Raw genomic sequence first — 115,343 nt, 5'->3', positions numbered from 1 at the left:
ATAGCTGATAAAATGCTTCGGGGGAACGAGTTATTAAGTAGGGTACAACTACCAAGCGTCCACCATATAACAAAGCTCCCCACATTTCCCACACCGAAAAGTCAAAAGCGTAGGAATGAAATAGACTCCAGACATCTTGACTATTAAAATTATACCAAGCATCTGTAGCGGTAAATAATCGCACGACATTGGAGTGATTGACTAACACCCCTTTCGGTTTACCTGTGGAACCGGAAGTGTAGATAACATAAGCTAAGTTATCTGGAGTGACCGTGTTTTCTGGATTTGACTGGCTGTTTTCAGCGATTTTTTCCCAGTCGGTATCTAAGCAAATAATCGAAGCTTGATGTTGAGGTAGAGTTTCTCCTAGCTTTTGTTGCGTTAACAGCACTGATAATTGAGCATCTTCTAACATGAAGCTTAACCGTTCAATCGGATATTCAGGGTCAAGAGGAACATAAGCACCACCCGCTTTTAATATCCCCAATAAACCCACAATCATCTCTAAAGAACGCTCAAGACAAATCCCCACTAATTGATCAGGTTTTACTCCCAAAGATTGCAAATAATGCGCTAACTGATTAGCTCGATTATTTAATTCATTGTAGGTTAATTGTTGATCTGAATATACAACTGCTACCGATTCGGGTGTGCGTTTTACCTGCTCTTCAAATAACTGGTGAAGACACTTAGTAACTGGGTAATCAACCTGCGGATTATGACCGTCTATTAATAATTGATTTTTCTCAAATTCTGTCAGCAGAGGTAATTGAGAAACTCGCGCCTCTGGATTGGCGACCATTCCCTCCAGTAAGGTTTGAAAATGCCCCAATAGGCGAGTAATTGTCCCATCATCAAATCGGTTAGTATCATAGCTAATTCGCACCTGTAATTGATCCCCAGGGAGCGCAATTAATGTTAGAGGATAATTAGTTTGTTGAGAAACCTGAATATTTTCTAGATAAAAACTATCATTACCTAAGACCGCAGTAGCGTCAACTGGATAATTTTCAAAAACAACTATACTGTCAAATAAAGATGCACTTCTAGGGATTTCACTCCAAGTTTGAATCTCTGCTAATGAACTATATGAGTATTGATTAGACTCAACTAACTGAGCTTGTAAATCTTTCAATAAAGTCAGTGCTGAGGTGTCCGGTTTAACTTGGATTCGCATGGGCAAGGTATTAATAAATAATCCCACCATTGCTTCAATACCAGCAATAGATGTCTCACGACCAGATACAGTCGCACCAAATACTATGTCTGTTTCTTGGCTATAGCGAGATAGCAATAATCCCCAAGTTGCTTGCACTAAATTATTCAGTGTCAAGCGATTTTTCCTAACAAAAGACTGGCAGGCGGCTGTGGTTGAAGCGGGGAACTGAATTTGCTGTTTTTTATAGACGTTGCTATTTTTAGAATTTGATGATCTTTCTATTACCAAAGGAGTAGGAGCAGTAAAACCTTGCAGTTTTTGTTGCCAAAATTCCTCGGCTGGTTTTTGTTCCTGTTGCTGTAGCCAAGCAATATATTGGCGATAGCTGACAACAGGTTGATCAGTGCTAATCTGATTTTGAGAAATTTCTTGATAAATCTTTAAAAAATCTTTAATCACTAAAGATAAAGACCAACCATCAAGTAATAAATGATGACTACTCCAAACAAATTGATAGGTATTTTTATCCAACTTGATCAGATTTAGGCGCATTAATGGAGCTTCAGACAATTCTAGGGATTTTTGCTGATCACTCTCCAAAAAAACTGCTAATTCCTGTTCTTGCTGTTGTGCGGTTAAATGTTGCCAATCATAAGTAGCGACTCTCACAGTTACTTGTCGATACACTACTTGTACAGGTTGGCTCAATGCTTCCCAAATAAAAGCTGTACGGAAAACGACATACTTTTCTACTAATCTTTGCCAAGCTTGCTCAAATATTGTTGTATCGACATTGCCCTTTAAATTACAACTGAATTGGACGAAATATACATCTGCATCTGGCTCATACAAGCTATGAAACAACATCCCCTGTTGCATCGGCGATAGGGGATAAATATCGGCTACATTTTGTCTATTTGTGCTATTCATCTGGGAGTTCATCGTTACAGTTGAGCTAATATTTGTTCTAGTTCTATTTGGTCGATTTCTAATAAGGGGAAATCTTGGGCGGTGTAATCTCCAGTATCCGCTTCAGGCGGCGGAGGATTCACTATTTCTGGTTCTGTTTGTGACTCGGTGACTCTTGTTGCTACTGTGGCTAATTCGGCGATACTTTGATGGGTAAATAATTGTTTGGGGGTTAACTCTAATCCTGCTTTTCTCGCTCTAGTAATGATTTGAATAGTCAGGATGGAATCGCCCCCCAGTTCAAAGAAGTTATCATAGATACCTACTGGCTCTACTCGCAAAACTTGTGACCAGATTTTAGCTAATATTTCTTCTTCTAGGTTACGAGGAGCAACAAAATTCAATTCTATCTCTCCACACAAGTTGGTTTCAGGTAAAGCGCGACGGTCAATTTTACCATTAGGTGTTAGGGGTAATGATTCCATGATTACGAAAGCACTGGGAATCATATAATCTGGTAGCTTTTCTTTTAAGAATTGTCGTAATTCATTGGGGGTTGGTGTTGTCTCTTTTTGAGGGACAATGTAGGCAACTAAACGTTTATTTCCTGATGTATCTTCCTGGTCAATAATAACCGATGATTGTACTTGAGAATGTTGTTTTAATACTGTTTCAATTTCCCCTAATTCAATACGGAATCCTCGTATTTTTACTTGATTATCAATCCGTCCTAAATACTCAATATTACCGTCAGGTAAATAACGCGCTAAGTCTCCTGTTTTATAGAGACGAGAATCTGGGTAATTACTAAAAGGATTAGGAATAAATTTTTCTTGTGTTAATTCTGGACGGTTAAGATAACCTCTTGCTAATCCTGCTCCACCTATATGTAATTCTCCTGGAATACCTACAGGTAATGATTGAAGATTGGAGTCTAAAATGTAGATTTGTGTATTAGAAATTGGACGACCAATGGGGATCCGTTGTCCATACATTTCTCTCTGACAATTCCAAAAAGTTACATCAATACAACATTCTGTCGGTCCATAGAGATTGCACAAATTTACATTTAGTTGGCTCAATAATTTCTCTTGCAAAGCCACTGGCAAGATTTCACCACCACAGAAGACTCGTTTGAGTAACTGACAATTTTCGATTCCTCCCTGTTCTAAAAGCATTTGCAGTAAGGATGGCACAAGTTGAACAGTAGTTACTTGCTGTTGGGCAATTGTTTTTAAGAGGTAATCGCTGTCGGTATGACCCCCTGGTTGAGCTATTAACAACTGTCCACCTACTAATAAAGGAGCGTAAAATTCCCAAACTGACGCATCAAAACTAAAGGGAGTTTTTTGCAGAACTCTATCCGTTTTAGTTAGGGGGAATGTTTCTTGCATCCAGAACATATGATTGGACAGGTTACTGTGGGAAAGCATTACCCCCTTCGGTTGACCAGTAGAACCTGATGTATAAATAACATAAGCTAAATTAGTTGCTTGTACATCAGTAATTGGATTATCCTGACTGAACTGAGAAATTAACTCCCAGTCAGCATCTAAACAAATAAGTTGTGCTTGATGTTCAGGTAATTTATTAATCAATTTCTGTTGAGTTAGTAACACTTTAACAGCAGCATCTTCTAACATAAAAATAATCCGTTCAATCGGATAATCAGGGTCAAGAGGGACATAAGCCCCACTCGCTTTAAGAATGCCTAATAATCCCACAATCATCTCTAAAGAACGTTCTACACAAATCCCTACTAAAGTATCAGGTTTTACCCCCAAAGATTGCAAATAATGTGCTAACTGATTAGCTCGACAATTTAACTCATTATAGGTTAATTGTTGACCTTCAAATACTACTGCAACAGCATGAGGTGTCCGTTCAACTTGTTTCTCCAACAACTGATGAATACACTTATCTAATGGGTACTCAGCCTGAGTATTGTTCCACTCAAAAAGTAACTGCTGTTGCTCAACTTCTGTGAGCATTGGTAATTGGGAAATACGCTGCTGTGGGTTAAGCACAATAGAGTTGAGCAGTCTTTCAAAATGCTTGGCCATGCGCTCAATAGTAACAGCTTCAAATAAATCAGTGTTGTATTGCCAACATAGCTTAATCACTCCTTTCGCTTCTCTCACCATTAAACTCAAATCCAAGTGTCCGCCCTGTTGTCCGAACAAGTGTGGCTCCATTGGCAACACTGATTTTTGCAGATGCAAGGAATTATTTTTTGGTTCACACCAAGTTTGTGCTTGCCAAGCAAAACTAACTTGAGAGAAAGGCGAACGGCTGGGATCGCGTTGTGGCTGGAGTTTTTCTGCTAACAGAGAAAATGGGTAATCTTGATGCTTTTGTGCTTGTCTAACTATTTTGCTGACTTGAGCCAGAAGTTCTGTAAATGTGGCATTCTCCTGGACAGAAACTCTTAAAACGGTCAGGTTAGAAAAGTAGCCGACAATCTCTTTAAACTCTTTACCCGGCCGTCCTCTCATCGGGCTGCATAAGAGGATATCTGTTTGATTGGTGTAGCGGTAAAGTTGGACGTAAAATGCTGTAAGCAGAATCTGATAAAGACTGGTGTTCGATGCTGAAGCTAGATGCTTGAGTTTTTCAATTAACTGTTCATCTAGCTTGACAATGTATGAGGCTCCCTCATAAGTCTTGACTGGGGGGCGGGGTTTGTCTGGGAGCAAATTCAAAATTGGCAATTCGCCAGCTAATTGTTTTTGCCAATATTGCCACTGTTTTTCTCCCCTATTACCCGATAGCATTGCTGCTTGCCATTGGACAAAATTTGCATAAGTTTTATTTTCATTCCAAGAATCTGGGGCTGTTTCTGTCTGCTGTTGACTAACTTGCTCCACTTCCTCGGGATATAAAGCTTGAAATTCACTCAGCAGTAAATTATAAGACCACATATCACCAGCAATGTGGTGCATTGTCAGCAAGAGAATGTGTTCTGCTGCTGAACGAGTAAATAAATTCACCCGCAAAACTGAATCTTTTTCTAAGTTAAAAGGGCGGTCAGCAATAGCATAGATTTTTTCTACTAATTGGTCTTCGCTCCAGTCGCTGGCATCTATTACCTCAACCTTAAAATTCTCTTGCTGGTTAACCTGCTGTACCGGTTTGCCTTCATAACTGGTATAGGTGGTTCTCAGAATTGGGTGCTTTTCAATAATTTTTTGCCAGACACGATTGACAACAGCAATCTCTAAATAAGCATGAATTTTTGCAGTAATAAATATATTATAAGCAACGCTCTCCGGAGCAATTTTCCAGATTAACCACATTGCTTCTTGACCCGGTGAAAGTGGGTAAATTGTTTTCATATTTCTACTCATGACTCGCCCGCATTTGTGATGATAAAAAAAGATTTCTAGGGGAGGGCGTATGCTTTATGCCTCTACAGAAACCGAATTTGCCCCACTGTAGGGGCGCAAGGAAGCCGAGTACAAAATGTAACATATATCGAACATTTTTCACCATCATGTCGCAAGGTCTGTTATCGCTTTGAGGGAACGGGGAACAGGGAACAGGGAAGAAAATCGGCGCACCTCATTGCTTTGAAAACTGTACCATGAAATCCTATCATAGAAAAGAAAATTTGTCATGGTCAACGAAATTCGGTAATATGTGGTAGTCTGAGAAGCGCTCACTAGCTTTAGCTATCCAAACAACGGTTACTTGTAGTAAGATAACGAGGGTTAAAAAAGCAGTAGCAGGGGGCTGAGAAAGCCATCTCTTTACACTGACAGATAAAGCGACGGGAGTATGTTAGCACAACTCAAACACAATAACCTTAAAATTGTCGGGGAGCTTTATATTTTCGCCAATTGCCTTCTACTCCGCCAATCCAGCCAAAATCTAAAATCATTCCAGCAAAATGTCCACAACTCAAATATAAATGCTATATGTCCGCCAAAGTCCCTCAAGATCGATCGACGACTAATATTATCTCCGATGTCAGCAAATTTTGGCACAGTGTCAAGCTGATCGCTGCTCCCTATTGGTATCCTACCGAGTCGGGAGGAAGGACTTTTGCCGATGTGATTCAAGCTTGGGCAATGCTCATCCTACTAATCGGGGTAATACTAGGAGTTGTGGGATTAAATGCCTTCAATAGCTTTGTTAGTAATTACTTAGTTGATGTCATTCTTGAAAAAAGTGATTTTGATAAATTTGTCAAAACTTTGGTAGTTTTTGCGGTTGGACTGCTCTTTGTCACCCTTTTAGTTGGCTTGCTTAAATTTCTCAGAAAAAGAATCGCCTTGGATTGGTATGCTTGGCTCAACGACTGGATTCTCAACAAATATTTGCATAATCGCGCCTATTACAGAATTAATTTTAAATCCGATATCGACAACCCAGATCAGCGTTTATCCCAGGAAATTGAGCCGATTACCAGTAAAGCTCTCTCCTTTTTTGCAGTTGCCCTGGAAAATGTCCTAGATATGATCACTTTTTTAGTGATTCTCTGGTCAATTTCTTCCTCTGTAGCCATTATCTTAGTCGTTTGGACAATTCTCGGTAACGTCATTGCTATCTATTTTAACCAAGCTCTAAATAAAATTACTCAAGAAGAATTAGAACTTAAGGCTAACTACAATTATGCTCTAACCCACATTCGTAATCATGCGGAGTCAATCGCTTTCTTTGAGGGAGAAAATCAGGAATTAAATATTATTCAGCGGCGATTTAATAAACTCTTAGACAGCGCTAAACGTAAAATTGATTGGGAGAGAGGCACAGAAATTTTTAGTCGGGGCTATCAGGCGGCAATTCAAGTATTTACTTTTGTCATTTTGGGTCCTTTGTATATCAATAGTGAGGGCATTAGTTTCGGACAGGTCGGGCAAGCCTGTTTAGCGGCTAATTTGTTTGCTACGGCGCTGGCGGAATTAATTAGTGAATTTGGCACTTCGGCACAATTTAGCAGTTATGTTGAACGTCTATCGCAATTTTCCCAAGCCTTAGAAGAAGTCATTAAACAACCGGAAAATTTAAGCACGATTAAAACCATCGAAGAAAACCAATTTTCCTTTGAAGATGTCACCTTGCAAACCCCCGATTATGAACAGGTAATTGTCGAAAACCTCTCCCTTTCTGTTCAGCCAGGACAAGGTTTATTAATTGTCGGTCCGAGTGGTCGGGGTAAAAGTTCCTTGCTACGCGCTATCGCCGGTTTATGGAATGCAGGCACAGGCCGATTAGTGCGTCCCCCCCTAGAAGAAGTATTGTTTCTGCCCCAACGTCCCTATATAATTTTAGGAACCTTGCGAGAACAGTTACTCTATCCCAATCGTAATCAAGAAACCAATGAGATAAGATTGAGGGAAGTTTTGCAAGAAGTCAATCTCCAAAATTTACTAAATCGAGTCAATAGCTTTGATACAGAAGAGCCTTGGGAAAACATTTTGTCCCTGGGAGAACAACAACGTTTGGCTTTTGCTAGGGTATTGATTACCCGTCCCAGTTTTACTATCCTCGATGAAGCCACAAGTGCTTTGGACTTAAACAATGAGGAAAATTTATATCGGCAATTGCAGAAAACTCACACAACTTTTATTAGTGTCGGACATCGGGAAAGTCTCTTTAACTATCATCAATGGGTTTTAGAACTCTCTAGTAATTCCCATTGGCAACTGCTTACAGTGGAGGAATATCGCCGACAAAAAGTGAAAGAAATTATTAATATTTCTGTCGATAGTTCTCAAGATAGGCGCGAAGATTTACCGAATCAGGAAACCGAGGTCAATCCTAAAATCAATTCTGTCGGGGAACCCCCCCCCGAATCGCCAACGACAACAATCTTAACAGAAGTCGAAGAGGGACTTTCCCATGCACAAATGAAGGAATTAAGCGACTATTCCCTCAGTAGCATCAGAAGCAAAGCCAGTCAGGGAAAATCAATTACGGGGAAAGATGGACTGACCTATCGCTATGACAAAGACCCTAAAATCTTAAAATGGCTAAGAGTTTAGCCGATGAGAGACCGGTCAAAAAACAACGTTAAACCATTACACCAACTTAGCTACCCAAAAAATGAATCAAACCCTGGTCAATCAACAACAGTTGTTCCAAGAAATCGTCCAAGATATCGAGCAAAATAAAATTGCAATCGCGGCGAAAAAACTGCGTCAACAGGAAGCAGATAGCTGTGAAATTCCGGCTCAGTGGCTCTGGAAAACAGCAGAGGCTTTAGAAACCAACGACTGGAGCATTTTATCAGAAGATTTCATTAATCTGAATTTTATCGGTAAAAATGGTTATTTTCTGATGATTGCTCCCTATCGCATCAATCGTCAGGGAGAACGACAACTCACGTTGAGTGCAATTTACGGAAAAATTCACCAAAATAGTCAACCTTCTATCGAACAACTAGAAAGCTTGACTCGTGAAAAATTTGGCAGTCTAAGACAACCGATTCCTAGAAATTTATCCTTTACTGAAATTGCCAGTTGTGGCACGGTTAAAGGTGAAAAGGGGGAGGCTTTTATCGTTCCCCATAGGTGGACTTTTCCCAATAGTGTTCAGGGGCCAGCTTTAAATAATGCCAGTGAGCAAAAAAGACGCTTTTCCGGTTCTAGCTATGAATGTATCCGAAAAATTTTTGAGCCAGAAACGGCCGATTTGCTATTAGGACCCCTGGAGGATCAAATTAATGGTGAACGCTATCGTCATCTCGATACCCAATTCCATGAAGCGGGTCATGCTAGTGGGTTAGGATTTGACTTAAAACTCAAAAATAAACTGTTTCAAAACTATACCTATGCCGGAGTCGAGGAGTGGCGCTCAGATAGTTTAGGCTTTGAATTTGCCGATTGTGCTTTACCTGCCGAAGAAGCGGGAAAATTAGTCGCTGTTAATTTCTGCATTCGCTTTGGTTTGGATGCTCACCGTTTAGGGGGTTTAGAAAAAGATGTGGATGTCCACGCTAGTTTGATCAGTTTGGAATATCTCTTGCAAAATGATGCCATTTATCTCACAAAAAATGGTCAATTGTCTCTGCGTAATGTCAGTTATCCAGGCTTACTAAAAGCGGTGGAAATGCACCGAACAAAAGCCTTATCTCTAACGCGAAGGGAGTTGAATCTAAATAGTCCAATAGGTCTTTTTGCTCTGTATAAAGTAGAGATTCATCCCGCAACCCAATTAATTTTTCAGGGACTAATTGTAGAGCGCTGCCGCGGAATTTGGTCAGATTTACAATAAGTACCTAGGGTTTGCTGATAACCGGCCCGGTGAGGGATGTCAGTCAGCCATCTGCATCCCACCAAAGCCTATTGATGGCGATAGGGATTGGGGTCAACTCCTCTGAGTTTCTGGCCACAGCAAGTGCCGGCTCTGGAATATTAGTCGTTGACTCCTAAGTAGCTGTTTGCAATTAAATAGAAGATAGGTTTTGCACTCGATCCCCCCTGCCCCCCTTAATAAGGGGGGTGCCGACAGGCGGGGGGATCTTAGAGTTTTTTACGCCCATCTACTTACACATTTATTTATATATATCGCTAGATAACTAAAATGTGTTAAGCTAGGCGGTAGCATTCTGGGAAATCACGACAGATAGATCAGTCTCTTATTCGTCAGAATCCCTGAACCCCTGATTACCTCTTTCTCCCCCGGTCGATGACAAAACCAATGGCTGAACAACGCTCTGTACTAAAATTTAATGGCATCGATGATCATATTGATCTATCCCACGGATTTCTTGACATCGATCAGAGTATTACCATTACATTTTGGGCAAAAGGGGAAAATAATTTAGCTACAGAAACGACTCTTTTAGAAGCTGTTAATCGGGAAAATAACCGGGTTCTACATATTACCCTGCCTTGGGGCGATCCCGTGAAACCTGCGATTTTTTGGGATGCGGGAAATGAAGAAGGTTTCGATCGAATTGAAAAAAAAGTCAAGCTTAAGGATTATAGCGATTGGACTCATTGGGCCTTTGTCAAAAATGCGACCACAGGCCGAATGTTGATCTATCGCAATGGTATCATTTGGCATCGTGGCAACGGTCATAACCGTGCCTTAACGGGGATTGAAAAAATCATCTTGGGAGCCTCTGTTAATCTCTCTCATTATTGGCAAGGTTGTCTTGCAGAACTTTCTGTTTGGAATCAAGCGCGTAGCCAAGAAGAAATCCAAAAAGCGATGTATCAATCTCCCTTAGTTGATGACCTTGGCTTAGTTACTTATTTATCACTCAATGGCAGTGCCGAGGATCAAACAAGTTATAGCAATCATGGTATTCTTTATGGGACAACCTGGCAACTAGATAGTCTTCCCTCCAAACCGACCTCGATCCCTAAATCAAAAACTCAGACTAGCAGTAAAGCTAGAAGGAGTGCGAAAAGGATAACAATGGTCAACGAAATTTTTAACTCCCTTGAAGAAGAAGAAGTGATTGAACAGGATGCTCCATCCGAAAATCAAGAACCTTCCCGGGAAGATAATTCAGAATCAATTATAATTGCCGCAGAAGCTGCTCTTGCCAGTAATGAAATTGAGGAGATTACTAAAACGGCAATTTCTCAACCGGATATACTGACTTATTCAAACCAGAAAAAACGGTTAATTATTTGTTGTGATGGTTCTTGGGAAAACTCTGGCAGTGCTTACCCCACCAACGTGGTTAAATTCGCCGAATCTATTAAGTATATTGCCGAGGATCAAACCCCTCAAATCGTCTTTTTGTCAGGTTCTGGCAGCGCCGAAGATAACGAATTTATTAAAAGTTTAGGGAATGAAACTTTTGGCTGGGGCCTTGATCGGATGATTCAAGATGCCTATCGTTTTCTTGTCCTTAACTACAATCCCACAACCGAGGATGAAATTTATTTGTTAGGTTTTAGTCGAGGAGCATATATCGTTCGTTGTTTGGCTAGTTTTATCGATAAATGTGGAATCCTAAAACGATCTAAGATTAAAGAAATTCCCCTAGCTTATCAACTCTATCGAGACCACAACGTTAGTTTCGATAGTGCCAAAGCTCAACAATTTCGTGCCGCTAATGCTAAAAAAATTGAGACAGAAAAGGAAGATTTTCAAGATCGTATTCCAATCAAGATGTTAGGTTGTTGGGATACAGTTGGTCATTTTGGTATTCCTGATTTAACTCCTTGGTTTCCCCTAGCTAAGTTTTATCATAAAAAATATGAATTTAGTAACACAAAATTAAGTCCGATTATCCAAAATGCTTTTCATGCTGTTGCCATTGATGAAAAACGGAAAAACTTCCCTTCCACTCCGATCAAAGCCAACCCCGAAAATCCTGAACAAGTTGTCAAAGAAGTTTTATTTGTCGGTGAACATACCTGTCTAGGTGGTGGCAAAAAAGAATATCAAGGACTTTCCGACTACCCCTTACAATGGATGATTAATCAAGCCAAAAAATTGGGATTAGAGTTTGACTCAACCACCTCTGAATTTGAGGAATTCCCAATTAAACTAGACCCCACCATCAAGTTCGATAATACCCTTAAGGGATTGTCGGCCTTGGGAGGTGAGCAATGGCGATATTTCAATACAAAAGTTGTCACTGTTCATCACAGTGTGGTAAAACGATTAAAGGCTTTTTCCGATTATCGTCCCAAAAGTCTTGAACCTTTTCTTCAAGCTTTACTTGACGGCGATCAACAGATAGATTAACCTTGCTTTAGAATTAAACTAATCCTTCGCTAGAAATTTGAGGTGATTTTTATGGAACTCGATAACATTATCAAAAAAGTGGCAGGTGCTTATTTAGCTTCGGCTGTTATTGCTGTCATCGTGCTAATTCTAACCCTCGGACAACCCTTTGTAGTTTTTATGGGTATTGGAGCGATGGGGTTGGTTACTGTCCTAGGAGATGCGATCGCTCAGTACGGAATTGAAGCGGTTCTGAATGCTTTTTACACTGAGCGAAGTAAAAAAGAATCCCTGGAAACACTTTTGGCTGAAATTGATGCTTTACCTCTGACTGATGACCTGAAATTAAAAACCAAAAAACACTTGACTGACCATCAAGAACAGACAGTAAAGCAGCAAGAAACGGTAACTGAGCCAACTCCTGAAAGTCCTCAAAGAGTTGTTATTGAAAATGAACCAGTTATTGAAAATGAACCAGTTATTGAAAATGAACCAGTTATTGAAAATGAACCAGTTATTGAAAATGAACCGGTTGTTGTTGAAGTTGAAAATGTTTAATTAGGTATTGCTCCCTCTTGCAATAGCTGGGGGCAGCGGATGATTATTGCTAAGTATTGAGGAATTTTTTGGTCTAAGATAGCTATGCTAAATAGGAACTCTCCACATCTGATGACCTATAAAAAAATTGCCATTTATGAGCAAAGCTATCAACTTCCTGTTTTTAAAAATAGATACTTAAAGAATTTTCAGAAAATCATCAAGGAACGTCGGAAATTAATTCAAGAAGGAGTTCGCTACCATTACTATTTTGGTAAGATTATTAAACGAAAAGAAAAAATTACTCAACAAGAAATCTTGATTGAGACTCAGTTATTAATTAAAGACTATAATTTATTAATTAACGGGCTAGAAATCTATCAAGACGGATATTATCGTTTTTTACTCCAACTCAGTGACAATCTCAAAATTTTATTTTCCCAAAAATATCAAGAATTAAAAATCTTAGACTACGAGAGAATAAAGTTAGAGATTAAAAATAATAATAATCAAAATATTCTCAATCAACTCAAGCTAGAAAAACAGGAAAATTTTCGGGCAATTTTGCTACTGGGAAAAACATCTTTTTTGATGTTGAGAAAAACTAAATTACTAGGGGAAGGAGTTCAGAAATTAGCCGAGGATACTCAAAAGCAGAAAAAAATTGTGCAAGCAATTATTCAAGAACTCAAAATTTATGAGGAATTAAATCATTATCAACTCAAATCTCAACGAGTTCGCCAAGAAATTGCTGATCTTGCCCAAAATGCGATTAATTTTGAAAACTACCTACAGGACTATTTTGCTCCTTTTCAATTATTAATAGAAGAAGTCATTAAGGTGGACGAAGAATTTTATGCAACGGTTGGAGAAATTAAGTATTTGGTAGACAATATTTTTCAACCTCAGCCTGATCTCTTAGAAACGTCAGATTCCAGCATAAGTTCTGAGTTTTTGCTAAATTTTCTAGCGACTGGTTACGAGAAAGAAGCAAGGTTAAAAGAGGCTTTTTCCTCTGATCAATTTAATGATTACTTATTCAATGAAAGTGAATGGTCAGCACAATTCATTTCCCTAGAAAAAACCATCAATAAATTATCTGATCATTTAGCAGAACAAGAGGCTTGTCAAAAAGACGCTATCCCAAAAACTCCCCTAGCAATAGTTGTCTCTCAATTCACTCAAAACAATCTTGACAAATCTTCTAGTTCTAAAAATCCCCCGACTTCCCCAAATATCTTAACTCAAGAATCGGCCGATCTTGATTATAATCAATTACAAGATTTGCTAATAAAGCAACAGTGGCAAGCGGCTGATCGCCAAACAACCAAACTACTATTAAAAATTTTGGGTAGAACCTACTGGAATGAGGTTTATCCTCAAGATATTGCTCAATTACCTTGTTCGGAACTGAAAAAAATTGATCAACTTTGGCTGCATTATAGTAATGGTCATTTCGGGTTTAGTATTCAGCAGGCCATTTTCTCTAGTCTCGGTGGTTTAGTGGATTATGAAACCCAAAAGAAACTTGGCGATCGCCTAGGTTGGCGGAAGGAAGGTAAATGGCTCAATTATGAGCAACTAAACTTTCAATTAGAGCCGAATTCTCCCCTCGGTCATTTACCGGTTCATTGGTTGATTTTTGAGGAAAATCTTGGTGATCCATCTGCCGAGGTTTCTGATCATCAAAACTCCGTGGCTTTCTGGAGAGTTGGCAATTGGTTATTATGGCAACTTCACCTCGTTTTCAGCAAAATTCAAGCCTGTGGAATTATTCCTCTGTCTGACTTTTAAAGCCATTATCCCATTAAAAACTGATTTGGTATCCCTACCAATTTCTTGACCGATAGTTAACTCTTAATCAGAAAAATATCGCAAAAAAATCTCCCCTTTTTACTGGAAATAAAAAGGGGAGAAAATATTAGATAGCTTTAGGATTCAGTCATCCATTCCGTATGGAAAAACTCACCTCTGGGTTTATCGGTACGTTCATAGGTATGAGCGCCAAAATAATCCCGTTGTGCTTGGGTGAGATTTTGCGGTAAATTGGCCCGACGATAACTATCAAAATAGTCCAAAGAAGAACTAAAAGCCGGGACAGGAATTCCCAACTTATTAGCTAAGACTAACACCTCACGCCAAGCTTCTTGGCGATCGAGGATACTTTGCTTAAATTCCGGCGCTAACAACAAATTCGGCAGGCCCGGATTTTCCGCAAAAGCTTTGCGAATTTTATCCAAGAAACCGGCCCGAATAATACAGCCGCCCTTCCAGATGCGGGCCGATTCCGGCAGACTGATATTATAGTTAAACTCCTGAGAAGCTTTAGCGATTAAAGCCATACCTTGGGCATAGGAACACATTTTCGAGCAGTAAAGAGCATCACGCACCTTATCCACAAATAGTGCCGCATCCCCCGGATAGGTTTCCCCAGGTCCGGGTAACTCTTTTGAGGCTGCCACCCGTTCATCCTTATAAGCGGACATCACGCGAGCATTAACCGCAGCATAAATGGTCGGAATTGGCACCCCCAACTCCAAGGAACTTAACACGGTCCAGCGTCCTGTTCCCTTTTGTCCCGCCGAATCCAAGATTAAATCTACTAGATGATGACCGGTTTCTGGGTCAACACACTTAAAGATATCGGCGGTAATTTCAATTAAATAAGAATTAAGCTCATCGGTGCGGTTCCACTCGGCGAAAGTTTCCTGTAACTGCTGATTGCTTAGTCCTAGACCATTTTTCAGCACATCGTAGGCTTCGGCAATTAACTGCATATCGCCGTACTCGATGCCATTGTGAACCATTTTCACATAATGGCCCGCACCCCCGGACCCCACATAGGTGACACAGGGACCATCATCGACTTGGGCGGCAATTTTGGTTAAAATCGGCTCTAATTCCCGATAGGCGAACTCTGTACCCCCCGGCATCAGGGAAGGACCGTGCAGAGCGCCTTCTTCGCCACCACTGACTCCCATCCCAACAAAACCCAGTTTAGTGGTTGATTCTAGGTCGCGGGTGCGTCTTTCCGTGTCCTCGTAGAGGGAGTTACCGCCATCGATAATCATATCTCCTTCTTCGAGAAGGGGTTTTAATTGTTCAATCACGGCATCCACCGGCGGGCCAGCTTTGACCATGACCAGAATTTTGCGGGGACGCTCTAAAATTTGGACGAATTCTTCTAAACTATAGGCCGCCTTGACATCTTTGCCGACGGCGCGAGTTTCCATAAATTCTTTAGTTTTGCTGGCGGTGCGATTGTAAACAGCGATAGGAAAACCCCGACTCTCCACATTGAGAGCGAGATTTTCTCCCATGACAGCTAGTCCGATAACACCGAAGGTACGTTTAGTCATAGAAATTCAGTCTCGGCTGATGCGTTCTTCTTCCCCTTTTAGCGCCTACTTTCCCTAGGATAGCTAAACTTTCCCTATTTCTTAAGCCTTGACTAATCAGTGATCAGTAATCAGTAATCAGTGATCAGATTTGGGTTTTCAGTGACCGGCATTGAGTGAGGAGTGTGACAGCGTTTCTCCTCAAGATGAAGTGTAACCTAATTTGGTATCACCCCCTGACGACTGGCTACTGTTGCCCGTTCCCTAAAACCAGAGACTTCCTACCTCACCATTAAGATAACTGCTATAAATGGCATTAACAGTGCTGTGTTTTCACTGATGACTGAAAAACCCCCAAGCGCAGAAAAGTTAATGCTAATGTTAAATTAAATTAAGAAAATCCCCATTATTCCTCGGCTTATATGCAGTTAACTTGGCTTGATAGTAATTCTTGGTTAATCGAAATCGGGGGAAAACGCCTGCTTCTCGATCCTTGGTTGGTAGGTTCCCTGACTTTTGGTAATTTAACTTGGCTATTTGAGGGCAAAAAAACCGCTAATCATGCCATTCCCCAAAATATCGATCTGATTCTTCTCTCCCAAGGTTTGGAAGATCACGCTCATCCTCCCACTTTACAGGTACTCGATCGCCAAATTCCCGTGGTGGCTTCTCCTAATGCCGAAAAAGTCGTTCGAGTGCTTAATTATACCCATCTCATCCCTTTAACCCACGGCTCTAGTTATATCTTTGACAATGCGATCGAAATTACTGCTGTCCCCGGTTCTCCAATCGGGCCGACTCTGGTGGAAAATGGTTATGTTATCAAGGAATTAGCGACAAATCAGAGTATCTACTACGAACCCCACGGTTATCATTCTCCTAGCCTCGATTCTCTCGGTAAAATCTCCGTGATTATTACCCCTTTGATTGACTTAAAAATACCTTTCCTCGGACCGGTAATCAAAGGACAAGAAAGCGCCTTGGCAGTCTGTCAACGCTTGCAGCCTCAATATATTATTTCTACGGCTGCCGGTGGTGATATCGAGTTTAAAGGATTATTAATGGCGGTGTTAAGTGCTGGGGGTAGTCCCGAATCTTTTCAAGAATTATTAACATCCCATGACTTGCCGACAAAGGTAATTGATCCTCGTCCTTGGCAACCTTTTACAGTGGAATTGGGCGAGTGCGTTCCTGGTTTGAGCTAATCTAAGTTAAGGGAAGAATAGAAAAAAGTCAAAACTTTCTTCCCGATTTTTATCTAAAAAAGTAGAATTTTTGTTATATCTTTGCTGGCTACAGATGACATTAATTGTTTTAAAAAACTGGCTCTCTTGTATATTGGATGTAGAATGGGTAAAACCCCACACCCCACACTCTGCCCCCAGGAAAAACTTTTTGCCGCAAACCCTAATTAAAAGTGGCTCTTCTTTACTAAATTGTCTATGAATCAGTTGCCCTTATTTTCTCAGTCAAAATCAGTGCGAGACTTTTATCAACCTGATGCCGAAATAATTCTTTATCAAGGAGATAGCAATAATTTTATCAAGACTATACCAGATAATTCTGTGAGCTTGATTATTACTTCTCCTCCCTACAATTTAGGAAAAGACTACGAAAAAAAAATCTCTTTGGATACTTATCTGGAAACCCAAACCAAAATTCTGGTAGAATTCCCTAGAATCTTGCAAGATAATGGCAGTATTTGCTGGCAGGTGGGAAATTTCGTTCAAGAGGGAGAAGTTTATCCTTTAGATATTTTTTATTATCAGCTATTTAAACAAATGGGTTTCTTTTTAAGAAATAGAATTGTCTGGCATTTTGGCCATGGACTACATACCTCTAAAAGATTTTCTGGCAGGTATGAAACTATTTTGTGGTTGACAAAAACCGATAAATATATCTTTAATCTTGATCCAGTGAGAATCCCCGCTAAATACCCTGGTAAGCGCCATTTTAAAGGTAAAAATATCGGTAAACCCTCTGGTAATCCTTTAGGAAAAAATCCCAGCGATGTTTGGGAGTTTTTAGCACAAGAATGGGATGAGTTACTATGGGATATTCCTAACGTTAAATCTAATCATCCAGAGAAAACTATCCATCCTTGTCAATATCCAATCGAATTAGTAGAAAGATGTGTTTTAGCCTTGACAAATGAGGGGGATTGGGTTTTTGATCCCTTTGCCGGGGTTGGAACTTCTCTGATTGCTAGTATTATGCACAATCGTCGAGTGATGGGGAGTGAAAAAGAAGCAGAATATGTGAAAATTGCCAGGGAAAGAATCGCTGCTTATTTGCAAGGAAATCTCAAAATTCGTCCTTTGGGAAAACCTATTCATCAGCCTACTGGCCAAGAAAAAGTCGCTCAAATTCCCGAAGAATGGCACAATAATATATAGGAAGTAAAACTGAATCCCCCCAAGAAAGTACAGGTTTTTGCTCTCATATACTTGGGTTTTAATGCTTAGTGCCGTCTAACCCATCCTACAATGATTGATAAGTTTTTTTGTCACTATTTTTAGAGAAAACTTTCCAGAATTGTTGCAGTTTCTTGTCCCGTTTTTTCCCAACTAAAAAGTTCGGCGCGTTGGCGACTCAAGGATTTTAATTTAAGACGTAATTGTTCATCAGTAGCGATTTGCTGCATTGCCTCTCTCATCTCATCAATACTATAGGGATTAATTAAAATTGCCGCATCTCCTGTGACTTCCGGGAGAGAGGAAAGATTAGAAGTAATCACAGGAGTTCCACAGGCGATCGCTTCTAGTACAGGTAATCCGAAACCTTCCCAAAGGGAAGGATAAACTAAAGCAGTTGCTTGGTTTAAAAGTTGCGGCAATTCTTCATAGGAAACATAGTTTAAAAATTGCACCCGTTGAGAGATTGATAATGCTTCTACCTGTTGCTGTAGAGCAGGGGTAAAACGGGGGTCAAATTGACCGACAATTAATAATTGATATTCGGGATCGATTTGGGAAAAAGCAGTAATTAAACGAGCGAGATTTTTATGAGGATCATAACGACCAAGATAGAGAAAATAGGGACGAGTCGCCAGATTTAGAGGACGAAAATTATGAGAATCATATCCAGAAAGAATCACGGTTATTTTGTCAAGAGGTATGTTAAAAAACTTATTAATATCCGAGGCAGTTGCTTGGGAAACAGCGATAATATGTGTGGCTTTTTTCAGGACTTGAGGTAAATAGTATTTATTATAAAAAGTTAAAGGAGAAAATTTCGGGAACCGCAGGGGAATTAAATCATGAACTGTGACAATATAGCGGCAATTTCCATAAATAGGTGCTTCGGGAATGGGGGTAAATAGCAGGGAAGACTTTAATTGTTGATAGGTTTGATAGAGTTGGGTTTCTGTCCAAATTAAGCGCTTAATATTGCCTTTGGTTCCCTGCTCTTGGGTGAGGTTTGCCGACACAGGATAGGTGTTAAAATCTGGGTAACTATTAGAAGTGATTAGGGTAGGATTTAAGTTAGCTAATTGAGGAATGAGATTTTTAGTATAGGTAGTCAATCCAGTATATTTAGTACCGAGAAAAGCGAGATTGATTAATAATTGATGATTTCTATTCATAGATATTAGCTAGTTAAGCAGGTAGGTGTTAAAAGTTGTCAGACACCACCCTTATCAAGGGAAGATTAAGGGGTGATCAGCACCCCCCTTATCAAGGGGGGATTAAGGGGTGATCAGCACCCCCCTTATCAAGGGGGGATTAAGGGGGGATCCATCTTCAATTTAATTATAACTACTTACTTATTATAAAAGAGAAAGATAAGCTTTTATAGTAGCTTGTGCGGTTTTTTGCCAAGAGAATTTTGCCGCTTGTTTTTTTCCTTTAGTGATTAATTCTTGACGGAGAGAGGTATCACTAATAACTTGATAGATTGCTGCGGCAATTTCTAGGGGATTATCGGGATTAATTAATATTGCCGAGTCTCCGGTGACTTCGGGTAAGGATGCAGTATTAGCAGTTACCACGGGACAACCTAAAGTCATCGCTTCTAAAACTGGTAATCCAAAACCTTCATAAAAGGAAGGATAGATAAAAACATCAGCTTTTTGATAATAATCCGCAACTAAGTCATCAGCAAGATAATCAAGATGTTGAATACTATCTCGAAAGGGAGACTGAGATATTTTATCGAAAATTGGTTGATACTTCCATCCTTTTTTGCCAATCAGAATCAGATTATGGTCTAATTTATACCTGTCCTTAAGATAGTTAAAAGCATCGATAAGATTAATAATATTTTTTCGTGGTTCTAGGGTACTAACAAAGAGTAAATAGGGTTTAGTGATAGTTAGAGATGAGGGAGGATTGGGGAGGGAAGAATAACGACTTGCGAGGGGAGTAACAAAAATTTTCTCTGGGTTCACATCTAAATATTCAATAATATCTCGTTTGGTACTTGCGGAGTTAGCAATAACTAAATCTGTCCATTGTAGAGATTGTTTAATCCGTTGGGTGTAGGTTTTGACAATCCCCGTGACAAACTCAGGATATTTAATAAAAGTAACATCATGAATAGTCATAACTTTGCGACTCTGACGACAAGGATACACCACATGATCCAATCCGTGGAGAATATCGGGAGAATCAAGAAAGTTTTCTAGATAGGGAATTAGAGGATTAGGAAATCTGGTTAAGATATTGCTAAGACTGACGGGAATTGGTAAACATTTAACCTCTGGATAGGATTGCAGTTTTTCGGGGATAGAAAGATTACCCCGCAGCCAGTTTTTTACCGATGGTTGAAAACAGAGGGACAGGGAAAAGTTTTCTTGGTTTTGTAATTTAGCTAATTCGGCAATCAGGTGATAAGCATATAATCCAATTCCACTAGGATTTTGTCTTATCGGTGTACCATCAACTAAAATTTTAAGCATTTGTGGTTAGATGAGATTGACGGGATAGATATTTTTAAAATTACAGATTCAATTGTCAATTTTGCTCGCTTAGGACAAGATTAAAATCGGCAATAAACTCCACCCTAATAGTTAATCTTACCCTATAGCGCCCCTAAATAGCAGCCTTTTTGGGCTAGGTTACGGTCAATACTTAATTTATCGGGCAATTTTTTCGATTATTGTCCCACCCTACGACTAGGATTGTCAACGGGTACTTATCAGCTATGAATCTCCTTGACGAAAAACACTGTAATTAGTTATAATCATGGAAGAATGGCTTCCTCGTACTTGTGGTGATCGGAGATTTCTCAAAAGTTATCTCAGGGATGGCTTAGTCCCCTACAGAACAAGCAAGATCGGGTAATGCCGAAAAATCTTGATTAACTAATGTTTTCACTATGTTTAATCGCTTAGTATCTTTTAAATTCTTAGAAGGCCATGAAGGTGAGGTTAAATGTCTAACTTTTTCCCAAGATGGTAAACTTTTGGCTAGTGCCGGAGATGATGGGAATATTCTAATCTGGGAATGGAGAAAAAATCAGAAGTTTTCTTTAACTAAAAAAATTGATGAAGTTTTTGAAGATGATATCAATAAAATATTTGGAGATCTAGAGGAGGGGATTAGCAATATATTTGGAAATAAGGGTGGAATCGCTATACCTAAAATTAATGATATGTTCTCAAAACCACCTCAAGTAAAGGTTTTGGAGATTGATGATATATTTCCAAGACATAGACATAAAAGAATCAACTCTGTTGCTTTTAGTCCCTGTCAAGGATTTTTGGTCAGTGGAGGAGATGATCAAACCCTAAGAATTTGGTCACTGGAAACTAAAAAATTAATCTCTACCTTAACAGGACACCAAGACAAAGTTACAGCAGTAGCTGTTCATCCCGATGGGGAAATTATTGCTAGTGGTAGTGAAGATAAAACGGTGAAAATATGGTCAGTAAAAACTGGAGAAATTCTAGCCACTTTACAAGGTCATAGCGATAAAGTCCTAACAGTTAAATTTAGTCAAAATGGTCAACTTTTAGCCAGTGGTGGCGGCGAAAATGACAAAACGGTAATTATTTGGAATCTGGGAGAAAAGAGCAGTATTACCTTAAAAGGTCATTCCGATTGGTTTGGAGGTATTTTATCGGTAGATTTCGGCAGTAATAACAAATTTTTAGCCAGTGGCAGCAAAGACAAAACTATTAAAATCTGGGATATTAAAAGAGGTACAGAGGTAAAAACTCTCAGCGAACATAGTGATCATATCAATTCAGTTAGTGTTAGTCCTAATAATCAACTATTAGCCAGTGGTGGTGATGATAAAAGCTTAAAATTATGGGATTTAAAAGCAGGAAAAGCGATTATTTCTATTCCCCATCCCCAGAAAATCTATTCCGTTTGTTTTAGTCCCGATGGTAATTATATCGCCACGGCCTGCCAAGATAAAATCGTGAGAGTTTATGGCACTTCCGAACTACAATCTTTAGCAAGTTGAGCAATCTTTGAGCGCACCGGATGCTTATCGGTGTCTAATTATCCACTAGAGATCGCTGCCGGTCTGTTCCTCTCGGAAGTAAAGCTGATATAATTGACAGCTAGGCTGGGCCAGATCGCCTTTTAACTGAATTAAACCCATACTTTCCAGTTTATAGGCAGTAATCGGTTCTAATCGCACTCCCTTATCGGAAGAATTAACCACTTCCCCCATCGCTGTCAATAATTCCGGCTGTTTTTGCAGATTATCCCAGTGATGACGCAGGTGTGCCGCGTAAATTCCCCCTTGGGTAGCAGCATTAGGGAGAATATTTTTCTCCCCGCGCACCTGCGCTTCCAGGGCCAAACGGCTAAGATAGGGATGACCAGCAACTAGAGCGATTAAATCCCCGATAAAACGCTGATTATCTTCATTTTTAGGCAATCCGTAGCTACTAGCCAAGTTTTCCAGTTGTTCGAGGCTAAAACCGGGTAATTTAATCGCACGGCCGACATTAAAGGGAGATTGATTAGCGTCCAATTGAATATAGATTTCCGTGGAATTAGCAATCGCTAACCGCAAATTCTGCCAGATTTCTAAATTATTAGCTTCTTCGTGCCAACAGCGCAAAAGCGGCAGAAAATCCCTAGCGATGTCGGGATACTCGAAAATTCTGTCTAAATTATCTAGGGCCAAAAAGAGCGGCCCGTTAATCTGTTCCAAAAGATAGGACTGAAAATAGGTTTGACAACTGATTAAACTGCCAAATAGTTCCTCATCCCAATATTCATCTAATTGAGGCTTTAAACCCAATTCTCGGCTAACATTGGCCGAAAACCAGCGACAAAATCGGTCTAAACTGGCAAACATCGCCTTTTCTGCCACTTGACAATTAATATAAACTGTGCTATGTCCCCAACTATCTGCCTGAGCGAGCAGATGTTTAAGGAGAGAAGTTTTACCAGTCTTTTCAGGGGATTTAATGCGAATGAGTGACCCCGGACGATTAATTTCTTGATAACAGTCGCTTTCGACGGGAGGGCGGCTAATATAAGTATCTATAACTGATTTTTCTGCTAGTATCGGGACGGATTGATTTCTCCATTCAGGATATTTGATATCTTTGAACCATTCTCGGAGGATTTGGAACTTACCCGGCCCTTTACTACCTAATTCGAGTTCGGGACAGCCATTATCTTTATCTGCCGAGAAATAGCTATAGATTTTAGTCATTTGTTTTTTATAGGTTTCATGGCTGGCAGCCTCAGCCATTTCCCAAATTTCCTCATCCGGTTTGCGCCAATTTTCATAGGCAAAACGAACCAAAAAAATTTCCTTTAATTTGCCTTGAACACCGTATTCTCTGGCTAGATGTTTGAGAAACTCGTCCCATCCCTGTGGTTTCATCCCGTTCTACTTTATTCTACTCAAATTCCCTTTTTTTCCATGTTAACCCCTTTTTCCCTCTTGGCAATGGGACTGACATCCGAGAAGGAAGGCCTTATGGTAAAAGTAGGTCAATTACCTGATGGTGTCTAAGGGAGTAAAACCATGAAAATCTCGTTAACCTTGTTTGTTGTGGCCTCCTTGCTGTTAGGTTCAATTCCTCACACTTTAGCGGTTAATAGTCAAGATAACCATTTTGACCCTTCCTCTTGGCCGCTAATTTTACAAAACCGTGACTGTAAGGGTGATAAGGACGATAATTGCAATTAGTCCTGATTATCTCGGTTAAGGTTGTTAGTCTATATCCCGCACCGATGAAAAAATCGTGGTCGGGATTTTTTTGATCTTAATCATCAAAATTAGGGTTAAACCAAGTAAATTAGAGGAAATTGTCAAAGATTGACTTTTATCTTGCTCTTAATAGCTAGGGATTGTCCAGATGTTAAAATTCGTCTAGGGGTGGCTTCTGAATGCCAACAGCCATTTTTATCAATATAGAAGGGCATAAGCGAATATTTGTGAAGATTTTTGGTATAATCAAAAGCTTGCACAATTTATCGAGCCGAATTGATAGATAGCTCCTGTTTTCTGGAACGACCGCTGAATAATAATCCTAACCCTTGTCTTGTGGAAGTTTTCACCTGGAGTTATCTAGAGACTAGATCAGCGGCTCTCTTGTTCTTTGTGTGATCATTTTAACTTACTATAGAAGCGATCAATCTTTGTGTCCTCTGTGCCTCTGTGGTTCCTTCCACTCCCTCGCCAGCAGGACTGTATCTTAGAATACATTTTACCCACCAAACCCAAGAGATCCGATCAGCTTTCGACTATCACATATAGTTCAAAATGATGTAAACTTTGACTACAGCAACAGCTTGCTCAAAATAACCCCACTCTAGCTTTTTTAGGTAGTAGTAGTCCACCGACTTGACTAATTGACTTAAGGTGGGAATATTTCGGTTTACGCAGTATAAATAGAACAAATGTATTTAGTAAAATGATGGTTACTGTAACCCAAGCAACATCCCAATCTAATTCGTTGATTGATTACGTTAAGCAAGTTTTTATCATCGCCTATAAAGAGCCAACAGAGGCACTAGAATCCTGCTTTCGGGAGGAGGGATTTAATTGCGAAGTTCTCAGACAAAAACACCTAGAAGAATATAAGGGTTATTCCAATAGCTACCTTACTCTTCTTAATCATTGTCAAGCATGGCAACGTATTATTCAGGAAAATAAACCGACTTTAATTATCGAAGCTGATTTTGTTCCCGTGGTGGGCATCAGTCAACTTCCTTTACCATTTAATCCTAATAAAAAAAATGTGGGTATTGCTTGGCTATATACTTGCGCTCCTCAAGTTTATTATGTATCACCCGAAGGTTTTGCCACTGGATTTTCTACCTCTGCTGTTGCCTATATCGTTACCCCAGAAGCAGCAAAAATTATCATAACATTAGAAGAAAAAATTAGGCAAAATCCAGGTCCGAAATCCTATTCTTCTTGGGATTCAACTATTGATGCTCTATTAAGAGAGCAAAAGCTTAAAAATTATCTGCCCTTTCGCTGTTACGGAGAACATGGTGGTTTGCCCAATCTGGAACATTACCGCAATAATTTAAGCAAAGCTCATAGAGCAGATGTACTTTATGGTTCCTTAGCTTTTTTACCAATTTATACTCAAGGAAAAAAGAGTCCTTGGCTGGCTTTTTGGTGGGAACGTTTACAAGCAAGAATTAAAGGCATTGGGAGATTACTTGCGGGTAAATATCTGCGTCTGGCTACAGTTCGCTACAATAACCACTCATTCCGTTTTCTCGGTTTCGCTATTTTCAGACATTTCACATGGCGCTTATGAAAAATTATGCCAAATCATTCCTGCTTGTCAAAATCAAGAAGTCGCCTGTAATTCCTCTAAACGTGCTAAAACTTCGGCACTGTGAATGGCAGGATTTACCCCTAAATAAATCTCTTTTAAAATCCCCTGCGGATCGATAAGATAGGTATGACGTAGGGAAACATAACCCATCCAAGAACCATAAGCTTTACTAACATCTCCGGTAGTATCTGCCAGCAAGGGAAATTTTAAACCCTCCGAGTCGCAAAATTCCGCATGAGAATCGACATCATCGGCACTTACCCCTAAAACTTGCGTATTTTTAGCCATATATTTCGGCAAATCCTGCTGAAAACGCCGCGCTTCTAGGGTACAGCCGGGGGTAAAATCCTTGGGATAAAAATACAAAACTACCCACTTACCCCGATAATCCGATAGGGAAATATTCCCTTCTCCCGTGTTAGTCGGTAGGGTAAAATCGGGTGCCGGTTGATTTAAAGGGGGTTGGGGGCCACCTAAAGCGTTAGCATCGGGAATAAGGGCAAAAAATGCCAGAATTACTGCAATTAAAAAACTCAACAGTTGACGACGAGACATAATCAGTTATCAGTTATCAGTTATCAGTTATCAGTTATAGTCATTTCAACTAAGATTGAGAATATCAATGCCAGAGTTCATAAGGGTTTAACTGGTCTATAGCGGTTATCGCATCTGTGTGGCACACTTAAACCTTTGCTGATTAAGCTGTTCAGGATCGGGAATGTACCTCTTGTGAATCAGAAACGCTATAGATTGTATCAGACTTATCTGAAATGATCATAGCAGTCATTTTAGTAAAAAATCCTAGGGTTAGGGGAAAATCGGCGGCTCTCTTATTATTTGTGTGATAAGTTTAACCTAATACGAGAGCGATCGATCTCTGTGTCCTTTGTGTCTCTGTGGTTCGTTCCATTCACTTGTTCCTGTCACACCAGAACAATCAACTGTCACCCTAGCTTAATATTCTTTACATAACTTGACAAGGAAAGGGCGAGGTAAAGGGGGAAAATAGATCGAGCTTGTCTTCATCTGCCTAACGATCATGTCTATTGTCACCCTTAACCCCCTTCAATCCCATCAAGATTTAGTCATCGATCCAGCCAAAATCACGGGATTACGCGGAAAAATCACTATCCCTGGCGATAAATCCATATCCCATCGTTCCCTGATGTTAGGAGCGATCGCCGAAGGAGAAACCGTTATTCATGGGTTATTATTGGGCGAAGATCCCCGCAGTACCGCTAGTTGTTTTCGTGCCATGGGTGTGGAAATTTCCCAACTCAACAGCGAGAAAGTGATCGTCAAAGGTAGGGGTTTAGGCAATCTTGAGGAACCCTTAGAAATCCTTGACGCGGGCAATTCCGGCACGACGATCCGCTTAATGTTAGGATTATTGGCTGGTCATCAGGACCGTTTTTTTGTCGTTACCGGTGATGCTTCCCTGCGATCGCGTCCCATGTCCCGGGTGGTGAAACCCCTCAAAGAAATGGGGGCGCAAATTTGGGGCAGAAAAGCCAATTCTTTGGCTCCTTTAGCCGTTTCTGGGGAATGTCTGCAACCGATCCACTACTATTCTCCCGTCGCTTCTGCACAGGTGAAATCCTGTCTTCTCCTCGCTGGACTGTTAACGGAGGGGAAAACCACGATCACGGAACCCGCTTTATCTCGCGATCACAGTGAACGGATGCTGCGCGCTTTTGGGGCAAATATTGAGGTGGATGGGGAGACTAATAGCGTCACGGTGACGGGTTATCCCACTTTAACTGGACAAACGGTGATTGTACCGGGGGATATCAGTTCGGCGGCCTTTTGGTTGGTAGCGGGGGCAATAGTGCCTAATTCCGAGTTATTAATCGAAAATGTGGGAATAAACCCGACTAGAACCGGAGTTTTACAGGTTTTACAGGCAATGGGAGCAGATATCACCCTCGAAAATCAACGGGTGGTGACGGGGGAACCAGTGGCGGATCTGCGGGTGAAATCTAGTCAACTACAGGCAACCACGATCGCTGGTGAGATTATACCCCGTCTGATCGATGAAATTCCGATTTTGGCAGTAGCGGCGGTTTTTGCCCAAGGAACAACAATTATCAAGGATGCCGAGGAATTACGGGTGAAGGAAAGCGATCGCCTGACGGTGATGGCCACCCAACTCGATCGCCTAGGGGCAAAAGTAACGGAATTACCCGATGGTTTAGAGATTACCGGCGGTACAGGCCTATTCGGCACGGAAGTGGACAGTTTTACCGATCATCGCATTGCCATGAGTCTAGCGATCGCTGCCCTCAATTCCCGTCAACCCACCACTATCCATCGCGCTGAAGCGGCCGGCATTTCCTACCCCGATTTTATAAGCACCTTAAAGCAAATTTGTCAAGAGTAGAAATATTAAGTTTTTCTGCGAACGGGCGAGGAGTAACTGGTAAAATTGCGGGATAAATCACAGAGTAGTAGGCCGCCTGTGTGATAATCAAGTTCATCGATCGAAATAGCGGAAAATAGAAGCGTCCCTCATTCAAATTTCCCTGAAAAATATCTCCCTATCTACCCCACTCCCGTCTTCTATTCCCCACCGATAATGGAAATCATCGCCCAATTAGAGAAAGTTTCCTATATTTATCCCGAATCCTCCAATCTAGTGCTTAAAAATATCTCTTTGGCAATTCATCGAGGAGAATTTTTAGGTATTATCGGGCCCACAGGTGCAGGAAAAACTACTCTCTGTTTAACTCTTAACGGTATTGTCCCCCAATTTTACGGAGGGCGTTTTTTTGGTTATGCAACAGTAGCCGGTTTAGATACTTTAACCCATCCCGTTAGCACCCTGGCCCGCTATGTGGGGGCAGTATTTGAAGATCCCGAAACGCAACTTTTAGCCACTTCTATAGAAAATGAAATCGCTTTTACCTTAGAAAATTTACGGCTACCGCGAGAGGAAATTAAAGCGCGTATTCCCAAAGTTTTAGCGGCAGTCCGGTTAGAGGGAATGGAAAAAAAATCCCCCGGGGAATTATCAGGAGGACAAAAACAACGATTAGCGATCGCCGCTGCCCTCGCAGTTCAGCCCGCTTTGTTAATTCTCGATGAACCCACCTCCCAACTGGATCCGGTGGGATCCCAGGAAGTTTTCGCCACCATTAAGGAGTTAAATCGCCATCTCGGTGTCACCATTGTGATGGTCTCCCACGCGGCCGAGGAAATGGCCGAATATGCCGATCGCCTGGTACTATTAAGGGAGGGTGCGATCGAAGCCATGGGAACCCCAGTAGAGATCTACTCCCAAGTACAACTTTTACAGGAAAATGCCCTGCGTCCCCCGCAAGTGGCCACTACTTTTGCCTTGATCGAGCAGAAAATCGGGGCGGTCGAGTCCATTCCTGTCACCCTCGACCGCGGTTTTGCCCGTTTAAACGAGCTTAAATCCTTTTATCATCAAATAACACCAAACCCTCCCTTATCGTCGGTTTCTGACCCCTTAAACCCCCTACTGAGCGTTAAAAATCTCTGCCATACCTACCCCGATGGTACTACCGCTTTGCGGGATGTGTCCCTCGATATTGCCGAAGGGGAATATCTGCTGATTATCGGTCAAAATGGCGCAGGAAAAAGCACTTTAGTCAAGCATTTTCTCAATCTTCTCTCGGCGACCACCGGTCAAGTTATGATTGACGGACGTTCTATCACTAGCTTTTCTGTTAGTGATTTAGCCCGTTCCATCGGTTATGTAGCCCAAAATCCCGATAATCAGATTTTTAACACCACTGTCGAGAAAGAAGTATCATTTGCCCTGACTAATCTCGGTTATTCTCCAGAAATCGTCACCCAACGCACGGAAGCAAGTCTAGAAGCCATGGGATTGCTAGAATATCGATCCTATCATCCTCTCTCCTTACCGAAAGGCGATCGAGCGCGGGTAGTGATTGCGGCAATTTTAGCCATGGAACCGCGTATAGTTGTTTTCGATGAACCCACCACCGGCCAAGATTACCAAGGGGCTAAGGCAATTTTAGAGGTGAGTCGTCAATTACACCAGATGGGCAAAACGGTGATTGTGATCACCCATCACCTCTATTTAATGCCAGAATACGCCGAAAGAGTAATTATTATGGGTCAAGGAACTATCCTTTTAGATGCCCCAATCCGGCAAGCTTATCATCAAACCGATCTCTTGGCCAAAACCTATCTAACTCCACCCCAAGCAGTTTTATTAGCACAAAAATTAGGACAACTTTCTGGTTATCCTAATTCCCTTTTAACTCCCCAGGAAATTGCCGATTGTTTTCAGAGGATTTAGCCGTGAGGCTATTTAACTGTTTCTAAGATCAACTTCGATCGCTTAACATTATCAGGTACAGGAATCGGATAATCGCCATTAAAACAGGCAGTACAGAAGGTTTTCGGATCTTCTTTCGTTGCTGTTAACATTCCATCGTGACTGAGATAAGCTAAACTATCCACCCCGATTTGTGCCTGAATTTGCGCCACCGATTTAGTTGCCGCAATTAACTGCTCTTGGTTGTCCGTATCAATACCATAAAAACAAGGATGAGTCACCGGAGGAGAAGATATTCTCATGTGAACTTCTCTTGCTCCAGCATCGCGTAAAGCTTTAACTAATTTCCGGCTAGTGGTTCCCCGCACGATCGAATCATCAACAATAATAACTCTTTTTCCCTGTAAAACATCCTTTAAAGGATTCAATTTCATCTTAATTCCCGACTCTCTCATGTGTTGGGTTGGTTGAATAAAAGTTCGTCCCACATAACGATTTTTAATCAATCCTTCCGCGTAGGGAATATCAGAAATGCGCGAAAATCCGATCGCAGCTGGAATACCCGAATCGGGAACTCCCATCACCATATCTGCTTCTATCGGCGACTCTTTGGCTAATTGTTCCCCCAAACGTACCCGATAAGTATATAAAGATTCCTCGTGAACAATGCTATCGGGACGAGCAAAATAAATCATCTCGAAAACGCATAATTTTTTCTCCGGTTTAATGGCCCAATCCACCGAAGATAAGCCATCTTCACTAATCCAAACTAATTCCCCCGGCTGCACATCCCGCAGATAATCGGCCCCAATAATATCTAATCCGCAGGTTTCCGAAGCTAAAACATAACGAGGGGGATTGCCTTCTTCTTGCAAAACCCCAATTACTAAGGGTCTGACACCATTGGGATCCCGCGCCCCGATAATTCCCGTCGGTGTGCCGATAACAAGGCTGTAAGCCCCGCTACAATAACTAAAGGCATCGATCGCCGCTTGTATCCAATCCTTGCCACTATCCACTTCCTGACCGATAGCGACGGCGATCATTTCCGAGTCGGTGGTGGTGACGAGATCACAACCGCGCTGTTCTAATACATTTCTTAACTCAAAAGTATTGACTAAATTGCCGTTATGTGCTAAGGAAAGTTTACCTAAACGGCTTTCGATCACGGCAGGTTGGGCATTGGCGCGACGGCTAGAACCGGTGGTAGAGTAACGAGTATGACCGACGGCGTGAGTACCCGGCAAGGTTTTAAGGACAGTTTCGTTAAAAACTTGGGAAACTAAGCCCATTTCCTTGTAACAATGCACCGTTTCCCCGTCGTAGGTGGCAATACCTGCCGATTCCTGTCCTCGGTGTTGCAGGGCATAGAGTCCGAAATAGGTCAGTTTTGCTACTTCTTCCTCGGGGGCATAGAGTCCAAAAACTCCACAGGCTTCTTCAGGCTTATCGACACTGGCAAAAGATACAGATGAGTCGGGATGGCTAGACATGGGAGGGTTGGGGCTGCAGAATACTTTGGTAACAAAATCTTAACCGATCTTAATCTTCTTTTAACGATTTATTTATCAGCTATCAGCCTTTATTTACCGATATAATCGGCCATCTTATCTAGCTGACGGCCTCAAGATTACAGCCTTCTTTCGATCGCTTTTGACCAAACTTGCTGTATAGTTTCTAGACTAACATCGATCGCCGGTTGTTTATTCTGGTCAAGAATTAAAAGAATATCGCTTTTTTCGCTAACTTTGCCGGTTATTTGCCAATAGTCTCCCAATTGTGTCTTTAGATATTCTTCCCAATCTTGCCGATTTTCGGAGGAAACGGAGACGATAATGCAACTAGCTAATTCCCCGAATAACACCGCGTCAAAACGTCCCTGATGCTGCCAAGAAAGGTCAATTTCCGCCCCTAACTGCCCACTAATACAGCATTCTGCCAGAGCAGTGGCTAAACCTCCCTCCGCGCAATCGTGGGCAGATTTCAGCCAACCGGCGCGAATTCCCCAACGACAGGCCGCTTGTACCTTTCTTTCTAACTCAAAATCAATTACCGGCGGTTTTCCCGTCACCAAACCGTGAATAACGGCTAAATATTCGGAAGCGCCGATAGTTGGCAAGGAGAAACCCAAAAGATAGATTAAATCCCCCGCTTTTTGCCAACCTTGCCCGCAAATTTGCCCGATATCCGGCACTAATCCCACCATCCCAATCACGGGAGTCGGATAAATAGACTGGGGGCTGCCAGCTGCATCAACGGTTTCGTTGTACAAAGAGACATTACCCCCAGTCACCGGTGTATTCATTTCCCGACAAGCTTCGGCAATACCCTGACAAGCAGTGGCTAATTGCCAATAACCGATTGAATTCTCCGGACTTCCGAAATTGAGATTATCCGTGACAGCAATGGGGTCGGCCCCAACACAGCTAAGGTTTCTGGCCGCTTCCGCCACGGCCAACTTAGCTCCGTTATAGGGATCAAGATAAACGTATCGCGGATTACAATCTGTAGTCGCCGCTACACCTCGCCGAGAATTTGCGGGATTAGCACCCAGAGGACGCACGCGAATCACGGCCGCGTCGGCCCCCCCGGGGAGAATAACGGTGTTATTCTGGACTTGATGGTCATATTGACGATAAACCCAGCGTTTTGAGGCAATCGAGGGACTATCCAGCAGTTTTAATAAAATCTCGTTATAGGATTCGGGAATAGGAATCGTGCTATCTTGCCATAATTGAGCTTTTTGGGCGTATTCTGGCGGTTCTGTTAGTAATTCCCGATGATAAATCGGAGTATTATCCGCTAGGGCCGCGGCAGGAATTTCGGCGGCAATTTCCCCTTTAAATAATATACGGACGATCGGTTCTGCAATTACCTGGCCAGCGACCACAGCCTGAAGTCCCCAACGATGGAAAATCTCGATTAATTCGCCTTCTCGTCCCGATGCTGCCACAAATAACATTCTTTCTTGGGATTCCGACAGCAGATATTCGTAGGGGACCATCCCAGTTTCCCGGACGGGTATTTTATCGAGGTCTAATTCAATTCCCACCCCTCCCTTGGCCGCCATCTCGGAGGTAGAACAGGTGATCCCAGCAGCCCCCATATCCTGGGCTGCCACCACCGCGCCGGTCTTAAATGCCTCTAAACAAGCTTCTATCAGGGATTTTTCCAGAAAAGGGTCGCCCACTTGCACCGCGGGCCGGTCATCCATAGATTTATCGGTTAATTCGGCGCTGGCAAAACTCGCCCCTCCCATACCGTCGCGGCCGGTGGTAGAACCAACGTATAAAACTGGGTTTCCCAGACCTTTTGCCCCGGATTTAACGATTTCCTCGGTTTCCATTAGCCCTAAAGCCATGGCATTAACGAGGGGATTGCCATTGTAGGCATTATCAAAGTATATCTCGCCGCCCACCGTGGGAACGCCGACACTATTGCCATAATGACTTATTCCTTCCACAACTCCGGCAAAAATGCGACGATTGCGGGCATCTTGCAAGTTACCAAAACGGAGGGAGTTGAGGATAGCAATAGGACGGGCCCCCATGGTAAAAATATCCCGCAGGATGCCTCCGACTCCGGTAGCGGCACCTTGGAACGGTTCCACCGCAGAAGGATGATTATGGGACTCGATTTTAAAGGCTAATCGCAATCCATCGCCTAAATCCACTACTCCGGCATTTTCCCCCGGTCCGACGAGAATTTTTTCGCCGGTGGTGGGGAATTGTTTGAGCAGCGGCCGGGAGTTTTTATAACAGCAGTGTTCCGACCACATCACGCCAAACATTCCTAATTCGGCTTTGTTGGGGTGTCTTCCCAGTCTTTTGACTATTTCTTCGTATTCTTCGGGTTTGATGCCTTCTGAGGCAATTTCTGCGGCAGTGAAGGGGGTAGTCATGGGAAAATGCGATCGAGGGACAAGATTTATTGTATAACGTCTGATGAGATCGAGTTATACTGCTTAGTGAAAGACAAAAAAGTTAAAAAGGTTTGCGCTAGTAAAGTTAAGCTAAAGACATAGTTTTATGATCAGTGGGAACGAAACTATGGCAGTAGAAACAGCTTTATCAATGAAAGCCTTATATGATCAGGATTTTGTTCTCTGGGCTTCAAAAACCGCCGAACTTTTAAAGCTAAAAAAGTTTGATGAGGTGGACTGGGAAAATCTGATCGAGGAAGTGGAGTGCATGGGGAAAAGTGACAGACGGGCTGTAGAAAGTTTATTAACCCAGCTTATCGAACACCTGTTTAAGTTAGCTTATCACAAATCGGAACGGGAGCGAGAACGCAACGTCTGTCACTGGGTAGGAGAAATCGCCAGTTTCCGAACTCAACTAGGAGAGTGGCTAGAAACCACTACTCTCAGTAACCATGCGCGGGATTATTTTCAAAAAGCCTACTCGAATGCTCGAAAAACCCTAATACAAGCGAAAACCGTCACTGGCGATGCGATTCCTGTCGAGCCTCCTTTCTCCCTCGAACAGGTATTAGATGGGGAGTGGTTCCCGATTGATATCGATCATTACTTCGACGTATAAGAACAAAAAAGTTAAAGATGAATATTAAAATTATTGTTTGGCAAGAGGATGATTTATGGTGTGCCACCGTTCCAGCTTTCCCCAGTTGTCATACTTGGGGAAAAAGTATATAAGAAAATCTATCCAACTGCTAAACTAGAGGCATCTTTTTCGCTGACACTGGGGGAAAGTTCCCCGTCAATGGTCACTACGCGATCGATCAAGCCTTGAAACTGTCCAATAATTGGTTTTAGGTATTGTTCTAGATTAATGGCTACTTTGGCCATTTTGATCGCTTCTTGTTCCAGATTATCTAACTCCAGCTGCAGCTGATACACTTGTTTATAACCGTTCAACTTACCGATCATTTTCGAGAAAACCTGTTTTTGTGTATCCTGATACTGTGTAGAGATGAGGAGTAATTATTTATGGAAGCTGGCGGTTCACAACGAGGGATTTCCCCAACTCTGCGGCAAAGTGGTATCGGTTTAATGTTACTGGCATCGGGGGGAATACTAATCTGGTTTGTCACCTGGTTAAGTAATTTTAGCTTCGGGGGACGCAGTTATCGAGCCAGCTTCCTTTTTCCTAATGTGGGTGGCATGATGGTGGGAACCCGCGTCGGTTATCGGGGAGTGAGAATCGGGCAAGTGACGGCAATTACCCCAGAACCGGAGGGAGTCGCCGTAGAAGTGGAGATTTCGCCAGCAGATCGCCTAATTCCCAGTAATTCCCTCATCGAAGCCATTCAATCCGGTTTAGTGGGTGAAACCACGATCGATATTACTCCCCTGCAAGCTTTACCCGTCGGTGGTGTCAAAGAACCCCCTTTGAGTCCTAACTGCAATGGGGAAGTGATTATCTGTAACGGTTCCCGTTTACAAGGTCAATCGGCGCTCAATGTCAATACCTTGATCAGATCTTTACTGAGAATTTCTAATCTAGTTAGCGATCCCGATATGGTGGCCGGATTTCGTTCCTTTACCCAACGCGCTGCCAATGCCTTGGGGGGACTCGATCGCTTTAGTGGTGAGGCAACCACCGCTTTAAGCGAGGTACGTCGCAGCGGTACTCTAGGTAAAGTTAATTCGGGTATGAGATCCCTAGAATCTTTACCGCAAGTATCCGGTTCCCTCGATCGCCTTTCTAGTGATCTTTCCGGTGTCGGGGGATTGAGTCAGGAAGCGACTACTTTACTGAGAAGTTTACAGGGAAGTGGCGGCCTGAGAAATTTAGACGCTACCCTAGTAGAGGCCCGAAAAACGCTGCTTTTGGTGGGAGAAACTACCGAAGAACTGCGGGTTTTTTTGGCAGCTAATCAAAATCGTTTAATTGCCACTCTCGATAGTATCAAAACTACCAGCGATCGCCTACAAACTACTCTCGCTGCTTTGGATCCGATTCTGACACAAGTGCAGAAAAGCCAAATTATCGACAATTTAAACACTATTTCGGCAAATGCTGTTAAATTAAGCGAAAATTTGGGTAACTTTACTGCTTATCTCTCCGATCCTGCCACTGTTGTCACCCTACAGCAACTCCTCGACTCCTCTCGTGCCGCTTTTGCCAATCTTCAGAAAATCACCTCGGATGTGGATGAAATTACTGGTAATCCGCAACTGCGACAGGAAATTATCCGCTTAATTCAGGGTTTAAGTCGTTTGGTTTCTTCTAGCGAACAACTACAGCAGGAATTCGCCCAAGGTCAAGCAATGACAAGAATGGCCGCCCAAATTGCGACAATAGCCCCAAATCCCCCCGCTAATACCCCAGAAAAAGACCCTAAGAAACCTGAATCTGAGTAGCAGAATTTGGGGTTAGGGGTTGGGAAAAAAAGTCCGAGCATTTGTACTAAAATTTTTAAGACCCAGTTTCAATACACAACAGTTTGTCTAATTTTTTGTCATAGCTAAATGAGGAATTTCTTCACCATGTTGACGATAACTTTCTTTAACGCCTTCCCAAGCTACAATTAATTCATTGAGTGCTGTTTGAGGGCGATCAGCAAAAGCGGAAACGCTAGGCATTTCTACTAAGTATGCTATCCAATCTCTCTCCTCATCTTGAAAGATATTAATGCTAAAACCGTTAAAATCGTCGGTTGTTGGGTTCATTTTCTTCCTCCTGTATTTTTAAAAATTGTTTAACTTGATAAGCTTTCGCTTCACCGTTTTTTGTCGGTTGAATAGATAGACGGACTCTCTTGGATGAATACCAAATGTGTTGACTTCCTGTTTGATGGTCAAAAGTCCAACCACAAAGATTAAGCAAACTCTCAAATTCGCTAAAACGTAATCCTTGAGGCGAGTTTTTGGCTTTTTCTAGCAGTTTTTCTTTTTTTCCCATCGATCGATCACAACGAACTCAATCTATTTTAGCTTAAAGTTAAAAGAAGAAGATCGCATTTATACATCAGAGATAGAATGCAATTCGCCGCTACAATACCCGAAAATCAATTAGTTTTGCTAATCTTTGAGTCATAATTAAAAACTCCATTTTCACAAGAACGGCCACAGCATAGCACAGAAAACCTCAAACTAGATGAAAAAATGATTAATTTTTTGCTCAAGATGGCCTTAAATGAGCTTTGGGATAGAGAGACTTGTGGCAAGATATAATTAAGGTATATTTGGGGGAAGAAATTGGATTATGGAAGAACTTTTAGAATTAAAAGCTTTGCTCTTAAAAGGTGATATTAAAGGTTCACTGGCGATTGTAGAAGAACTTGAAGATATGAGCAAAAATGGGATTATTAGCACCATTCGTAGTTATGCTGTTATCTTATTACTGCATTTGATTAAACAACAGGCAGAAAACCGAACCACTCGTTCTTGGGATGTCTCCATTCGCAATAGTGTTAGAGAAATTCAACGCCAAAATAAACGCCGAAAAGCGGCAGGATATTATTTAAGTGATGAAGAATTAACAGACACTTTAAACGATGCTTATCTTAATGCTTTGGATGCCGCTTCTTTAGAAGTCGAAGCAGCTTGTTATCAATCGGAGCAAATAGAAGCTTTAATTGACAAAAATAAACTGATTAGTGCTGCTTTTCTTCTCATAAAAACCGTCTCTCCTTAGAAAGATTATGACAGACTCAATCTCTCAAGAACAAGCCCAAGAAATGTTACGTTGGTTAAACAAAAATCGTGACACCGTGCTTGATTTGTATAAAAATCAATACATTGCCTATAATGAAAAAGGGGTCATTGCTCACGGTGAAAATTTACAGAATGTTCTGGAAGAAGCTAACACAACCAATCAAGAATTTGTCATTTATCTTGTTCCTCGTTGTCGTTATTCTATTCAAATTCTACCCGTTCAAGTTTAAAGTAGTTTAAGATGATTTTGACAACGGCAAAATTCTATGAAAATAACCCTTTATCAACCGACATTATCTTTATCATTGCTACTGTTGCTATCTGGTGGTTGTGCAGTCAATCAGGAAAAAGGCAAAATCATCACTCCGCAAGCACCTCCCCTAGCAGAAATGGTTCCTTGGCAGACCGTCGAACGGGTTACTATTTTAAAAGCCGATCAGGATCCCATCTATGCTTTGGCTATTAGTCCCGATAACTCCAGGCTGCTGAGTGGTAGTTTTGACGGCACGGTTAGGGAATGGGACCTAAAAACCCAAAAACCTCTCAGGACTTGGCAACTAGGAGATACTGTTAACGCTATCCAATTTAGTCCCGATGGTAAGACTTTCGTAACTGCCGATGCGGGGGGAAAAGTGCAACGCTGGAATACGCGCACGGGAAAATTAGAAATGACCTATCCTGGCCATGCTTTTCTCGTTACCGATGCCGCTATTTCTCCCGATGGCAAAATTTTGGCCACGGGTAGCTGGGATCGTACAGTTAAACTCTGGGATTTTCAGACGGGTACACTGTTAAAAACCCTGCGCGGCCATAATCATCCGATTCAGTCGATCGCATTTAGTCCCGATGGTAAAGGAATTGTGAGCGCCGATTACGATGGTTTCGTTAAACTGTGGAAAGTGAGTACCGGTCGCTTTATTCGTGCCTATGCGGGTAATTTATTCCCCGTTTATCGGGTGCTTTTTTCCAAGGATGGTAATACCGCTGGTACTGCTAGTCAAGACGGTTCGATCCGCGGTTGGCAAGTGAAAAGCGGCATCGGCACCACTACTATTCTCGCCCATAACGACGCTGTTACTGATATGGCCCTGCTCGATGGGGGCAAAGTTTTGGCCAGCACCTCCGGGGATGGAACCGTCAAATTTTGGGATGTTAATACCCGTTGGCGCTTGAATACCCTGAAGGGAAACGTCATCTTAAGAATGGTTGCCAGTCAAGATGGTCGTTGGTTAGTCACTGGAGATCGAGACGGTGCGATCGCAATCTGGCGGGGAATCTAATTGACTATAATTAAGACTAGAGTGTTTTCTAGGGTGAAATATAGCTATGGCAGCAGTGATTTTAAACTTAGATACAGTCAATCTCACCGATGAGCAGTTTTACCGTCTCTGTCAAGTTAACCCAGATTGGCAATTGGAAAGAAACGTTCAAGGAGAATTAATTGTGATGCCACCTGTTGGGGGAATTAGCGGCAACCGAGAGGCCGATTTTATTAGTTTGCTTTGGTTGTGGAATCATCAAACCCAATTGGGTAAAGTCTTTAGTTCGGCGACGATTTTTCGTTTGCCGAAAGGCGGATATCGCGCTCCTGATGCCGCTTGGGTGAGTTTAACTCGTTGGCAAGCTCTAAGTCGAGAAGAACAGGAGAAATTTCCGCCTATTTGTCCTGATTTCGTCATTGAACTGCGCTCCCGTAGCGATTCCCTCCCAGAAATTCAAGCGAAAATGCAGGAATATCTCCACAGTGGTTTGCGATTAGGTTGGCTAGTTAATCCTCAACAACAACAGGTGGAAATTTATCGTCCTCAGCAACCCGTAGAAATTATGGAACTACCCGCTAATTTCAGCGGAGAGGATGTCTTACCAGGCTTTAGTCTATTTATCTCTATTTTTGAGTAAAATATAGTCAAGACTGATGTATGATTCTACTTGTAAATTTATCGCCCTGGAATATTCGAGAGATTTAGCCACTTGGTTATTAGGTAAACCTTTGGATTTAACCGAAATTAAACCCTCAGAGTTATCATTAGAGCCGATAAGAGCCGATAGTTTAATCTTTTTGGAGTCAGAAGAACTAATCTTACATATTGAGTTCCAAACCGACCCTAAAGAGGATATTCCCTATAGAATGCTCGATTATGCCACAAGACTCTATCGACGCTATCAAGGCAAACCTATCTATCAGGTAGTGATTTATCTAAGGAAAAGTACCTTACCCCTAGTCAGACAGAATGACTATCAACAGGGAAAAACTTATCATCAATTTGAGGTGATTAGACTATGGGAACAACCCTATCAACCCTTATTGCAAGCACCGGGACTATTGCCCTTTGCTATACTAGCTCAAGCTGAGGAGCAAGAGAATTTACTGCGGCAAATCGCCCAAAAAATCGAACAAATCAGCGACAGTCGAGAACAAAGCAATCTGGCTGCCTCCACCGCAATTCTCGCCGGATTAGTATTAAACAAAGACATCATTCAACAATTGTTGAGGAAGGACATTATGAAAGAATCTGTCATCTATCAGGAAATCAAAGGGGAAGGAAGACAAGAAGAAGCCATCAATTTGCTTCTACGTCAATTAAATCGGCGTATAGGTGGCATTTCTGCCGAATTATCTGCCAATATCCAAAGTCTTTCTCTAGAAAATTTAGAAAACTTAGGAGAAGCTTTATTAGATTTTCAGTCAGTAGAGGACTTAGAACAATGGCTAGAAAATGAGCGTTTTTAACTAATTTACTGCGGTTATTTTTATTCTATTAATTCCCTCTATTATCATTATGTCAGATCATCAAGCTAGTTATGCCGTCAATGCAATGTTAGGTCGATTGTATTTGAAAAATAAGGCGTTTCAGTCCCTAAGTTTTGAAGAACAACAGTCGATAGTTTTGGACATAATTAAAGAATCATTCCGTTGCGATGTCAATATCGGTGAAATTCTCAGCAATGAGTGTTTTTATGATTTTGATGATGTGGAAGAACAGAGAACGATAGCAACGATATTTAAAATTTGTTCCTACTGTGGTCAAGCATCAGCTAACGTACAAGACGATGGAGATAATTTTAGAAAAGCAGCAATTTGTTCCGATTGTCTTGCTAAATACTTCCCCGGTGGATATTAGAGATAATTTAATCTCAACCTAGGGATAATCAATATTCAACAATTGTTGAGGAAGGATATTATGAAAGAATCTGTCATCTATCAAGAAATCAAAGAGGAAGGAAGACAAGACGGAGCCGTCAACTTGCTTCTACGTCTATTAAATCGGCGTATAGGTGAAATTTCTGCCGAATTATCCGCCAATATCCAAAGTCTTTCTCTAGAAAATTTAGAAAACTTAGGAGAGGCTTTATTAGATTTTCAGTCAGTAGAGGATTTAGAACAATAGCTAGAAAATGAGCGTTTTTAACTTTACTGTCCAAATAAAACCGAACTATTACCAGAGCCTTGGAACAAGATCCAAGTCATCAGCAGATTAGATACAAAAATCGCTAAGAGCATAGTGACTACGGCTGCGGTCGTAGCTTGGCCAACTCCTTTAGCACCGCCATCGGTCGTTAAACCCCAATTACAGCCGATAATCGCAATTAAAGCCCCAAAAACCAACCCTTTAACCGGTCCACTCAGCACGTCTCCCACGCGCAGGAAACCGCGAACCGAGTCGAGAAAAACTGAATTAGCAATCCCGTATAAACTTTGGCCGACCAGCAAACCGCTACCTAAACCGATCAGCAGCGCCATAATACTCAAAGCGGGAACCATCAGACAACAGGCAATTAAACGAGGCAGCACCAGATATTCCACGGGATCGGTTTTGAGCATATAGAGTGCGTCGATCTGCTCTGTCACCTTCATGGTGCCGATTTCCGCCGCAAAAGCCGATCCTACCCGACCGGCTACCACGATCGCCATCATAATCGGACAGAGTTCCCGACCGAGAGCAAGGGCCAAAATTCCCCCCACCATACTGCCAGCACCCAAAGCTTGGAACTCCCGGGCCACTTGGATGGTAAAGATCATCCCGATCACCGCAGCCGTGATCATGGCGATAATCAGCGAAGCAGGCCCAGCTGCCACCATTTGTTCTTGGGTGACGCGCCAATCGGGTTTGCGCGTGAATAGGAAGTAAAAAACCCTGCCGGTTAAGAGTATCGCTAACCAACAGCGCCGAAACCAAGAGCTTAATTCCTTGCTAAAAATCGCCAATAAATCCTTCATGGCCACCAAAATCGATCGGACTAGAGAAAAGTCTATCCTGTTTTGTCTTCTAACTCCCATTTCCTACCACGCTATGGATAGCGCAGAATTTTTATACTGAACTAAAATAGCGATCGCTGATTAGCTGGTAGTGAATAATTAGAACTCTTGCAAATTGATTATATGTTATAGTAATAGGTTGGCCAATTCAAGTCTGAATTGGATCACTATCTGAAAAAAGAGCGGAAGTTAGGGAACTGGTTCCTCGCTATCCACTTTCGGGGTTGGGTTTTGGGGAGATTGCTGAAGTTCTTGCCAGCGAGTTTCTGCCAGTTGTTTTTGTGTTTGCACTTCTTGGTCATTGGAACGATAACGAAGTGATTCTTGATAAGCTTGAATCGCTCGCTCGTATTGACCGAGTTTAAACCAACTATTGCCTAAACTTTTCCAGGTTTCGGGGTTATCTTTTTGTCTTTGAATCGCCTGTTGATAGGCGGTTATGGCTTGGGAATAGTCGCCTAAACGATAGCAAGCGTTACCGATACCGATAAAAACTTCGGCTTTTTGGGAAGAAATACGGCGAGCTTTTTCGTAGGATGCGATCGCTTCTTGAAATCTTTCCAGTTGATGAAGTAATGCGCCTTGATTTAACCAAGCTTGATAATAATTAGAATTGGCTTTAGTTGCTTGAGTAAATGCCTCCAAAGCTTCTGAATTGCGGCCTAATTTTTGCAGAATAATCCCTTGACTATAGTGAGCTTGGGAAAATTGGGGATTAAATTGTCCGGCTTTGCTATAACTTTCTAAAGCATTATTAATTTTATTTAATTGATACAAACTATTACCTTTTTGATACCAAATTAAGGCATTATCTGACTCGATCGCTAAAGCCTGATCGTAGGCTTTAACTGCCCCTTCATAATCCTCAAGATTTTGTAATGACCAGCCTTTTTTATACCAGATTTTGGCATCATTTTGCTGAAAAGTTAACAATTTTTCAAGAGCTTTTTGGGCGGCGGAATATTGTTGCAGTTCTAGATAAATATCGGCTTTACCTTGCCAAGCTTGACTAGCGGCAGGATTAAGAGATAAGACCCGCTCAAAACTTTCTAAAGCCTCCTGATTTTTATCTAATTTATCTAAAGCTTCCCCGCGACCGAGCCAAGCTTGCCAAGCGGAATCTGGGTTAATTTGAATAGCTTTTTCGTAGGTATTTAAAGCTTCCGAGTATCTTTTTAAAGCCAATAAAGCATCGGCTTTTCCTTGCAATGCCTCAAGATAATCGGGATTAATTTTTAAGGCTTGACCATAGGAATTAAGGGCATCAGTATAACGTTTGAGTTGATAAAAAGTCTGACCTTGTTGATAGTAACCAAGAGAATTACGAGAATTTTGCCAATAGTCAAACCCCAGATAAGCACCAGCTATTAAACCAATTGTCCCCGATACAAACAAGATTTTTGTTAGCAAAGATTTCCCTTGACGAGCAACTTGACTTTGAGATTTCACTGCCTGGGTAATTTTCGGATCGAGATGATGAATTTTTCCTAATTTTCTCAGAGCGATTAATGCTTCACTGGCGCTGGTATAACGCTGACGAAAATCATAGCAGATCATGCGATCGATAACATCACTAAACTCGGCGCTAGTCATGGCCAAATGTTGCCAGAGAATTTCCCCCGTGCGAGCATCCAAGGGAATATCTTCGGGAGCTTTACCGGTTAAAGCTTGTAATCCAATCATACCAGTGGCATAGATATCGCTACTAAAACGGGGATAACCTTGGGCCTGTTCACTGGGGAAATAACCGGGAGTACCGATAGCGACTGTAGAAACGGTTTTACCTTCTTTAACTACTTGAGTGCTAATTTGTTTGACAGCACCAAAATCAATTAAAACCAATTGATCATCTTGGCTGCGACGAATAAGATTGAAGGGATTAACATCGCGATGGATCACCTGTTTCTGATGGACAAATTCGAGAATTGAGAGAATTTCTATTAATAAAGCCACTACTTTCTCTTCATTTTGCCTATAGACACCGGCAGTAATTTCTGTGGCTAAATCTTCCCCTTCAATGTATTCTTGCACGAGGAAAAATTGCCCATTTTCCTCAAAATAAGCAAATAAACGGGGAATATGGCGATGATTGCCCAATTCTTGCAGGATTTTCGCCTCGGTTTCAAAGAGTCGTCTAGCGATGGCTACAGTTTCGGCATTCCGGCACTGGGGTTGAAATTGTTTGATCACACAGCGATTTTGATTGGGTAACTGGCGATCGCAGGCCAAAAAAGTCTGTCCGAATCCCCCTTTTCCCAATTGACGGATAATTTGGTAGCGATGACTAAGGATTTTTCCGGCAGCGAGTTCCATAGACGATGGCAATCCGAGGTTTTTTACCATTCTAGGCTTTTCGGCTCTCTTTTGCGGTCGATGGACAAAACGCAGAAATTCCCCTATTCTACTTTTTTCCCTCTCTATAGGGAAAAAATTCCCTGTTGAGGGGACTGACATGACAGACAGAAAAAAATAATCTAGAAACAGAGAAAGTTCACTGTTGTTTTTTCAGAGGATAACCGCTATGTCTATCAATCCTGTTACCAGAGCCAGTACAGCCTTACTGATTACCCTGCTCATGGGTTCCATGTCCGGCACTTTTCCCGTCCTCGCTCAAAGTAATATTAATCGGCAAAGTCTCATCGCTCAACAAATCTCGATTCCGGCGGGAACAGTTATCCCTTTGAATTACGAGAAAGCCGATAAAATTTTAGTTTCTAAAAGTGATGTTATTCCTCTGACTTTAACCGTAGCCAGAGATATTCGTAACCGGAATGGGAGTGTGGTGATTGCAGCGGGAAGTGAAGTCAAGGGTACTTTACAAGCGATGGGCCAAGGTGTGCGGTTTATTGCCGAGGAAATTCGCCTCGATGGGGGTAATCGCACTATTCCCCTCAATGCCACTTCGCGATTAATTACTACCACTGAAACCGTGCGTAAAGGGGCAAAAACTCAAGATATCTTAGCGGGAACCGTCGCCGGTGCGGGGGCAGCCACAGCGATCGCTGCCCTTACGGGCGATCGCAAGATCGAAGTTCTCGATGTCTTAGCGGGGGCAGCCGTGGGAACCCTTGCAGGATGGGGTTTACCGACGGCGGGAATTGTCGGTGGTAGTTCCGCGCAGTTATACTCTGTTAACCCCGATCGAGATTTAAATATTACCCTGCAATCGCCCCTAGTGATCAGAGATTAGTAAACGGCAAACCATCACCAAATCCGCCAGCAGACGGATTTGGTGTCAATCGTCGGTTATTTCTGGATTTAAACGGAGCGATCGATTTGTTAGATTTTTAATAGTCGGTCTGTCAACCGATAGACAGAAACAGTTAAAACATCAGAATTCAGAGATCAAAGTATGAAACTTCCTACAGGGTTACGGCGAACTATTACCCACGCTTTGGCAACTTTTCTGGGAGTTATGCTCGGTTTTAGCAGTTTAGCGGCGGTAAATGCTCAAAATCTGCCCACTGCTGCCGCCGATCTGGCCAGAATCCCCCCAGAGATGACGGCGGAAAGTTTTGTCGCTAAGGCAGTGGCCCGCACGGGTGCGGCAGTGGTGCGAATTGACACCGAAGCGATCATTACTCGTCCCAATAGCCCCTTTTTTGATGATCCTTTTTTTCAGGAGTTTTTTGGGGAACAGTTTCGTGTTCCCACCCAGCAGCGAGTAGCGGGCCAGGGATCGGGTTTTATTATCGATGGCAGTGGTTTAATCTTAACTAATGCCCATGTGGTCGATAATGCCGATAAGGTAACGGTAACTTTAAAAGATGGTCGTAGCTTCAAGGGAGAAGTACGCGGTACTGATGAGATCACTGATTTAGCCGTGGTGAAAATTAATCCCCAAGGGGAAAAATTACCTGTGGCCGTCCTGGGCAATTCCGCATCCATACAAGTGGGGGACTGGGCGATCGCAGTAGGCAATCCCGTCGGTCTAGATAATACGGTAACTTTAGGAATTATTAGCACGATCGGGCGCTCGGCGGCTAAGGCGGGTATTCCCGATAAACGCATTGATTTTATCCAAACCGATGCCGCTATTAACCCCGGCAATTCCGGCGGTCCTTTACTCAACGCCCAAGGGGAAGTCATCGGCATCAATACGGCGATTCGTGCTGATGCCATGGGGATCGGTTTTGCCATTCCCATCGACCGGGCCAAGCAGTTACAAGCGACCCTAGAATCAGGTCAAAAGGTGGCCCATCCCTATATCGGTGTGCAGATGGTTAATCTAACTCCCGATTTAGCCCGGGCTAATAATCAAAACCCCAATTCTCCCATGATTGTGCCGGAAGTGTCGGGAATTTTGGTGGTGAAAGTCCTACCCAATACCCCCGCCGAAAAAGCCGGGATCCGTCGCGCGGATGTGATTGTTAAAGCTAATAATCAACCGGTTAGCGATGGCGCTGAGTTACAGGAAATGGTGGAAAAAACTGGAATTGGTCAATCTTTACCCCTAAGAATCAGAAGGGGGGAAAGGGCGATCGATCTCACCGTAATCACCGCCCAAATGTCAAATCAGTAATCGGCAGTCCGGAGTCAGTTATCAGATGTGAGTTTTCAGTTCACTGATCACGGTTCTTCGTTACTTGGTATAGTTCGATCGGGTGGCATAAATCGACTAAATCCTTATCTGGCAAGAGACTTAATTGATTAGCTCGCTCTAGATCGAAAACAATTGACAAATATCGCAGCAATGTCTTTCTCTATAAGGGTTTCATCTCCTATCATCCCGTCCCTTGCATAAGACAAACCGAAGAGCCCAAAAAAGACCAGGTAAGGATGAGAAAGTCTTAGAAAAGAAGATACAAGAAATTTTTAAAAGTTATCGTTTAACTGGATATATTGAATACTAAATTGATAAAAAGATTAGTTATAAAAAAGTCTATAAAGGTCGTGGAAGAGGAGTCTATTTATAAGTACCTAAGCAAAATGGGCTCTCTGTATTCTAAGATACATTCTTCCTAGCGAGGGGGTGGAACGAACCACAAAGACACAAAGGACACAAAGACTGATCAATCCTATGTAAGTTAAACTTATCACACAGAACCTAGAAGAGCCGCAAAATTAATTACACATATCTAACCACCTCTTGCCTTTTGCCTATCTTCACTAGCAAATTAATTTTGCACGACTACTTACTACTGACTACTTGGCTTCGGGATGAAACCGAGTCAGTCCGAACCGCTCAATCCTTTATTGGGTAAGCTTTTTAACCTGTTTGACCCACTCTTGCTCGAAAAAATGAGCGAACGATGAGTAACCAGGGACTTTCACTTGGGGCATCTCAATTTTGTAGAAATATCTATATTACATTTTGGGCGCACGCAGTTCAATAAACTCACTGACCACGATGCGCCCCTACCATTGGTGCAATAAGCCCTCTTTTAATAACTGCTGCTGCTCACCTATATGTGAGAGAAAGTTACCAATATGAGATGCAGCCCTTTCACCTTGAGGATTTATTCGGTAACGAGAAAATGCTATGATTCGGGTTGAATTTACCAAGTTTATTAAATTATGCGTTCTCCCCAATTAATTGTTCTATTGCTCGGTTTATCCCTTCTCCCCGGTATCTCCCCCCCTTTTGTCCATGCTAATCCCTCGATAGTGCCGGTGAAACAATCGGGTAATCGCGATTGGGGACAAAAAATCAGTGAAGCGGAAATTAAAGCAATGATTCAAGACATTGAAACCGCCATTAAAGATAAAAATATCCCCCTAATCCTCAAACACTATGCCCCGTTTATTTCCTCGCAATTGACCATTAAAACCGATGCTAGTACCGAAATTTTTGAGTTAGATGGCATCACGGAACATAAAATATTTTTAGAGGAATCCTACAAAAATATTAAAAGTATAGAGGTTCTTTCTGAGAATTGGGACGTGGATATTCTTGCTAATAACGAGATGGCGATTATCACTCGCGAGCGGGTAGTCAATATTACCAATACTGAGGGTGATAACTATATAGTGGCATCGGAAGCGGTGGCTAAAGTCGCTCCCATCGACGGCAAATTGAGGATATTTTCCATTCAAGAAACCGCCGAAGTGGGACGCAGACCAAAAAAATAATTAACTTCTCCGGTTGGGACTGGACCAACCCGACTCCCGCCGTCTTCTTCCCTCGATAAAACCGTCATCGTAGTCTCTGGAATTGCGCGGATTATCATAGCGGGCAAAGTTAAACCCGTCCTCTAGTCCGCGCTGAAATTCTTGCTCTGGTGGCACAAATCGATAACGTTGTCTATTATCCTGTACCGCCCGGTTGATTAACAAGGCCCCCGCTCCAATACCAACGGCCTCACCAAAGGTTAAAGACTTAGCATAATTGATGTTAATTGTCAAGAGAGTTGTTGTTAAAATTAAGGCTTTTCCCCAATGTTGACTCATAAAATCCTCCTTCAAAAAATCAGGTTGACAACAAAACCAGTACAGATAGAGAGTTTCTCACAAAATCGACCACCGACTCCCTAAAATGAAAACTTTGTACCTCATCATTACGATAAATAAGATCAAGAAGTTTTAGAAGAATGGGAGTGAAAGCGAATACCTAGGAAGACATCGTAGAGGAAACTCCAGAAATTCTTACCTTGCAGTAAACCCAAAGACTGTTCACAGTCTTTTGCGTCTAAAAGCGGTTTAGTGGCATAGTATGCCGGTTGGTATTTGTACCAGGGAATCGACGGCCAAAGATGATGCACGAGATGATAATTCTGCCCTAAAATCAGCAGATTTAACAGGGGACTGGGGTAAACTCGGGCATTTTTCCAACGATTACGCTCTTGGAAAGGACGATGGGGGAGATAATCGAAAAATAAACCGAGGGCAATTCCCACCACTAAAGCGGGAACAAACCAAAAATTCATCACATAGCTGATAAAACCGTATTGACAGGCGACGATGACTATGGTAGCCACAAAAAGACGACTGAGGAACCATTCCAGCAGTTCGTATTTTCGCCAGAGTTGCCGCTTAAAAAAGAAAATCTCGTGATAAAAAAATCTGGCCGCAATCATCCACAAAGGGCCACCAGTGGAGACAAAATGATCTGGATCATTTTCGGGATCGTTAACGTGAGCGTGGTGCTGTAAATGGACTCTAGTGAAGACCGGAAAGGCAAAACCGAGCATTAAAGCACTGCCATGACCTAAAATAGCATTAAATACCCGATTGCTATGGGCAGAATTATGAGAAGCATCGTGGATAACTGTCCCCGATAAATGTAAAGCGAGGACATTAGCACTAAAACAAATCCAGTCCGGCCAGGACCATAGCCAATAGCCACAGGTAGATAGGGTTATTAGGCTCAAGGCACTGAAAAACATGGTAACGTTTGGGTTGAAGCCCCCCGGTGCTTTTAAATACTCTTTGGGGACTGTCAGCAACATCTCGGCCGACTGCATTATGGGTGTTGCTCCTTATTGTGTTCGCTTTACTGGCGTAAATTATCATACTACGCCTTTTTCATAAAGTTTTGTAACATTATCTTAATTAATCTAAAGCTATGAAGAAAGTAAGGATTTGTTATATGGTCTTCCCCCCTCAGTCCCCGAAGGAAAAGCGAGGCTACAAGAGAAAATCACGGGCGCTTAACGCCAGTTTCGCACTTAAACGATTAAAAAATTCGGCTAGAGACTCGGCTTGAGAGGGAGCGATCGCTTGTTTCCCCCCTATCACCGATTCTACTCTATCCCGATCGCCGAAAATATCGACAAGACACTCCCTATCGATATCGAATTCATCAAGTAAAGATTCTAACGTAGCGGTAGGATTTGTTCGGGCGATCGGATAATATTTCCGCTCGTATTCTTCCACTAATAACACCAGTAAATCGAATAATATTCCTTCGTCATTGCTTAACTCCCGTGACATCATCTCTTCAATTATGCTTAAAAATCGCTCGTATTCTTGCGAGTTATTAATCGGTTTCGGTTGATACTGCAAGCGACCTTGAACCTCTACTAAATTTTTCCAGTTAGCCTTACTAGCGAAGTTATACCAATCGCTCAGAGCGTCTTCCGCGTCCGAGTGACGTTCCCAAAACTCTCGTAATTTAACTTTACTGATCACGCGCATCGATCGCTAGTTTTATTGCTCTCTTTAACTTAGATAAGTAGCTGGTTATAATTAAATTAAAAATGGATTTTAGGTTCGATCCCCCCTGCCCCCCTTGATAAGGGGGGTGCCGATAGGCGGGGGGATCCCCCTTAATAAGGGGGGCATCTGATAATTTTTAACGCCTACCTACTTAAACATTGATCGCTCTAATAATCATAGTATATGTCAATTTGACCGATCGCCCCCCGCACCCCAGAAAAGCGCACCACTTCGCGCATCTCTGGGAGATCGCCCTCAATCCCCAATCGAGTAATCAATAGCTAGATAAAGCATAATAAATATAAATAGAAACAACCTTGACAAAATCGGGGGGGGGGGTAAAATTCGGGGGAATTTAGCTACACAATGTCTTCTATGCCACTCAAAAGTTCCCTTTGCTATTCCGTCGCCCTCGCCACGGTAGCCACCGCCACCCTTGCACCGGTTGCCAGCGCCGCAACTTTTAACTTTTCCTACACCTCCAGCTTAGGAACCATCACTGCGACGGTGGACGGAACCCTGCAACCAGATAACAACACGGTATTCGTCAGTTCTATCAGTAATACCACCTTTAACGGCTCTGCCGCCCCCGCTCTTCCGTTCGTAGGTTCTTATCTCAATGCCATTCTTGCCGGTGTAATAACGGGTCAGGCGGTGCTATCCTTAGACGGATCGGGACTGGATTTTGTCGCTTGTGACACGACGTTGTGTGATAATAATGGATTCGGCTTTTTGCCCCCTAACGGCATTATAGGTAACACGACCGACCTGTTCGCTTCCGCCGGTGGCTACGGTAGTCTTGGGAGTGGCGAACCCTTCGTTCTCGCCAATTATTCCCTGACCCCGGCTGGTACTCCCACCGTTCCCGAACCGGCGACGGTTCTCGGTTTACTCTCCGTTGCTGGGGTCGGTCTTTTGTGCAAAGGCCGGAAACTGGAAGGGTAATTTTGACCGACTAAAAATTAAATTGATTGGGAACGGGTTGTGCGATTGTGGCGGCCCGTTTTAGTCTTTGATCAGGATCGGAAGATCGATCGCACAATTAACCAAAGGGAATAAATCAGATGGTAGATAAAATCACTGCCAACGACATATTGGAACGTTTACGAACCCTGAAACCCGAACTAGCGGAACGATACGCGATCAATCGAATCGGCATTTTCGGCTCGGTAGCCAGAGAGGAAACCCGACCGACGAGCGATATAGATATAGTGGTATATATGCCCCCCGATCTGCTTAAAAGAGTCAGACTGAAAGCCGAACTAGAGAACCTATTCGGACGGGAAGTGGACGTGATCCGCTATCGGGATTCTCTGAATCCTTACCTCAAGGCACGGATCGATCGAGAGGCCATTTATGTGTGATCGATCGCTTCTATTCGAGTTATTACTAGAGCTTGAAGAGGCGATCCGCCGGATCGAGCGGCGATTTACCCGGATTCAAAAAGCCGATGATTTCATCGCCGATGATGATGGACTCGATCGATTGGATGGCATTAGTATGATGTTGATTGCGATTAGTGAAAATATTAGAAGACTCGATCGGCTAATGGCAGAGAGTTTAGCGAATCGCTATCCGGAAATTCCTTGGTCGGAGATTAAGGGAATCAGAAATATTCTCGCCCACGATTATTTTGACATCGATCCAGAGGAAATTTATCGGATTTGTAGGGAGGATCTGGCGATTTTGAAGCGGGTACTCGGGAAAATACGTCACGACCTCTTGTAATTATCGAAATTTCCCAATCAAACTGCTCCGCTCGGTCTTCACCCCGACATTTTTGATAAGGTTAAAAATCGCTTGCAGGGTTTAAGGTGATGGAAGGAAAAGAAACAGGACTAAATGAACGGGAACTAGAGGAAATTCTGGAAATGGCACGGGATGCGGCGGAAAAAGCCCGATCAATGGGCGAGGTAATTACAGAAAATTCAAAAAAATGGCGAGAAAGAGCGAAACAATCGCCGCAAGTGAGATCGGGTGGCTGAAGTAACCGAACCGATATTTATGGGGAATAGTCGGGGGTTCGATCGATACGATAAACTAAACGATATCCACTCCAGAAAGCGGCGATGGTTCAAGCGACCGAATATCTCTATATCGTTCGAGACGACGAGATCTTACACGGGGAACCAATTATCAAAGGAACGCGTACACCCGTCCGCGCCATCGTCGAAACTTGGCGTCTGGGGGTCGCTCCCGAAGAAATACCCCTAGGAATGCCCCATCTGACGTTAAGTCAGATTTTCAGTGCGTTGACCTATTACAGCGACCATCTAGAGGAAATTAACGCTTATATCGAGCATAACCGCGTTCCCGACGACTTAATCGATCCGCTGCTAAAAAATTCGTGAATAATCTCTTCGGCATAAAGGAACCCTTGTCACATCGAAACATTTCCTTAAGATATAAGACCGAAGGTCCAGTCTGGATACAAAATTGATATACCTAGAATCGCTACTCTGGCTCACCCTCTAGGCCATTCCCTTCCAGACTGCTAGGCTATTAGACAAGATGAATAACAATCAAACTCCACGGAAACAAGGACTATACGATCCCCGATTTGAACATGATGCTTGTGGTGTCGGTTTTATCGTTCATAAAACGGGGAAAAAGTCCCACGATATTGTTGAACAGGCCTTAACAATTTTACTAAACCTCGATCACCGTGGCGCGTGCGGTGCGGAAAAAAATACCGGAGATGGAGCGGGTATTTTGTGCCAAATCCCTGACCTATTTTTCCGGAAAGTGACCAGCAATCTAGGTTTTACCTTGCCAGCAGCGGGACAATACGGGGTAGGAATGCTCTACACGGCCCCTGATGCCGAAATTCGCGGGAAAAGTCGCCAGGAATTCGAGAAAATCGCCGCCGAAGAGGGGTTAAGAGTTCTCGGTTGGCGTGATGTTCCCACGGATAACTCCAGTTTAGGCAATTCGGCCAAATCTACCGAACCCTTTATCGAACAGGTTTTCATCGAACGCGATGCCAATTTAAGCGATGATCTGGCCTTTGAACGCAAATTATACGTTATTCGCAAACGTTCCCACCTCAGTCGTCAATCCTTTAATCGTTACTGGTATCCTTGCAGTATTTCGAGTCGTACCATTGTCTATAAAGGGCAATTAATGCCGGTACAGGTGGGTGACTATTTCCCCGATTTACACGACCCCGACTTTCAAAGTGCTTTAGGATTAGTCCATTCTCGTTTTAGTACCAATACCTTCCCCAGTTGGGAACGCGCCCACCCTTACCGTTATATTGCCCACAATGGCGAAATTAATACCCTGCGAGGTAATATTAACTGGATGCACGCCCGTCAGTCGATGTTTGCCTCACCCTTATTCGGGGAAGACATCAAAAAAATCCAGCCGGTCATTAATATCGAAGGTAGTGACTCCTTAATTTTTGATAATGCCCTAGAATTAATGGTTTTATCGGGGCGTTCTCTTCCTCACGCTGTCATGATGATGATTCCTGAACCCTGGGCAGCCCACGAATCGATGAGTGATGAGAAAAAAGCTTTCTATGAATACCATTCCTGTTTGATGGAACCCTGGGATGGTCCGGCCTCGATCGCTTTTACCGATGGTACGATGATGGGAGCAGTGTTAGACCGCAATGGTTTACGTCCTTCCCGTTACTACGTCACCAAGGATGACCTAGTAATTATGGCATCGGAAGCGGGAGTTTTACCCATTGAACCGGAACGCGTCGCTTTTAAAGGTCGTCTGCAACCCGGCCGGATGTTCCTTGTGGATATGAAAGAAGGTCGTATCGTGGCCGATGAGGAGATAAAAGAAGGTATTGCCAAAGCCAAACCCTATCGTCAGTGGTTAAACGAAAATTTAGTCAATTTAGACGATTTACCGGCCGTTGAAACTGCTCCACCGGAAACTGCTGTTTCCCTAATTCAACAGCAAACCGCTTTCGGTTACACTTTTGAAGAATTACGTCTTTTATTAGCCCCCATGGGCCGGGATGGAGTGGAAGCAGTGGGTTCCATGGGTTCCGATACACCCCTAGCCGTCTTGTCCGATCGCCCAAAACTGCTTTATGATTACTTTCAGCAGTTATTCGCCCAAGTCACTAACCCCCCGATTGACTCGATTCGCGAAGAAATTATCACCTCTCCCATCACCACTATCGGTGCGGAAAGAAATCTTTTGGATCCGCAGCCGGAAAGCTGTCACCTGATTAAACTTAACTCTCCCATCCTCACTAACGCCCAATTAGCGCGTTTACAGGGCAATAGCGAATTTAAAACCGTGACTATTCCCATTCTCTTCGATCCCACTTCGGGAGTCGAGGGAATGCGTGGCACAATTGAGGCAATTTGTCAAGAGGTGGACGAGGCAATTTTAGCGGGCGCGAGCATTATTATTTTAAGCGATCGAGGTATCGATAAAAATCACGCCCCGATTCCCTCACTGCTGGCGGTTGCCGGTTTACACCACCACCTCATCCGGCAGGGAACCCGCACCAGAGTCGGCCTTGTCCTGGAATCCGGCGAACCCCGGGAAGTGCATCACTACGCCCTTTTACTCGGTTATGGTTGCGGTGCGATTAATCCCTATCTAGCCTTTGCCACCCTCGGCAGTATGATCGAGGAAGGTTTATTGGTAGGAGTTGACCACCAGAGTGCCTGTAAAAACTACATAAAAGCCGCCACCAAGGGCGTAATTAAAGTGGCCTCTAAAATTGGCATTTCTACCCTGCAAAGCTACCGTGGGGCGCAAATATTCGAGGCTATCGGCTTAAATCGATCGGTAGTCGATCGCTATTTTACTTGGACAGCTTCCCGCATTGAAGGGGCCGATTTAGAAATTATTGCCCGGGAATCCCTACTCAGACATGGCCACGCTTTCCCCGACCGGGATGTTAATGTGCATACCCTCGATATTGGCGGTGAATATCAATGGCGTAAAGACGGGGAAGCCCATCTTTTTAGCCCAGAAACCATTCACACCCTGCAACAAGCGGTAAAATTGGGCAAATACGACCTCTTTAAGAAATATTCCCAACTGGTCAACCAACAAAATCAAAAATTCTTCACCCTGCGGGGACTATTAACCTTTAAAAACCGGGAAAGTATCCCCATCGAAGAGGTGGAACCGATTGAAGCGATTATGAAACGCTTTAAAACCGGGGCCATGAGTTACGGGTCCATTTCCAAAGAGGCCCACGAATCCCTCGCTATTGCCATGAATCGTATCGGTGGCAAGTCGAACACCGGGGAAGGGGGCGAAGATTCCGAGCGCTACACTTGGACAAATGAACGGGGAGACTCGAAAAATAGTGCCATTAAACAGGTGGCTTCCGGCCGTTTTGGTGTCACCAGTCTTTACCTCTCCCAAGCGCGAGAATTGCAGATAAAGATGGCCCAGGGGGCAAAACCGGGCGAAGGCGGTCAATTACCAGGTAAAAAAGTCTATCCTTGGATTGCCAAAGTCCGTCACTCCACCCCCGGAGTCGGTTTAATCTCTCCCCCACCCCACCACGATATCTACTCCATTGAAGACCTAGCGGAGTTGATTCATGACCTAAAAAATGCCAATCGTGCGGCCAGAGTGAGCGTAAAACTGGTTTCTGAGGTGGGAGTTGGCACAATCGCCGCCGGAGTCGCTAAAGCTCACGCTGACGTGGTTTTAATCTCTGGTTTCGATGGTGGGACCGGAGCCTCACCCCAAACCTCGATTAAACACGCGGGTTTACCCTGGGAGTTGGGACTAGCAGAAACCCATCAAACATTGGTGTTAAATAATCTTCGCAGTCGCATTGCGGTGGAAACCGATGGCCAGATGAAAACCGGCCGCGATGTGGTGGTAGCGACCCTATTGGGGGCCGAAGAATTCGGTTTTTCGACCGCGCCACTGGTGACGTTAGGCTGTATTATGATGCGGGTTTGTCATCTTAATACCTGTCCGGCGGGGGTAGCGACCCAGGATCCGTTATTACGGAAGAATTTCATCGGAGATCCCGAATATACGGTGAATTTCATGAAATTTATCGCCCAGGAAGTGCGGGAAATTATGGCCGAATTGGGATTCCGCACCTTAAATGAAATGGTGGGGCGAACTGATGTATTAGAGCCGAAACAGGCTGTAGAACATTGGAAAGCGAAAGGAATTGACCTAACTCCGATTCTCTATCAACCGGAGGTAGATGCAGAGGTAGGACGCTATTGTCAGATTCCCCAGGACCACGGTTTAGATAAGTCCTTGGATATAACCGTTTTAGTGGATTTATGCAAAGATGCCATTGAAAAAGGCGAAAAAGTCAAGGCGACACTACCGATTAAAAATATTAACCGCGTGGTGGGGACGATTTTAGGCAACGAAATCACTAAACGTCACTGGGAGGGTTTACCCGAAGATACCGTACATCTCCATTTTCAGGGCAGCGCGGGGCAGAGTTTCGGTGCTTTTGTTCCCAAAGGGGTGACACTGGAGTTAGAAGGGGATGCTAATGATTATGTGGGTAAGGGTTTAAGCGGTGGCAAAATCATCGTTTATCCGCCCAAAGGTTCCACTTTTGTGGCCGAGGAGAATATTATCATCGGTAATGTGGCTTTATACGGTGCAACCAGTGGTGAGGTGTATATTTCTGGGGTTGCTGGGGAACGTTTTGGGGTGCGTAACTCTGGGGTGACTACGGTGGTTGAGTCCGTTGGCGACCACGCTTGCGAGTATATGACTGGGGGTAAAGTCGTTGTTTTAGGGCCTACCGGTCGCAATTTCGCCGCCGGAATGAGTGGTGGTGTCGCCTACGTCCTCGATGAGTCGGGGGATTTCGCCACTCGTTGCAATACCCAAATGGTAGCTTTAGAGGCGCTAGAAGGGGAAGAAATCAACGATTTACGCGAGTTAATTCAACGCCATGCTGATTACACCCAAAGTCAAAAAGCAGCCCTGGTTTTAGCAAATTGGTCGGAAATGTTGCCCAAGTTTGTTAAGGTAATGCCCAAGGATTATAAGCGGATGTTGCAGTGTATTAAAGAGGCGTTAGATTCTGGTTTAACTGGCGATTCTGCCCTCGATGCGGCTTTTGAAGCCAACGCCCGCGATGTGGCAAGGATTGGCGGTAGTTAGAGGTTAAGGGGGCTGAATAAGCCCCCTTTTTTTCAATAGACAAGTTAAAATAGAGGGTAGATGTTGTTTATAGACCTAACTCCTGTCATTCCAATGGACACACAAAACAATTTTCTCACCTTTGAAATTTTTGCATTTGACACTTCTAATCAATCTCATATCAAAACTCCTGATAATTTAGTCCATCTTCTCGCCTCGAATAATTCATTTTGGAAGGGAACACAACAAATAGATTGTAACAGTCGCCAAATCAAGGATAATTTTATAGAAATTACAGTAAATCCAATTAAATTTGATCAAGACAGCAAAGATAAATGTATTACAGGTTTTTCAATTGTTGTAAAGGGAGAATATGGTTGTTTAGAACCTCAACGTATTCCAATTTTAAAATTTTTCAAAGAACAAAAATTAGAAACACTGGATATAGTAAAAGACGAAATTTCTGAACAGATTGCTAATCAAATTTATCCTTATATTAATCGTGTGGAACGCCGTTTAAGAGACTACATAACGAAATTCATGACAACCAAGATAGGAGTGGATTGGTGGACAAAGGTATCCACCCAAGATTTTAGAAAGAAAGTTGATCAGAGAAAAAATAATGAAAAAGAATTTGCAAGCCATATTGACAATCAACTCTATCTGATAGATTTTGATGATTTAGGTTCGATTATATACAAGCTTTCATCTGGTTGTATAACCAAAGAGGATTTAATTAAAGAAATTGATAGGCTTGAAGAAACTCCCGAAGCAATTCGTAAATTAAGAGAAGAAATTAAAAGCAACGGTGATAAGTTTTTTAAGGAATCATTTAAAGACAGAAATTTTCAATCTAATTGGGAGAAACTGTATAAAACCAGAAACAAAGTAGCTCATAATAATCTTTTTACCCAAAAGGAGTTGGACGAAGCCCAAAAAATATACCAAGACTTAATTCAAACAATCAAGAACGCGGAGCAGAAACTTGAAGGACTGATATTAACTACTGAAGAAGTAGGATTAATACAAGAAGAAGCAAATTCTATAGAAGATAGACAATATCCCATCGAAAAATTGATGGATATAGTAGGAAAGTTACCATCCAAAAAATTGATGGCTCCATTAAGAAAGTCACCATCCAAAAAGATGGATCTAGTAGGAAAGTTACCATCATGCCATTCTCTTATCACTCCTTCTGGCTTAAACTTAAGACGAATGAAAACCGAAAAATTGATGGATGCATTAAGAAAGTTACCATCCGAAAAATTGATGGATCTATTAAGAAAGTCACCATCTGACGGGTTCTTCGGTTTGTGCTATGCAATGGACGGAGTTATAAGGGATGAAACCCTTATAGAGAAGGACATTGATGCGATTTTGTCAATTGTTTTCGATCTAGAACGAACTAATCAATAGAACTCTTGCAAGATAAGGATTTAGTCGATTTATGCCACCCTTTAGGAAGTTGATGGGTGCTGCTACTGAGTCGGGATTCCTTGAGTGTGTAACAGAGCAGAGTATGGCTATCGATTAGACATTTCAAAGCAGATACTCCGCGAAGTCTTGTAAGTGTTCTTTATCATCGGCTTAATTTTGCCAGTGGGAAATTATTATCGGTAATTAACAATTCTTCCCCTAGTTTGAGATTGTATATCAGTTCGGGCAGTTTGGCTTGAGCTTCTTGGAGAGAGACAATCATAATTTTACGGCAAGCGGTAAGATGAAAGGACTTTCTAGGCCGATAATACTAAATCCGTTGAGTAACGCACAGAAAACGGGTTTCTCCGAGAAACCCGTTTTCTACTCATGCAAAAATAACCAGATTTGTTATAATTTCTCGATTCTAACTGATCGACGCAGAGAAGGGATAGGCGAACAGAAAACCCTCTCCATTAAGGACTCGTGTTAAACTGATTAATCATGCTGGTGTCTAGAATTGACCTATGCCGAACTTAACCTTAAGCAACGAACAAGTTATCGACTTATTCAAACAACTCCCCGAAGCACAGCAACAGGAAGTTTATAAAATTCTCATCCTCAGTCAGTGGAGACAGTTGGAACCAGTATTTAATGAAGGAGCAGAAAGAGCTAGAATCGTAGCCAAAGAACGCGGTTATGATTGGGATACTATGACGGAAGACGAAAGAGAAGAATTTATCGATGAAATCGTTCACGAAAAATAGTGACCTATGTAGTTGTTTTTGATACAAATATATTAATCTCTGCTTGGCTGTCTAAAAGCAGCCCTACATTTTCCTGTTTATCGTTAGCGAAGACGGGATCGGTATCTTCAGTAACTTGCCAAGAGATTTTAGACGAATTATCCGAAAAACTCCAGCAGAAATTTCAAATATCTGAACGGGGACTTAGAGAATATATCGCGGAAATTCGTCAATTTTCTAGCCTTGTTCCGATAACAAGACAACTGAGAGCGGTTCCCAACGATCCCGATGACGATATGATCATAGAATGTGCAATCGCTGGCAAGGCTACCCATATTATCACGGGAGACAAACATCTTCTTTCACTGGTTGAATATCAAAATATTCAGATCGTGAAAGCAAAAGACTTTTTGGACTTTTTAGATCGAAATAATAACCATGAATTATGAACTTTACTCAATGGGATTTTATTAAAAGATATTCGCGAAGCAAGATTATCCGCAGGAGACGTGGGAAATTGGTAGAAAAACATCAAATCGAGGGATTAGAAACGGGTTATAGTGTCGAGTTTTCCGATAGGTTGAGAAAAACGATCGCCCTACCAAAGACGTTGAATACCGTACCGATCTAAAATAGTATCTACACTAATAATCGGAATATTTTCAACAATGGCTTGAGCTACCAGAAGGCGATCAAAGGGGTCTTTATGATAAAAAGGAAGGGTGATCAGCGCATCCGTATGTTCTGGTGTGATGGCAAGGATATTAAATTGATATTGATTAAGGCATACGTCGATAAAATCTTTGTAAGATTGATGTAAAATGAGTTTACCGATACTGATTTTGATGGCGATTTCCCAATAGGATGCTGGGCTGATTAATATTTCGTTATTTTGGTTAATAATTAGTTGATGGGCGGCGCTACTTAGTGGGGATTCGTTGAGTGTGTACCAAAGCAGAGTATGGGTATCGATTAGACATTTCAATGCAGATACTCCGCAAAGTCTTGTAAGTGTTCTTCATCATCGGCCACGATGGTAATCATTCCTTTACATAGGCCAGGCCCCGGACGTTGGGGAGATGTGGGGGTTTGCCCGATTAATTTGGCTAGTGGGAGATTATTATCGGTAATCAACAATTCTTCTCCCGGTTTGAGATTGTATATCAGTTCGGGCAGTTTGGCTTGAGCTTCTTGGAGAGAGACAATCATAATTTTACGGCAAGCGCGAAGATGAAAGGACTTTCTAGGCCGATAATTTCTCGATTCTAACCGATCGAAGCCCGGAAGGTGTAGGCGAACCGAAAACCTTCTCCATTGAGGACCGGTGTTAAACTGATTAATCATGCTGGTGTCTAGAATTGACCTATGCCGAACTTAACCTTAAGCAACGAACAAGTTATCGACTTATTCAAACAACTCCCCAAAGCACAGCAAGAATGAGCCTTAATACTATGAGCAAAATTTCGATCAAAGTCAGTCCCGAAGCGGCAGAAGTCTATCAATCCGCATCCCCGGAGGAACAAGAACGCGTCCGGGTTCTTGTCGATTTGCTAATTAGAAAGCCAGTTAACAGCGATATCGATTTCTTGAGAAAACTAATGGACGAAATTAGTGATGAGGCGGAAGCTAGAGGATTAACCCCCGAAATTTTAGAATCTTTACTAAATGAGCCTTGAATATTCTTTTATTCTCGATACCAACGTTTTAGTAAGCGCGCTTCTGTCGAAAAACGGCAAAGCTCGTCAGGCATTAGACAAAGCCCAAAATATCGGCAAGCTTTTAATGTCCGAATCTACTTTGTTAGAATTGATCACTGTTTTCAATCGTGCCAAATTCGATAGATATGCCTCCTCAGCAAAAAGGCGGCTATTTATAACGGCGATAGAAAGAACCGAGGAAATTGTCGTGATTCGAGAGAAAATCAAGGTTTGCAGAGATGAGAAAAATAATCAGTATTTAGAACTAGCGATCGATGGTCAAGCTACCTGTATTGTAAGCGGCGATTCTGATCTATTAGTTTTAAATCCATTTCGAGAAATCCCAATTTTAACGATTCAAGAATTTCTAGATCATGACTTTTCCCGTTAGCGATCAGTCCCCCCACCCACGAGCCGGCTAGAGACTCGTGTTAAACTGATTAATCATGCTGGTGTCTAGAAGCGACCTATGCCGAACTTAACCTTAAGCAACGAACAAGTGATCGAATTAGTCAAACAACTCCCCGAAGACCAGAAACAGGAAGTTTATAAAATTCTCATCCTCAGTCAGTCGGACCGATGGGAATCCTTGTCTAACTACGCCATTGACAAAGCTCGAATCGTAGCCAAAGAACGCGGCTATGATTGGGATACCATGACGGAAGAAGAAAAAGAAGAATTTATCGATGAAATCGTTCACGAACCATCATAATATCCACCGAATTTACAGAGTGTATTTTACCATGAATATTACCTTAAATCCCGAATTAGAACAATTAATTAACTCTCAATTAGCGACAGGAAACTATAACAGCGTTGAAGATTTATTAAAAGACGCTTTGTTAAATTTAGCGGACAAACAAAACCGTCAGACTTTAAGCCAAAAAGTTAAAGAACTCTTTGATAAAACTCAATCCTTACCCAGCGTTCAGGATATTACCGAAGAAGATATCGCCGCAGAAATTGAAGCCTATCGGAGAGGCGAATGAAAGTCGTGATCGATACGAATATTCTAGTTTCGGCAATTTTAAAAGGAAGGTTGCCGAGAACGGTTATACAATTCGTGATCGAGTCTAATAAAATCGAATGGATTGTTTCCGAAGCTATTTTAACTGAATATAAAGATGTTGTCAGCCGTCCTAAGTTTAAGCTGTCGGAAGGAGTGATAAGAGAATGGTATAGGATTTTCGATACAGTTCCTAGATTAATTGATGTTCACAGCACCGTTGATTTCCCTAGAGATCGATCGGATGCTAAATTTCTAGCTTGTGTGATGACAAGTGATGCTGACTTTTTGATCACAGGTGATAAAGACTTTGAAGAAGTAGATAATTTAGGATCGACAACTATAATTTCTGCCTCAGAATTTAAAGCACTCGTGATCGATCCCGTTGCGGATGAAGAATCTTGAAATCCTGTTGATCCCGCGATACTCGATCGAAGGAGTCTTTATGATAAAAAGGAAGGGTAATCAGCTCCTCCGTAGGTTCTGGTGTGATGGCAAGGATATTAAATTGATATTGATTAAGACATAATTAGCTGGTTATAATTAAATTAAAAATGGACTATGCGGAACTTAACCTTAAGCAATGAACAAGCACTCGAATTAGTCAAACACCCCCCCGAAGCATAGCAAGAATGAGCCTTAATAATATGAGCAAAATTTTGATCGAAGTCAGTCCCAAAACAGCGGCAGCCGATCAATCCGCATCCTCTGAAGAAAAAGAGCGTGTTCGGATTTTTATTGATCTGTTGATGAGAAAGCCGAGTAAAGACGATAGGGACTTTCTTGGTAAGCTGATGGACGAAATTAGCAATCGATCCGAAGCTAGAGGATTAACACCCGAAATCCTAGAATCTCTATTAAATGAGCCTTGAATATTATTTCGTTTATATATTGACTAATGCGACAACTTTTTCTAAGCTTATAGCACTAATTATTGAAATATTTCTTCCTCTTTTTTGTGGTTTTCTTTCTCGATCTCTTTGGGCAATTAAGGCTCTAGCATAGAGTCTCAAAAGGGCTAAATTTACCCCCGATTCATCGATAAAAATTAGTTTTGATGCCTCAATTTCCCGCACTTGTGACCAGTATTCTACTCTTTTTTGCTCTACCCTGTCACTTTCTTTTTCCGCCGCGTGTAGTGTTTTTTTTGAAACTGTAATTGAGTTTTTGCGTCAGCCGCCCCAGGGTGGCTCTACTGACTTTCACCTGTGTCTTTTCATACAGTAATTCTGATAATTCTTCGAGAGTTGCATCATTGTTAGCTTCGATGATTTCTATTAAAATTATCAGTTGTTCACTATTTAACTTGGTTGGCGGACTTCCCCCTTGCGGACGAGGACGGATATCTCCTGTTTCTTTATATTGCTTCAATAACTTCTGAATAAAGCTTTTAGCCACGTCAAATCTCTGGGCTAGTCCTCGAATGGAAATTTTTTCTTTCTTCCAGACATCGATAATTTTTTGGCGAAAATCTACGGAATAGGGTCTCATCGGAAACTGGCTACTTCTATTATTTGTCTATTTGCTTTCTATTGTACCTCATGGCTCCAAGAATTGCTATAAACGGGATTTAGGATCAGAGCGATCGCTAGATTAAGGGTTAAGTAATGTTAAGATCATAATTCTTCATGAAGAAAGCGCATGATCGCCGAGTGACTGTAGCTAAAAATACCAAATTTTGCCCCAGTCACAATAAAGTAGGGATCAAGCGCATTCGATCGAAGCAAGAATTTTCTCCCCAGTATCTATGAATCAATCAGAAAGTTGCGGTAAGGTCTATCTCGTCGGTGCGGGTCCCGGGGATCCCGGTTTGTTGACCTTAAAAGCGAAAGTTCTCTTAGAAAACGCCGATGTTGTCCTCTATGATGCCCTAGTCAGCCCCTCGATTCTAGCCATGATTAACCCCAAGGCCGAACAAATCCATGGGGGTAAGCGTCGCGGTCGTCATTCTCTGGTACAGGAGGAAATCACCGATTTACTGATCCAAAAGGCCCAGACTAATGCCGTGGTTGTTCGTCTCAAGGGAGGTGATCCCTTTGTTTTTGGTCGCGGGGGTGAAGAAATGCTCGATCTGATCACCGCCGGAATTAGCGTCGAGATCGTGCCGGGGATCACTTCAGGAATTGCCGTGCCTGCCTACGCCGGTATTCCCCTCACCCATCGCGATTATAGTTCCTCCGTTACCTTCGTCACCGGCCACGAGATGGCGGGTAAATATCGTCCTCAAGTTAACTGGTCAGCGATCGCCCATGGTGCAGAAACAATTGTTGTTTACATGGGTGTGCATAATTTACCCTATATTATCGGCGAGTTAACCAAGGCTGGCAGAAGTCCAGAAACACCGATCGCCCTGATTCGCTGGGGAACAACACCGCAACAACAGCAGTTAATCGGTACTTTCAGCACGATTATGGACCAGATCGAAGCCACCGGCTTTGAAGCCCCGGCGATCGCTGTTATCGGGGCAGTGGTGAACCTTCACGATCTCTTGCAAGCGGGACAACCTTTGCTCTCCAGGACAATCCCCCCCACCCCCATTTCTCCCTGATTCGGTTGCCATGCGTCAATATCAAAAATCCCTGACGATTACCACCAGTCCCAAGAATTTCCATCGTCTCACTGCCCCCATAGAAGCGATCGTAGCCGAATCGGGCATAACGACGGGATTATGCAGTATATTTGTCTGTCACACCTCCGCTTCCTTGCTGATCCAAGAAAATGCCGATCCCGATGTTCTCACCGATTTGGCCAATTTCTTCGCCAAGTTAGTCCCGGAAGATAGCAGTCTCTACTATCACTCTACCGAAGGGCCAGACGATATGCCCGCTCACATTCGCTCGGTCCTAACCCGAACATCGGAACAAATCCCGATCGCTAGGGGTAAATTAGTTTTAGGGATATGGCAAGGTATCTATCTCTGGGAACACCGTCAGAGTCGTCACCAAAGACAAGTGGTGGTTCATATCACCGGGGTCTGAAGCGTTGCGTATAGTTTTGTAATAGAAACTTTACTCGTACCCCTCATCGGAGTAAGATTTTTTCCGTGTACGATCAAATTGTTCGCTTTTTGAACAAAGAACTTCATATTTCGTAACAAAAGGAAACAATTTATGCGAAAATTGTTCGCTCTGGCCCTGGTGCTATCCCTCTGGTTCACCTTTGCCGCTCCAGCGTCGGCTGATTTGTCCAATCTGACCCCTTGTAGCGAAAATCCCGCTTTCCTACAAAAAGCGAAGAGTTTCCGCAACACCACTCCCGACCCCGAATCGGGAGCCAAACGCGCTCAAATCTACTCCCAAGCTCTCTGTGGACCGGAAGGCTATCCACACCTAATTGTTGATGGTCGTTGGGACCACATGGGCGATTTCTTTATCCCTAGCATCCTATTCCTGTACATTACCGGTTGGATCGGTTGGGTTGGTCGGGCCTATTTAATCGCCGTGCGCGACGACAAAGATGCCGAAATGAAGGAAATCATCATCGATGTTCCCCTCGCTCTCAGCAAAATGTTAACGGGTTTTCTCTGGCCCTTGGCGGCTTTACAAGAAGCCACTTCCGGTAAATTAACCGTTAAGGATTCGGAAATTACCGTTTCCCCTCGTTAATTTTTGTGTCAAACCCTTGACTTTTTATTCCCTAGGAGAACTCAGATGGAAGGACTTACTAAATTTCTCTCGTCCGCACCCGTGTTAATTATGGCGCTGCTGACTTTCACTGCCGGGATTTTAATCGAATTCAATCGCTTTTATCCCGATCTCTTATTCCACCCGCTAGGTTAAAGCCAATCTCAGGTGATTAAAAGGGATACAGAGTCCACTGTATCCCTTTTTAATGGCAATGATCACAGGGATTGGGGAATATTAAGAAAAGAAAGGCACTGGAGACGACAGGGCCTAAAAATAGATAAGATACAGGTGTCTGCAACCACAGAGGTGGGACAAACCATGCTGTTAGATAGAGATTTGATGCTAGAAAAGCGGCTGCGGTATCAAGAATTACAAGAAAAATTAAAAGAGATTTGGCAGGGAGAAAACGTTCTCGAATCGGATGAATGCGATTATGATATCCTAGTTATCCCTTCTTTTAGTATCGATCAGAGAGTCGGTCAAAAAGTGGCGGGGTTTTTACATTACGAAGAAAGATTATTATTTTCTCTGATTCGATTGCGACACCCGAAAACTCGTTTAATCTATGTAACAGCGCAGCCACTTTCGCGGATGGTGATTGATTATTACCTGCAATTGTTGCCTGGGATTCCTTTTTCCCATGCTAATAATCGTCTGTTATTACTGACAACTCACGATAACTCTTTTCAACCTTTAACCCAAAAAATTCTGGACAGACCGCGCTTAGTAGCAAGAATCCGGCAAGCGTTGCGTCGAGATCGGGCCTATATGGTTTGTTTTAATTCTACTAATTTAGAGCGAGAATTGTCTTTACAATTAGATATTCCTTTATTTGCCTGTAGTCCAGATTTATTGTATTGGGGTTCTAAAAGTGGCAGTCGCGAGATTTTTGGTCAAGGCAATATTCCCCATCCTGACGGTAGTTTACAGGTAAATACGGTCAAAGATTTGTTATACGAAGCTGCTAGTTTGTGGTCCCGTCAACCGCAACTAAAACGCATGGTAGTGAAGTTAAATGAGGGGTTATCGGGAGAAGGAAATGCAGTTTTAGATTTACGTCCTTTAGGGGAAATTGTTGATAGTAACAGCCTAGATTTAAGCGAGAAAATGAATCTCTTGGCTAAACTATTAGACAAGATGAGTTTTCAAGCAAGGGATGAAAATTGGGACAGTTTTTCTGGCAGAATTGCTGAATTAGGGGCAATTGTCGAAGCTTTTATTGAAGGAGAAGAAAAGCGATCGCCGAGTGTGCAAGGTTATATTACACCCACGGGAGAAGTGAAGATTCTTTCCACTCACGATCAAATTTTAGGGGGTCCCGATGGTCAAATTTATCTAGGTTGTCATTTTCCTGCCGATGAAAATTATCGCCTACAATTACAGGAATTAGGTCTAAAAATAGGGGAAATTCTGGCAGCCAAGGGAGCAATTGAACGCTATGGAGTTGATTTCGTCGCTGTTAAAAATCCAGAAACTTTAGTCTGGGATCTACAGGCGATCGAAATTAATCTGCGAAAAGGAGGAACTACCCATCCTTTTATGACTTTGAAGCTTTTAACTAATGGTGAATACGATCAAAAAACCGGATTATTTTTCAGTCAACCTCACCAAGAAAAGTATTATATTGCCTCCGATAATCTCCACAAACCCCAATACAAAGGTTTACTTCCCGATGATTTAATGGATATTATTGCTAAACATCACTTACATTTTGATAGTAGCAGTAAAACGGGAACGGTTTTTCATCTCATGGGTGCGCTGTCAGAATTTGGTAAATTAGGGTTAACTTGTATCGGCAATTCTAGTGAGGAAGCGGCGGCAATTTATCAGCGTGTGGAACAGGTTTTAGATTGGGAAACAGAGCCTAGTTCCATAAATTTAGGTTATTATTCTGGATTACCGATCACTTGGATATAACTAGACTGATTTACTGGGTATAATTTTTTGTCTGAGAGATTTAATCATCCAAGCAGGCAGTTTCTGGCAGCCAATGACCGATAGTTTTACCTTGGTTAAAAGTTGTCTTGACTGCGATGCACTTAACTGGTTTAAATAGCTTCTAAATATTTGCTATCGAGCAGAAATGAGCCTCGATCGAATTTTACACCCCAATAACCCCCCGGCCGGCGATCGATAACCGTGCCGATATCGTCGATATTGAGCAGCTCTGGCGGCCGTAACATAGGCATGGGATCGGCGGTTTTCAGGTAAGGGGGAATGGCAATCAGACGGACTTTTCCCCCGATGCTAATTTCACTCATGGTACTGACTAGATGCGATCGTGATAATTTTCCAAGTTAGCATATTTCAAATCATTCTCAAGATAGATTCCCTAAAGAATAGGTATTCTGTAGGCTGTTGCCATCCGCCTTTGGCGTTGGGTTGGGCTGTTGCCTGACCTAGCGGCGAGCGGAGCGATCGCTATCGGTACAATCAAAAAGACCCAAAATCTTAATCGCTAGTTAGGGAGAGGAATGTAAAGATTTATTAAATATAGAGAAATTGCGGCATGAGATATGATTGATATGGTTGCCTATTAGTCTAAGTCAAATGAACATTGAACAAGTTATCATTAAAAACCTAAGAAAACTTCCCTTAGAAAAACAACAAGAAGTGTTATCCTTCACCGAATCTCTCACCTCAAGAATTTCCCTCCCTTCCCCAGATTATAGTCTCACTCCCCAGGAAAAAGCTCAAAAATGGCAGAAAGTAATCGCTAAACTTCCTAAAACAAGTGCGAATTTACCTGATGAAGCTTTACACCGTGACACTATGTATGAAGACTAATGACTCAATATTTACTGGATACTAACATTTTGCTTCGGGCGGCTGATACGTCTTCAGCAACTTATTCTCTTGCTAATAATGTAATTACTCAAATCGTCGAAACAGCTAATGAATGTGTTATTATTCCTCAAGTTTTAATTGAATTTTGGGTAGTTGCAACCCGACCCCTTGATGTTAATGGTTTAGGTTGGACTCCAGCACAAGCTACAAATTATGTCAATGATTTATTAGATAACTTTACATTAATTGCAGAAACGCCGGATATTTTTCCCCTTTGGTTTCAATTAGTCACCATCTACAACATTAAAGGAAAACGCACTCATGATATTAGGCTTCTTGCTGTCATGAAAGCTTCTAACATTACCCATTTATTAACCTTTAATCCTGATGACTTTATCCCTATTCCCAATATTACCATCGTTCATACTCAAGATTTCATTAATTCCCAATAATTAAGCAGCAAATCCGACATACCGCGCCACAATCCCTCACGGAAGGCAATAGGTCGCTTGAGAAGGGGTAAAACAGGGGAAAACACCTGAGACTCCTTCCCCTGTGAATCCCTAAGCTAGGGAGAAGAATGTAAAGATTTATTAAATTGTATTTTTTGATACAGTTGTGGGGGGGGATGTGTATGATCCCGTTGTCTCCCTTTGGAGTTGGGTTGGGGTGTTGCTTTGACCTAGCTGGGAGGGGATAACCGCACTATTGAGAAGAAAAAAAATGAAAAACAGCATCTCAGCCGTGATTCTTGGAGCGGCTGTAACCACTGCACTAATCGGACTATCTACAAGTCCTGCTCAGGCCGCTCAACTTAGCTTCAAGTTCGACTTTTTAACTTCGGACGGTGATTTATTTAAACTGAATCTGACTACGGAGGACACGCTTACAACAAAAAACGCCCCTTCTTACACTGATCCAACCAGTGGTTTAACTTCTCCAGCTTATACCTTTACAGGCTACAAAATCCTTGGCGTGACGGGAACAGAGACTGACCCAGGCGGCATCACTAACCCTATTACTGCAATACTTCCCGAATATACCAATATTGCCGCGGCGGGAGACCAGATTCCTCACTCGAAGACGGATAACCTTTACAATCCCAATGGTGGCTTTGCTCCAGGAGTGCTTCCAGCCGGGAATACAGCCGGTAAATTTTCGTTTGGAGGTTTAGCTTTCCATGTAGGGGGTACTGAAAATAAAGATTATCAAGTATTCACCCGGTCGGATTTTGATAACCCCTTTAAGCGGCCGGGGCCAGGCTATGACTATGGCGGTTGCCCCGGTAGCTGCAAAGGGGCTATACAAATTGTTCCTGAACCCTCCTCAACCGCTGGAGTTTTAGCTATTGGCTCCTTTGGTGCATTAGGTGCAGCTTCAACCCTGAAACGCAAACTAAAATCATCCAAACCATCAGAAAAAGAAACCACAAAAGTAGGCTAAATTGCTTACAAAATACGATAAATGCCCCTTCATTCAGTCGTTTGAGGGGGTTTATTGTATAATAGGGACATGATTAAATCAAGAGGATTTTGGTTATGCAACAGGTGACGATTGAGCTACCCACCACCATAATTAATGCTCTAGCCGCCTACAATCAAGAGCATAAGGTATCTTCTTCTGATACAGTACAAACGGCTATAGAATCATTTTTAATAGCGAAAGGCTATTTATCCAAACCGAAAAAATCTTTTCACTTATCTCCCGCACCCAAAGGAAGTGGCTATACTGACACATCCATCAATCATGACGCTGTTTTAGCCGAAATTACTCTGTCCCATAAATTACCTTAAGCTCAAATCTTGAAAGCGATTATTGCCGACACAACCCCCCTTTACGGAGCGATAGATACCAGTGATCAATATCATAGCAGAGCGCAAGCAGAGCTAAGACGCATAGAATCGGAAGATTTAACAGTTATTATCTCTTTCCCCGTATATATAGAAACTTACAGCTTGCTTCTATATAGATTAGGATTTGAACAAGCCAATCATTTCACACAAAATTGCTTAGAATCTGCTAATCTGATCAATCCGACAGAAGATCAGTATTTCGCAGCCATAGCAAAAGCTAAACAATTTCCTGATCAAACTATTACTATTGTTGATGCTTTGACTGCTATCATCTCAATCGAATTAGATCTACCTGTTTGGAGCTATGATTATCATTTTGATATAATGCGGGTGAAAGTATGGAGATAACCCTAAAGTGCCAACTAAAACCCTCCAAACCCTCAGAAAAGGAAACCACAAAAGTCTCCTAAAAAAACATTAATAAAAAACTCGTAATCGCCCCTTCATTCAGTCAGTTGAGGTGGTTTATTTTTTACCTTTATTAACTTGATTAATAACAAATCAAACTTTAAAAACTCGCTCCATTCTCCCCATTTTCCCGCTTTCCTATACCTTTTAAACAGGATTTATTAGGGTCAACAAGAGTCTTAGGGAGACAAATTAATCAATACTTTTGCCCCTTGACCCTTGCCCCTTGACTCTTGCCTTTTTCAATCGGTTCCTGAAAAGGTTTTGATTTTAGGGAAATACAGTTAAAGGAATCCATTCGTAGGTGTTGACAATGCCTTGAAAATAATCATTAATAGTTTCTCTGGAATAGGGAACAACACCATCTTCACCAAACCAACGTTCATAAATTGTCACCGCTTGTTGTTGGTCGCTAACGATCCCTTCCATGAATTTTAATAAGGTGTAATTCACTGTATCGCGCCATTTAGAATCATTTTCGGGTAAAGTACAGGCATAGGATTCGTAGGCGTAGGGATAGGAGGGAACTATGGCTAAATTATTAGGATTTTTAGCACTTTTCCTTAAACCTTCTAGGGTAATGCCATCACTGGCAAAACCATCAATTTCTCCCGCTTCTAGTTTTTGTAAACCCTCGCCACGATTTTTAACTTTGACCAAAATAGCGGCGGGTTGTTGGGTTTTAATTACCGATTCATTAGTAGTATTGGCAATCACTCCAATGCGTCTGCCTGCCAAGCTACCGATGTCATCAAGATTACTACCTTTGCGGGTGAGCAATTGAGTACCACCGGCAAAGTAACTAACGGAAAAATCCACTTCATTTTCTCTTTTCCAAGTAAAAGTAGTGGAGCCACATTCGATATCGATAACCCCTGTTTTCAACTTTTCAAAACGATTTTGGGGATTAATCTCAACAATTTTTAACTTAATTGGCTTTCCTAACTTCCGTTCGGTTTCCTTGCGAATTAACTCTAACATATCAAGGCTGTAACCCACCCACTTGCCCTGGGAGTTGACAAAACCAAAGGGAATAGCATCTTTGCGAGCGCCGGCAGTAATTACCCCAGTTTTTTGAATGCGATCGAAGATTGCTCCCGCAAGGCTAGAATGGTTACTGGTGACGGTTAAAGCTACTGTCATCGTCATGACGGCAAGTGTACGCTTCATTTTTTTCCCTAATCTGAAAGTGGCTCAAGTCTGGGACTGTTTCAGGAGACTGAGAGTTTCCCAGAGGAAGATTTTTTAGCGGCGATTGCTGGGGACAAAAAAAGAGGAGAGATGTTACTCTCTCCCCCTTTTAGTTTTTTCGACAACATTTTAAATTGTTTTTTCAGTTGTCGCTGTCGGGCCGAACCGCCCTTGCCTTTGTCGTTACGTCCCTGACGGCGGGGGGACTCCCATCGCTTCAGTCGCATAGTTTTTAACTCCAATTTGGTCAGTTATCTTTATTGTAACAGGGTTAACGTCAGTTTGGGTTAAGGAATGCTGAACTCTAGTTAACCAACCTTGTCCACCTAATTAGTATTTTCCCATGCTTAGTCAGCAACTTTGGCACAGCCATCAAGATCTAGTACAAGCTTGTCTAGAACACCCTTTTGTGCGAGGTATCGCCACAGGAGAGCTTAAACGGGACTGTTTCGCTTTTTATGTCGGTCAAGATGCTTTTTTTCTGGAATCTTTCGCCCGTGCTTACAGTATCGCCGCCGCTAAAGCTCCCGATTGGCAGGGATTTACTAGCTTTCATCGGTTAGCGGCGGGGGTATTAAAGGAGTTAGAATTACATGAAAATTATGCTTTACAGTGGGGAGTTGACCTGAGAAAGGTTCAGCCCGCTAATGCCACCCGTCGCTATACGGATTTTCTTCTCGCTACCGCTTGGATGGGTGACATCGGTGCGATTGCTGTGGCGATGAGTCCCTGTATGCGTCTTTATGCTTATCTGGGTCAACAATTAGCCTTAGAGCCGATTTCTGAGAATCCCTATCAAGCTTGGATTGATAGTTATAGTGGGAATGAATTCGCCGCTTTAGCAAGCCAGTTAGAGGAATTAGCCGATAAATACACCCTGATGACCGAAAATATCTCTTTATCCTATCGTTATGCCCTTAGTTGTGAACAGGACTTCTTTAGTGCCGCCTACAGCTGGGGCAAATCTTAAAATTTTTCCGTCACAATGTTAAGAAATATAAATGACGCTAAGATTAAGGTAAGCAAAATCGTCATTATAAAAATAATGTTCCCTTCGCAACCCGCCGAAAACGAACTCCTGAAAACCATCTTGGAACCTCTACTAGAGGATTTCACCTATTGGTTTTCCCGTTCCCGTCTTCTCCTCGAATCCGAGAGATTATCCTTTCTCAGCCTCGAGGAACAAAACGATTTATTAGCAAGAGTCAAAAACGCTCAACAGGAGGTGGCCACGGCTCATTTACTCTTTAAAACCACAGGTGGTCAGGTGGGTATCGAGGCCAAGATGTTGTTGCCTTGGCACCAGCTGGTGGCAGAGTGTTGGGGGGTCAGCAGTCGTCGTCGTCGATTACAGGGTTGGGGAGAATATCAATCTCCTCAAACTGACGCTTAACCTGAAACTTTTTTGGTAAGCTAGAGAATTGAGCGAATTTTTAGCATAAAGTTTTGGCAATTAGGAATATTCACACATAATTCATGGGAGACTCGGCCAATGTTACATCTGCTCTATATCCTCGCCTTCACAGTTATCGCTTTTTTGACCATTAATAATTTAATTCGGAGTCTGATTACTGTCAGCATGGATTCCCAGAAACGTCCTGCTAAATCGGCTAATTCCTATAATCCCTACGGTTATCCCATGACTTCCCATCCAGAACTTTTGGACGAGGCCGGACAACCGATTAATGAACCTCTGTTAGTGATTCGTTCTCTCACTGTCGAAGATGCTCGTCAACAGTTAGATGCCATTTATAATTCTTCTCCCAGTGCTACCAAAGAGCAAGATGAAGAAATCTAATTGGGGTTGGCTGAATAAATCTAAAAATCTTGTTGGGTAAGACTTTGAGACCTTTTTGAAATCCAAAAGTGCTAGGCAAGAGAGTGATCAGGGGGAAAATTCAGGTGCTTTTTCCCCGAAAATTAGGTAATTGACCTCCTCAAAATCGGTAAAACCCTGCACCCCACACCCCACACCCTGCCCCCACCAGCAAACTTTTTCAGCAGACCCTAATTGGTTCTAGAATGGCAGTCCTTGAAAACAGATATATTTATCTACACGGTTTTGCTTCTGGCCCCCAATCAACAAAAGCGCAATTTTTGAGACATTGTTGGCAAAAGAGGGGTTTAGCGATGGAAATTCCCGATCTTAACGGTGATGACTTTTCTAGCTTAACTCTCACTCGTCAGATTGTTCAAGTCGGCCAATTGATTGAACAATCTCAGTTTCCCGTTACACTGATTGGTTCCAGTTTTGGCGGTTTAACGGCAGCTTGGCTGGCAGAAACTTATTTTCAGGTGCAAAGGCTCGTTTTATTAGCTCCTGCTTTTAATTTCGGGCTGATTTGGTTGGGACAATTGGAAGCGGAAACCCTAGCCAATTGGCAAAAATCTGGGAGTTTATCGGTTTATCACTACGGTTATCGTCGTTATCTGCCAATCTATTACAAGTTTATCGAGGATTTAGCCAATTATCCCCAAGAAAAGTTAATCAGGCAGCTCCCCACCCTAATTATTCATGGCAGTGACGATGAGGTGATTCCCCCAGAAAATAGTCGCTATTATGCTTTTTCTCGTCCTTGGGTACAGTTAATCGAATTAGATAGCGATCATGCCCTTACCGATGTTTTGACGAGGATATGGGCTGAAATGCAATTATTCCTAGACATCGGTCTTTAGGCGATCATGACTAAACTTGAGGAACTAACGAGCGGCTCTATTGTCAACGGCATTCTGCCCAATCAAAGCATTACCGTCATTGAGGCCAAGTGGCATGGCAGCGACGCGGTAGAACTTACCTACAAAGATACCAACGGACAACCCTACACAGAACTGCTCTTTCGATACCGAGAGCCAACCCTGGAGATTCTCACCGAAGGAAGACCGTGGGGTTTCGATGGCGACGGAGCTTTGCTGCGCCTAGTTTCCGAAGCCCATCGCATCCGGTTGGCCTACCTGTTTGACCCGCTTCTAGCCGTCCATACCTCTCTGGTGGAACCACTCCCTCATCAAATCACTGCTGTTTACGGTGAGATGCTCGATCGCCAACCCCTACGCTTTTTGTTGGCCGATGACCCCGGGGCCGGGAAAACCATCATGGCGGGATTGTTAATTCGAGAACTCCTAATTCGAGGTGACTTAGCGCGCTGCTTAATCGTCTGTCCAGGCAGCCTCGCAGTGCAATGGCAAGATGAACTACATAACAAATTTCACCTTCCCTTCGATATCCTCACCAATGACCGCCTCGAAACGGCCCGCACCGGCAACGCCCTCGCCGAAATGGGTCTGGTCATTGCCAGACTTGATAAACTCAGCCGTAATGACGACCTCCAGAAGAAACTCCAGCAGACTGATTGGGATCTGGTCATCTGCGATGAGGCCCACAAGATGTCCGCTTCTTTCTTTGGTGGGGAAATTAGGGAAACAAAGCGTTACAAATTGGGCAAACTCCTCTCTAGTGTTACCCGCCACTTCCTGCTGATGACCGCGACTCCCCACAACGGCAAAGAAGAAGACTTTCAGTTATTCCTAGCTCTACTCGATGGCGATCGCTTTGAGGGGCGATTCCGGGACGGAGTTCATGTTTCAGATACTTCCGACCTGATGCGCCGTCTGGTCAAAGAAGAACTGCTCAAGTTTGACGGCAAGCCACTTTTCCCCGAAAGAATCGCTCACACGGTCAGTTACCCCCTCTCCGACCAAGAAGCGATCCTCTACAGTCGAGTCACCGAGTATGTGCGCGAAGAATTTGACCGAGCCGAAGCCCTGGCCAACGACGGGCGCAAGGGGACAGTCGGCTTTGCCCTCACCATTTTGCAACGCCGCCTCGCCTCCTCTCCGGAAGCCATCTATCAATCCTTGAAACGACGACGAGAACGGCTACAAAAGCGACTCCGAGAAGAAGAACTGCTCAAGCGAGGCCAGTCGCTGGAGATAGAATTTGCTACCGTCCTTGACCAAGACGACATCGATGACGACTTTGAGGATACCGATAGCAGCGAGCGGGAGGCCACGGTCGAGGAGGTGGTCGATCAGGCCACAGCATCGCGTACCATTGCCGAACTACAGATTGAAATCGCCCTGCTGAAAAAGCTTGAAGACCTAGCCAATACCGTTCGACGTAGCGGAAAAGACCGTAAGTGGGAAGAGTTTTCCCATCTTCTCCAGGATGAAGCAGAGATGTTCGATGCAGGAGGATACCGCCGCAAAATAGTCGTCTTCACCGAACACAGAGACACCCTCAACTACCTGAAAGAGCGGATCGGTACACTCCTTGGCAACCCAGAAACTGTTGTCACCATTCACGGTGGCATGGGTCGGGAAGACCGCAAAAAAGCCGAAGAAGGCTTCAAGCAAGACGTAGGAGTACAGGTACTTCTGGCCACCGATGCCGCCGGAGAGGGGATCAACCTGCAACGAGCGCATCTCATGGTCAATTATGACCTACCCTGGAACCCAAACCGTCTAGAACAGCGATTCGGTCGTATTCACCGGATTGGACAGACCGAGGTTTGTCATCTCTGGAATTTGGTGGCTCACGAAACCCGCGAGGGAGATGTGTATCGGACGCTCCTCGAAAAACTCGAAGCCGAACAAAAAGCTTTAGGCGGACGGGTGTTCGACGTATTAGGTAAAGCGATTGCGGGAAAAGAATTGCGCGAACTTCTCATCCAAGCCATCCGCTACGGCGATCGCCCAGATATAAAAGCAAGCTCAAACGAGGTCATCTCTGAAAAGCTCGATCAAGATAGGCTAAGGGAATTGCTGGAAGAACGCGCCCTAGCACGCGATTCGATGGATGCTTCCAAGGTTCAGAAAATTCGAGAAGATATGGAGCGAGCCGAAGCCAGACGGTTACAGCCGCACTTCATCGCCGCATTTTTCCTCGAAGCCTTCCAACGCTTAGGCGGCACCCTACGCCAGCGAGAGCCAAAGCGATACGAGATTACCAACGTCCCCGCCGTTATCCGTAACAGAGACCGCTTTTTGGGGATAGGAGAGCCAATTCTCAAACGCTATGAGCGCATCTGTTTTGATAAAGACCTGATTAGTGTTCCGGGTAAACCCGTTGCTACCTTTGTCTGTCCCGGCCATCCCCTGTTAGATGCCACTATCGATCTTGTCTTGGAACGGCATCGGGAATTACTCAGACGGGGGGCTATCCTAGTTGATGACAGTGATCCGAGCAAGGAAATTCGGGCGCTGGTGTACTTAGAACACGCCATTCAAGACGCTCGGCTAAATCCCGATGGCAGACGGCGGGTGGTGTCGCGGCGAATGCAGTATGTGGAAATTCCTCTGTTTGCACCACAGAGACAGGGAGAGAGGGATGCTGGGTATGCCCCTTATCTAGATTATCGTCCTTTGCAGGAGGAGGAGCGGGCGATCCTAGGGCCGATCCTTGATTCTCTCCCTATCGGTAATGAGATTGAGAGCCGGGCCCGCAATTATGCGATCGCTAACCTCGTCTCTTCCCATCTTCAGGAGGTACGGCAGCGCAAGGAAGAGTTAATTGAAAAGACCCTTATAGCAGTTAAAGACCGCCTGACCAAGGAGATCAACTACTGGGACCATCGGGCAGCCCAGTTGCGCCTACAGGAAGAAGCGGGGAAGACAAATGCGCGGATCAATTCCAACAAAGCCCAGATGCGGGCCGATGAACTACAAACGCGGTTGCAAAAGCGCTTGTCTGAATTGGAGCAGGAGCGTCATTTATCCCCATCGCCGCCGGTGGTGGTGGGAGCAGCCCTCATAGTACCGGGGGGACTGTTAGGGCGACTTTTAGGCAAGCCAATGTTTGCCCGGGAGACAAAGCGCGTCGAGCAGCTGGCAATGGCGGCAGTCATGGCGGCCGAAAAAGCTTTGGGGTATGAACCGCGGGATGTGAGCGCCGAGAAGTGCGGCTATGACATCGAATCGCGCAGGACCGGAACAGGCCGCTTACGGTTTATCGAAGTCAAGGGTAGAGTAGAAGGAGCAGAGACGGTGACTGTCACCAAGAACGAGATCCTTGCATCCTTTAACAAGCCAGAGGATTTTCTGCTGGCCTTAGTTTCGGTTTCTCCGTCAGAGGAGGTTCAGGTCAGATATGTGCGCCGGCCATTCCAGAGAGAACCGGATTTTGGGGCGTGTAGTGTTAATTATGATTGGGGAGAGTTATGGGACAGGGGGGATATGATTGAACCACAAAGGCACAAAGGACACTAAGGGGATTAACCACAAAGGCACGAAGGACACTAAGGGGATTAACCACAAAGGCACAAAGGACACTAAGGGGATTAACCACAAAGGCACGAAGGACACTAAGGGGATTAACCACAAAGGCACAAAGGACACTAAGGGGATTAACCACAAAGGCACAAAGGACACTAAGGGGATTAACCACAAAGGCACGAAGGACACTAAGGTTATGGATGAGAGGGCTAATGATTTATCTAAGGAGATTATTGGGGCGGCGATCGCTGTTCATCGGGAGTTGGGTCCAGGACTATTGGAGTGAGCCTATGAGGCCTGTTTAGAGTACGAGTTATTGGATAGGGGGATAGCGGTGGAGCGTCAAGTTCCTCAATCAGTGATTTATCGCGGTGTTAAACTTGATTGTGGTTATCGTCTCGATCTATTGGTGGAAAATCTGGTTATTGTCGAACTGAAAACTGTTGAACAACTTACCCCCATTCACGAGGCCCAGTTGTTAACCTATCTCAAATTACGCCGGCTTTGGCTAGGATTACTGATTAATTTTAACGTTCCCGTTCTCAAACAAGGCATCAAACGCCTTGTCAATAATTAATCTTTGTGTCCTTTGTGCCTTTGTGGTTCTTTATCCCAAGAGTCTCAATTATGAATACTTACAAAATACAAACAGTTTTAACTGAAGATGGGACGGTATTATTGAAAGAATTACCTTTTCAGGCTGGAGATGCGGTGGAAATTATTATTTTAGAGCAATCTAAAACATCGTCATCATCTAGTCAGGAAAAACTAATACATTCCTTGAAAGGTTCTGTCCTTCGTTATGATGATCCCTTTGAACCAGCTATTCCACCAGAAGACTGGGAAGTTCTAAAATGATTATTTTGGACACTCATATTTGGCTCTGGTGGGTTGACAGTAGCTCACGTCTCACAGCACGGCTAGAACAATTAATTTTAGAGCATCAGGTTAGTCAGCTTGGAGTTAGTATTTTTTCTTGCTGGGAAGTTGCTAAATTAGTTGAGAAGAACCGAGTGGAGTTATCTTATCCGGTCGATGAGTGGCTCAATTATGCGATCGCTTATCCAGGTGTTCAATTACTTCCACTGACGTTACCCATTATCGTGCAATCAACTCAACTTGCTGGATTTCATAACGATCCAGCCGACCAAATTATTGTCGCCACAGCGAAGGTTCACAATTGTCCCCTCCTGACAGTAGATGAAAAAATACTTGCCTACCCCGACGTAAACACGCTTAAGTGATTCCTTTTAGCCAAAGAACTAGCCTATTTATAGCTTATGCGCCAGAAAAAATTGGACTACCGATGCGATCGCCTACAATCGTCTAGTCACCTCCTGTCCAAAGATTACGGACTAGCCAACGAATACAAACCCTCTCCCCAATAAACAACCCTTCCTTTGTGTCCTTTGTGCCTTTGTGGTTCCTTATCTCAAGAGTCTCAATTATGAATACCTACAAAATACAAACAGTTTTAACTGAAGATGGGACAGTATTATTGAAAGAATTACCTTTTCACGCTGGAGATGCGGTGGAAGTGATCATACGATCGCATCCCAAAACTCAGCAAGATAAAATTATTACTAATAAATCAGCGTCTAATTTATATCCGTTACGGGAAAAAGAACCCTCTCGATACGACGAACCTCTTGAGCCTGCGGATAGGGAATATCTCAAGGGAATTTCATCTATGTTGAGTGAATGGGAGTCAGAGGCTGATGAATGTGCCTACAGTGATTTATGACCGATCGAAGTATTGTAGAGAAAGCTCTCAAACAATTACTTAAGCTCAACTAAACCTTCGTGTCCTTTGTGCCTTTGTGGTTCTTTTATCTCCCATGACCTACCGTAAAAAACTCATTGAAGTCGCTCTACCCCTAGAAGCCATTAACGTCGAATCGGCACGGGAAAAATCGATTCGCCATGGTCATCCCTCTACTCTACATCTTTGGTGGTCCCGGAAACCTTTAGCTACAACTAGGGCGGTTTTATGGGCTTCTTTGGTGGATGATCCTTCCAGTTGGCCAGAGAAATTTCCCACGGAAGAAGCACAGAATCGGGAACGGCAGCGATTGTTTGATATTTTGGGTAGGATTGAGCTTGAAAAGGACAAAAAAGGCAACACTAAGCAGGTGGTTAGAGGGTTGGTATCTTGGGATGAGATTAACCAGCCTAACTCAGCAGTATTGCTAGAAGCACAGCGAGAAATTGCGCGCTGTTTGGCTTGGGAACGTGGGGAAGAACCTCCCACTAAACCTGATGCTATACGGGATTATATCGCTAAATATGCCCCCCCCGCCTATGACCCGTTTTGTGGTGGTGGTTCCATTCCTTTGGAGGCCCAGCGCTTGGGGTTGCAGGCCCACGGTAGTGACCTCAATCCGGTGGCGGTGTTGATTACTAAGGCTTTGATCGAGATTCCGCCCAAGTTTAAGGATAAACCGCCGGTTAATCCCGATTCTCGCCAAAAACAAAAGATTTCTTCCTGGGAAGGGGCCCAGGGATTGGCCGCAGATGTGCGCTATTACGGTCAGTGGATGCGGGATGAGGCTTTTAAAAGGATTGGGTTTCTTTATCCGATGGTGGAAACCAACCACAAAGGCACAAAGGACACTAAGGTGATTGCTTGGCTTTGGGCCAGGACGGTGAAGTGTCCTAATCCGGCCTGTGGCTGTCAGATGCCTCTGGTTAATAAGTTCTCGCTTTCGACGAAGAAGGGTAAGGAGGCTTGGGTTGAGCCTATTGTGGGGGATTTTAACCACAAAGGCACTGAGGGGGATTTTAACCACAAAGGCACAGAGGACACAAAGGGGGATGATTTTGGTGTCTCTGGGGTGCCACCAAAAATCCGCTTTGAGGTGAAGACGGGTAAGGGTACGGCCCCAGATGGGACGGTAAACCGCAAGGGTGCAGTTTGTATCGCTTGTAATACTCCTGTTCCTTTTGATCATATCCGTAGGGAAGGTAAGGCAGGCCGGATGGATTCTCAGTTAATGGCCATTGTCGCTGAAGGACAAGGGGGAAGGGTTTATCTTTCTCCTGATGAGGAACAGGAATATATCGCTAAAAAAGCACAACCTGAATGGAAACCTGATACTGAATTAATTGGCAAAGCCGCAGTCAATGTTCCCCTCTATGGCATGACGAAACACGCCGATTTATTCACTCCCCGTCAACTCGTCGCCCTCACTACTTTTAGCGATTTAGTTAGTGAAGCCAGAGAAAAGATTAAAGCTGATGCAGTAGCCGCAGGAATCCCTGATGATGATTTATCTCTTAATGATGGGGGAATAGGTGCGACGGCTTATGCGGATGCAGTGGCGACTTATTTGGCTTTTGGAGTGGATAAGATGACAGACTATCACTCCACTATTTGTAGTTGGCATTCTGGGCGCGATACGATTCGCAATACTTTCGCTCGTCAAGCGATTCCCATGACCTGGGATTTTGCCGAAGCGAGTCCTATGAGTGACTCGACGGGCAATTTTAATGGTGCAATTGATTGGGTAGTTGAAGTTATTAAAAAATCCTCTTGTTCTGGCCAAGGACAAGTTATTCAAATTGATGCTACTGCTAAAAGTAATGACGAAATAGCACCCAGAATCATCTCTACAGACCCCCCATACTACGACAACATAGGCTATGCAGACCTTGCGGACTTTTTTTATGTTTGGTTGCGTCGTTCCCTTAACTCAGTCTATTCAAACATCTTCAGCACTTTACTCGTACCCAAAACACCGGAATTAGTCGCTACTCCCTATCGTTTTGGGGGTGATAAAAAAAAAGCTCAATCTTTCTTTGAGGAAGGACTAGGAAAAGCATTCGGGCGAATGAATGGGATGGCTCACTCAGATTATCCTCTTACTGTCTATTACGCCTTTAAACAGTCAGAAACAGAAGACAGTGATGATGATAAGGGAAATGCTGTTGTCTCTTCCACTGGATGGGAAACCATGCTCGAAGGTTTGATTAAATCTGATTTTTCCATTGGTGGCACATGGCCAATGCGAACAGAACTGAGTAACCGTAGTGTTGGACTTGGCAGCAACGCCCTCGCCTCATCTATAGTCCTCGTGTGTCGTCCCCGTCCCGCCGACGCACCCAAAGCCAGCCGCCGGCAATTCCTCAACGAACTGAAGCGCGACCTTCCCCAAGCCCTAAAACTGCTGCAACAGGGCAATATTGCCCCCGTTGACCTCGCCCAAGCCAGTATCGGGCCCGGGATGGCAATCTACTCCAAATACGCCGCTATCCTCGAATCTAACGGCTCCTCCATGGGTGTTCGCACGGCCCTGCAACTGATTAACCAGATTCTCGACGAATTTCTCACCGAACAAGAAGGAGAATTTGATAGTGATACCCGTTGGGCGCTGACTTGGTTCGAGCAGTACCAATTCAACGAAGCACTATATGGCGATGCAGAAACCCTCTCCAAAGCCAAAAACACCAGTATTCAGGGCATGGTTGAAGCTGGCATACTAGAAGCAAAAGCCGGTAAAGTGCGACTACTCAAGCGCGAAGATCTTAAAACCGATTGGAAGCCAGAAAAAGATGAGCGGACACCCATCTGGGAAATCACCCAACACCTCATCCATACCCTCGATAAAAAGGGCGAAACCGGAGCCGCAGAACTCTTGGCTAAACTAGGAAACAAAGCCGATTTAGCCAAAGAACTCGCCTATAGACTTTATAGCCTCTGTGACAGAAAAGGTTGGACCCAAGAAGCCATAGCCTACAATAGCCTCGTCACCTCTTGGCCAGAAATCACCCGCCTAGCCAACGAATATAAACCCTCTCCCGAACAACTATCCTTTTCTTTGTGACCTTTGTGCCTTTGTGGTGAATTTAAACCACAGAGACACAGAGTTGATCAGCCGCTCTTTGTGTACAATGTAAGCAAACTATATATTCAAAACTTATGAAAATCACCAAAAAACCCCACAAACCCAAAAGTTATGTACTAGATCGCAGGCTATTTGTCCTCAATAAAGAACAATGGGAAGCCTTCAATGAAGCACTTGACACTCCAGCAAAAAAAAATGAAAAGCTGGCTCAGTTATTATCCACTAAAAGCCCTTGGGAATAACCTATAAAGCACCAGAACCACTCAACCCAGAACACAAGATAGATTTCTTCGACTGCGGTGAAACAAGCTTGAATAACTGGTTGAAAGAACGCGCACTAAAAAGTGAATCTACTGGTGCAGCACGTACCTACGTTGTTTGTGCAGACAATAGAGTAGTCGGTTACTACTGTCTGTCCACAGGTAGTGTGATGCGCGATCAAGCTCCAGGCAAAATTAAACAAAATATGCCAGATCCCATTCCGGTAATCATTGTGGGCAGACTGGCAGTGGACCGCAACCATCAAGGACAAGGACTTGGAAAAGCCCTCATCAAAGATGCCGTACTCCGAAGCTTGCAAGCTTCTGTGATTGCCGGAATTAGAGCGATTCTCGTTCACGCACTCAATGAAAAAGCCAAACAATTCTACACAGAAAAATGTGGCTTTATATCATCCCGACTCGATCCACTAACACTAATGCTAAACCTCTCTGAAGCCCAAAAAAGTCTTGATAGGAGCTAATTATTAACAATCTCCGTGACCTTTGTGCCTCTGTGGTTAATCCCCCTTCGTGTTCTTTGTGGTTCAAAATCCCCCTTCGTGTGGTTATCTCTCCCAAATTGAGGCATTATAAAAATAACTCCTCATCAAATCTCATGGCAATCAGCAATCGTGAACGAGTCGGACGCGCCCTAGATTTCCTCAGAGAGGGACTATACCCCTTCATAGAACGAGAAATGAAAGCAAGCTACGGCCAGAAGTGGGTGGCCGTGGCCTTAAGTTGTCTCCCTGAGAGCTACACGATCCGCAGGACAGGTGATGCCGTCCTCAAGGAAGACGTTTCGGCCCTGCTAATTGTCCTCTGGGAGCAGTGGAATGAAGTTTTTAAGAAAACCCTAGGCAGAAGCGATCGCTCTCTGGCCAGTGAACTAAGAGATGTCCGCAACGCCTGGGCCCATAACGATGCTTTCAGCCTCGACGATGCTTACCGGGCTTTTGACAGCATCGTGCGGCTGCTGACCTCGGTTTCTGGGGACACCCAAGAGGTGGAGAAGCAGAAGCAAGAAATCCTCAGACTTCGCTTTGAAGAACAGGCCCGGCGAGAGACAAGGCGCCAAGCGATCGCACCGACGGAGGGACAACCGATGTCGGGATTGAAACCCTGGCGGGAAATCGCCACCCCCCACCCCGATGTGGCTTCTGGACGCTTCCAACAGGCCGAATTTGCCGCCGACCTCTGGCAAGTCTATCTCGATGAAGGCTCTGACGAATACCGCGACCCGACGGAATTTTTCCGCCGCACCTACCTCACCGAAGGACTCAAGCAACTTCTGACCAATGCCCTGCTGCGTCTGAGTGGTAATGGCGGAGAGCCGGTGATTGAACTGCAAACTAACTTCGGTGGCGGAAAAACCCACGCCATGCTGGCCCTCTACCATCTGTGCAATGCTTTGGCGATCGAAGATCTTCCCGGTATGGAGTCGATCTTCCAAGCTCTGAACATTAAAAAACCCCCCGAAAATGTCAACATTGCTGTTCTGGTCGGCACTAAAGTCCAGCCTAGTGGCATCCCCCCCTATAAACCGGAACACGACAAGCAAAATCGCCCAGAAATCAAGACCCTGTGGGGAGAAATAGCTTGGCAACTCGGCGGCGCTGAGGGCTACGCTCTGGTTCGCAACGCCGATGAAACTTCCACTAATCCGGGGGACGCACTCAAAATATTGTTTAATCGTTTTTCACCCTGTTTGATCTTGATCGACGAATGGGTTGCCTATGCCAGGCAATTGCACGACAAGAACGATATTCCCGGCGGTAGTTTTGACACCCAGTTTACTTTTGCCCAAACCCTGAGCGAGTCAGCGAAAAATGCCCAGCAGACGCTTTTGGCTGTGAGTATCCCCTCCTCTGACATCGAAATTGGCGGGGAGAGAGGCACAGAGGCCCTAGACCGCCTTAAAAATGCGATCGGGCGCATCCAATCCCCTTGGCGACCCGCCAGTGCCGAGGAGAGTTTCGAGATCGTCCGCCGCCGCCTGTTCCAGACCATGACTGACTCGGAACTATATGTGGCAAGGGATGCGGTTATTAAAGCTTTCTCCGAGATGTATCGCACCCAGGCCCAGGAGTTTCCTAGCGAATGCCGGGAGGCTGACTACGGGCGCCGCCTGCGGGAAGCCTATCCCATTCACCCGGAATTTTTTGATCGCCTCTACTCCGACTGGTCAACCCTCGATAAATTCCAACGCACCAGGGGCGTGCTGCGCCTGATGGCGAAAGTTATCCATTCCCTTTGGGAGCGAGAGGACAAGAGCTTGTTGATCATGCCCTCCCACGTCCCGATGGATGATGCTCAGGTTCAGTCGGAGTTAACCCGCTACTTAGATGATAATTGGGTTCCGATCATCGAAAAGGATGTGGATGGCCCCAATTCTCTGCCCCTCGACATCGATCGCCAAAATTCCAACCTGGGACGCTATTCTGCTTGCCGTCGGGTTACGCGCACTATTTACCTTGGCTCGGCCCCCACGATTCGGGCTGCTAACCGAGGACTAGAAGATAAGAGGATCAAACTCGGTTGCGTGCAGCCGGGGGAGACTGTAGCCACTTTTGGTGATGCCCTACGGCGGCTAACAGATCGGGCCACCTACCTCTACATCGATGGCAACCGCTACTGGATTTCCAATCAGCCCAACGTCACCCGCACAGCCCAAGATCGGGCAAACCTGCTCTTTGAGGAGCGGTATAAAGTGACAGAAGAAATCGTCCGGCGCTTGAAGGCCGACCAGCAGCGGGGCGAGTTTGGAGCGATTCATATTGCCCCAGAATCAACTGCTGATATTCCCGATGATCCTCATCTGGGGGTGCGGCTTGTAGTTCTCGGTACTGGGCAACCCCACAGCAAATCCGCCGAAGATAGCCCCGCTCGGCGTTTAGTGGCGGAAATTCTCAATCAGAGAGGGGGTAGCCCCCGCTATTACAAGAATACGCTTGTATTTGTTGCCCCTGACAAGTCGAACTTGGAAAACTTAGAGAAGAACGTCGCCGGATATCTTGCCTGGAATTCGATTGTGGCGGATAAGGAAACCCTCAATCTCGATGTTTCTCAGAATAAACAGGCGATCACTAAGCGCGATCAAGCCGACAAGGAGGTAAGCCTGATCCTCAACCAAACCTATAAGTGGCTGCTGGTTCCAGAGCAACCCGACCCCCAGAAAGGCATCCACTGGACTGAAACCCCTCTTCAGGGGGATGATTCCCCTATCGATCGAGCCAGCCGCAAACTGGTTCATGAGGGGCAACTGATTACCCATTACTCTGGTGACAACCTGCGGATGGACGCCCTCGACAAATACCTGTGGCGTTCAACTAACCACATCGATCTGAAACGTCTGTGGGAGTACCTAGCGCAGTATCTTTACTTGCCCCGTCTCAAGAACCAGGATGTTCTACTTCAAACTGTGCGGGAGGGGGTTCGTTCTACGCTCGTAGAGGAAAACTTCGGTTATGCAGAGGGCTGGGATGAGGTGAAGCAAAGATATACTGGTCTTGTCATCCTTCGGGATATTAACCCGAGTATCAGCAGTCACATCCTTCTGGTTAAGCCTGATGTAGCCATGGGGCAGCTAGAGGCCGAGAAACCGGCTAACCCCCCGACCGCTGCCGAGACTGATTCCGTTATCTCTAGTGACCCCGATAGGCCGCCATCTTTACCCTCTGGTGTTGGATTAACTGCGAAAGAGTCCCCCGATGATCTGGTTGAGAAAAAGCCGGTTCTGCGGAGGTTTTACGGCATTGTCTCGATCGATCCCCTGCGGATCAATCGAGACGCTCCAGCGATCACTAACGAGGTAATCCAGCATCTCACCCGACTCAGTGGGGCCAGGGTTAAGGTAACACTGGAGATCGAGGCCGAAATTCCCGATGGTGCGCCCGATGATGTGGTGCGGACGGTGACGGAGAATTGTCGGACTTTGAAATTTAATAATCAGTCTTTTGAACTGGAGTGAATATCGGGAAATTTCCCTATCTGGATTCGGTCATGGCTCTCTTAATTCTTTGCGTGATCAGTTTAACTTACTATAGAAGCGATCAATCTTTGTGTCCTCTGTGTCTGGAGTGGTTCCTTCCACTCCCTCGCCAGCAGGACTGTATCTTAGAATACATTTTACCCACCAAACCTAAGAGAGCAATAATAATCCCCCTTTTATCTGAAAAAGAGGGATTTATTTAGTCCAAATTGGTTAGATTGTGAGGAAAGTTTTCACCCTTCTCAGTCTCAAGACAAGAGATTTTCTGCTGATGTCTTCCCACTACCAAAGTCCGCGGATAGGAGATACACTAGGCTCGGGAGCAGGTTGGGGAGCAACTTCAGTAAAGGTTCTGGTTTCCGGGGGTAAAGCGGGAAGTCCCCAAGCGGGTTGTTTTTCGTTGATTTCTCTTAAAAGTTGCGAGCGAGTGCTACTGACGGCGATTTCTGATTTTAGTTTCAAGCGGGAAACCCAATAGGGATGAGCTTTACCCACATAAACTAATTTGCCATCTACCACTTGCAAAATCACGTCATCACCACCCATGGCATCCCCAACAATACGAGTGGTGGTTCCGTCAGCAAAGTCGCCGTTGAAAATTTCTTTGCCATCCACTGTTACAAGTCTGATCAATTGGATGGACATAATGCCACCCACGGTTCCCCGGACGCGACCGAGTATATAGTCACCGGGGTTGAGTTGCGGCTCACCTCTGTAGGTGTCATGGCCGCGCAGTTGACTGATCAGGATTTCGTTATTTTGCGGTTCTGCTTGTACGGGTACAGCACCAACGGTAGTTAGGGCAACTAAACCGGCAAAACCAGCGACAAGGGAAATTTTGTTAAACACAATTACCTCAAGCAAAAAGTTAGTAAACTGTCTATAGACGTTTTAGATTATAACCTAGTTCCCAATTTTGTCTATATTGCGAAATATTAGTTTAATAATTTCTCGATCAAGCGGTTGGAGGTTTCAGTTATCAGTTATCAGATTGCAGTTTTAAGTAGACAGTGTTGGGTGAAAACTTCGGTGTCTTCTGGACATCAGGTGAAAAATGTTCACTATGTCACATAATGGGCGCAAGCAGTTCGATAAACTCACTGACCACCTTGCGCCCCTACAGCCGGCACGATGTTAATGGTAGGGACATAAGGCTTATGCCGTTTTTTCGATAAGATAAGCTTATCACTTTAACTCCAATATAACCAAACTTGGGAGCTTTCTTTTCACTGATTACTGATTACTGTTTACTGCTCACTGAAAAACCCCCACCCCCCCACTTCCCCTGAAAACTGGATTAAGCTAGGCTCTAAGACCGCTCGACATTGCTGAATAATTGAGGATCGAGGGTGGGTAGTTCGATATCTTTTTCTGCTGGGGAAGAGGCCAACTGGAAGCGGTTTAAGGTTTGTTGAACGCGATCAAAAATGGTGATTTTTTGCTCGCTATTGTTCTGGGGTTCGGGAATAGGTTCCACTTCTAGCGGAGGCTGAATCCCAGAGGCCGGTTCGTTAATCTCCTTTGTCTCTGGTATGGTGGTTAGGGGAGATTCGATCGCTTCAGGGGTTTCCTCCACCTTTTCGATTGTTTCTGTCTCTACTGGTTTTTCTTCCACGATTGGGCTTTCTGGCTCAATAACAGGGGTTTCCTCAACTATAGGGCTTTCTGGCTCAATAACAGGGGTTTCCTCAACTATAGGGCTTTCTGGCTCAATAACAGGGGTTTCCTCAACTACAGGGTTTTCTGGCTCAATAACAGGGGTTTCCTCAACTACAGGGTTTTCTTCCTCAACTATAGAGGTTTCTGGTTCGATAACAGGGGTTTCTTCCTCTGGACTGGGAATAGTTTGATAGTTGGGATCAACGATGCTACGGGCAATTGTAGGGGATAAATCGCCGCGGACTAATTGACTGAGGCCGTCTTGGTAAGAGGGATCAAAGCTAATCACGCGCACGCTGGTATTAAACTCGTTTTCGACTTTATTTCCCTGACCATCGATGAATTCTAGTTGTACCCAGTTATTGCCCTTGGCAAAACCCTTGAGATAAATCGGTTCCCAAGTATCAAGCAGAAAACTGTCACCGTTGACAGTGACACGAATGCGCCAATCTTGAAGATTATTATCTTCGTTGGCAGTATTGGACAGACGTAGAGGAGCATTACTCAGATAAAAATCGAGCAGGATCGGTTCCGCACCGTAGATTCCTTGCGGACTACTGTAGGTTAACAGGGGCAAGTTATGATCAGGGGCATTTTTGCCTGTTTTTGTCAGAATATGAAAGGTTGTTTCAGCGAAGGCCCCATCATTTTTAAAACTTTCCTGCCAAGGACGCAGGGCCAAGACGCGCAGGGTATGAGTACCTGGGGCAAGATTTTCTAGGATAATCGGTTGCTTGAGGTCGTAAATAGCTGCTGCTGGTTCATTATCGACAATTAGACTCAAGTGGGGTCCTAATTTCAGGGTATCGTCTTGGAAAATTGGCAGATCTGACACTTGTAGTTTAACTATCACCTGGGTGTCATCGAAAACCTGTTCGGCCAGAGGGCTGAGAATCGTTACTTGGGGGGCGTAACGCTCTAAACTGGGGCGCAGTTCCTGAATTAGGGCCGGGGGAGCAACCTCAGAAATGCGGCCTTGGACGACGGGAAGATTAGAGGTTTCGGAAGTGGGGAGATTGGTGGCTGTCAAGCGATCGCCACAGGCGGTTAACAGAATGGTCAGTAAACCGATCACAAGACATATATGAAGGGTTTTGACTGGGATTAATTTATGTAGTAGGGATAGCACGTTCCTCCTAGAGCCAAGGCCAAAATCTATACAAACCATTGATTTTTGCTAGAGTCATTGAATGCTCTGGTGTCAGCAAAAGCGCGAGAAGATCAGGTTATGGCCTCAATTTTACAGAATTGTTTGATTGTTTTTTGAGAATCTATCTATTGAATTTTCTATATGGTCTGGTGAGGGAGAAAAAGGTGAAATCGGCTTCTGGGGCGACAATTAATAAACTTTTGTAAAGAAAAATTACCGGTCTGACCCTGACTAAGACCGTCCATAGCAGAAAATGTCTCTCCTATCAAGGATTGAGAGAATTTTAATTATTGTTAAGCACAACGAACAGAGGAGAGAACAAAGACTTATCATCTACTATTGATGCTTTCGACTGGAATCTCACCCAAGAGGAAAGTCAAGCGACATTAACAAAAGGTGGGTCAGATTTCAACTTGCCTTTTTTAGGTTAAAAAATCTATCCTCAAATAAAACGCTAAGTCTATTGTCGAGAGAGGAGAATCCTCATGGCACTCCCCCCCAAAGAGGCGGTAGCTAAAGTGATTGTAGATAAAGACCCAGTACCTACTTCCTTTGAGAAGTGGGGTCAACCGGGGCATTTTGATCGCACTTTAGCCAAAGGACCCAAAACCACTACCTGGATTTGGAACCTACACGCCAACGTCCACGATTTTGATAGTCAAACCAGCGATCTCGAAGATATTTCTCGGAAAATCTTCAGCGCCCACTTCGGACATCTCGCCGTTGTCTTCGTTTGGCTAAGTGGAATGTACTTCCACGGCGCGAAATTTTCTAACTATGAAGCTTGGTTAACCAACCCGCTCGCCATCAAACCCAGCGCCCAAGTGGTCTGGCCGATCGTCGGTCAAGGCATCCTCAACGGCGATGTGGGCGGCGGTTTCCACGGGATTCAGATCACCTCTGGTCTGTTCTACCTCTGGCGAGCTTCTGGTTTCACCAACAGCTATCAGCTATACTGCACCGCTATCGGTGGTTTAGTGATGGCGGGCCTGATGCTGTTTGCTGGTTGGTTCCATTACCACAAAAGCGCACCGAAACTGGAATGGTTCCAAAACGTGGAATCGATGATGAACCACCACTTGGCGGGTTTACTCGGCTTAGGTTCCCTAGGTTGGGCTGGTCATCAGATTCACGTTTCTTTACCGGTGAACAAACTCCTCGATGCGGGAGTCGCTCCCCAAGACATCCCCTTGCCCCACGAGTTCATTCTCGAACCGAGCAAGATGGCGGATTTATACCCCAGTTTCGCCCAGGGTTTGACCCCCTTCTTTACCCTTAACTGGGGTGCTTACTCGGATTTCCTCACCTTCAAAGGTGGCTTGAACCCCGTGACTGGTGGTCTCTGGCTTTCCGATACCGCTCACCATCACTTGGCGATCGCTGTATTGTTCATCATTGCTGGTCATATGTACCGTACCAACTGGGGTATCGGTCACAGCATGAAGGAAATCCTCGAAAACCACAAAGGTCCCTTCACCGGTCAAGGTCACAAAGGACTGTACGAAATCCTGACCACCTCTTGGCACGCCCAGTTAGCGATTAACCTTGCTCTCTTAGGTTCGCTAACCATCATCGTGGCCCACCATATGTACGCCATGCCGCCCTATCCCTATCAGGCGACTGACTACGCCACCCAACTATCCTTGTTCACTCACCACACTTGGATCGGTGGCTTCTTAATCGTCGGTGCGGGAGCGCACGGAGCGATCTTCATGGTGCGCGACTACGATCCAGCCAAAAACGTGGATAACCTGCTCGATCGGGTGATCCGTCATCGCGACGCAATTATCTCCCACCTGAACTGGGTATGTATTTTCCTCGGCTTCCATAGCTTCGGTTTATACATTCACAACGACACAATGCGGGCTTTTGGTCGTCCCCAAGATATGTTCTCGGATACGGGAATTCAACTACAACCCATCTTTGCCCAATGGGTACAAAGTCTCCACACCCTAGCCCCCGGCAACACCGCTCCTAACGCTCTCACTACCGCTAGTTATGCTTTCGGTGGCGACGTGGTAGCAGTGGGTGGCAAAGTGGCCATGATGCCGATCACTCTCGGTACTGCCGATTTCCTCGTGCATCACATCCACGCCTTCACCATCCATGTCACCGTGTTGATTCTCCTCAAAGGGGTTCTCTACGCTCGTGGTTCCCGTCTGATTCCCGATAAAGCGAATCTCGGTTTCCGTTTCCCCTGCGATGGTCCCGGTCGCGGCGGTACCTGCCAAGTTTCGGGTTGGGATCACGTCTTCCTCGGCCTGTTCTGGATGTACAACTCCATCTCGGTCGTAATCTTCCACTTTAGCTGGAAAATGCAGTCCGATGTCTGGGGAACCGTCGCCCCCGATGGCACTGTCACCCACGTTACCCTTGGTAACTTCGCCCAAAGTGCCATCACCATCAACGGTTGGTTACGCGATTTCCTCTGGGCGCAAGCAGCGCAAGTCATTAATTCCTATGGCTCTGCTCTGTCTGCCTACGGAATCATGTTCCTAGCCGGTCACTTCGTCTTCGCGTTTAGCTTGATGTTCCTGTTCAGTGGTCGCGGCTACTGGCAAGAATTAATCGAGTCGATCGTCTGGGCGCACAACAAGTTAAGAGTTGCCCCCGCTATCCAACCTCGCGCCCTGAGCATCATTCAAGGTCGTGCCGTTGGTGTGGCTCACTACCTCTTAGGCGGTATTGTCACCACTTGGGCATTCTTCTTGGCCAGAAGTCTCTCGATTGGCTAAACTTGCCTATAAGGGCTTGCCAGTCCCCCGGGGATTGGCAAGACTAGGCTCAACAGGCGTCGATTGACCGATACCTCTGTAAGCGTTTCCTATTACAGTGGGTGAATTTAAAAAAGGAAATAACCAGCACTCGTGTAAGAGCCTCAGTTATTTAGAGAGGAGAATTTCCTAAACAGCTATGGCAACTAAATTCCCTAAATTTAGCCAAGATCTAGCCCAAGATCCGACTACCCGTCGGATTTGGTACGGGATCGCCACAGCCCACGATTTTGAAAGTCATGATGGCATGACGGAAGAGAATCTCTACCAAAAGATTTTCGCGTCGCACTTCGGCCACATTGCAATCATTTTCCTGTGGACTTCCGGCACTATATTCCACGTCGCTTGGCAAGGTAACTTCGAGCAGTGGATCAAAGATCCCTTAAACATCCGTCCCATCGCCCACGCGATTTGGGATCCCCAGTTCGGTAAAGGCGCTGTAGATGCCTTCACCCAAGCTGGCGCTTCTAACCCTGTTAACATCGCCTATTCCGGGGTTTACCACTGGTTCTACACCATCGGTATGACCTCCAACCAAGACCTATACCAAGGTGCGGTGTTCCTGCTGATTCTCTCGGCGATTTTCCTCTTTGCTGGCTGGTTACACTTACAACCTAAGTTCCGTCCTAGCCTCGCTTGGTTCAAAAACGCTGAATCTCGCCTGAACCACCACCTCGCCGCTCTGTTCGGTGTTAGCTCTCTGGCTTGGACCGGACACCTCGTTCACGTTGCTATCCCCGAATCCCGCGGTCAGCACGTTGGTTGGGACAACTTCCTCTCCACTCCCCCCCACCCGGCGGGTTTACTACCCTTCTTCACCGGTGACTGGAGTGTGTATGCAGAAAACCCCGATACTGCTAACCACATTTTCGGTACTGCCCAAGGCGCGGGAACTGCGATCCTCACCTTCTTAGGTGGTTTCCATCCCCAAACCGAGTCCCTCTGGTTAACCGATATGGCTCACCACCACTTGGCGATCGCTGTGATCTTCATTGTGGCTGGTCATATGTACCGCACCAACTGGGGCATCGGTCACAGCATCAAGGACATCCTCAATGCACACAGACCCCCCAGTGGTAAGTTAGGAGCCGGTCACAAAAATCTTTATGACACGGTTAACAACTCTCTCCACTTCCAACTCGGTTTGGCTCTCGCTTCTTTAGGCGTGATCACCTCTCTGGTGGCGCAGCATATGTACGCGCTACCCCCTTATGCCTTTATTGCTAAGGACTACACTACCCAAGCGGCTCTTTATACGCACCACCAATACATCGCTGGTTTCCTAGCGGTGGGTGCTTTCGCTCACGGTGCTATCTTCTTCGTGCGTGACTATGATCCCGAAGCGAACAAAGATAACGTCCTGGCCCGGATGCTGGAGCATAAAGAAGCGATCATCTCTCACCTAAGCTGGGTTTCCCTTTTCTTAGGTTTCCACACCCTCGGCCTCTACGTTCATAACGATGTGGTCGTCGCTTTCGGTACTCCCGAAAAACAAATCCTGATCGAACCTGTGTTCGCTCAATTCGTGCAAGCAGCTTCGGGTAAAACCCTGTACGGCATGAACGTACTGTTGTCTAACCCCGATAGTATCGCTTACACCGCCTATCCCAACTACGGTGATGTTTGGTTACCCGGTTGGCTAGACGCGATCAATAGCGGCACTAACTCCCTCTTCTTAACCATCGGTCCTGGCGACTTCCTCGTTCACCATGCGATCGCTCTTGGTTTACACACCACCGTTCTAATCCTGGTTAAAGGTGCTTTAGACGCTCGTGGTTCCAAATTAATGCCCGATAAAAAAGACTTCGGGTATTCCTTCCCTTGCGACGGTCCTGGCCGTGGCGGTACTTGCGACATCTCTGCTTGGGATTCCTTCTACCTAGCCATGTTCTGGATGTTGAACACCTTGGGTTGGTTAACCTTCTACTGGCACTGGAAACACCTCGGTGTCTGGTCGGGTAACGTGGCTCAGTTTAACGAAAACTCCACCTACCTGATGGGCTGGTTCCGCGATTACCTCTGGGCTAACTCGGCTCAGTTAATCAACGGTTACAACCCCTACGGTGTTAATAACCTTTCTGTCTGGGCCTGGATGTTCCTCTTTGGACACCTCGTTTGGGCAACCGGTTTCATGTTCCTGATCTCTTGGCGTGGTTACTGGCAAGAGTTGATCGAAACTATCGTTTGGGCCCACGAACGCACTCCTCTGGCGAACCTCGTTCGTTGGAAAGACAAACCCGTGGCTCTCTCGATCGTTCAGGCTCGTTTGGTTGGTTTAGCTCACTTCACCGTTGGCTATATCTTCACCTACGCCGCCTTCTTGATCGCCTCCACTGCTGGCAAGTTCGGCTAAACCTTGAATTAGGTGACTAAAAAACCCCCCGCCCATTGGTGGGGGGTTTTTGTTTATGATTGATCATAAAAGCGCGGCTCAATCTCAAAAATCTATGCAGTGGGAAGAATTAAAACAGCTTTATGATCAGGACTTTGTTTTGTGGATTGAGCGAACCACCGAACAAATTCGACGCGGGGAGATGAAAAATTTAGATTGGGAACATCTTTTAACGGAGATAGAAGATTTGGGGCGAGAACAAAGAAACCAAGTGGAAAGCTATCTAATTCAAACCGTTAAACATTTATTGATTTATCAGTATTGGCTGACTGAAAAAGGTAATTGTGGCTGGGGATGGGCCGATGAAATCGATAATTTTCGTCTAGAACTAGAAATTTTATTCCAGTCAAAAACCCTCTACAATTATGGGGCTTCTAGGCTAGATATAATTTATGATAAAGCCAAGCGATCGGTGATCAAAAAAACTGGTTTATCTGTTGATACGTTTCCGCAAGTTTGTCCTTATACCTTTGCAGAAATTATAGATTTTGATTTTTTACCAGTTTAGAATAGGAGAATTAAAGGCAAGAAAGAAAATTATCGTTATAATGAAGTTGTGGCTTATTCTTGAATCAGCTTATTCTGTCAGCGATAGAGTATTATGGGTCAAAAATCTTACGCAGTTTTCCAAGCAGTGGAAAATAAAGCTAACCTTCTAGCGGGTTATTGGGGTGACTTCAAAACGGAGATTATTCAGCATTTGCCTGAATCCTATCATGGTGAAATCCACGAACTTTCTAGTAATCTAGAGAAAGCTTTAGAAGTTTTAATCAATGAATTGCGCCATCCTACCCTGATTTTAGCGACGACTGGCACGACGAGCAGTGGGAAGAGTACCCTAGTTAATTTCCTCTGTGGTGCTGATATTGTGCCGATGGCACAGCGAGAAATGAGTGCAGGAACAGTTACCATTGAGTATAGCGAAGAAAAGACTTTAATTATTGAAAAAACACCGGGGGCGTTGTGGGAATGCGGGAAGTGGGAAAAGATTAGCGACGAAAATATTTATAGTCGCTTAAAACAGTTAATGAAGGCTTATATTAAAGCCAGAAAAAAACAACCTGATTTAGCTTATCCTCGATCTATTATTTATTATCCTTTTAGACTGGTTAAAGATGAAAGTTTCTTAGAATTGCCTAAAGGGGTTAGAGTTAAATTATTAGATTTACCCGGGTTATCTTATGTAGGAGATGAGGGAAATATTGGGATTATCAAACAATGTCGTGAAGCTTTATGTTTAGTAACATATAACAGCGCAGAAACAGATCCTTATAAAGTTGATAATCTGTTATCAGAAGTTGTTGATCAAGTTAAAGATTTAGGCGGCTCTCCTGCACGAATGCTATTTATTTTAAATCGGATTGATATATTCAGATCAGATGATGATTGGCAAGAAAGTGAAAGTGAGTTTGTTGAAGAAACGACTGAAAACATTAAGGAAAAACTGATCGAGAATTTAAGAGAATATACAAAAGATATTGAAAATTTGAGAATTGTAAAACTGAGTACATGGCCAGCTTTATTGGCTTTACAAATTCAGGATAATAAGAAATTGCTTCAGGATCTGTTAGAGGAATTACCTACAAGAGAGGAAAATTGGTCAGAGCATGATCAAACTAGACTTGAGAAAGTATTAAAACCCTATGAGCAAGCCATAGATAACTTTCAAGTTTTAATTAAGGAAATCATGAAGCGAGGAAACTTAAGTCTTGATGCTAAACAATGGACTATCTCTCAACAAGAACAAATTGCCAAAGAGTTATTCAAACAATCCTATGCAGAAGAATTTGAAAAGAAACTAAGCAAGCACATAGCAGAACATTTTCCTAAATTAGTTATTCCCCAAGCTATAGAAAAATTTAATGTAGCGGCGGGAAATAGTATTGCACAATGGGCAGTACAAACTACTACGGCAATTCTTAACAGTTCGGAAGAAAATTATCAGCAAGAATCTGAATTGTTATCACAAACAAAAGAAAATCTTGATTCTTTTCTCCAAGCTAGTGATGCCAAATTAAGACAGCCCCTAGCCGTTTTTGAAAAATTAGATATTGATACCAAAACAGCCGATAATTTAGTAGCTAGTTTAAGAGAGGCTATCAATGAACTTCAATTTACTCCCCCTTATGACCAAATTCAAGAGAAATTAGTTCCCTTAGTTGAGTGGAGAGAGGCACTAAAGACTGTTATTAGAAACGTCTTAGAAGCAGTAGTTAAATCTTTAGATAATGGCAGAGTTGATTTGGACAATATCAACTTTAAAAAGGCCAATGTTAATCAGGTTAATATGCTAAAAAACAACTTGGATATCCTGATTCAATTGGGCTATACAGGTTCAGATGCAAGAAATGGTTTATTAATCACAGCAAAAAGGGATAAAGAGAAATTAAGTCTTCAAATAATTAAAAAAGAGTTAAATAATTTATCAATTAATCTAACTATCATATTATCGCAAATATTAAAGAGAGTGTCTGCTCAGGAGATTAACAGAATAGAGGAATCTGTATCTGAATTGTTTAGATTTCATATTAAACATATAGAAAAGGGTGCTGAAGAAAAAGCACCAAATTTTGTTATAAAATTTCCACAATCTGAACTTAATACATTTACTAGAAAACTGGAATTTGATTTTAATTTGGAGTCTGATATTGAAATCAGTTCTGGTACTTACAGAAGTTTTAAACACTGGCTATGGATGAAAAAAAAGGAAAGCATGATTGCAGAAATTCCAAGCACTGAAACTCTTTTACAGAATTGGATTCATCAATTCCAGCAACAGGGCGAACCTGAAATGTTATGTTCAATGTTTGAATGGCTATTAGAACAGATTGATAATTTAAAAAAAAATGTAGATCATAAAACCCATGACATTTTTAATAGCTATTTAGCCAGCCTAGAAAAAGCTCAACAGGAAATAACTACTAACTACGAGGAAACACAAATTATATGGAAACCTATCCAAGAAAGAGCTAAATTTTTAGAACAAAGCCTTGCGGAATTAGAAAATTTTGAAAAAGAGGAGGTGAATTAGTGAATAATAAATATTTTTCGAGTATTTGTAAAGATGTTTTTGCAATTGTGTATCCAAAAATAAAATCTAAAAAAGGAGGTGTACTCTATCATGTTTTAAGTATTATTCTTGAAAGAGAAGAATCTCAGAGAGATGATCTATGTCGTTATTTTGGAATTAATCAATCCTCTTGTTTAGATGAAGATAAAAGGTTGTCTGGTGAATTTCTTAATGATGTAACAAAGCTCGTTTATGTAGAAAGGCTTAAATTCGGGGACTTTAATTCAACAAATCTTGCAACTGGCATAAGTGATATCTTAGATAACGTTGATCTAACAAAATCAAATCAATCAAAGGAAGAACGCCAAATGGAATTAATTATTACAGTAGCTTGTTTAATGGTAGGGGCATTTACTTGTTTTAAATATCTACAAAGGACTCGTTCTAAAAATGAAATTAGTCCGACAGCTTCTTTATGTCTAGCTGTTCCTGCATCAGAAGTTTATAATTTACATGAAGGGTATGATCTTAATAGAGATGATGTTGTAAGATTAATTGATTGTGCTACAGAATTTTTATGTGTGCCAGAGTATAAAAAAATATCTGTAGAGACTATACCGGAGGAAGGACGCTCTCCTGAAAGTCGATTAAAATTCTACGTTAGAATTAATCTCAAAAATGGAGGTAATATCATTGGTAAAGAAACTCAGTATGGAATGAAGCGAGAACTTCCACTTAATGTAACAGGAAAAGTTATACAGATAGGGTTTCTCAAAAATGTCTCTATTCTCAGAGAATTCAACCGTATTTAAGGAGTTAATTTAATGGATTGGAAATCGGCCTCATCCTACTATGAAACCCGTCTCAGTGATGTCTTAAATATCCAACATTTTGCCGTTGACTTAGCCAAACTTCCCCAAGCTGAAGTTCCCTCTAAATTAACAGAAATCCTCCTGCAAGAGGCAATACCTGCTAACCGTCAACTCGAAAGACTGAGAAAAAGAGAATTTCGTATTGCTGTGGTTGGCTTAGAAAAGGCGGGAAAAAGTACCTTTATTAACGCATGGTTAGAATGTGATTTACTTCCTGCCAAAGGAGGAAGATGTACCTTTACCACCACGCAAATTTATTCCGTTAAAAGCGAATCTGAACAAAGATTAGAAGTGCAAACCCGCAGCGAAGAACAATTTATTCATCTTCTCAAAGAATTAGAAACCGTTGGCGCAAAAGAAGACTTAAACACCATTAGAGAAAACGAAATCACCCTAAAACAAGTCAGACGAGAAGGTAATTTAGTTATTCCTTTTACTCGACTAGAAGACATCCGAGAACAACTAAAAAAATACGTTGCTGATGAAAAATACGCCCATGCGGTCCTAGAAGCACGACTTTATACTAATAAACTCGCTCAAGCAGAAGGAATCGTCTTTTATGATGTTCCTGGTTCAGATTCTGGGTTAGCCAAGCACGTTGATGAAGCACAACAAATGTTATCAGACTGTGATGCAGTCATCGTGATTCAGCGTTTTCGCAGTATTCGAGAAGCCGAATTAGAAATTATTAAATTTACAGAACAAGGTGATAAGAATGTCACCATTGCTGATAAGTTATTTGTCTTTTTAAGTCATATTGACTCTCTTGGTAGCCCAGAAGCCCTTAAAACTCATATTACAGAAGCCTCTCAGGATTGGTCAAAACGCGCTAATTTACCGGTTAATCGCATTGTTTCTGGTTCAGCAGGAGCTTATTTAATCTTAAATAATCTGGCGGAAGAACATACTCAATTAGAAATCGGAAAAGCCAGAAATATTCAAGATAAATTAAAAACTTTGACTGGAATTATAGATGATGAAATGTTAAGAACTCAAGCTACAGGAATCCCTGAAATTAAACAAAAAATCTTTAATTATATTAATACTGAGCGAGTAGCAATTCTCAAGAAACGCTGTGAAGCTTCCATTGATAAAATTGTCAGCACCTCAGAAGATATTCACCATTTTGTCAGTCAAAGATTTCCCGAAAATCCTGAAGAAGCACAACGCTTTGAAGAGGAAAGAAGAAGAATTGATTTTTCAGAATGGTGGCATAGAAAATGGGAACAGATAAAAGCTGATTTACAAAACTTTTATGAAACATCTGCCATTAACAAACCCTTAGAAAAAGTTAATAACGAATCTTCTAGTAGTATCGAAAAGTTTAAAGAACGCTATGGGCAACTGTTAGCCAGTGAAATGGCAAAATTAAGACAAGAAACTTTAAGAAAAAAAGAAATTATTTTTGATGCAAATTCTTTTCCAGACTTCGACAAGGCAAAAGCTAATTATGCTTGGCGGGATGACTTGTATGGGGATGTTAGAAAATTTTTGGATGCCCTTGCTCGACAATTAGCGGCAGAATTAAAAGATGAAGCTTTAAAATTAGTCGATTATATGTCCTCCTTATTATGGGGAAGTTCTCAAGTAAAAGAACGATTAATTGGTTATTCAGAACAGGAGTTTTTAACTCGCTTAGAAAATAGCTTATCAGTGTTATTTTTAAGATTTGCTCGTCCCGTTGCTGAAGCATTAATTCGCGGTCCTGTTAACAGTGATACCCGCAGCCAAATTGTCAAATCATTAGGGGTTGATGTGGAACTGATTGATAACTATTATCAAGGAGATGAACCTGCTTTTAGAGTCTTAAAAAAATACGTTAAGTATGGTTCTGATTTACTCTTTAATCCTAATCTTCGTCAACAGGTGTTAGGTGTAACAGAAATTGCCAAAAACGTTATCGGAATGACGGTAGATACAGTTGGGGTTAATTGGATCGATTTGGCTGACCAATTAACCCCACCCAGAGAGGTTGTTACCTTTGAAGTAACTAATGATATTAACGCTTTTGAAGAATATCTACGCCATGGTATTTTTGAAGCTGCAGGATTTGAGTCCTACTGTATTCAAGAATTAAGAGGATTAGTGGATATTTTTCGAGAAAAAGAAGGAACATGGGCAGGTGTCGCCCAAAACGAATGGTATAAGGAGAATCCTCAGCTTGTAGCAGAATTACCCGCTAATTTGAAATCTCAAGAATTTAATTTAGAAGTTAGTGAACGACTGAGACAATTAGCAATTGCCTTGAAAAGAAATAGTTCCTCTTAATAACGTCAGTTCGGGTTAGGGGAATTTTCTCAGGACTCGGACGGGAGAAGGAAAGTTTTAACCCGGGACAGGATCAAGCTTTCAGCTAATCCAGGATTCGGGTTAAATAGACTCTAATAGATTGTATCCCGTTGACGGGCGGGGCGATCGAGGGATTTGATCGCCGTTTCTAACTCCTCGATGGTCAAACAGGTACCGCCCAGGGCCCCGGCCATAGTGGTAATATGTTCTTCCATGAGAGTACCACCGAGATCGTTGCAACCCCAGTTTAAGGCTTCTGTCGCCCCCTGTAAGCCCAATTTTACCCAACTGGGTTGATGATTTTTAATGCTATTGCCCAGATAAATCCGCGCCACTGCTGTTAATTTTAATGTATCGGCTAAAATTGGTTGATCCCGTCCGACTCGATTTCTCAGGGGTTTGGGGGCCGATTGTCCCACAAAAGGCAATAAAATAAATTCGGTTATTTTAGCCGGATAATTATTTGCTAGGGCGATTTCTTGCTGTTTTCTAATTTTTTCAAGGTGCTGCACCTGTTGACTAGGGGTTTCAATATGACCGCAGAGCATGGTACTGGTGGTATGTAACCCCAAGCGATGGGCAATACCGACTATTTCTAACCAAGTGGCGGCATCGATTTTTTCTGGACAAATTACCCGTCTTACCTCATCCACCAACACCTCGGCAGCCGTCCCCGGGAGAGAATTCACTCCTGCTTCTTGCAGGGAAGCGATAACTTTTTCGTAACTTAAACCGTCTTCTCTAGCGATAAATTGGACTTCTTGGGGCGAAAAAGCGTGTAAATGCAGGTCAGGAAAAGCTTGTTTCAGGTTTTTAACAATTTCGAGGTAATAGTCTAAGGAATTGCCCTTAATCTTGGCTTTTGGGTTTAATCCTCCCTGCATACAAATTTCTGTCGCCCCACGATGGACAGCATCCGCCGCTTTAGCGATAATTTCCTCTAAATTAAGCCAGAAGGCCCCTTCTTCATTTTCATCGCGTCTGAATGCACAAAAACTGCAATGCTGCTCACAAATGTTACTAAAATTAATGTTGCGATTGATCACGTAGGTGACGGTATCTCCCACCTGTTGACGACGCAAAAAGTCGGCCGTTTCCCGAATCCGGGCAATTAAACGGTTATCGGTAGTTTCTAGCAAGATAATCGCTTCTTTTGCCGATAAATTTGCCCCTGACCGCGCTTTTGCCAAAATATCGGTTACGGGTGCGGTGATGGAGGAGTTAGTCACGGGAAATAAATATTGAGGGTTGCCGATCCTAATTGTAGAACGAGGTCAGAAGGAACAGTAAAGAAAGAGAGCCGATTTAATCCTTTTTCTGTTCCCTATTCCCTTGTCTGCACGCGGTAATTTCCGGTTGAGAGCCTTTATTGCAGGGTGGTTTGTTTTTCCTGTTCTTTTTGTTGACGTTTTTTCTTTTCCGCTTCTAGAGCATCTTCGATAACCTTGAGCAGCTGATCCATTTTATCGAGATTACCGCGATAAACATCGAGGTCTTTTTGCAGTTTTTCGCTGGAGAGATGCAGAATTTCTGAGAATTTTTGCAAAATTGGTTCGCGTTTTTCTTTTTCCTTGATTATGTCTGGTTGTGCTTCGGCTAAAATAGTATAAAGACCGATGGCAAACAGGCGACTATACTTAAACTTAGCCGCGTTGATCACCGAAACTAAACTATCAGACAACTGATTGTTACCACCTAGGGCAGGGTTTTGCAGTTGGGAAAGCAAGGAATCAATATTAGTTTCTTTGGCAATAGCGATAATATTTTCGGCATCACGACGATAGACTTCGGGATTACCGTTAACCGCTTGGCACAAAGCATTAAAAATATTCGGTTTATCTTCCCCCGGACGATAGCCTTCCATGAACTTCTCGAAAGAAGTAACCACACCAAGAGCATAAATTGGATCATAATGGAAATCTACATTAACAGAGAGCAGGTGCATCTCGACTAATAATTCCTCAACCACGCGCCGATACACCGAATTGATGGGGCGGGTGTGGCGAGTATAAAAATCACGCTTACTATCGGAAACAGTACGAATTTTGTCCACAGAACCAAACTTCATAAAAATTTAACACTGCTCTCATTTTCCCCCTTCTCGTTCCCCCTGACAAGGCCGGTGATCACCAAAGAGCCACCAGCAGTCAGTCCCCAGAGAGCAAAAGAACGAGTAAGATATAAAGATAAGGATATGGAAAAATCGAGATAATTAGCCGATACTGCCTCTACCAATCGCTTTTTTACTTTTCACTTTTCACTTGACTATATGGCCAATCAAGACGACAAAATCAAAATTATCACTGATAACCGGCAAGCACGCCATCTCTACGAGATTTTAGAGACTTTTGAAGCGGGGGTGCAGTTGCTGGGGACCGAGGTTAAATCTGTGCGCGCTGGTAAGGTAAACCTGCGGGATGGTTACGTTTTAGTCCGCAATGGTGAAGCGGTGTTAATTAATGTTCATATTTCCCCCTACGAACAGAGTAGCGAATATTTTAATCACGATCCGCGCCGGACGAGAAAATTGTTGATGCACAAAAAGGAAATCAGCAAACTCATCGGTCAAGTGGAACAGAAAGGCTTAACTCTTGTGCCTTTGAAGATGTATTTTAAAGGTAGTTGGGTAAAAATCAGCATTGGCCTCGGTAGAGGCAAGAAATTACACGATAAACGCGAAGATTTGAAACGTCGTCAGGATCAACGGGATATGGCACGAGCGATGAAGCGTTAACCAAGACACTTATCGGACTGGCAAAGGTCTAGGTAAGAAACGAGCGAGTTTTGTTAGAGTTGAACTGTATTCGGCTCCTTGCAGCCATCACCATCCCCCTCACCTTGGATTGAAATTTATGTTAAAACTCTTGACAAAAGTAATTAAATATGCTAGGACACCCGCTTTGATCGCTCTATCCTTAGGGGTGGGTGCGGGAATTATTTTACCAAAAATAACTTTAGCCAATGGCAACCCCGGCCTAACAATTTTTAGTGGAGTCGATCGCAAGGATATCTTAGATTATTTTTTGCAATTTGGCGGTCGTCCCAAGCAAATGGATCGTTATAAACTCTATATTCCCGCGAAAAAACTCTCCCAAGGGGCTTCAGCTTTTTTTATTTCCTATCCCGATTATTTTAACGGCCAGTTTGACACCAATAAAATCGAGGTACGCATCAACGGCAAATCTTTACCTTTAAAGGAAGTGGTTTGGGATAAGGATAGTCGCGTTATTCAAATTGTCCCCGAACAAGCGATCGATCCCACCAGCAAAGTTGAAATCGTCATGTCTAATGTCAGAAATCCCGAATTAGGCACTTATTACTTTACCTGTGATGTGACTGCCTCTGGCAATATTCCCGTCCGTCTCTACGTCGGTACTTGGATTGTCAGTATCGAACCTTAAAGTATTTATTGGGGATGGGGAAATGGGGGAATGGGGAATTTAACTAAAAACCCCAACACCCCAAAACCCTAGCAAAAATAAATTCAAAACGATTTTGCGCCGTTTCAGCGATCACTAAAATTGTTAAGAATTGTACAACCCTCTTGTTATAAGGCTTTTTATGTCATGAAACCTTAAAATGAGAATTGCTGCCAAAACCCTCTCAGTCCCAGAAAAAGTCAACCAAAGTCAACTATTTGCTTCCGAGTTGCCAAAATCTGAGGAATTTTCACCTATAGACTCGTTGACTGGGGAATTTTCCCCGGAGTTTAAGTTTTTGCGACTGCCTTTGTGAGAATTTTTGCCCCCTTCCCGTCCAATAGCTGCCATGTGGGACCGATCTCGGCTAACCGCTTCACCACCTTTTCGTCCCGCTTCGCGAGCTTCTTCGGAGGTAAATTCGTGGGCTGTCCCTTTTTGATGAGCAGCTTTACCACCTTTACTAGCGATTTCCCTTTGTTTAGCTTGATCCATAGAGGCAAAACCGCGTTTACTCTTACCTGTCATAATATCCCTCCTGTGTGAATGCTGATTTTAAAAGTTCTTAAAGACTTATGCGAGATTTTTAAAACATCAAAATCATGGTCTTGTGGGTGGGCAAAAAATTGAGATTGCCCCGCTCTTTTCCTCTAAGAACTACGGATTCTCATCTACGATTATAACTCATTAGCTCGACTTCTAGGGAACCAATTACAGCAATCAAAGGGCGTATTTTATGTTAAAAAATATTAAGCAAATTGAGCATTTATCAGTCTAAAGATATAGAAATTATCTTAATGGTGAGGTACAAAGTTTTCGTTTAGGGGAGTCAGTCCTCAGTTATCAGTTTTTTTCCCCCTGCTCCCATCTCCCATCTCCCCACTTCCCAATTCATAATTCCGAGGTTTTTTGGGGATTTAATCGGAAAAAATTAGGGTAAGACTTGGGTTTTTTCGATCGACCATTTATCTCCTTGCCGTACCAAATCATAGCGCACCTTCAAGGACTCATTATAGGAACGATTGACAATTTCCTTGCCATTATGGAAATAGATAGCCTTTTCGTTGACTATCGCTTCCACCGTCGCTAAATTAGGATTTTTGGCATTATTAGTGACCGATCGCACATCCACTTGATGATCGTAGCGCCAATAGTTATTTCCCTGTAAAGCCGCCGCCCGTTTTTGCCAAATTTCCAAAGCTGAACCCGTTAAAACCTCTTTCAATTGCTCTTTTTGGTGTTCACTGCCAAAAGCCGCCGATTTTGCTGCTAACCAAGCTTGAATCGTCTCCTTGGCCTTTTCCTTGTCTAAGGGAGTCCTTTCCATCACCTCCGCGTTAGCCGAGGGAATTTCTAGTATGGGAGTATTTAAAGAAATCGGTAACTGTTCCCCTTGCAAGGCTGCCAAAGGAGATTGACTATCGACAATTGCCTTTACCCCCAAGGACAAAACCACGAGCGTTCCCACTAATCCTACTCCCAATATCGCCACTCGATCGAGTCGTAGTTTTCTGCGGACTGGTCGTCTCCGTTTCGGTGCGACTAGGGTAGTTTTTACCGTTTCTACGGCTGCTGGCCCGGAGTTGCCCGCTGCTGGGTGGCGCGAGCGACTAGGACGACGACGGGGGGGATTAAGTGCCGGTTGACGATCGGCTGCTGTCACCACCACACTGCCCTGAGTATAGGGGGTGAAAGTTTCCTGCTGAGGGGTGGCTCTCAGGGCAGGTACAGCAGTGCCTGTCCGCTCACCGTTAGCTCTAGCTAAAGACGGTTTTTGGGGACGAGAATGGGAAGAATAAGCAGATTCCCTCATCGGTGTCGCTCCTGGCACTGGGTTTAAATGGGTGGGGGGGGTGTGGGTTTTGAGAACATTTACTTCCGATTCTAAAGGTTCCCCAACCTTTTCTTGAACTGACACGGGAACTTTTTCGTCAGGAAAACCTGACAATTCTTCCAAATAATTTTGTACCTCTTCCTCGGCAAAATACTCTTTGAGTGAGGCTTTCCGCTCGACTAAATCACTAAAATGGCAGAAAACTTCTGTTTGTAACCAACGCTCACCGTAACGACATAACCCAGGTAGAAGATCGGGAGATTGCCCAGATTGTTCCTTAATATAATTTAATATTTCTTGCTCTTGACTTTTTTCTAAAATTGTGCTTGCTTGTTCGGTTTGACCGAGCAGCAGGGCGCAGATCGATCGCTCGATGGAAACATCCTGATGTTTTTGTAATTGCTGCAGGCGATCGCTGGCTGCCACAATAGCGGCGGGTTGTTTTTGGGCGAAACCGAGGGCAATCAAGGCATAAACCAGCAGATAATTACCCACCGCCGAGGGGCGTTCTGCCTCTTTTGCCCAGATTTTCTCCTGTTCGGCCTGAGTCAAATAAACCCGTAACTGTTGAATAAAGCGTAAAAAATTATCCACCCCCAACCCAGAGCGATCGTCGCCCTGGCCATCGATGCCACCGCGAGCGGCCAACATATCCTCCAAGAGATTTAAGCCCCGCTGACGGGCAAGACCGGGGTTTTTTTCTTGGGATAACAATTCCAGAACCTGGTAGGGACGCAAGCGATCGCAATCATGACGAATCTCGCCAGCCACTTGTGGGAACATTTGTTCTTGTTCCAAGCAGATCAGGGCCTTGGCTGCGGTGCTGGCCGCCTGTTCATAATTTTTATCCTGCCAATATTCCCGACTTAATTCCCCGTAGGCCAAAGCCAAGGTTAAGATCATATCTGGGCGAGTAGTTGGCTCCAAATCTAGATAAGTTTCAGCCAAACGAATCACTAACTCGTATTCTCCCAACTCTTGCAGGATGAGCAAAGCTCCCACCAGATCGGCGGGGGCAATGGTAATCTGGGGAGTGGGATATTCTGAGGAAGCGGCGGCCACCTCCCCACCCTGAGAATCGAGGTTTTCGGCGCTGCTATCTGGGTTGAGAAGCAGGGGATTGGGAGCGAAAAATTGGGCATCGTAATCACGACGGCGATCCGGATCACTTAACACTTGGTAAGCTTCATCTAACAAGTGCTGACGGGCAACGATCGCTGTTTGACTGTATTCTTGACGTGGCAATTGCCGTCCCCGATCGGCGTGGGCCAAATCAATCTGCTCGGCATTCACCTGAAAAGGGATTCCCAATATCCTGTAGTAGTCAAGAGGAATTCGCACGGTTAGCTGTACCTCAACTCTGGAGAGTCCTTAGTGAATTAAATGATGTAAGTGAGAGCGGAGCGAGTAAAATAACAAGATACCATCTTATCCTAGCCAATCTCTGACTGACTAAGATTAGATTTGAGAGAGAAAATACCAAGAACCCCTTGGTTTAAGACCAAAAAATTCACTGCCAGAATTCTCGAAAAATCTACCGCTTCCTCTCCCCTTGCCTTTTTGTTGTCTAAATGATACTACAGACCCTATGATTTCCGAACGTACTTTACCAACCTTTAATCCTGCTTCCATCATTATCACCAAAGCTGAAGGTCTTCGCCTATACGAGGATATGGTTTTGGGGCGGATGTTTGAAGATAAATGCGCCGAAATGTATTATCGGGGCAAAATGTTCGGTTTTGTCCATCTCTACAACGGTCAGGAAGCCATATCTAGCGGTATTGTTAAAGCCTTGCGTCAGGGAGAAGATTACGTTTCTAGTACCTATCGCGATCACGTCCACGCCCTCAGTGCTGGAGTTCCCGCTCAAGAGGTGATGGCGGAGTTATTTGGCAAAGCTACCGGTTGTAGTAAAGGACGGGGCGGCTCCATGCATATGTTTTCCGCCGAACATAAGCTTTTAGGGGGTTACGCTTTTGTGGCCGAGGGGATTCCCGTCGCTACCGGGGCGGCTTTTCAGAGTAAATACCGTCGGGAAGCCATGGGTGATGCCAGTGCCGATCAGGTAACGGTCTGTTTCTTTGGGGATGGGGCGAGTAATAATGGCCAGTTTTTTGAGTGTCTGAATATGGCCGCCCTCTGGAAGTTGCCGATTATCTATGTGGTGGAAAATAATAAGTGGGCGATCGGAATGGCCCACGATCGAGCCACTTCTCAACCGGAAATCTATAAAAAAGCCAGTGTTTTTAGTATGGTCGGTGTGGAAGTGGACGGTATGGATGTGGTCGCCGTTCATGCCGCCGCCAGAGAAGCCGTGGCCCGCGCCCGCGCCGGTGAGGGGCCGACTTTGATTGAGGCCTTAACCTATCGTTTCCGGGGTCACTCTCTAGCAGATCCCGACGAGTTACGCAGTGCTGACGAGAAACAATTCTGGGGCGAAAGAGATCCGATCACTCGCTTTGCCGCCTACCTCTACGAGCGAGATCTGGCCACGAGAGAAGAATTAAAAGAAATCGAGGAGAAAATTCAAGCTGAAATCGAGGCAGCGGTTAAATTTGCCGAATCTAGCCCCGAACCCGATCCTAGTGAACTAACTCGCTTTATTTTCGCCGAAGACGAGTAATTTCAGTGATCAGTTACCAGTTATTCAGAGTTGAGTTTTCAGTTCACTGATCACTGATTAGTGATCACTGATTACTTAAGGTATTCTATGAGGGGGAGCAGCAAAATCCCGCCTTGAATCTGGTTGCTGTTGAAAAAATCCGTAAAAAATAGTTGCGCTCTTGTATAATTCGCTAAAATCCAGAGAAATAGCTTTTGCCATGGCGACTACAGAAGCATTGAACCCCAGTCAGTTCGCATTCTTAACCAACCTCACCGCTGATCGTTCAAGTTCACCCAACCCACAAGAAGAAATGGACAAAGTTATCATTCTCGTTAATGCCGAAGCTCAAGCCAGTGGTCAGATGTCTCGGCTATCGCCCGTTACCGAAAAAATGGTGATTGCTTTAAAAAATGCGGTTCCTAAATCCCTGGCGGTGGAGGTGACGGGGACGGCTTCCTTGTGGTCAAAAATGGAGTCGGGTAAAACCGGCCAAAATAATTTAATCTGGTGTCCCTTAACAATTCAATTGCCCAATTGGGTGAATTTTCCGGGTAAAAAAGTTTATCAAGCTTGTCGGGATATCGAAGAAAGACGCGCTTGGGTTGCCCATACCCTGCACTATAAAACCAGTCAGGGAGATTCTTCTTTTGGGGATCTTTGGTTGCCGATCACGGTGACATCTAAAGGTTTAGAATACGGTGAGGTAATCGGGGAGGGTATGATCCCTAACTCCTACAGTCAGCCGATTAGTCTAGAAAGAGAGAGTCTTAAGTCTTTATATCGGCTGGCAGCGCAATTACTGGATAATTTACAGGCTCCTGCTTCTGTTTATTTGCTACAGTTTCGTTTGGCTCATCGGGAAGTGGTTTTTGATCGTCTCTGGCCTTTTCCTGCCGCACCTGCGATCGCTTCCCTACGCGGTCAACAGACGGATCTCTATGCAGCCTACTGGAATTGTTTACGTCGGCAAGCAATGGTCGATCATTCCTTGGCTATTTAATCCAATAGCAAAGAAAAACTGTCCAACTTTGGCCACAATAGCGATCAATCCCTAAACTATCTAGGGGGATAGAAAATCTACCTTTTCACCGATAGGTTATTGTCCGAATGCTTCGCCCCTACAGGACGCGGGCCGATGAAGACGCAAGGTTTTGAACGACGATTCTCTCAAAATCTTGCACCTGTGGGAGCGAGAAAAGCCCCAAAACCTTTACTTTGCCTACATTTCAAATTTATTCAGCAAACCCTATCTAAAATTAAATCCCTGACGATGTTAGCGATCGCAAATTCACTATAAAAACTTCTGGAGGGGATGTAAGACCAAAAGCTGGGCGTAAGTTCGTCTTAAGGCAGTCCCCCGTGAAATAGGAAGCTCTCAACGACCTTGAGAGTAGTTCAAAGGCACTGTCTAGTAGTAATCTATTAAGTTGACAAAAGGGATACTTTAGCAGAATATTTAGAGCGTAGCGGCCGCCATAAAAACACGGCTTTTGTCCGTTCAACCTCTCGAAAATGCCGAAATATTCGCTAATTATCCCGATTTATAACGAGGAAGAAACCATTCCAGAACTCTATCGCCGTGTCAGTGATGTCATGGATAGTTTAGATGATTCTGTGGAACTGATTCTGATTAATGATGGCAGTCGGGACCGTTCCTTAAATTTAATGCGGGAACTACAGGAAAGAGATGCTAGGGTCTGTTACATTAGCTTTGCTCGTAACTTTGGCCATCAGGCAGCAGTAACAGCAGGACTTAATTTTGCTAGGGGTCAAGTTATTGTTGTCCTCGATGCCGACTTGCAAGATCCACCGGAATTGATTCCCAAAATGATTGAGTCTTGGCAAGCAGGTTATCATGTGGTTTACGCCCAGAGAACAAAACGGAAAAAAGAAAGTTGGTTTAAACGCCTAACTGCCTACGTTTTCTATAGATTGCTGCGACAATTAGCCGACGTGGATATCCCTGCGGACACGGGGGATTTTTGTCTGATGGATCGTCAGGTGGTGGAAGTATTAAATTCTATGCCAGAACGGAATCGTTATATTCGCGGTTTGCGCGCTTGGATTGGTTTCCGACAAACTGCTGTTAAATTTGAGCGGGATCCCCGGTTTGCTGGCGAAGTCAAATACACTTTTAAAAAATCCCTAGCTTTAGCGGTTAATAGCTTGGTGTCTTTTTCTAAGATTCCCCTGCGTATTTCCACTTATTTAGGCTTATTTTCTGCTTTAATTGCCCTGTTGATGGCTTTACTGGTTCTCTACTGGCGCTTACAGCAACCCGACTCTCCCGTTACTGGTTTAGCTACTATCTTGATCGCTGTGTTTTTCTTGGGTTCAGTACAATTGATCAGTATTGGCATATTAGGGGAATACATCGGGCGAATTTACGAAGAAGTTAAAGGCAGACCAGCCTATACAATCGCTGAGATCGCTGGGTTGGAAATTAATTAAACCTTCCCAACAACTATCAATTAATTCTTGTCGATTAAAGATTTTGTTAACTTCTTAAATAAGCAATAAGCTGTTGACTATCTAAATTACTGGTTAAGACCGTCTATGATCGAGGAGAGAGGGTTTGATCATTTGTCCTAAAATTTCTAATAGGCAGTGCAGCTTACCCCATTCGTACAAAAAAATTAGCAGAGCAGCTAATAGAAATTAAACTCCAATAGCAGAGAAAAACTGTCTAACTTTGCCCACAACAGCGATCGATCCCTAAACTATCTAAAATTAAATCACTAACGGCGTTAGCGATGGCAAATTCACTATAAAAACTTTCGCGGAAATCAAAAGCTTGCATCTCGGTAACGATCGCAATCACCAAGTTACCGAGATCGTTTTCCCCTTCCAAACGCTGACGCAGAAAAATTTGACTAGCACGTTCAGCGATAGTATCGTTAATAGCTTCGGGAATAAATTCCGCATCTAACCAACGATGCAAAGCGGTGCGCAGCCAAGTTTGTTCCTGTTGGGGGTTTTCGATCGGTGGTAAAGTAATAGGCGGAATTGGTGCGGGATGATCGGGCATAATTAGAGAATGATCAGGCTACGAGACTGAATTCTTGGGGGGAGTTGTGGATACCGCCTCTATTATACAAGGATACGCACGCGGTTACTTTCTCATGGCTGATGAGGGGGGGCGATTGGATTGGTATTCTAGTAAAAATCGCGCTCTTATTCCTCTAGATCGGCGTTTTAGGTATCCCAAGTCCCTAAAACGAGTTTTGAATCAAAATCGCTTTACCGTGGCTATTAACCGCGATTTTGCTGGGGTTTGTGCCGGTTGTGCCGATCGCTCGCTGACTTGGATTTCCCCGGAGTTAATCCAAATCTATCAGCAATTACACCAAGCCGGTTGGGCCTACAGTTTCGAGACTTGGCAAGGGGATCAATTAGCGGGGGGGATTTTAGGTTTAGCAATTCGCGGGGTTTTTATCGGAGAATCGATGTTTTATAAAATTCCCGATGGTTCTAAGGTAGCCATGGTCAAGTTAGTTGAACACCTCAGAGAACGGGATTTCTGTCTATTTGATGCCCAAATGCAAAATCCCCATCTGGCTAGATTTGGGTCCTATACTATCCCCGAAAAAGAATATCATCTCCTATTGAAAAGCGCTCTGTTGAAGCATTGCCATTTTGTTTAAGTATTGTTTCCGATTGTAAGTAGCTAGACACAATCTAAGTACAGGACAAGGTGGCGCATCTTAACAATTTTTGACAAAATCAACTTTGTCTGAGTTGCTTACCCAGTCGGCGATTTAGGCATATTTGAGGAGAATTGGCCATCTCAATTGTTAAGCAAAAATCGACCAAATGTTAAGATTTCGTAACTATTTTGATTGACTTGTATAGCAAAAAATGGGTTATTTAGGACGCTTTCAATTTTCAAACTCTTATCGGTCAAGGGTTTCAGCGATTGATTGTCCTAACCACCCCGATCTTTGCTATATCACCTGAAATGCCCATGAGGATCACAAAATTGGCCAATTGTCAATAGCTTTTGAGATGCTCTCATCCTGATTGGCGCGAGTTATGCTATACTATAAGCTTAGGCTTTTCGTTACTTGGCATGATTCGATCAGGGGGCATAAATCGAAGCAATGTCTTTCTGTGTAAGGGTTTTATCCTTTATAACCCCCCTCCATTGCATAACACAAACCGAAGAGCCTAAACTGCTAAAAGCTGAACTTTTTCTGGATCGGCTAGAAGAAATCACAGACCAAGCTTCTGACGGTATTCAGAAAGCCAAGCTTTAAACCGTTCGCAGTACCCAAATCAAACTATCTCTTTCATTTAATCAACTCAAACTACTGGAGAGGCTCATGGTTGAAACTACAAACAAACTCAAAAAGTTTACGATTTTACATTCCAATGATATGCACGGCGACTTTTTAGCGGAGGCTAAAACTGGACAAGGTGGTTTGATCGGCGGGTTATCATTGCTTTCTGGTTATATCAATCAAGTGCGTCAAACGGAAAAAAATACACTTTATGTTATTTCAGGTGATATGCTTCAAGGTTCGATGATTGATACCGAATTTAAAGGCTTATCAACCATGGAAATTATGAATTACCTAGCACCTAATGTAGTGACTTTAGGAAACCACGAATTAGACTATGGCTTTCCTCATTTGCTCTTCTTAGAAAAAATGGCAAACTTTCCTATTGTTAATGCCAACTTGTACATTAAAAAGTACGGTAAAAGGTTGATGAACCCCTATATCATCCTCAATGTAGATGGATTTGATGTTATGTTCATTGGTATTGTCACCGAAGAGGTTCTTAGTGCCTTAAAGCTGGACAAAAGCATTGGTACATTTGTTGGACTAGAAGATGCGGCGGCTGAAGTTGGTAAGATCTGTAATACCTACAAAAATGAAGATATTGATTTGACAATACTCCTAACTCACATTGGTTTTGAAGAGGATCAAAAGTTAGCGGCTATGTTAGACCCTGAGTGGGGGGTGGACATGATCATTGGTGGACATTCTCATACACTTTTAGAACAGCCTGCCCAAGTAAACAACATTTTAATCACCCAGGCCGCCGTTGGGACTGATCAGATCGGACGTTTCGATATTACAGTAGACGACGATACGAACAGCATTGTCGAATGGAAATGGGAACTTATTCCTATTAATGATCAGGTAGCTAGTCCTGACGTAGATTTGCAAAATTTTATCAATACCTACAAAGAACAAGTAGATCGCAAGTACAATCGTATTGTTAGCCGTTTAAATCGTCAATTGACTCATCCCGTGCGCGAACAAGAAACTGAGTTAGGTAATTTAATCGCTGATATCTTCTTAGAAATAGATACGATTGATGTCGTGCTTGTCGGTAGTGGTTCCATACGAGGTAAAGAATTAGGGCCTGTGGTCACTCTTGAAGATCTTAAGAAGGTTTATCCCTATGATGGTTCTCTTTATAAAATTAAAGTTACTGGAGCGCAACTGACAAAGGTATTTACCCATTTTCTGCGCCCAGAAAACAGAAAGCCTGGGGAAAGTCAATGTTATCAAATCAGCAAAGGTGTTCGAGTAGTTTATAACAATACTAAGAAAGCAATTGAATCTTTCAGTATTAATGAACAACCTGTAGAGGCTGATCGTTTATATGTAATCTGCGTGCAAGATTATCATTATCAAAATTCACTGAAGAGTTTGAATCTCACGCCTGAAGAAATAGCTAACGCTAAAGTTGTTACTACTTCAAGCCAAGGTGTTCTTGAAGAATATTTAAGTACTCATCAACTTCTTGACGGTCAAGTGGAAGGACGCTGGACTTTTGTTAACTAGAGTTTATGACTCTAGCAAATTCGTGAAGCGTCTGAATGGAAACGATGTGTAGGGTTAATTCATGAATTAACCCTACAATTTTTTTACTTCTAATTAGTTAAGCGTCTGGTACTAAATTCGGTTATTAAAGACTGATTATCTATTCCCATTTTGCTGTTCGGCTATCCTGATATGTAGCCTATACTCGACGGATTTAGTATTAAACATCCGAAGTAACCGTGAGCGGCGATGCTGTATGCTTTTTTTATGTTAATGGATTCTTTAAATCCTTTTATAATCCCTATTATTCGAGTTCTTGAGGTTCAATAACCAACTTAATTCCCTGAATAATTAATTTGATTTTTTTCCTTGTGGTTCTCCTAAATCAATCCAATAAATATCACCTTGAAAAATCGTCATATTTACTCAGATAATTGGCGTTGATGATGGCGTATTCCCTCTGACATCAAAGTTTCTGATTTGTCCAATCCATCACTATAAGCTTCATTCCAACTATCTATTAATCGTTGTTTGGTTGTTTTTTGATCATTCAATCCTAATTGTTGATGTAACTGTTCTAATAACCATTTTTTATCTTCAAGAGAACAGTCTCGTAACTTTTGTTCCAGTTCAATAATTTGAGGGGATATCATAAAATTAACTCCATTTAACATTGAGCTATATCATAATTCTAACAACAAAAAAGCACCCCCTCGCGGGAGTGCCTTTTCGTTCAGACTAGAACTTAACCATTGATAGCAGGAGCAGTCAGAGCTACAGGAGCCTGTTCACCACTAGCCAAGTCTAAGGGGAAGTTGTGAGCGTTGCGCTCGTGCATTACTTCCATACCGATACCAGCGCGGTTTAACACATCGGCCCAAGTACCGATTACACGACCTTGAGAATCGAGAATCGACTG

The 115,343-nt window shown here is 43.5% G+C and carries 107 protein-coding genes and 4 pseudogenes (1 of these 111 running past the window's edge); 79 read left to right on the top strand and 32 right to left on the bottom strand.

Annotated elements, in window-relative coordinates; genetic code table 11:
- Nucleotides 1-2,089, bottom strand: partial view of a non-ribosomal peptide synthetase gene (locus EWV60_RS07425; RefSeq protein ID WP_287231700.1) — the 5' portion only. The gene continues 1,217 nt to the left of window position 1, outside the view; only the first 2,089 of its 3,306 coding nucleotides appear in the window; its start codon is at nucleotides 2,087-2,089; its stop codon lies beyond the left edge, outside the window.
- A 14-nt stretch (nucleotides 2,090-2,103) separates the two neighbouring features.
- Nucleotides 2,104-5,403 carry a non-ribosomal peptide synthetase gene (locus EWV60_RS07420; protein ID WP_287231699.1) on the bottom strand — a complete coding sequence of 1,100 codons (3,300 nt, stop codon included), beginning with the start codon at nucleotides 5,401-5,403 and terminating at the stop codon, nucleotides 2,104-2,106.
- Nucleotides 5,404-5,985: 582 nt separating this feature from the next.
- Here EWV60_RS07420 and EWV60_RS07415 point away from each other — a divergent pair.
- The 5 genes from EWV60_RS07415 (at nucleotide 5,986) to EWV60_RS07395 (ending at nucleotide 14,035) form a co-directional block, all read left to right on the top strand.
- On the top strand, nucleotides 5,986-8,055 hold the full coding sequence (locus tag EWV60_RS07415) for an ABC transporter ATP-binding protein/permease (RefSeq protein WP_287231698.1): 2,070 nt from the start codon (nucleotides 5,986-5,988) through the stop codon (nucleotides 8,053-8,055).
- Between the two features lie 61 nt (nucleotides 8,056-8,116).
- Nucleotides 8,117-9,286, top strand: a complete 1,170-nt coding sequence (locus EWV60_RS07410; RefSeq protein ID WP_287231697.1) for a DUF6014 family protein — start codon at nucleotides 8,117-8,119, stop codon at nucleotides 9,284-9,286.
- Between the two features lie 426 nt (nucleotides 9,287-9,712).
- A complete protein-coding gene (locus EWV60_RS07405; RefSeq protein WP_002750765.1) occupies nucleotides 9,713-11,725 on the top strand; it encodes a phospholipase effector Tle1 domain-containing protein in 2,013 nt (670 codons plus the stop codon).
- Nucleotides 11,726-11,776: 51 nt separating this feature from the next.
- Complete coding sequence (locus EWV60_RS07400; RefSeq protein ID WP_287231715.1) at nucleotides 11,777-12,262, top strand: hypothetical protein; 486 nt, start codon at nucleotides 11,777-11,779, stop codon at nucleotides 12,260-12,262.
- A gap of 111 nt (nucleotides 12,263-12,373) precedes the next feature.
- Nucleotides 12,374-14,035 (top strand): GUN4 domain-containing protein, encoded by a 1,662-nt coding sequence (locus tag EWV60_RS07395; RefSeq protein ID WP_002739099.1) that lies wholly within the window; start codon nucleotides 12,374-12,376, stop codon nucleotides 14,033-14,035.
- 137 nt (nucleotides 14,036-14,172) lie between these two features.
- Here EWV60_RS07395 and gnd read toward each other — a convergent pair whose 3' ends face one another.
- Nucleotides 14,173-15,600: a decarboxylating NADP(+)-dependent phosphogluconate dehydrogenase gene (gnd, locus tag EWV60_RS07390; protein WP_002750762.1), complete on the bottom strand. Its 1,428-nt coding sequence runs from the start codon at nucleotides 15,598-15,600 to the stop codon at nucleotides 14,173-14,175.
- Between the two features lie 401 nt (nucleotides 15,601-16,001).
- Here gnd and EWV60_RS07385 point away from each other — a divergent pair, with 401 nt between their 5' ends.
- Both EWV60_RS07385 and EWV60_RS07380 read left to right on the top strand, forming a co-directional pair.
- Nucleotides 16,002-16,784: an MBL fold metallo-hydrolase gene (locus EWV60_RS07385; protein ID WP_287231696.1), complete on the top strand. Its 783-nt coding sequence runs from the start codon at nucleotides 16,002-16,004 to the stop codon at nucleotides 16,782-16,784.
- Nucleotides 16,785-17,021: 237 nt separating this feature from the next.
- Nucleotides 17,022-17,975 (top strand): DNA-methyltransferase, encoded by a 954-nt coding sequence (locus tag EWV60_RS07380; RefSeq protein WP_002741823.1) that lies wholly within the window; start codon nucleotides 17,022-17,024, stop codon nucleotides 17,973-17,975.
- Nucleotides 17,976-18,094: 119 nt separating this feature from the next.
- On the opposite strand, the gene EWV60_RS07375 is transcribed toward EWV60_RS07380, so the two are convergent.
- On the bottom strand, nucleotides 18,095-19,165 hold the full coding sequence (locus EWV60_RS07375) for a glycosyltransferase family 4 protein (RefSeq protein WP_287231695.1): 1,071 nt from the start codon (nucleotides 19,163-19,165) through the stop codon (nucleotides 18,095-18,097).
- A 183-nt stretch (nucleotides 19,166-19,348) separates the two neighbouring features.
- A complete protein-coding gene (locus EWV60_RS07370; protein WP_103113041.1) occupies nucleotides 19,349-20,479 on the bottom strand; it encodes a glycosyltransferase family 4 protein in 1,131 nt (376 codons plus the stop codon).
- Between the two features lie 419 nt (nucleotides 20,480-20,898).
- On the opposite strand from EWV60_RS07370, the gene EWV60_RS07365 reads away from it, so the two are divergent.
- Nucleotides 20,899-21,993, top strand: a complete 1,095-nt coding sequence (locus EWV60_RS07365; protein WP_002750748.1) for a WD40 repeat domain-containing protein — start codon at nucleotides 20,899-20,901, stop codon at nucleotides 21,991-21,993.
- A 45-nt stretch (nucleotides 21,994-22,038) separates the two neighbouring features.
- On the opposite strand, the gene EWV60_RS07360 is transcribed toward EWV60_RS07365, so the two are convergent.
- Complete coding sequence (locus EWV60_RS07360; protein WP_287231694.1) at nucleotides 22,039-23,379, bottom strand: AAA-like domain-containing protein; 1,341 nt, start codon at nucleotides 23,377-23,379, stop codon at nucleotides 22,039-22,041.
- Nucleotides 23,380-23,523: 144 nt separating this feature from the next.
- Here EWV60_RS07360 and EWV60_RS07355 point away from each other — a divergent pair, with 144 nt between their 5' ends.
- The gene (locus EWV60_RS07355) at nucleotides 23,524-23,688 is read left to right on the top strand and encodes a hypothetical protein (RefSeq protein WP_002750744.1); all 165 of its coding nucleotides are present in this window, start codon (nucleotides 23,524-23,526) and stop codon (nucleotides 23,686-23,688) included.
- A 730-nt stretch (nucleotides 23,689-24,418) separates the two neighbouring features.
- Nucleotides 24,419-25,276, top strand: a complete 858-nt coding sequence (locus EWV60_RS07350; RefSeq protein WP_287231693.1) for a glycosyltransferase family protein — start codon at nucleotides 24,419-24,421, stop codon at nucleotides 25,274-25,276.
- Nucleotides 25,277-25,309: 33 nt separating this feature from the next.
- On the opposite strand, the gene EWV60_RS07345 is transcribed toward EWV60_RS07350, so the two are convergent.
- A complete protein-coding gene (locus EWV60_RS07345) occupies nucleotides 25,310-25,852 on the bottom strand; it encodes a peroxiredoxin (protein WP_024970938.1) in 543 nt (180 codons plus the stop codon).
- 484 nt (nucleotides 25,853-26,336) lie between these two features.
- On the opposite strand from EWV60_RS07345, the gene aroA reads away from it, so the two are divergent.
- Entirely contained in the window at nucleotides 26,337-27,677 is a 1,341-nt protein-coding gene (gene aroA, locus EWV60_RS07340) for a 3-phosphoshikimate 1-carboxyvinyltransferase (protein WP_024968846.1), read from the top strand.
- 195 nt (nucleotides 27,678-27,872) lie between these two features.
- Nucleotides 27,873-29,588 carry an ABC transporter ATP-binding protein gene (locus tag EWV60_RS07335; protein ID WP_287231692.1) on the top strand — a complete coding sequence of 572 codons (1,716 nt, stop codon included), beginning with the start codon at nucleotides 27,873-27,875 and terminating at the stop codon, nucleotides 29,586-29,588.
- Between the two features lie 8 nt (nucleotides 29,589-29,596).
- On the opposite strand, the gene purF is transcribed toward EWV60_RS07335, so the two are convergent.
- Nucleotides 29,597-31,060, bottom strand: coding sequence for an amidophosphoribosyltransferase (gene purF / locus EWV60_RS07330; RefSeq protein WP_287231691.1), 1,464 nt, complete (start codon nucleotides 31,058-31,060; stop codon nucleotides 29,597-29,599).
- Between the two features lie 137 nt (nucleotides 31,061-31,197).
- A complete protein-coding gene (purL, locus tag EWV60_RS07325) occupies nucleotides 31,198-33,468 on the bottom strand; it encodes a phosphoribosylformylglycinamidine synthase subunit PurL (RefSeq protein ID WP_287231690.1) in 2,271 nt (756 codons plus the stop codon).
- A 127-nt stretch (nucleotides 33,469-33,595) separates the two neighbouring features.
- On the opposite strand from purL, the gene EWV60_RS07320 reads away from it, so the two are divergent.
- Both EWV60_RS07320 and EWV60_RS07315 read left to right on the top strand, forming a co-directional pair.
- Nucleotides 33,596-34,108, top strand: a complete 513-nt coding sequence (locus EWV60_RS07320; protein WP_287231689.1) for a DUF29 domain-containing protein — start codon at nucleotides 33,596-33,598, stop codon at nucleotides 34,106-34,108.
- A gap of 17 nt (nucleotides 34,109-34,125) precedes the next feature.
- Entirely contained in the window at nucleotides 34,126-34,221 is a 96-nt protein-coding gene (locus tag EWV60_RS07315; protein WP_373276164.1) for a type II toxin-antitoxin system HicB family antitoxin, read from the top strand.
- A 27-nt stretch (nucleotides 34,222-34,248) separates the two neighbouring features.
- On the opposite strand, the pseudogene EWV60_RS07310 reads toward EWV60_RS07315, so the two are convergent.
- Nucleotides 34,249-34,485: pseudogene (locus tag EWV60_RS07310) on the bottom strand (formylglycine-generating enzyme family protein); the annotation flags it as partial.
- 30 nt (nucleotides 34,486-34,515) lie between these two features.
- Here EWV60_RS07310 and EWV60_RS07305 point away from each other — a divergent pair.
- Nucleotides 34,516-35,892: an MlaD family protein gene (locus EWV60_RS07305; protein WP_287231688.1), complete on the top strand. Its 1,377-nt coding sequence runs from the start codon at nucleotides 34,516-34,518 to the stop codon at nucleotides 35,890-35,892.
- 87 nt (nucleotides 35,893-35,979) lie between these two features.
- On the opposite strand, the gene EWV60_RS07300 is transcribed toward EWV60_RS07305, so the two are convergent.
- The gene (locus EWV60_RS07300; RefSeq protein ID WP_016515189.1) at nucleotides 35,980-36,201 is read right to left on the bottom strand and encodes a type II toxin-antitoxin system HicB family antitoxin; all 222 of its coding nucleotides are present in this window, start codon (nucleotides 36,199-36,201) and stop codon (nucleotides 35,980-35,982) included.
- Nucleotides 36,176-36,433, bottom strand: a complete 258-nt coding sequence (locus EWV60_RS07295; RefSeq protein WP_287231687.1) for a type II toxin-antitoxin system HicA family toxin — start codon at nucleotides 36,431-36,433, stop codon at nucleotides 36,176-36,178. Before EWV60_RS07295 ends, EWV60_RS07300 begins: the two co-directional genes overlap by 26 nt.
- A 303-nt stretch (nucleotides 36,434-36,736) precedes the next feature.
- On the opposite strand from EWV60_RS07295, the gene EWV60_RS07290 reads away from it, so the two are divergent.
- From EWV60_RS07290 to EWV60_RS07260, 7 genes and pseudogenes are all read left to right on the top strand, one after another.
- Nucleotides 36,737-37,168, top strand: a complete 432-nt coding sequence (locus EWV60_RS07290) for a DUF29 family protein (RefSeq protein WP_103113052.1) — start codon at nucleotides 36,737-36,739, stop codon at nucleotides 37,166-37,168.
- A gap of 7 nt (nucleotides 37,169-37,175) precedes the next feature.
- Nucleotides 37,176-37,418: a DUF5678 domain-containing protein gene (locus EWV60_RS07285; RefSeq protein ID WP_002750707.1), complete on the top strand. Its 243-nt coding sequence runs from the start codon at nucleotides 37,176-37,178 to the stop codon at nucleotides 37,416-37,418.
- Between the two features lie 36 nt (nucleotides 37,419-37,454).
- The gene (locus EWV60_RS07280) at nucleotides 37,455-38,468 is read left to right on the top strand and encodes a WD40 repeat domain-containing protein (protein ID WP_287231686.1); all 1,014 of its coding nucleotides are present in this window, start codon (nucleotides 37,455-37,457) and stop codon (nucleotides 38,466-38,468) included.
- A gap of 46 nt (nucleotides 38,469-38,514) precedes the next feature.
- Nucleotides 38,515-39,087: a Uma2 family endonuclease gene (locus tag EWV60_RS07275; RefSeq protein ID WP_287231685.1), complete on the top strand. Its 573-nt coding sequence runs from the start codon at nucleotides 38,515-38,517 to the stop codon at nucleotides 39,085-39,087.
- Between the two features lie 16 nt (nucleotides 39,088-39,103).
- Nucleotides 39,104-39,919 carry a DUF4351 domain-containing protein gene (locus EWV60_RS07270; protein WP_123230918.1) on the top strand — a complete coding sequence of 272 codons (816 nt, stop codon included), beginning with the start codon at nucleotides 39,104-39,106 and terminating at the stop codon, nucleotides 39,917-39,919.
- Nucleotides 39,920-39,968: 49 nt separating this feature from the next.
- Complete coding sequence (locus tag EWV60_RS07265; RefSeq protein WP_287231684.1) at nucleotides 39,969-40,310, top strand: hypothetical protein; 342 nt, start codon at nucleotides 39,969-39,971, stop codon at nucleotides 40,308-40,310.
- Nucleotides 40,311-40,343: 33 nt separating this feature from the next.
- Nucleotides 40,344-40,577, top strand: a pseudogene (locus EWV60_RS07260) (DUF4351 domain-containing protein); the annotation flags it as partial.
- 23 nt (nucleotides 40,578-40,600) lie between these two features.
- On the opposite strand, the gene EWV60_RS07255 reads toward EWV60_RS07260, so the two are convergent.
- Both EWV60_RS07255 and EWV60_RS07250 read right to left on the bottom strand, forming a co-directional pair.
- The gene (locus EWV60_RS07255) at nucleotides 40,601-41,407 is read right to left on the bottom strand and encodes an MlaE family lipid ABC transporter permease subunit (protein ID WP_002736708.1); all 807 of its coding nucleotides are present in this window, start codon (nucleotides 41,405-41,407) and stop codon (nucleotides 40,601-40,603) included.
- 228 nt (nucleotides 41,408-41,635) lie between these two features.
- Nucleotides 41,636-43,759: a serine/threonine-protein kinase gene (locus EWV60_RS07250; protein WP_287231682.1), complete on the bottom strand. Its 2,124-nt coding sequence runs from the start codon at nucleotides 43,757-43,759 to the stop codon at nucleotides 41,636-41,638.
- 208 nt (nucleotides 43,760-43,967) lie between these two features.
- Here EWV60_RS07250 and EWV60_RS07245 point away from each other — a divergent pair, with 208 nt between their 5' ends.
- The 3 genes from EWV60_RS07245 (at nucleotide 43,968) to EWV60_RS07235 (ending at nucleotide 47,518) form a co-directional block, all read left to right on the top strand.
- Nucleotides 43,968-44,636 carry a hypothetical protein gene (locus EWV60_RS07245; RefSeq protein ID WP_016515509.1) on the top strand — a complete coding sequence of 223 codons (669 nt, stop codon included), beginning with the start codon at nucleotides 43,968-43,970 and terminating at the stop codon, nucleotides 44,634-44,636.
- Between the two features lie 162 nt (nucleotides 44,637-44,798).
- A complete protein-coding gene (locus EWV60_RS07240; protein ID WP_287231681.1) occupies nucleotides 44,799-45,968 on the top strand; it encodes an HhoA/HhoB/HtrA family serine endopeptidase in 1,170 nt (389 codons plus the stop codon).
- A gap of 995 nt (nucleotides 45,969-46,963) precedes the next feature.
- Nucleotides 46,964-47,518: a hypothetical protein gene (locus EWV60_RS07235; RefSeq protein ID WP_002737808.1), complete on the top strand. Its 555-nt coding sequence runs from the start codon at nucleotides 46,964-46,966 to the stop codon at nucleotides 47,516-47,518.
- Here the strand turns inward: EWV60_RS07235 and EWV60_RS07230 are convergent, their stop codons facing one another.
- The 3 genes from EWV60_RS07230 to EWV60_RS07220 form a co-directional block, all read right to left on the bottom strand.
- Complete coding sequence (locus tag EWV60_RS07230; RefSeq protein ID WP_287231680.1) at nucleotides 47,519-47,836, bottom strand: hypothetical protein; 318 nt, start codon at nucleotides 47,834-47,836, stop codon at nucleotides 47,519-47,521. It lies immediately after the preceding gene.
- Between the two features lie 122 nt (nucleotides 47,837-47,958).
- A complete protein-coding gene (crtR, locus tag EWV60_RS07225) occupies nucleotides 47,959-48,849 on the bottom strand; it encodes a beta-carotene hydroxylase (protein ID WP_002777092.1) in 891 nt (296 codons plus the stop codon).
- Nucleotides 48,850-49,012: 163 nt separating this feature from the next.
- Nucleotides 49,013-49,522, bottom strand: a complete 510-nt coding sequence (locus tag EWV60_RS07220) for a transcriptional regulator (protein ID WP_287231679.1) — start codon at nucleotides 49,520-49,522, stop codon at nucleotides 49,013-49,015.
- Nucleotides 49,523-49,918: 396 nt separating this feature from the next.
- On the opposite strand from EWV60_RS07220, the gene EWV60_RS07215 reads away from it, so the two are divergent.
- The 7 genes from EWV60_RS07215 to EWV60_RS07185 all read left to right on the top strand — a co-directional run bounded on the left by EWV60_RS07215 (nucleotide 49,919) and on the right by EWV60_RS07185 (nucleotide 58,024).
- The gene (locus EWV60_RS07215) at nucleotides 49,919-50,488 is read left to right on the top strand and encodes a PEP-CTERM sorting domain-containing protein (RefSeq protein ID WP_193977043.1); all 570 of its coding nucleotides are present in this window, start codon (nucleotides 49,919-49,921) and stop codon (nucleotides 50,486-50,488) included.
- A 119-nt stretch (nucleotides 50,489-50,607) separates the two neighbouring features.
- Entirely contained in the window at nucleotides 50,608-50,907 is a 300-nt protein-coding gene (locus tag EWV60_RS07210; protein ID WP_002737761.1) for a nucleotidyltransferase family protein, read from the top strand.
- Complete coding sequence (locus tag EWV60_RS07205) at nucleotides 50,900-51,271, top strand: HepT-like ribonuclease domain-containing protein (RefSeq protein ID WP_002738003.1); 372 nt, start codon at nucleotides 50,900-50,902, stop codon at nucleotides 51,269-51,271. The genes EWV60_RS07210 and EWV60_RS07205 overlap by 8 nt, the downstream gene beginning before the upstream one ends.
- Nucleotides 51,272-51,360: 89 nt before the next feature.
- Nucleotides 51,361-51,528 carry a hypothetical protein gene (locus tag EWV60_RS07200; RefSeq protein ID WP_287231678.1) on the top strand — a complete coding sequence of 56 codons (168 nt, stop codon included), beginning with the start codon at nucleotides 51,361-51,363 and terminating at the stop codon, nucleotides 51,526-51,528.
- Nucleotides 51,529-51,612: 84 nt separating this feature from the next.
- Nucleotides 51,613-51,894 (top strand): DUF433 domain-containing protein, encoded by a 282-nt coding sequence (locus EWV60_RS07195; protein ID WP_002750657.1) that lies wholly within the window; start codon nucleotides 51,613-51,615, stop codon nucleotides 51,892-51,894.
- Nucleotides 51,895-52,054: 160 nt separating this feature from the next.
- Entirely contained in the window at nucleotides 52,055-56,629 is a 4,575-nt protein-coding gene (gene gltB, locus EWV60_RS07190) for a glutamate synthase large subunit (RefSeq protein ID WP_287231677.1), read from the top strand.
- A gap of 93 nt (nucleotides 56,630-56,722) precedes the next feature.
- Entirely contained in the window at nucleotides 56,723-58,024 is a 1,302-nt protein-coding gene (locus EWV60_RS07185; RefSeq protein WP_287231676.1) for a Swt1 family HEPN domain-containing protein, read from the top strand.
- A 163-nt stretch (nucleotides 58,025-58,187) separates the two neighbouring features.
- On the opposite strand, the gene EWV60_RS07180 is transcribed toward EWV60_RS07185, so the two are convergent.
- Nucleotides 58,188-58,307, bottom strand: a complete 120-nt coding sequence (locus EWV60_RS07180; protein WP_002777099.1) for a type II toxin-antitoxin system Phd/YefM family antitoxin — start codon at nucleotides 58,305-58,307, stop codon at nucleotides 58,188-58,190.
- A 244-nt stretch (nucleotides 58,308-58,551) separates the two neighbouring features.
- Between EWV60_RS07180 and EWV60_RS07175 the strand changes: the two genes are divergently transcribed.
- The 3 genes from EWV60_RS07175 to EWV60_RS07165 are packed head-to-tail and all read left to right on the top strand — an operon-like array spanning nucleotide 58,552 to nucleotide 59,401.
- Nucleotides 58,552-58,791, top strand: coding sequence for a hypothetical protein (locus tag EWV60_RS07175; RefSeq protein ID WP_002777102.1), 240 nt, complete (start codon nucleotides 58,552-58,554; stop codon nucleotides 58,789-58,791).
- Nucleotides 58,791-59,219, top strand: coding sequence for a putative toxin-antitoxin system toxin component, PIN family (locus EWV60_RS07170; protein ID WP_193977036.1), 429 nt, complete (start codon nucleotides 58,791-58,793; stop codon nucleotides 59,217-59,219). Before EWV60_RS07175 ends, EWV60_RS07170 begins: the two co-directional genes overlap by 1 nt.
- On the top strand, nucleotides 59,216-59,401 hold the full coding sequence (locus tag EWV60_RS07165; protein ID WP_287231675.1) for a hypothetical protein: 186 nt from the start codon (nucleotides 59,216-59,218) through the stop codon (nucleotides 59,399-59,401). The genes EWV60_RS07170 and EWV60_RS07165 overlap by 4 nt, the downstream gene beginning before the upstream one ends.
- On the opposite strand, the gene EWV60_RS07160 is transcribed toward EWV60_RS07165, so the two are convergent.
- The gene (locus EWV60_RS07160) at nucleotides 59,369-59,755 is read right to left on the bottom strand and encodes a type II toxin-antitoxin system VapC family toxin (RefSeq protein ID WP_002750641.1); all 387 of its coding nucleotides are present in this window, start codon (nucleotides 59,753-59,755) and stop codon (nucleotides 59,369-59,371) included. The two genes, EWV60_RS07165 and EWV60_RS07160, sit on opposite strands and share 33 nt — an antisense overlap.
- A complete protein-coding gene (locus EWV60_RS07155; protein ID WP_002763578.1) occupies nucleotides 59,752-59,979 on the bottom strand; it encodes a type II toxin-antitoxin system Phd/YefM family antitoxin in 228 nt (75 codons plus the stop codon). The genes EWV60_RS07160 and EWV60_RS07155 overlap by 4 nt, the downstream gene beginning before the upstream one ends.
- Before the next feature lie 242 nt (nucleotides 59,980-60,221).
- Between EWV60_RS07155 and EWV60_RS07150 the strand changes: the two genes are divergently transcribed.
- The 6 genes from EWV60_RS07150 (at nucleotide 60,222) to EWV60_RS07125 (ending at nucleotide 62,345) form a co-directional block, all read left to right on the top strand.
- Nucleotides 60,222-60,446 carry a C2H2-type zinc finger protein gene (locus EWV60_RS07150; protein ID WP_287231674.1) on the top strand — a complete coding sequence of 75 codons (225 nt, stop codon included), beginning with the start codon at nucleotides 60,222-60,224 and terminating at the stop codon, nucleotides 60,444-60,446.
- Nucleotides 60,436-60,858 (top strand): putative toxin-antitoxin system toxin component, PIN family, encoded by a 423-nt coding sequence (locus EWV60_RS07145; RefSeq protein ID WP_002750637.1) that lies wholly within the window; start codon nucleotides 60,436-60,438, stop codon nucleotides 60,856-60,858. The genes EWV60_RS07150 and EWV60_RS07145 overlap by 11 nt, the downstream gene beginning before the upstream one ends.
- Nucleotides 60,859-60,936: 78 nt before the next feature.
- Nucleotides 60,937-61,179, top strand: a complete 243-nt coding sequence (locus EWV60_RS07140) for a hypothetical protein (protein WP_002737040.1) — start codon at nucleotides 60,937-60,939, stop codon at nucleotides 61,177-61,179.
- Nucleotides 61,180-61,210: 31 nt separating this feature from the next.
- Nucleotides 61,211-61,456 (top strand): ribbon-helix-helix domain-containing protein, encoded by a 246-nt coding sequence (locus tag EWV60_RS07135; RefSeq protein WP_002791629.1) that lies wholly within the window; start codon nucleotides 61,211-61,213, stop codon nucleotides 61,454-61,456.
- A complete protein-coding gene (locus tag EWV60_RS07130; protein ID WP_002750630.1) occupies nucleotides 61,453-61,878 on the top strand; it encodes a putative toxin-antitoxin system toxin component, PIN family in 426 nt (141 codons plus the stop codon). The genes EWV60_RS07135 and EWV60_RS07130 overlap by 4 nt, the downstream gene beginning before the upstream one ends.
- Nucleotides 61,879-62,120: 242 nt before the next feature.
- Complete coding sequence (locus EWV60_RS07125; protein WP_002735305.1) at nucleotides 62,121-62,345, top strand: hypothetical protein; 225 nt, start codon at nucleotides 62,121-62,123, stop codon at nucleotides 62,343-62,345.
- 15 nt (nucleotides 62,346-62,360) lie between these two features.
- Here EWV60_RS07125 and EWV60_RS07120 read toward each other — a convergent pair.
- Nucleotides 62,361-62,964 (bottom strand): annotated as a pseudogene (locus EWV60_RS07120) (helix-turn-helix domain-containing protein); the annotation flags it as partial.
- 256 nt (nucleotides 62,965-63,220) lie between these two features.
- Here EWV60_RS07120 and cobA point away from each other — a divergent pair.
- The 5 genes from cobA to EWV60_RS07095 all read left to right on the top strand — a co-directional run bounded on the left by cobA (nucleotide 63,221) and on the right by EWV60_RS07095 (nucleotide 67,016).
- On the top strand, nucleotides 63,221-64,021 hold the full coding sequence (gene cobA, locus EWV60_RS07115; RefSeq protein WP_002777110.1) for a uroporphyrinogen-III C-methyltransferase: 801 nt from the start codon (nucleotides 63,221-63,223) through the stop codon (nucleotides 64,019-64,021).
- A 10-nt stretch (nucleotides 64,022-64,031) separates the two neighbouring features.
- Entirely contained in the window at nucleotides 64,032-64,451 is a 420-nt protein-coding gene (locus EWV60_RS07110) for a secondary thiamine-phosphate synthase enzyme YjbQ (RefSeq protein ID WP_008201139.1), read from the top strand.
- A gap of 132 nt (nucleotides 64,452-64,583) precedes the next feature.
- Nucleotides 64,584-65,078: a photosystem I reaction center subunit III gene (locus EWV60_RS07105; RefSeq protein WP_002750624.1), complete on the top strand. Its 495-nt coding sequence runs from the start codon at nucleotides 64,584-64,586 to the stop codon at nucleotides 65,076-65,078.
- Between the two features lie 45 nt (nucleotides 65,079-65,123).
- On the top strand, nucleotides 65,124-65,252 hold the full coding sequence (psaJ, locus tag EWV60_RS07100) for a photosystem I reaction center subunit IX (RefSeq protein WP_002738148.1): 129 nt from the start codon (nucleotides 65,124-65,126) through the stop codon (nucleotides 65,250-65,252).
- A gap of 165 nt (nucleotides 65,253-65,417) precedes the next feature.
- Nucleotides 65,418-67,016, top strand: a complete 1,599-nt coding sequence (locus EWV60_RS07095) for a peptide ligase PGM1-related protein (RefSeq protein ID WP_287231714.1) — start codon at nucleotides 65,418-65,420, stop codon at nucleotides 67,014-67,016.
- Between the two features lie 131 nt (nucleotides 67,017-67,147).
- Here EWV60_RS07095 and sipA read toward each other — a convergent pair whose 3' ends face one another.
- Nucleotides 67,148-67,360 (bottom strand): regulatory protein SipA, encoded by a 213-nt coding sequence (gene sipA, locus EWV60_RS07090; RefSeq protein WP_002777112.1) that lies wholly within the window; start codon nucleotides 67,358-67,360, stop codon nucleotides 67,148-67,150.
- Nucleotides 67,361-67,649: 289 nt separating this feature from the next.
- Between sipA and EWV60_RS07085 the strand changes: the two genes are divergently transcribed.
- The 5 genes from EWV60_RS07085 (at nucleotide 67,650) to EWV60_RS07065 (ending at nucleotide 70,087) form a co-directional block, all read left to right on the top strand.
- On the top strand, nucleotides 67,650-67,886 hold the full coding sequence (locus tag EWV60_RS07085) for a hypothetical protein (RefSeq protein ID WP_008202209.1): 237 nt from the start codon (nucleotides 67,650-67,652) through the stop codon (nucleotides 67,884-67,886).
- Nucleotides 67,886-68,338: a type II toxin-antitoxin system VapC family toxin gene (locus tag EWV60_RS07080; protein ID WP_287231673.1), complete on the top strand. Its 453-nt coding sequence runs from the start codon at nucleotides 67,886-67,888 to the stop codon at nucleotides 68,336-68,338. The genes EWV60_RS07085 and EWV60_RS07080 overlap by 1 nt, the downstream gene beginning before the upstream one ends.
- Before the next feature lie 271 nt (nucleotides 68,339-68,609).
- Nucleotides 68,610-69,329 carry a PEP-CTERM sorting domain-containing protein gene (locus tag EWV60_RS07075; RefSeq protein WP_287231672.1) on the top strand — a complete coding sequence of 240 codons (720 nt, stop codon included), beginning with the start codon at nucleotides 68,610-68,612 and terminating at the stop codon, nucleotides 69,327-69,329.
- Nucleotides 69,330-69,424: 95 nt separating this feature from the next.
- On the top strand, nucleotides 69,425-69,679 hold the full coding sequence (locus tag EWV60_RS07070; protein ID WP_002750614.1) for a hypothetical protein: 255 nt from the start codon (nucleotides 69,425-69,427) through the stop codon (nucleotides 69,677-69,679).
- Between the two features lie 9 nt (nucleotides 69,680-69,688).
- Complete coding sequence (locus EWV60_RS07065; protein ID WP_002750612.1) at nucleotides 69,689-70,087, top strand: type II toxin-antitoxin system VapC family toxin; 399 nt, start codon at nucleotides 69,689-69,691, stop codon at nucleotides 70,085-70,087.
- A 330-nt stretch (nucleotides 70,088-70,417) separates the two neighbouring features.
- Here the strand turns inward: EWV60_RS07065 and EWV60_RS07060 are convergent, their stop codons facing one another.
- Both EWV60_RS07060 and EWV60_RS07055 read right to left on the bottom strand, forming a co-directional pair.
- A complete protein-coding gene (locus EWV60_RS07060) occupies nucleotides 70,418-71,317 on the bottom strand; it encodes an amino acid ABC transporter substrate-binding protein (protein ID WP_069475684.1) in 900 nt (299 codons plus the stop codon).
- A 41-nt stretch (nucleotides 71,318-71,358) separates the two neighbouring features.
- Nucleotides 71,359-71,565, bottom strand: coding sequence for a hypothetical protein (locus EWV60_RS07055; RefSeq protein ID WP_002732891.1), 207 nt, complete (start codon nucleotides 71,563-71,565; stop codon nucleotides 71,359-71,361).
- Nucleotides 71,566-71,681: 116 nt separating this feature from the next.
- Between EWV60_RS07055 and EWV60_RS07050 the strand changes: the two genes are divergently transcribed.
- The 15 genes and pseudogenes from EWV60_RS07050 to EWV60_RS06985 all read left to right on the top strand — a co-directional run bounded on the left by EWV60_RS07050 (nucleotide 71,682) and on the right by EWV60_RS06985 (nucleotide 86,622).
- Nucleotides 71,682-72,308: a TenA family protein gene (locus EWV60_RS07050; protein WP_287231671.1), complete on the top strand. Its 627-nt coding sequence runs from the start codon at nucleotides 71,682-71,684 to the stop codon at nucleotides 72,306-72,308.
- A 15-nt stretch (nucleotides 72,309-72,323) separates the two neighbouring features.
- Complete coding sequence (locus EWV60_RS07045) at nucleotides 72,324-72,731, top strand: DUF2605 domain-containing protein (RefSeq protein WP_002777118.1); 408 nt, start codon at nucleotides 72,324-72,326, stop codon at nucleotides 72,729-72,731.
- Nucleotides 72,732-72,830: 99 nt separating this feature from the next.
- Nucleotides 72,831-73,136, top strand: coding sequence for a DUF2973 domain-containing protein (locus tag EWV60_RS07040; protein ID WP_002732775.1), 306 nt, complete (start codon nucleotides 72,831-72,833; stop codon nucleotides 73,134-73,136).
- Between the two features lie 224 nt (nucleotides 73,137-73,360).
- Nucleotides 73,361-74,014: a YqiA/YcfP family alpha/beta fold hydrolase gene (locus EWV60_RS07035; protein WP_287231670.1), complete on the top strand. Its 654-nt coding sequence runs from the start codon at nucleotides 73,361-73,363 to the stop codon at nucleotides 74,012-74,014.
- 6 nt (nucleotides 74,015-74,020) lie between these two features.
- A complete protein-coding gene (locus EWV60_RS07030) occupies nucleotides 74,021-77,542 on the top strand; it encodes a helicase-related protein (RefSeq protein WP_287231669.1) in 3,522 nt (1,173 codons plus the stop codon).
- A 202-nt stretch (nucleotides 77,543-77,744) separates the two neighbouring features.
- On the top strand, nucleotides 77,745-77,834 hold the full coding sequence (locus EWV60_RS07025) for a GxxExxY protein (protein ID WP_016515484.1): 90 nt from the start codon (nucleotides 77,745-77,747) through the stop codon (nucleotides 77,832-77,834).
- A gap of 12 nt (nucleotides 77,835-77,846) precedes the next feature.
- Nucleotides 77,847-78,125: pseudogene (locus EWV60_RS07020) on the top strand (GxxExxY protein); the annotation flags it as partial.
- A 50-nt stretch (nucleotides 78,126-78,175) separates the two neighbouring features.
- Nucleotides 78,176-78,406, top strand: a complete 231-nt coding sequence (locus tag EWV60_RS07015) for a hypothetical protein (RefSeq protein WP_002754174.1) — start codon at nucleotides 78,176-78,178, stop codon at nucleotides 78,404-78,406.
- On the top strand, nucleotides 78,403-78,792 hold the full coding sequence (locus EWV60_RS07010) for a type II toxin-antitoxin system VapC family toxin (protein WP_002777126.1): 390 nt from the start codon (nucleotides 78,403-78,405) through the stop codon (nucleotides 78,790-78,792). Before EWV60_RS07015 ends, EWV60_RS07010 begins: the two co-directional genes overlap by 4 nt.
- Before the next feature lie 25 nt (nucleotides 78,793-78,817).
- Complete coding sequence (locus EWV60_RS23365; RefSeq protein ID WP_502705817.1) at nucleotides 78,818-78,907, top strand: DUF8807 domain-containing protein; 90 nt, start codon at nucleotides 78,818-78,820, stop codon at nucleotides 78,905-78,907.
- An 88-nt stretch (nucleotides 78,908-78,995) separates the two neighbouring features.
- Nucleotides 78,996-79,292, top strand: a complete 297-nt coding sequence (locus tag EWV60_RS07005) for a hypothetical protein (RefSeq protein WP_194014086.1) — start codon at nucleotides 78,996-78,998, stop codon at nucleotides 79,290-79,292.
- Nucleotides 79,293-79,386: 94 nt separating this feature from the next.
- The gene (locus EWV60_RS07000) at nucleotides 79,387-82,371 is read left to right on the top strand and encodes a DUF1156 domain-containing protein (RefSeq protein ID WP_287231668.1); all 2,985 of its coding nucleotides are present in this window, start codon (nucleotides 79,387-79,389) and stop codon (nucleotides 82,369-82,371) included.
- A 95-nt stretch (nucleotides 82,372-82,466) separates the two neighbouring features.
- Nucleotides 82,467-82,634, top strand: coding sequence for a type II toxin-antitoxin system TacA family antitoxin (locus EWV60_RS06995; RefSeq protein WP_008200985.1), 168 nt, complete (start codon nucleotides 82,467-82,469; stop codon nucleotides 82,632-82,634).
- A complete protein-coding gene (locus tag EWV60_RS06990) occupies nucleotides 82,625-83,134 on the top strand; it encodes a GNAT family N-acetyltransferase (RefSeq protein WP_287231667.1) in 510 nt (169 codons plus the stop codon). The genes EWV60_RS06995 and EWV60_RS06990 overlap by 10 nt, the downstream gene beginning before the upstream one ends.
- A gap of 134 nt (nucleotides 83,135-83,268) precedes the next feature.
- A complete protein-coding gene (locus tag EWV60_RS06985) occupies nucleotides 83,269-86,622 on the top strand; it encodes a Swt1 family HEPN domain-containing protein (RefSeq protein ID WP_287231666.1) in 3,354 nt (1,117 codons plus the stop codon).
- Nucleotides 86,623-86,925: 303 nt separating this feature from the next.
- On the opposite strand, the gene EWV60_RS06980 is transcribed toward EWV60_RS06985, so the two are convergent.
- Both EWV60_RS06980 and EWV60_RS06975 read right to left on the bottom strand, forming a co-directional pair.
- The gene (locus EWV60_RS06980) at nucleotides 86,926-87,492 is read right to left on the bottom strand and encodes a hypothetical protein (protein WP_002777135.1); all 567 of its coding nucleotides are present in this window, start codon (nucleotides 87,490-87,492) and stop codon (nucleotides 86,926-86,928) included.
- 460 nt (nucleotides 87,493-87,952) lie between these two features.
- Nucleotides 87,953-89,470 carry a hypothetical protein gene (locus tag EWV60_RS06975; protein ID WP_287231665.1) on the bottom strand — a complete coding sequence of 506 codons (1,518 nt, stop codon included), beginning with the start codon at nucleotides 89,468-89,470 and terminating at the stop codon, nucleotides 87,953-87,955.
- A 467-nt stretch (nucleotides 89,471-89,937) separates the two neighbouring features.
- Between EWV60_RS06975 and psaA the strand changes: the two genes are divergently transcribed.
- From psaA to EWV60_RS06945, 6 genes are all read left to right on the top strand, one after another.
- Entirely contained in the window at nucleotides 89,938-92,187 is a 2,250-nt protein-coding gene (gene psaA, locus EWV60_RS06970; protein WP_002734764.1) for a photosystem I core protein PsaA, read from the top strand.
- Between the two features lie 178 nt (nucleotides 92,188-92,365).
- On the top strand, nucleotides 92,366-94,579 hold the full coding sequence (psaB, locus tag EWV60_RS06965) for a photosystem I core protein PsaB (RefSeq protein ID WP_002732591.1): 2,214 nt from the start codon (nucleotides 92,366-92,368) through the stop codon (nucleotides 94,577-94,579).
- Between the two features lie 55 nt (nucleotides 94,580-94,634).
- A complete protein-coding gene (locus EWV60_RS06960; RefSeq protein WP_002754196.1) occupies nucleotides 94,635-95,126 on the top strand; it encodes a DUF29 domain-containing protein in 492 nt (163 codons plus the stop codon).
- 93 nt (nucleotides 95,127-95,219) lie between these two features.
- Complete coding sequence (locus EWV60_RS06955) at nucleotides 95,220-97,649, top strand: dynamin family protein (protein WP_287231664.1); 2,430 nt, start codon at nucleotides 95,220-95,222, stop codon at nucleotides 97,647-97,649.
- Nucleotides 97,649-98,440, top strand: a complete 792-nt coding sequence (locus EWV60_RS06950) for a hypothetical protein (protein WP_002733763.1) — start codon at nucleotides 97,649-97,651, stop codon at nucleotides 98,438-98,440. Before EWV60_RS06955 ends, EWV60_RS06950 begins: the two co-directional genes overlap by 1 nt.
- A gap of 12 nt (nucleotides 98,441-98,452) precedes the next feature.
- Nucleotides 98,453-100,768, top strand: coding sequence for a dynamin family protein (locus EWV60_RS06945; protein WP_287231663.1), 2,316 nt, complete (start codon nucleotides 98,453-98,455; stop codon nucleotides 100,766-100,768).
- A gap of 113 nt (nucleotides 100,769-100,881) precedes the next feature.
- Here EWV60_RS06945 and cofH read toward each other — a convergent pair whose 3' ends face one another.
- The gene (gene cofH / locus EWV60_RS06940; RefSeq protein ID WP_287231662.1) at nucleotides 100,882-102,018 is read right to left on the bottom strand and encodes a 7,8-didemethyl-8-hydroxy-5-deazariboflavin synthase subunit CofH; all 1,137 of its coding nucleotides are present in this window, start codon (nucleotides 102,016-102,018) and stop codon (nucleotides 100,882-100,884) included.
- Between the two features lie 137 nt (nucleotides 102,019-102,155).
- Entirely contained in the window at nucleotides 102,156-102,842 is a 687-nt protein-coding gene (psb29, locus tag EWV60_RS06935; protein ID WP_176721703.1) for a photosystem II biogenesis protein Psp29, read from the bottom strand.
- Nucleotides 102,843-103,058: 216 nt separating this feature from the next.
- Between psb29 and smpB the strand changes: the two genes are divergently transcribed.
- On the top strand, nucleotides 103,059-103,523 hold the full coding sequence (gene smpB, locus EWV60_RS06930) for an SsrA-binding protein SmpB (protein WP_002732921.1): 465 nt from the start codon (nucleotides 103,059-103,061) through the stop codon (nucleotides 103,521-103,523).
- A gap of 118 nt (nucleotides 103,524-103,641) precedes the next feature.
- Nucleotides 103,642-104,190: a DUF2808 domain-containing protein gene (locus EWV60_RS06925; protein ID WP_002754207.1), complete on the top strand. Its 549-nt coding sequence runs from the start codon at nucleotides 103,642-103,644 to the stop codon at nucleotides 104,188-104,190.
- A gap of 228 nt (nucleotides 104,191-104,418) precedes the next feature.
- On the opposite strand, the gene EWV60_RS06920 is transcribed toward EWV60_RS06925, so the two are convergent.
- Both EWV60_RS06920 and EWV60_RS06915 read right to left on the bottom strand, forming a co-directional pair.
- Entirely contained in the window at nucleotides 104,419-104,736 is a 318-nt protein-coding gene (locus tag EWV60_RS06920; protein ID WP_002732376.1) for a KGG domain-containing protein, read from the bottom strand.
- Between the two features lie 403 nt (nucleotides 104,737-105,139).
- Entirely contained in the window at nucleotides 105,140-107,383 is a 2,244-nt protein-coding gene (locus EWV60_RS06915; protein ID WP_287231661.1) for an IMS domain-containing protein, read from the bottom strand.
- Between the two features lie 247 nt (nucleotides 107,384-107,630).
- On the opposite strand from EWV60_RS06915, the gene pdhA reads away from it, so the two are divergent.
- The 3 genes from pdhA to EWV60_RS06900 all read left to right on the top strand — a co-directional run bounded on the left by pdhA (nucleotide 107,631) and on the right by EWV60_RS06900 (nucleotide 111,098).
- Nucleotides 107,631-108,665, top strand: a complete 1,035-nt coding sequence (gene pdhA, locus EWV60_RS06910; RefSeq protein ID WP_002754242.1) for a pyruvate dehydrogenase (acetyl-transferring) E1 component subunit alpha — start codon at nucleotides 107,631-107,633, stop codon at nucleotides 108,663-108,665.
- A gap of 199 nt (nucleotides 108,666-108,864) precedes the next feature.
- A complete protein-coding gene (locus EWV60_RS06905; protein WP_287231713.1) occupies nucleotides 108,865-109,647 on the top strand; it encodes a hypothetical protein in 783 nt (260 codons plus the stop codon).
- Nucleotides 109,648-110,159: 512 nt separating this feature from the next.
- Nucleotides 110,160-111,098, top strand: a complete 939-nt coding sequence (locus EWV60_RS06900; RefSeq protein WP_287231660.1) for a glycosyltransferase family 2 protein — start codon at nucleotides 110,160-110,162, stop codon at nucleotides 111,096-111,098.
- Nucleotides 111,099-111,333: 235 nt separating this feature from the next.
- On the opposite strand, the gene EWV60_RS06895 is transcribed toward EWV60_RS06900, so the two are convergent.
- Nucleotides 111,334-111,675 (bottom strand): DUF8822 family protein, encoded by a 342-nt coding sequence (locus EWV60_RS06895; protein ID WP_002731952.1) that lies wholly within the window; start codon nucleotides 111,673-111,675, stop codon nucleotides 111,334-111,336.
- A 34-nt stretch (nucleotides 111,676-111,709) separates the two neighbouring features.
- On the opposite strand from EWV60_RS06895, the gene aat reads away from it, so the two are divergent.
- Both aat and EWV60_RS06885 read left to right on the top strand, forming a co-directional pair.
- On the top strand, nucleotides 111,710-112,291 hold the full coding sequence (aat, locus tag EWV60_RS06890) for a leucyl/phenylalanyl-tRNA--protein transferase (RefSeq protein ID WP_002754248.1): 582 nt from the start codon (nucleotides 111,710-111,712) through the stop codon (nucleotides 112,289-112,291).
- Nucleotides 112,292-112,969: 678 nt separating this feature from the next.
- Entirely contained in the window at nucleotides 112,970-114,445 is a 1,476-nt protein-coding gene (locus tag EWV60_RS06885; RefSeq protein ID WP_193979376.1) for a bifunctional metallophosphatase/5'-nucleotidase, read from the top strand.
- Between the two features lie 401 nt (nucleotides 114,446-114,846).
- Here the strand turns inward: EWV60_RS06885 and EWV60_RS06880 are convergent, their stop codons facing one another.
- Nucleotides 114,847-115,077: a hypothetical protein gene (locus EWV60_RS06880; RefSeq protein ID WP_002791563.1), complete on the bottom strand. Its 231-nt coding sequence runs from the start codon at nucleotides 115,075-115,077 to the stop codon at nucleotides 114,847-114,849.
- Nucleotides 115,078-115,343 lie beyond the last annotated feature (266 nt).

Source organism: Microcystis sp. Msp_OC_L_20101000_S702 (assembly GCF_007095705.1).
GTDB classification, from domain to species: domain Bacteria; phylum Cyanobacteriota; class Cyanobacteriia; order Cyanobacteriales; family Microcystaceae; genus Microcystis; species Microcystis ichthyoblabe_A.
This window is presented reverse-complemented; position numbering and strand designations above follow the sequence as displayed.

Bases quoted from the DNA above. Each gene is read 5' to 3' on its own strand.
- EWV60_RS07420 (WP_287231699.1), bottom strand. From the start codon at position 5,403: ATGAAAACAATTTACCCACTTTCACCGGGTCAAGAAGCAATGTGGTTA.
- EWV60_RS07415 (WP_287231698.1), top strand. From the start codon at position 5,986: ATGTCCGCCAAAGTCCCTCAAGATCGATCGACGACTAATATTATCTCC.
- EWV60_RS07410 (WP_287231697.1), top strand. From the start codon at position 8,117: ATGAATCAAACCCTGGTCAATCAACAACAGTTGTTCCAAGAAATCGTC.
- EWV60_RS07405 (WP_002750765.1), top strand. From the start codon at position 9,713: ATGGCTGAACAACGCTCTGTACTAAAATTTAATGGCATCGATGATCAT.
- EWV60_RS07400 (WP_287231715.1), top strand. From the start codon at position 11,777: ATGGAACTCGATAACATTATCAAAAAAGTGGCAGGTGCTTATTTAGCT.
- EWV60_RS07395 (WP_002739099.1), top strand. From the start codon at position 12,374: ATGACCTATAAAAAAATTGCCATTTATGAGCAAAGCTATCAACTTCCT.
- gnd (WP_002750762.1), bottom strand. From the start codon at position 15,600: ATGACTAAACGTACCTTCGGTGTTATCGGACTAGCTGTCATGGGAGAA.
- EWV60_RS07385 (WP_287231696.1), top strand. From the start codon at position 16,002: ATGCAGTTAACTTGGCTTGATAGTAATTCTTGGTTAATCGAAATCGGG.
- EWV60_RS07380 (WP_002741823.1), top strand. From the start codon at position 17,022: ATGAATCAGTTGCCCTTATTTTCTCAGTCAAAATCAGTGCGAGACTTT.
- EWV60_RS07375 (WP_287231695.1), bottom strand. From the start codon at position 19,165: ATGAATAGAAATCATCAATTATTAATCAATCTCGCTTTTCTCGGTACT.
- EWV60_RS07370 (WP_103113041.1), bottom strand. From the start codon at position 20,479: ATGCTTAAAATTTTAGTTGATGGTACACCGATAAGACAAAATCCTAGT.
- EWV60_RS07365 (WP_002750748.1), top strand. From the start codon at position 20,899: ATGTTTAATCGCTTAGTATCTTTTAAATTCTTAGAAGGCCATGAAGGT.
- EWV60_RS07360 (WP_287231694.1), bottom strand. From the start codon at position 23,379: ATGAAACCACAGGGATGGGACGAGTTTCTCAAACATCTAGCCAGAGAA.
- EWV60_RS07355 (WP_002750744.1), top strand. From the start codon at position 23,524: ATGAAAATCTCGTTAACCTTGTTTGTTGTGGCCTCCTTGCTGTTAGGT.
- EWV60_RS07350 (WP_287231693.1), top strand. From the start codon at position 24,419: ATGGTTACTGTAACCCAAGCAACATCCCAATCTAATTCGTTGATTGAT.
- EWV60_RS07345 (WP_024970938.1), bottom strand. From the start codon at position 25,852: ATGTCTCGTCGTCAACTGTTGAGTTTTTTAATTGCAGTAATTCTGGCA.
- aroA (WP_024968846.1), top strand. From the start codon at position 26,337: ATGTCTATTGTCACCCTTAACCCCCTTCAATCCCATCAAGATTTAGTC.
- EWV60_RS07335 (WP_287231692.1), top strand. From the start codon at position 27,873: ATGGAAATCATCGCCCAATTAGAGAAAGTTTCCTATATTTATCCCGAA.
- purF (WP_287231691.1), bottom strand. From the start codon at position 31,060: ATGTCTAGCCATCCCGACTCATCTGTATCTTTTGCCAGTGTCGATAAG.
- purL (WP_287231690.1), bottom strand. From the start codon at position 33,468: ATGACTACCCCCTTCACTGCCGCAGAAATTGCCTCAGAAGGCATCAAA.
- EWV60_RS07320 (WP_287231689.1), top strand. From the start codon at position 33,596: ATGATCAGTGGGAACGAAACTATGGCAGTAGAAACAGCTTTATCAATG.
- EWV60_RS07315 (WP_373276164.1), top strand. From the start codon at position 34,126: ATGAATATTAAAATTATTGTTTGGCAAGAGGATGATTTATGGTGTGCC.
- EWV60_RS07305 (WP_287231688.1), top strand. From the start codon at position 34,516: ATGGAAGCTGGCGGTTCACAACGAGGGATTTCCCCAACTCTGCGGCAA.
- EWV60_RS07300 (WP_016515189.1), bottom strand. From the start codon at position 36,201: ATGAACCCAACAACCGACGATTTTAACGGTTTTAGCATTAATATCTTT.
- EWV60_RS07295 (WP_287231687.1), bottom strand. From the start codon at position 36,433: ATGGGAAAAAAAGAAAAACTGCTAGAAAAAGCCAAAAACTCGCCTCAA.
- EWV60_RS07290 (WP_103113052.1), top strand. From the start codon at position 36,737: ATGGAAGAACTTTTAGAATTAAAAGCTTTGCTCTTAAAAGGTGATATT.
- EWV60_RS07285 (WP_002750707.1), top strand. From the start codon at position 37,176: ATGACAGACTCAATCTCTCAAGAACAAGCCCAAGAAATGTTACGTTGG.
- EWV60_RS07280 (WP_287231686.1), top strand. From the start codon at position 37,455: ATGAAAATAACCCTTTATCAACCGACATTATCTTTATCATTGCTACTG.
- EWV60_RS07275 (WP_287231685.1), top strand. From the start codon at position 38,515: ATGGCAGCAGTGATTTTAAACTTAGATACAGTCAATCTCACCGATGAG.
- EWV60_RS07270 (WP_123230918.1), top strand. From the start codon at position 39,104: ATGTATGATTCTACTTGTAAATTTATCGCCCTGGAATATTCGAGAGAT.
- EWV60_RS07265 (WP_287231684.1), top strand. From the start codon at position 39,969: ATGTCAGATCATCAAGCTAGTTATGCCGTCAATGCAATGTTAGGTCGA.
- EWV60_RS07255 (WP_002736708.1), bottom strand. From the start codon at position 41,407: ATGAAGGATTTATTGGCGATTTTTAGCAAGGAATTAAGCTCTTGGTTT.
- EWV60_RS07250 (WP_287231682.1), bottom strand. From the start codon at position 43,759: ATGGAACTCGCTGCCGGAAAAATCCTTAGTCATCGCTACCAAATTATC.
- EWV60_RS07245 (WP_016515509.1), top strand. From the start codon at position 43,968: ATGTCTATCAATCCTGTTACCAGAGCCAGTACAGCCTTACTGATTACC.
- EWV60_RS07240 (WP_287231681.1), top strand. From the start codon at position 44,799: ATGAAACTTCCTACAGGGTTACGGCGAACTATTACCCACGCTTTGGCA.
- EWV60_RS07235 (WP_002737808.1), top strand. From the start codon at position 46,964: ATGCGTTCTCCCCAATTAATTGTTCTATTGCTCGGTTTATCCCTTCTC.
- EWV60_RS07230 (WP_287231680.1), bottom strand. From the start codon at position 47,836: ATGAGTCAACATTGGGGAAAAGCCTTAATTTTAACAACAACTCTCTTG.
- crtR (WP_002777092.1), bottom strand. From the start codon at position 48,849: ATGCAGTCGGCCGAGATGTTGCTGACAGTCCCCAAAGAGTATTTAAAA.
- EWV60_RS07220 (WP_287231679.1), bottom strand. From the start codon at position 49,522: ATGCGCGTGATCAGTAAAGTTAAATTACGAGAGTTTTGGGAACGTCAC.
- EWV60_RS07215 (WP_193977043.1), top strand. From the start codon at position 49,919: ATGCCACTCAAAAGTTCCCTTTGCTATTCCGTCGCCCTCGCCACGGTA.
- EWV60_RS07210 (WP_002737761.1), top strand. From the start codon at position 50,608: ATGGTAGATAAAATCACTGCCAACGACATATTGGAACGTTTACGAACC.
- EWV60_RS07205 (WP_002738003.1), top strand. From the start codon at position 50,900: ATGTGTGATCGATCGCTTCTATTCGAGTTATTACTAGAGCTTGAAGAG.
- EWV60_RS07200 (WP_287231678.1), top strand. From the start codon at position 51,361: ATGGAAGGAAAAGAAACAGGACTAAATGAACGGGAACTAGAGGAAATT.
- EWV60_RS07195 (WP_002750657.1), top strand. From the start codon at position 51,613: ATGGTTCAAGCGACCGAATATCTCTATATCGTTCGAGACGACGAGATC.
- gltB (WP_287231677.1), top strand. From the start codon at position 52,055: ATGAATAACAATCAAACTCCACGGAAACAAGGACTATACGATCCCCGA.
- EWV60_RS07185 (WP_287231676.1), top strand. From the start codon at position 56,723: ATGGACACACAAAACAATTTTCTCACCTTTGAAATTTTTGCATTTGAC.
- EWV60_RS07180 (WP_002777099.1), bottom strand. From the start codon at position 58,307: ATGATTGTCTCTCTCCAAGAAGCTCAAGCCAAACTGCCCGAACTGATA.
- EWV60_RS07175 (WP_002777102.1), top strand. From the start codon at position 58,552: ATGCCGAACTTAACCTTAAGCAACGAACAAGTTATCGACTTATTCAAA.
- EWV60_RS07165 (WP_287231675.1), top strand. From the start codon at position 59,216: ATGAACTTTACTCAATGGGATTTTATTAAAAGATATTCGCGAAGCAAG.
- EWV60_RS07155 (WP_002763578.1), bottom strand. From the start codon at position 59,979: ATGATTGTCTCTCTCCAAGAAGCTCAAGCCAAACTGCCCGAACTGATA.
- EWV60_RS07150 (WP_287231674.1), top strand. From the start codon at position 60,222: ATGAGCAAAATTTCGATCAAAGTCAGTCCCGAAGCGGCAGAAGTCTAT.
- EWV60_RS07145 (WP_002750637.1), top strand. From the start codon at position 60,436: ATGAGCCTTGAATATTCTTTTATTCTCGATACCAACGTTTTAGTAAGC.
- EWV60_RS07140 (WP_002737040.1), top strand. From the start codon at position 60,937: ATGCCGAACTTAACCTTAAGCAACGAACAAGTGATCGAATTAGTCAAA.
- EWV60_RS07135 (WP_002791629.1), top strand. From the start codon at position 61,211: ATGAATATTACCTTAAATCCCGAATTAGAACAATTAATTAACTCTCAA.
- EWV60_RS07130 (WP_002750630.1), top strand. From the start codon at position 61,453: ATGAAAGTCGTGATCGATACGAATATTCTAGTTTCGGCAATTTTAAAA.
- EWV60_RS07125 (WP_002735305.1), top strand. From the start codon at position 62,121: ATGAGCAAAATTTTGATCGAAGTCAGTCCCAAAACAGCGGCAGCCGAT.
- cobA (WP_002777110.1), top strand. From the start codon at position 63,221: ATGAATCAATCAGAAAGTTGCGGTAAGGTCTATCTCGTCGGTGCGGGT.
- EWV60_RS07110 (WP_008201139.1), top strand. From the start codon at position 64,032: ATGCGTCAATATCAAAAATCCCTGACGATTACCACCAGTCCCAAGAAT.
- EWV60_RS07105 (WP_002750624.1), top strand. From the start codon at position 64,584: ATGCGAAAATTGTTCGCTCTGGCCCTGGTGCTATCCCTCTGGTTCACC.
- psaJ (WP_002738148.1), top strand. From the start codon at position 65,124: ATGGAAGGACTTACTAAATTTCTCTCGTCCGCACCCGTGTTAATTATG.
- EWV60_RS07095 (WP_287231714.1), top strand. From the start codon at position 65,418: ATGCTGTTAGATAGAGATTTGATGCTAGAAAAGCGGCTGCGGTATCAA.
- sipA (WP_002777112.1), bottom strand. From the start codon at position 67,360: ATGAGTGAAATTAGCATCGGGGGAAAAGTCCGTCTGATTGCCATTCCC.
- EWV60_RS07085 (WP_008202209.1), top strand. From the start codon at position 67,650: ATGAACATTGAACAAGTTATCATTAAAAACCTAAGAAAACTTCCCTTA.
- EWV60_RS07080 (WP_287231673.1), top strand. From the start codon at position 67,886: ATGACTCAATATTTACTGGATACTAACATTTTGCTTCGGGCGGCTGAT.
- EWV60_RS07075 (WP_287231672.1), top strand. From the start codon at position 68,610: ATGAAAAACAGCATCTCAGCCGTGATTCTTGGAGCGGCTGTAACCACT.
- EWV60_RS07070 (WP_002750614.1), top strand. From the start codon at position 69,425: ATGCAACAGGTGACGATTGAGCTACCCACCACCATAATTAATGCTCTA.
- EWV60_RS07060 (WP_069475684.1), bottom strand. From the start codon at position 71,317: ATGAAGCGTACACTTGCCGTCATGACGATGACAGTAGCTTTAACCGTC.
- EWV60_RS07055 (WP_002732891.1), bottom strand. From the start codon at position 71,565: ATGCGACTGAAGCGATGGGAGTCCCCCCGCCGTCAGGGACGTAACGAC.
- EWV60_RS07050 (WP_287231671.1), top strand. From the start codon at position 71,682: ATGCTTAGTCAGCAACTTTGGCACAGCCATCAAGATCTAGTACAAGCT.
- EWV60_RS07045 (WP_002777118.1), top strand. From the start codon at position 72,324: ATGTTAAGAAATATAAATGACGCTAAGATTAAGGTAAGCAAAATCGTC.
- EWV60_RS07040 (WP_002732775.1), top strand. From the start codon at position 72,831: ATGTTACATCTGCTCTATATCCTCGCCTTCACAGTTATCGCTTTTTTG.
- EWV60_RS07035 (WP_287231670.1), top strand. From the start codon at position 73,361: ATGGCAGTCCTTGAAAACAGATATATTTATCTACACGGTTTTGCTTCT.
- EWV60_RS07030 (WP_287231669.1), top strand. From the start codon at position 74,021: ATGACTAAACTTGAGGAACTAACGAGCGGCTCTATTGTCAACGGCATT.
- EWV60_RS07025 (WP_016515484.1), top strand. From the start codon at position 77,745: ATGGATGAGAGGGCTAATGATTTATCTAAGGAGATTATTGGGGCGGCG.
- EWV60_RS07015 (WP_002754174.1), top strand. From the start codon at position 78,176: ATGAATACTTACAAAATACAAACAGTTTTAACTGAAGATGGGACGGTA.
- EWV60_RS07010 (WP_002777126.1), top strand. From the start codon at position 78,403: ATGATTATTTTGGACACTCATATTTGGCTCTGGTGGGTTGACAGTAGC.
- EWV60_RS07005 (WP_194014086.1), top strand. From the start codon at position 78,996: ATGAATACCTACAAAATACAAACAGTTTTAACTGAAGATGGGACAGTA.
- EWV60_RS07000 (WP_287231668.1), top strand. From the start codon at position 79,387: ATGACCTACCGTAAAAAACTCATTGAAGTCGCTCTACCCCTAGAAGCC.
- EWV60_RS06995 (WP_008200985.1), top strand. From the start codon at position 82,467: ATGAAAATCACCAAAAAACCCCACAAACCCAAAAGTTATGTACTAGAT.
- EWV60_RS06985 (WP_287231666.1), top strand. From the start codon at position 83,269: ATGGCAATCAGCAATCGTGAACGAGTCGGACGCGCCCTAGATTTCCTC.
- EWV60_RS06975 (WP_287231665.1), bottom strand. From the start codon at position 89,470: ATGGTTTGTATAGATTTTGGCCTTGGCTCTAGGAGGAACGTGCTATCC.
- psaA (WP_002734764.1), top strand. From the start codon at position 89,938: ATGGCACTCCCCCCCAAAGAGGCGGTAGCTAAAGTGATTGTAGATAAA.
- psaB (WP_002732591.1), top strand. From the start codon at position 92,366: ATGGCAACTAAATTCCCTAAATTTAGCCAAGATCTAGCCCAAGATCCG.
- EWV60_RS06960 (WP_002754196.1), top strand. From the start codon at position 94,635: ATGATTGATCATAAAAGCGCGGCTCAATCTCAAAAATCTATGCAGTGG.
- EWV60_RS06955 (WP_287231664.1), top strand. From the start codon at position 95,220: ATGGGTCAAAAATCTTACGCAGTTTTCCAAGCAGTGGAAAATAAAGCT.
- EWV60_RS06945 (WP_287231663.1), top strand. From the start codon at position 98,453: ATGGATTGGAAATCGGCCTCATCCTACTATGAAACCCGTCTCAGTGAT.
- smpB (WP_002732921.1), top strand. From the start codon at position 103,059: ATGGCCAATCAAGACGACAAAATCAAAATTATCACTGATAACCGGCAA.
- EWV60_RS06925 (WP_002754207.1), top strand. From the start codon at position 103,642: ATGTTAAAACTCTTGACAAAAGTAATTAAATATGCTAGGACACCCGCT.
- EWV60_RS06920 (WP_002732376.1), bottom strand. From the start codon at position 104,736: ATGACAGGTAAGAGTAAACGCGGTTTTGCCTCTATGGATCAAGCTAAA.
- pdhA (WP_002754242.1), top strand. From the start codon at position 107,631: ATGATTTCCGAACGTACTTTACCAACCTTTAATCCTGCTTCCATCATT.
- EWV60_RS06905 (WP_287231713.1), top strand. From the start codon at position 108,865: ATGGCGACTACAGAAGCATTGAACCCCAGTCAGTTCGCATTCTTAACC.
- EWV60_RS06900 (WP_287231660.1), top strand. From the start codon at position 110,160: ATGCCGAAATATTCGCTAATTATCCCGATTTATAACGAGGAAGAAACC.
- EWV60_RS06895 (WP_002731952.1), bottom strand. From the start codon at position 111,675: ATGCCCGATCATCCCGCACCAATTCCGCCTATTACTTTACCACCGATC.
- EWV60_RS06885 (WP_193979376.1), top strand. From the start codon at position 112,970: ATGGTTGAAACTACAAACAAACTCAAAAAGTTTACGATTTTACATTCC.
- EWV60_RS06880 (WP_002791563.1), bottom strand. From the start codon at position 115,077: ATGATATCCCCTCAAATTATTGAACTGGAACAAAAGTTACGAGACTGT.